Raw genomic sequence first — 115,343 nt, forward strand, 5'->3', positions numbered from 1 at the left:
CGAAGTCGAAAATACGATGTCGCCGCGGATGCCATGAATGACATAGTCGGTTGCCGGGTAAGACAGCATGAACAGGCACACCAACGACACGCCGAAGGTCGCATACATGATCCGCCGCGCGCCGTACTTGTCCGACAGCATCCCGCCATATGCGCGAAACAGGCTGGCCGAGAGCGAGAAGGTCGCCGCCAGCATCCCGGCCGTTTTAACGTCGACGCCATAGAGGCTGACCATGTATTGCGGCAGCCACAGCGCCAGCGCGACGAACGCGCCAAAGACAAAGAAGTAATAGAGCGAGAAACGCCAGACCTGCTCGCTCTTGAGCGGTTCGAGCTGCTCCTTCAGACTCCGCGCTTTGGTCCCATCCGCTTTGCGCGCGGCAAATTCCGGATCATCCTTGGCAAACAGGTAGAACAATACGGCGATAAGTGCGAGCGCACCTGCCCACACCTGGGCGACGCCTTGCCAGCCGATCGCGACCATGACCCACGGGGCCAGGAATTTGGTTACCGCCGCCCCCACATTGCCCATGCCGAAAAAGCCTAAAGCCGCACCCTGTCGCTCTTGCGGATAGAATTTTGAAACATAGGCAACGCCGACGGCAAAGCCGCCTCCGGCCAGGCCGAGGCCCAGCGCTGCAAGGAGCATGACGTAGTAATTCTCGGCGTAAGACAGCAAAAAGGTTGATGCGGCTGACGCCAGCATGGTGAGCGGGAACACGATCCTGCCGCCACGCTGGTCGGTCCAGATGCCCAGCATGAGCCGGGTCAGCGAACCGGTCAGGATCGGAGTGCCGACCAACAATCCAAATTGCGTATCATTAAGCCCCAACTCGGCTTTGATTTCGATCCCGACGATGGCGAAGATCGTCCAGACGGCGAAACAGATTGTAAACGCAAACGTACTCAAGCCGAGAGCTCGGTTCTGGTCGGCGGCGTTTAGCGCTTGCTGTTTTGGCATGCTCGGCTTCCTCATGGATCAGCGATCAGTGGTCTTTCGCTGAGCCAAGAAAACGGGATACTATTTGACCAAGATCAAAGAGCGCGTGGAAAGACCGCAAAACTCGCGGTCGCTTGCTATTTTCGGGAAGCGCGAGTTTTAGATATCAAGTCTTTGGTTGATGAATATCAATCGCTGGGCTAGCCAAAGCAGATCAAGTTGTAAGGGAAGCGAATTCGGGTGCGAATCGAAGAAAAGCCGGAAATCGCGCGACTTCCCCTGTTTCGCGACATGGATGATACCAGACGCGAGGACATCTTCTCCGGTTCATTCCTGCAGGTATTCCCTGCGCAGCTTACGCTTTTCGAAGCAGGCCAGCAGGTGGATTTTTTGCATGTGCTCGTCGATGGCTTGATCGAGCTCTATGTTCCCGGGACAGCGCGCGATACGACGATCCAGCTGATTGAGCCGGTGAAGAGCTTTATCCTCGCTGCAGCGGTCAACGATATGCCCTATCTGATGTCGGCGCGCACGCTTACGTCATCAAGAGTTCTGCTCGTTCCAGCTGCACGTATCCGCGGTGCGATCAAGGAAGATGCTGCCTTGATGCAGGCGACTATGACTGAGCTTGCGCTTGGGTACCGGGACATGGTCAGAGCGCTTGTCGATATGAAGATCAGACAATCTGCCGAGCGGCTGGGCAATTATCTGCTTGGATACAGTGCGAAGCACGGCGATGCGTGGCAATTCGAACTTAGTGGAGAAAAGCGGGTTCTGGCATCTCTGCTCGGTATGACACCGGAAAATCTGTCGCGCGCCTTCGGGACCTTGAAGCAGCACGGGGTAAACGTAGTCGGAGCAAGAGTGCGGATCGAGGACAGGGAAGCTCTGACTGCATTTGCCCGTCCCGATTCAGTACCCGCCGATCCAAATTGAGGAACCACCCGTGTGAGCTCGCCGCCGCAGACACGATTGTTCGTTACTCCAGAAGAAGAGAGGCGGATACGATCAGCTGTAAAAGGCGCGGATGTAGCTTTGCTGGGTCCCGGCTATCGTCTAGCCACTGCTCAAGACGCCGAAGGCCTGCTTGAGCTTCTCGCTGATCCTGAAGTGTCGTATCCGATCTACGATCTTCCGCGACCGTTGACGCATGAAAGCATTCGAAGTTGGGTTCTCGATGCACAGGCGAGACAGCGTCAGGGTGAAGCCGCCTTTGCGATTATGATCGATAGCACTGACGAGATCGTGAGCTACTCCTACTTCACGGTATGGCCGGAGCGCTCCTCAGCCGAAATCGCAGGTGCCTATCGCGGTGACGCGCAAAGCATGGGTGCCGGCAAGGCGGGCGCTGCGTGCAGCTTTGACTGGATGTTTGAGCACTTGGGAGTGCGACTCATCGGCGTCACAGCTGCGATAGATAATGTGCGCTCAGCAAAGGTGATCGAAGCTGCTGGATTCACGTTTTTCGGCGAGCGCGACAGTGTCCGGCCAGATGGTTCGACGCGCCAATCGCTCTACTGGGAGATGATGCGCAAGGATTGGCAAAAGCTAAAAGCACAAGGTCACTAGCAGCTTAGTCGCCAACGGCCTGACGATAGGTCGCCATATCAAAATAATCGCGCCAGACCGCGATTTTTTCATCCTTCATCTCAAAGACCCCGCAGCACGGCAAACTAACCGGCTTTCCATTCACGATCGTACGATCCAACCGCTCTACGAATACGGTGTTTCCAGAGGCAGCAATCGACAAAATGTCCCATTGTGTCCTGGACCAGCCGTGCAGGAATGCAGCGATAAATTGCCGCAACGCATGGTGGCCCTGAATGGGGTCTATCGGCATGTTGTGGTAAATGCCATCCTTGGCGAAATAGCCCACCAGTTCCTCGGGATCGTGCCGCGACCAGGCGGCTATGAACTCGCGCAAGGTAGCGATGTTGTCTTGCTCCTCCATTAAGTCGAATCCTCAATCAGCATCAAAAATTCATTTGCAAGGATAGCCACCCTTTGGTCGTATCGACCGCGAACTCATCCGCTTCGTAGTGCGCAAATTTCAGCAAGACCTTGAGGTTGGCCTGGATGGGATAATCGGCGAGCAGATTAATCTCCTGCCCATAGGACTGATCCGTCGATGTCGCATCAAAATCGTGGACGATACCGCGGAGCAGCAATCCGTTGAGCGGTGAGCCATCGCCAAAGCGGTAGCTGATGTCTCCATAAAGGTCGCGCAAGCCACCGGGCGGCGTCACAAGAAACTTGTCTGCCCAGCCGTTGAAGGCATGCAATGTTGCGAGCGGGGTTTGCAGGGCGAATGCACCATTACCCTCAAGTCGCTCGTAACCTGTCTTGATCGTGAAGCCTCCGAAGGAGATTCCCGGCTCAAGCAACAGATAGTCGAGTGAGAACTCAGCCGGATTCAGCCCTAAATCGCGCTGGTTTGCGTATTCGGCTGCGTAGAGGATCTTTGTCGATCCGCCAATGGGCTGCGCGCCAGAAAGCCGCACTCCAAGCGTCTGCGAACTGTTGGCTGGCGACACCGGAATGTCGAGGAAATAGCCATAGGCGGACACCGTGCCTACCGATGGTATCGCATAAGTCGCATGGACATTGTGGATGTCTGTATCGCGCCATATCCCTTGCGGCGAATCCGGCCCGAAGATGCGATTGACCCGCCAAGCATGGAAATAATCCACGGATGCGCCTTCCACCGGGTTCACCGTGACCTGCGCCAAGTCGAAAGTCTGATCGTTCTGGCGCCAGTCGACCGAACCAATCCAGCGCTGATTGTCGAGGTTGATTTTCTGGCGTCCGGCGAGCACTTCGACAGCAGGGTCCGGTCGCCAGCGAACAAATGCCCGGTTGAGCAAAAGGGTCGAGGGATCCGCAATAACCGGGAACTGTACTTGGCCGTTGACGGTATCGTTGAAATCTTGCGGTCCCAGACGAACCACTGCCTCTCCTTCGACGAGCGCGCTGAGGCCGTTCCACTCATCGGTTTCGACGCCGCCTCTTATCCTGAGCGTCGACGCGGTAGCATCTTCGGGCAGGTTTTCTTGGTCGACCACTTCCAGCCGGTAGCGCAGGTCCAAATACGGATCGAATGGCAGAGCATCACCGTCTTGCGCCAACACTGGCGTGGACATCGTGATCGCCAATGAGGTGGCACCGAGCGTGAGAAGAGTCTTGTTCATGGCCGCTCAGATAGAGGGCAGGCAGCCAAAGTATTTGATCCGTGTCAAAGTCGCGCGCATCCAATTCCACCAAAAGGGCGATATGATATTTGATGATTTCACTCTGGCCCGCGTGCTCCACATCGTATCCATTGTCGGCTGGATAGGAGGCGTCTGGTTCGTAACATTCGTCGTAATGCCTTCGATCGCGAGGACTGCTTCGCCGGCGGACAGGCTCCATGCCTTTCACCGGATCGAGCAGGGATTTTCTGTGCAAGCAAAGTTCTGGGTAATTCTTGCCGGAGCATCTGGTTTCTGGATGACCTGGCGCGCTGATATGTGGTCGCGATTTGCGGAAACGTCTTACTGGTGGATGCACGCCATGCTCGGACTCTGGCTCGTTTTCGCTGCTATGCTTTTCATCGCGGAACCGCTCGTACTCCACCGGCGCATGGCAGAATCGCCGTCACCGGAACGCGACTTCAACCTGATGGTATGGGTGCATCGCGTGCTTTCGGTCATCGCTCTCGTCACTGTGCTGGGTGCGATGGCGGGCGCGCACGGGCTTATGTAGGGGGCAAGCGCGAGATATGATGTCACCCTCGATCTTGCTGGCCGCACCGCACCGCCTTCCCTTCCTTGGCGGCGCGATCGGCATTGGCGGACTGGCTTCGTGGTGGCTGATCCAGGTGCTGGGGCTGTATGGGGACGGGCCACTGCCGCCCCAGACCGAGCTGCCCGCGTCCCTGCTTCATGGCCCCGCCATGATCTACCTCGGATTGGCACCGTTCATCTTCGGCTTCCTGCTCACGGTATTTCCGCGCTGGATGAGTCTGCCCGATCTCTCTGCCAAGCAGGTTGGTCCAGCCGCATGCGCACTGTTTGCCGGGGTCGTGACGGCCCAACTTGGGCTGTGGACCGGGTCAGACAGATTGGTTCTGACTGGCTTCGGGCTTGCGGGCGCCGGGTGGGCTTTGGCATCGATCATGCTGGCCATTGTCCTTTACCGCAACCGGGCGCAAAGCGGACCGCGCTGCACTCATGGCTGGTCGGCCATGGCGGGCATTCTTTTCGGGCTGGCCGGGATATTGTGCGCGGCTGCCTTCATTGCGCTGAGAGACCCGGCCTGGCTGCCCATTGCCAACCGCATCGGCATATCGGGCTTTCTGCTGCCGGTGTTCCTGACGGTTGCCCATAGAATGGTGCCGTTCTTCGCCGGGAATGTCGTGAAGGATTACGTTAGCTGGCGACCAGACTGGCTGCTCGCGCTGCTCTGGGCTTTGCTTCTTGCTCGCCTTGTGGGGGAAGTGCTGAACCTTGGGCACATGCAGACAGGCGCTAATGCCGGCTTGGCTGTTACCACCGCCGTGATGTGCTGGAGATGGTGGCCAAAAGCAAGCGCGCCTGGCTTGTTAAACGTCCTGATTTGGGGTTTCGCCTGGGCGCCGGCGGGCTTCGCTTTCGCTGCGGTTGACGCAGCATTTGGCTTGTTTGGGCGCGGGCCGGACCACGCGCTGATGATTGGTTTCTGCAGCAGCCTGTTGGTCGCGATGGTGACCCGCGTCACGCAAGGACATTCGGGTCGGCCGCTGGTCATGCCGATGGTATCATGGGTTGCCTTTTACGGCATACAGATCGCGGCCATCAGCCGGGCAGCGGCCGCTTTGCAGAGTGAAAGCGGCAGCTGGCTTATGCTTGGAGCTGCGGCATTTGCCGTCAGCCTATTGCCGTGGGTGATACGCAACGGCGCAATTTATCTGTCTCCCCGGATTGATGGCAAGCAAGGATAGCGACGACTTATGCCTTATGAGCCCGCACTCACCCCGGATCAAGCGCTTGACCTGCTAAAAGAGGGCAATCGACGTTTTCTGGAGGATACATCCTATGAACCTGCAATGGACCGAATGCGGCGTCTCGAGATTGCAGCCGCTCAGCGTCCTTTTGCTGCCTACTTGAGCTGCTCGGATTCGCGCGTCCCGCCAGAGCTGCTGTTCGAGCGGGGGCTGGGCGAACTCTTCATTATCCGCAATGCAGGCAATACGCTCTGCGCCACAGCCCTCGGTAGCCTGGAGTTCGCGGTGGCCCATCTTCAAGTTCCGCTGATCGTCGTGATGGGCCACGAGGCTTGCGGAGCGCTGAACGCCGCCGTCTCGCTTGCGCGCGGTCAGGCCAGTTTCTCCGGCAACATTGCAAAAGTGCTTCAGTCACTGCTGCCTGCCGTGCTCGAGACCGATCCCTGGGCCGACAACATCGTCGATTCCGCAGCGCTTTCAAATGTTCGCCGCGTGGTACACGAATTGCGCGAAGAAGCCTCTCCTGCCCTGCTCGAGCCCCAGCAGAGCGGGATGCTCAAAGTGGTGGGAGCATTCTATCATCTCGATAGCGGCAAGGTGGATTTCCTCGAGCCGGACAAGTGACGGTTCTTAGTCTTGGGGGAAAGCGAAGTATGTTTCCCGAAGGAGTATAACAGGTATGGCACCCGTCCGCCCGATCGAAACACTCGGCACACACGAGGTCACTAACCAGCCTCCCCCATTGAAGAATTTCAACCGGTTTCGATCGGATCGGGCGCTGCACGAAGCTGTCGTTATGGCCGGTGCTGGCCGTCATCTCGACAAGTTAGAGAGGTTTGGAGACCGCACAGGCTCGGCTGAAGTCATCGACTGGGGCATTGAAGCGAACCGATCACCGCCAGTGCTTGAGACCCATGACCGTTTCGGGCATCGCATCGACGAAGTGCGGTTTCATCCGGATTATCATCACCTGATGGCTCTTGGACTGGACGCAGGCGTGGCATCAGTCGCATGGGACGGGACCGAGGCTGGGCATACCCTCCATGCCACGCTGAGCTTTCTGTCGGGCCAGACAGATGCCGGGACAAGTTGCCCGATGACGATGACGTATGCGGCTGTTGCGGCGCTGAACCTCGATCCTGAAGTCGGGACGAATTGGGTGCCCAAGATTACAGCGTCGCGGTATGATCCCTCCAATCGTTCGGCGTCGAAGAAGACCGGTGTGACCGTCGGTATGGCGATGACCGAAAAGCAGGGCGGTTCTGATGTTCGGGCAAACACAACGAAAGCCGAGACTGCTGATGGCGCCTACCGGTTAACCGGGCACAAATGGTTCTGTTCAGCACCGATGTGCGATGCATTCCTGACGCTGGCCTACACCCCATCTGGCCTTACCTGCTTCCTCGTGCCCCGCTGGACGCCAGACGGCGAACGCAATGCTGGCTTCCAGATCATGCGGCTCAAGAACAAGCTTGGTGATCGTTCCAACGCGTCGTCGGAGGTCGAATATCGTGGTGCCTACGCTGAGCGTATCGGGGAAGAGGGCCGCGGCGTCTCTACTATCCTCCAAATGGTTCAGCACACCCGGCTTGACTGCATTGTTGGCTCTGCTGCTACAATGCGCGCGGCACTTGCCGAGGCGCTATGGCACACCCATCATCGCTCTGCCTTTCAGCGTATGCTCGCAGATCAGCCGGCGATGGCAGCGGTGCTGGCTGATCTGGCGGTTGAGAGCGAGGCGGCAACCGCGCTTGCTTTTCGACTGGCGGCTGCGTTCGACCAGAAGGAACCGCTCGCACGTCTGCTGACGCCAATCGCAAAATACTGGGTCTGCAAGCGCGCGCCGGGAATGGTTTACGAGGCGATGGAATGTCTGGGCGGCGGCGGTTACGTCGAGGACGGGCCGATGCCGCGCCTGTTCCGGCAATCGCCTTTGAACGCAATCTGGGAAGGCTCAGGCAATGTCATCGCGCTTGATGTCATGCGAGCGTTAGGCCGCGAGCCAGATGCGCTGGACGCCTTGCAGACGTTTCTCGCCAAAGCACGCGGAAGCTATGCAGCCTATGACAAATGGGCCGACACCCTCCGGTTCGATGATGCTAGCGAGCACCATGCGCGTAACACCGTCGAACGGCTGGCTCTAGCGGCCCAAGGCGCGGCTCTCATCAATGCGAATAGTCCGCTCGCCGAAGCGTTTTGCCGATTGCGTCTTGCCCGGCCATCTCTTGCCTATGGTGGATCGGACGCCGTGATCGACACGCGCGCAATCGTCGAGCGAGCGATGCCCATAGAGGGATGACGCCGGCAATCGCGGAAACCGCTACTCAAATGAGGCTGAACACCGTCATTCATTCTTCATCGCTGAGAGGTTGCGCATCGCCCGCGTGAATTTATGCAGAGACATGGATGTTCTACTGCGAGGCAACATCGCTTCGATCAGATAGAAGCTACTCTCATCGTCTACGGCCAGATCCAGCGCACGCTTCAGTTCAGCGCAGGTCTCTACCCTGATCCCGCGGCCGCCTAGCAACGGAGCGATGTCGGCAAAGTGCCAGTCATCCAGATCGTGATAAGTCTGATTGGGCTGAAACCCGCGGAGCATTTCCCAGCTCTGGTTGTTCAGGACGATGACGATTGGAGACCAGCCATATTTCTGGCAGTTTCCCAACTCCCAGCCAGTCATCTGAAATGCGCCATCACCGACGAGAACGATCGGGCGACGCCCGGTAACGGCATTGATCGCGAGGCCTGCCGGAACTCCCATTCCCATTGAGGCATAATAACCCGGCGCGACCAGCGCCGTGTCCGCAATCTCCAACCCGATGAACAGACTATCGCCAACATCGGCTGCGATCGGAGACGATCCTTTGCTATTAAAGAGATCATTGACGGCAATCGCGATATGCGATGGTTCCAAGGGCGTTTCGTCGTCGGGCAATCCGGTCGCGTAGACAGGTTCCGGTTGCGGCTCCGGAACGCCGATTGTCTCAGCAATCTCGAGCAGGGCATCAACCAGTGCCTCAAGAGAAACGTCCGGATAGAGGTGATGGCCGAGTACAACCGTACGATCCAGGGCACGGATAGAAGCTCGCATATCTATGGCACGACCGGAGACACCGAAATTGGTGTCGCATGTAATAACACCTAGCATCAGCAAGCAGTCTGCACCTTCAATTGCGCTCGCAATATTGGTGTCACCTGCGGATCCGAGATATGGTCCCAGCAATGGAAGTGTGAAGTCGGCAAACAGCCCGCGCCCCATGAAGCTGGTTGCGACTGGCACCCCCAGTTTTCGGCAAAGGCTCGCGATCTTGTCTTCGAGACCATATCGGCGCGCCTCGACGCCCACCAGAATTGCGGGCGACTTGGCCGAGCGCAGTCTGTCGAGGACTTCCTTGGCACAGGCACGCGCTGCATCGTGATTGGCAGCCGGCAACGCTATGGCCGGTGCTGACGCGCAAGGCTGATCGACCAGATCACGGGGGATCTCGATGTAGACAGGGCGTGAGAGGCTCAGCGCCGTATCGAGCACTCTGGCAATTTCGATTGGAGCGGTTTCGAGATCGTTCAAAATGCATTGCGCACAGGTCAGTTCGCGAAAGATCTCGAATTGCGAGCTCAACGTCTTCACCTGGTGGTGGAGACTGAGCCCGAGTTTGCCCTCGTCGGCGCCCGGTCCCCCCGATATGACCACCAGTGGAGACTTCTCCGCATAGGCCTGCGCCACGGCATTAACCATGTTAAGAGCGCCCGCGCCATAGGTCACCACCGCTACGCCCAGCGAACTACCAATCCGTCCGGCCGCATCTGCCGCATAGCCAACAGAGGGCTCATGGCTGAGCGTGTGCAAGGGAAGGATGCCGCTTTCGGCAATAGTGCGGAAAAATGGCAGGACGAAATCGCCGGGGAGCCCGAAGATGCGGTCTGCTCCGCGTTCTTTCATCGCGTTCAGAAGGACAGTTCCGAGCGTTTCTGACAATGAGATTTCCTTCCAAACGGCGTGCTCGGGAGAGCATCTCTGGCGCAGCTATGGTGGCCAACTGCCGGGCTCTCCTTGACCGAAATCAAAGGCAGGAGGTCATCGCCCTGAACTTCTCCCAAAAACCTTCTCGGTTTGACATTTATCAAATGAGACTCGGAATTTTGTGCTTAGGCATGCGTGCGCAACACAACATCTTGTGGTTTGGCGGCGCAATCCGCTGTCGCGCCACTGTCGGGAGGAAAAGCGATTATGACACTTGAACTGCAAGAGAAGAACTTCGGCGATGCAATTGCGGCTAATGATCAATTGGGTTTTGGCGACCCAATGCCAGGCCCAGTCTGGTCGGGGAGCAAGATCGATTGTTCGGATACTGTCGGCGAATATATCTCTGGTGCCGATTGGCGGATCAAGGCAAATGCCAATGTCGGTTACTCGCATGCCGGATTGATAAGCAATGTGGCAGGTAAGGTGATCGCCAATTACTGGCTCGACGAAATCTACGCCCCTGAAGAAGGTCTGGCCCATCGCCAGGGCGACATCCATATCCATGATCTCGACTGCCTGACCGGCTATTGCGCGGGCTGGTCCTTGCGCGCGCTCCTCAACGATGGGTTTAACGGGGTAGCTGGCCGCGTATCCTCACGCCCGCCGCGGCATTTCCGAGAAGCGCTGGGGCAGATGAGCAATTTCCTCGGCATCCTTCAATCCGAGTGGGCTGGTGCTCAGGCTTTTTCAAGCTTCGACACCTATCTTGCGCCCTACGTCTTCTATGACAATCTGAGCTTCGCCGAGGTCAAAAAGGCGATCCGGCAATTCGTCTACAATCTCAATGTACCGGCACGGTGGGGGCAGTCCCCCTTCACCAACATCACGCTCGATATCGTGGTGCCAGACGATTTGCGTGAGCTATATCCGACATATAGAGACGAGCATTTGTTCAAAGGGATCAAGAACGAAGAGCTGCTCGCGCAGGCACAAACGCGCGACATGGGGCTACGCAATCTGGAAGACATGTCCTTTGCTCATTTCGGACCGGAAATGGAGCTGATCAATCTCGCTTACTATGAGGTGATGACAGAAGGCGACGCCACGGGACAACCGTTCACCTTTCCGATCCCGACGGTAAACATCACCGAGGATTTCCAATGGGACAGCAAGGTTGCAACTGCGATCTTTGAAAATGCTGCCAAAGTTGGTTCTTCATATTTCCAGAATTTCATCGGGAGCCAATATCTGCGCGACCCCGACACGGGCGAACGACGCCCCAATCCCGAGGCGTATTCGCCCGGCGCTGTTCGCTCGATGTGCTGCCGCCTCCAGCTGGATCTGCGCGAATTGCTGAAACGCGGAAATGGTCTGTTTGGATCAGCCGAGATGACCGGTTCGCTGGGGGTTGTCACCATCAACATGGCGGCGCTCGGATACCGTTTCAGAGGAGACCTGCCCGGACTGATGGCGGAGCTCGACCGGCTGATGGATATCGCGCAGTCCACGCTGGAGAAAAAGCGCGCCTTCGTGCAACAGATGTATGATCGCGGGCTTTATCCATTCACGGCGCGCTATTTGCCATTCCTGCGGAACCATTTCTCGACCATCGGGGTCAACGGAATGAACGAAATGGTGCGCAACTTCACTGAGGACGCGTCTGACCTGACACAGCAGGGCGGTATCGATATGGCACTGGCGATCCTTGACCATATGCGCGAACGGCTGGTCGGCTTTCAGGAGCAAACCGGCAACCTCTACAATCTGGAAGCAACCCCGGCGGAAGGCACTACCTACCGGTTTGCCAAGGAAGATGCGAAACGGTTTCCCGACATTCTTCAGGCGGGCAGCGATGAAAACATCTACTACACGAATTCCTCGCAGATCCCCGTCGAACACACTGATGACCCGTTCGAGGCATTGGAACTGCAGAATGATTTGCAATGCAAATATACCGGCGGAACGGTGCTCCATCTCTATATGAACGAGAAGCTCTCGAGCGCGGACGCGGCCCGTAATTTCCTGAAAAAGGTACTGAGCAATTACCGTCTGCCCTATGTCACGCTCACGCCGGTATTTTCAGTCTGTGACACGCATGGCTATCTCGATGGCGAACAGCCTGAATGTCCCGAATGCGGAGAACGGACCAAAGTCTGGACCCGGGTGATGGGTTATTTCCGGCCCGTGGACAGCTTCAACAAGGGTAAGCAGGGTGAACACCGGCAGCGCCGCCACTTTACCGAAGATGCTGCCATGGTCGGCGATTTGTTCGCACCACAACGCTGAAATGGGAGCTGTTGCGCCAGTGGAGAGGAATGCGCGGCACGGGACGACCCGTGTCGCCACGCCCTTTTATGCCGTAACGCCTTTCACCATGCTCGATTTCCCAGATCGTATTGCCTGCATCCTGTGGATCGCAGGATGCAATATGCGCTGCGGATATTGCCACAATCCGCAAATCGTACTGGGCAGGGGAAGCATCGACGAAGACCGGGTGATCGAGTTTCTGACCCGCCGTAAGGGATTACTGGACGGTGTAGTGTTCTCCGGTGGTGAGGCAACAAGTTGGAAGCATCTTGCGCGCTTCGCCGCTCAGGTGAAATCGATGGGATTTGCGATCAAGCTCGACACTAACGGCCTTAGGCCGGACGTTGTTCAATGCCTGCTCGATGAACAATTGGTCGACCGTATCGCGCTCGATTACAAGGCGCCTCAGTCGCATTTTCACAAGGTCACCGGGGTAACAGCCTATTCGCGCTTCTCGGCGACGCTCGACCTGCTTTGCACGCAAGGGAAAATACTTTTTGACGTGCGGACCACGGTGCACACCGATCTGCTGGACGAGGAAGCCATCGTCGCGATGGCAAACGATCTTTTCCAGCGCGGATATCGCGGAGTCTATGCCATCCAGTCTGCGGTGATCGACCCTGATCGCCCCACTCTCGACGGCTTAGCCGCGCAGTCCCGCCCGCTTGATATGGAGCGGCTGCGTAATGGAAGTCCGCTGCAACTCGAGTTTCGCTAAAGTGTCCAAAGCTTGTGAATGCGGGCGTCGCCCGCGAAGATGAAGCGGCACGGGCTATTCGCTAGCGACCCAAGCGCAGCTTACTGCTGATTACGGACCGACGCAGGCGGGTCCGCTCTCGCGCCGGTTTCATCAGCATGCGCTGCACGGCCTTACGTGCTGGAAGCAACTGGGCCAAGCGCAGAGACACGCGGCGCGCAATGCGTGCCGGTGGCCGGTCGTCAGTATAGAGGCCTACGATGGAATTGGTGGCCAGGTAAATCGGGCGGCTTTCGCGCCGATGGCGTCGTTCGTAGCGAGCAAGCGCCGCTGGGTTCGCAGGATCTCCTCCGCGCTCCAGAATAGGCAGTATCTCCTCGGAGAGATGCCGCACGCTGGCGAGACCTAGGTTGAAGCCGTGCGCAGTCACCGGATGCATGCCGACCGCCGCGTCTCCGATAAGTGCAGCTCTGTGGGCGACAAACCGCTTAGAATAGGTGGTTGTCAGGGGATAAGAATGAAGCGGGCTTAGCGGTGTCATCGTCCCGAACCGGCCACGATAGCGCCGCTGAAGCTCTTGCCCTAGCGCTTCCGCTTTCAATTTCTGGAGTGTGGCGGCCTCGCTCTCCGGTAGGGTCAGTACAGCTGAAGCCACGCCATCCCCGAGAGGTAGGAGGGCCAGAGTCTGGCCGTGATCGAACCATTCAGTTGCGATATCGTCGTGCCAGCTGCCAATCTTGACGCGGCCCACCAACATGGCCTTGCCCAAACGGTTCATCTCCGCACCGATCCCGAGCTGGTCACGAACAAAGGAGAACCGGCTGTCTGCACCAATCAGAAGGGCTGCAGAGATATCTTTCCCATCAGACAAGGTAATTCTGACCGACCTTTTACCCACTTCAAGCGAAACAACCTTGGCCCCCGCCAACACTTCGACATTCTCGAGCACTTTTACGGCTTCATAGGCCGCCTTGCGGATCGTGCAGTTCGATACCATGCACCCTAGCTGGCCATCTATCTCGCCTGGTCCATAACGCAGCGCATAAGGCGATTTGCCATCGTATATCTGCGCTTCTCTCAACGTGAACACTTCTTTCGCATCAATCCTGTCCCAGACACCTAGCTGCTCAAGATCTGAGATCGATTGATGCGTCAGGGCAATCTCGCGCCCATCGAAGGACGGATCACTGAGCGCCGTGAGCTGCTGCGTATCGACGAGGATGATGCGCGCGCCAGACGAGGACAACGCGCGCGCCAAACTAAGGCCCGCAGGACCCGCACCGACAATAACGATCTGAGTATACAACGCATATCTCCTGAGAAGTTATTGTGCGGGTATCGCCAAAAGAAACGCGAGACATTGATTCATATCATATCGCAGTACGAATCGCCGAGACTATGACCTCTCACGCGGCTGCAATCCTTCCTCCATTGTGTGAAACCGATGCGAGCAAGGACACATGTCGACAAAGAACTAAACGAAACCGTTTCGTTTCAAGGACGAGAATATGTTTGAACAAGTCGGCCACGCAGCAGGACAGGCGGCCTCTTCTGCCGAAGCTATTGCGATTGAGACGCATGGCAGCCTTGCTGCCGAGGAGACGGATAACAAAGAGGTATGTTCCATCGATGAGGCTCATGAAACGGGTCTCGACAAGGCGAGCGCGGTCAGGCGGCGATGGCTCAAGCCCGCCCTCTGGGTCCTGCTTACTTTGGTGCTTGCCGTCGGCGGTCACGCTTTGTGGAAATACCAGATCGTCGGTCAGTACATGCAATCCACCAACGATGCCTTTGTTAGTGTGGAGGAGGTCCCGGTTGCCGCGAAGCTCGCCGGATATGTCGATACTCTTGCGGTCCATGACCATGCTGCGGTGCGCTCTGGCCAGACGCTGCTGCTTCTCGACACAACCGATTACACTAACCGGCTGGACCAAGCGAACGCCCAAATCGGATTGGCCCGTGCGAATGAAATCGCGACGCTTTCCGGTCTTGGTGAGGCTGAGGCCGCGATCCGGCAAGCGCAAGCGGCGGTGATGGGCGCGAGCGCCGAACTAGCCTATCTCGACGCTGAGCTCGCAAGGCTTAATCCGCTGGTCGCCGCAGGGGCGGAACCTCACAGCGCTTTGGATCAACTTGCCGCCAACCGCGCCAAAGCAGCGGCCGATCTGCGCGCCCGTCAGGCTGGAGTAGTCGCGGCACGCGAGCGCGTCGGATCGATCAGAGCGCAGGCGGGTGCCACACGCGCGCAAATGATGGCGGCGAATGTCCAGCGGATGGCAGCGCGCAACGATCTGGAAGCGACCGCCCTTACCGCCCCTCTTGGCGGGCGCGTTGGGAACCTTTCAGTGCGGCCCGGGCAATTTGTGCAGCCGGGCCAACGACTGATGAGCATCATCCCGGTCGGCGACTTGTTCGTCACCGCCAACTTCAAGGAGAACCAGATCGGGCTGATGCGTCCGGGTCAACCCGCCACGATCGAAGTGGACGCCCTGCCTGGGGTCCGCTTTGACGGCGTGGTTGAGAGCATCTCTCCAGGGACGGGCGCGACTTTCTCGCTGGTGCCGCCAGAGAACGCGACGGGCAATTTTACCAAGATTGTCCAGCGGGTTCCGGTGCGCATTCGCATCAAGGCGGGCCCTGAAGCGCGCAAGGTTCTGGTTGCAGGTCTCTCGCTCGAAGTATCTATCGATACCCGATCTGCGCGTGGCTCCATTGAGGCGATCCGCCGCGAACAGGATGCTCGCACATGAGCGGAGCGGCCTCATTACCGCTTAAGGCATTCCCGACTCGGCAGCAGCAACCGGTGGGCCGGGCCAATGCTAAGGCGTGGCTCGGTGTCGCTGCGGGCTCCATCGGGTCCTTGATGGCGACCCTCGACATCTCGATCGTCAACGCTTCTCTGCCAACGATCCAGGGGGAGATCGGTGCGTCCGCCAGTGAAGCCACTTGGGTCGCCACTGCTTATCTGGTCGCCGAGATCATCGTCATACCACTGACGGGATGGCTCGAACGTGTGTTTGGGCTGCGCCGTTTCTTGCTGGGTGCGGCAGTGTTGTTCACCGGCTTCTCGGTTCTTTGCGGTCTTGCCAGCGATCTGCCGACGATGATTGCCGGGCGAGTGGGCCAAGGCTTCACCGGCGGGGCAATGATCCCGACCGCCCTGACGATCATCGCAACACGCCTCCCACGTTCACAGCAGCCTGTGGGGACGGCAATCTTTGGCGCGACGATCATTCTCGGCCCAGTTATCGGCCCATTGGCGGGTGGCTGGCTGACCGAGAACTTCAGCTGGCACTACGCGTTCTTCATCAATGTCCCGGTCGGCGCACTGCTGTGCGCTCTGCTAATCCTCGGTCTCCCAAACGAGAAGATGAAACTAAACGAGCTTGCCTCAGCTGATTGGTTGGGCATCATCGGAATGTCTCTCGGGTTGGGCGGGCTGACGGTTGTGTTGGAGGATGGCCAGCGTGAAGGATGGTTCGATTCCACGCTGATCCTGCAACTGACCGCCGTGACCATCGTCGGCTTCGGGCTGCTGGCTATCGGTCAGGTCGCGGCCCGAAAACCGGTCATCAAACTGGCTCTGCTCAAGAAACGCGAGTTTGCAGCGGTCTTCGGATTGTCTCTGGTGACCGGCTCAGTGATTTACGGGACGAGCTACGTGATCCCACAATTCTTGGCAGCCATTGCCGGATACAACGCGCTTCAGGCGGGCCAGATCGTTTTTCTCGCAGGGGTGCCGGCGCTCATGATGATGCCGCTGATCCCGATGCTGATCCGGACGATCGACCTACGGCTCGCAGTTGCAGCCGGCTTCGGAGCAATGGCGCTGGGCTGCTATGTCGATACGACGCTGACCGCCCAGAGTGCAGGCGAAGCCTTCACCACGTCCCAATTGCTGCGCGGTTTCGGTCAAGTCATGGCACTCATGTTCCTCAATCAGGCGGCCATCAGCGCGGTCGGAATTGAAGAAGCAAGCGACGCCTCGGGTCTCTTCAATGTAGCGCGCAACCTGGGCGGGTCGATCGGCTTGGCGCTGCTGGCAACAGCGCAGGAAACCCGCTGGTCCTATCACCACGCGACCATCCACTCTGCAATTCCCGCCAATGATCCCAATGCGCAAAGCTGGCTGCAGTCGCTTGCGCAGCAATTGGGGGGTGGGCCCGAAGGTCTTGCCGCCGCTTATCGGATTATTGATGCCAGCATCAGCCTCGATGCCTTGGTCATGGCTTTCAACGACGAGTTCCTGCTGCTGACTGCGGGAACAGTGCTGGCCATTCCGCTTGTTTTCCTGCTCAAACCCCTGCCAAAAGGGCAGGTCAATATGGCAATCCACTGATGACCTATCGCCGGTTTTCTTCTGCCCTCTGGCACCTTCTTCCGGCTGCGGCAGTGATCTTGGCGCTGCCAGCATGCACCACCGTGGGCCCGGACTATCGCGGTCCGCCAATCGCCGCGCCGGTAGCCATGGAGCGTGGTCATTTCCTGCGCGAACCGGCCAGGGCGCAAGAAGGTGCGCCCGTAGCGGAGTGGTGGGTCAGTCTAGCTGATCCAGTGCTCACCCAACTTGTGCAGCATGGCCTTGAAGGATCGCCCAATCTTGCCATGGCACGGGCAAAAATCACACAGGCTCGCGCTGGCCTTTCGGCCAATCGGACGGCGGTCCTGCCTACCCTGCGCAGCTCTGCCTCGGCCCCATACGCCAATCTGCCAGCCGACATCATCGACACCAATCCCGGTACCGACCGGATCGATTTCCAGCGTTATTCCCAAGGCTTCGACGCAAGCTGGGAGATCGACTTGTTCGGCGGCACAAAACGCAAGGTTGAGGCTGCCTCCGCCCTTGCCGAGGCGGCTGAAGCGGAGCTAGGCGATGCGCAGGTCTCGCTCTCTGCCGAAATTGTCCGCCTCTATTGCCTCTACCGAGCGCAGCAAGCGCTGCTGAAGCTGCAACACGAGCAGGCTGCAATTGATGGTCAGTTGATCCAATTTGCGCAGATGCGCTACGATCAGGGTAGCGCACCGCGCCAGCCGGCCGAGCAAGCCCGCTTGCAGGCCGCGAGAACCAGTGGTGCCGTTGCAGCCACGCAAGCGCAAATTGTGCTACTGGCGGACCAGTTGGCAATGCTTACCGGGCAAGAGCCGGGCACATTGGACGCGGTACTGGCCTCCACAGGGGAAGTCCCTTTGCCCCCGGCAGCAATAGCGTTGGGCGATCCGGCCATGATGCTGCGACAGCGCCCTGATATCCGCGGTGCGGAACGAGCGCTGGCCGCAGCCAATGCTGACATCGGGGCGGCAATGGCGGAGCAATTCCCGAAAGTCAGTTTCTTCGGGCTATTGGGGCTAGGCGGCACAACCCCGGCAGACCTTCTGGCTCCGACCGACATCATTGGGCTGGCCCTTCCCAGAATCAGCTGGTCTGTTTTTGACGGTGGCCGCTCAGAGGCGCGGATCACGGCGAGCGAGGCCGCTTACACCGAACAAGTAGCCGCTTATCGTTCGGTCGTGCTTACCGCCTTGGCTGACGCGGAAGGGGCGCTCACCCGTTTCGGAGCGGCAAGAACGAAGCTGGGCGCAGCTGACCAAGCGGAAACGAGCGCTGACACCATTGTGGCTCTCCAGCGTATGCGGGCAGATGGCGGACGGCTTTCCGAAGAGAGTGTTCTTGTCGCTAGGCGGGAGGCGATCCAGTTCGCATCGGCGAGCGCGCAGGCCAGAGCGGAAGTGACCATCGAATTTGCGGCAGTGCACAAGGCGCTGGGCTTGGGTTGGACCGTGGAAACGGGCGAATGATGAATGCATCGCTCACAGCACACGTCCCGGCACGGCCTTGCCAGTTCCACGCACCCGGCTTGGGCGGATTTGAAAGGCATACAGTAGCACGATGACAAAACCCGACCGCATGAAGCAAAGCTCCAAAAACAGAAGACGGCATGCACACTCAACGTGCGCAACCAGTGCGCAGGCCGCTCCGACGAAGACCGGGCGCCCTTCAGCGGAGGAGTCTGAAGTCTTGTACGATCTCATCCTCGATGCGGGCTGGGACTTGCTACTCAGCAAAGGGTTCGAGAAGTTCTCTATTGACCGCCTTGCCAGATTTGCCCGGGTCGGCAAGCCGACCATTTATGCCCGCTTCGAGAACAAGGAAGACCTGCTTCGGAAAATCCTGGTAAAGCGAATAGAGTGGCAACAGGAATCGATATTCTCGTCCATCGACCCGTCTTCTCTCTCCGCAGCGATTCCTGTTTTGGCGGCAGAAGCAGTGTCCGTCTTCCAATCGGCGGAAGTCCGCCTGATTGATCGGCTGATCGACTGGATCGATTATGAGGCCGATAAGCAGAGTCATTCCCTTCGTGGCTGGACGGCCCAGACCACGATTTCGATCCTCGAGCAGCACATCATCGAGGCCAATGCCCTCGGAGAAACCCACATCCCCGATCCCAAGGCAACCGCGACGTTCCTGATAGAGGGGATAGCAGGTCATGCTCGGCTTTCGGATACACGTTTACCGCAGGCCCACTCGGCCCATCTCGCCTGGGCGCACGATTACTGGCAGCTTCTCCAGTCCTCGCCAGATAAAAAGGCAGCGAATTAAAGCCACCAAGGTGACGAAGAATAGGTGCGGCGCATTGGTAATGCCGTCGTCATTCACAACGTTTGGATTCGTAAACCAAGACCAGCGCTTTTTGACTGTCGGTCGTCAGATCATTTGACACAAATCGCAGTATGGATCACGGACTGTAGGGATCTTGTAGTCAAAAATCGGTCGCTCACACCGTAAGAATTGCTGTTCTTTGATCGGAGTGCGCGCCTATTACTCACGGGGTCAAACCTAGATTTTATCTGCACCAATATTGATCGTACAACGGAACAATAGTAGCATTCCAACGCGAGCCGCTTTCGATAAAGGGGATCGCCACAAAGGCCCAGCTATCGCGGTTTATCTCGCAATTTCGCACTTTGATTCTTGCGGGCATTAAATGACTTTGGCATGCGCCCTGGGTTCGGACCGCGCGATCCTAGGGCTCCTTGTGAAGCCTTTCGGACAGCCAACGTACGGTGGACTTTGAATGGCCCGGATTTCAAACATTCTCAGTGGCCAACTGCTGGAGAAAGCGAGACCGTGATCCGGTAATCTGCGCAAGATCGAATTGGTCGAGATGCGCCAGAAAAGCGTTCAGGGCGCCCGATAATGCGGGCTTGAGGCCGCAAGCGCCGTCAATAACACAGTCTTCCTTGCCGCCCATGCAGGCGACAAAGCCTGTCGTGTTCTCCAGCTTCCGCACCACGTCACCGACATTGATTTGCGAGGGAGGGCGAGCCAGGCGCAGTCCTCCTCCTCTGCCGCGCTGCGTCTCGACAAACCCGGCGGCAGCCAGATCCTGAGCGACCTTAGCCAGATGGTTGCGCGAGATGGCGTAGTGATCGGCAATCCAGTCAATCGACAAGACTTCATCCTTGGCCGCGAGAGCCATGAGCATTCGGAGCGCATAATCGGTTCGGAGGTTTAACTGCATAAAAAAGGTATATCAAATGTTGCTTTTAGCGCAAAGCCCATTTAATGAGTATATCAAATACCTCTTAACGAGTATCTGCAATGCACGCACCGATCGAAAAAACCCGCCAAGAAGTGCGCAATGCACGAGCCGAAAAGCGCGCTCATGCTGTGGCCTGCGGCGTCGATGAGCAATTCGTCTCGATCATGGTCGAGAGTTTTTATGCCAGCATCCGCAAGGATGATCTGCTCGCTTCGATCTTCGCACACCGTATCTCCGACTGGCCTGAACACCTGGAGCGAATGAAGACCTTCTGGCGCTCGATACTGTTTAACAGCGGTGAGTTTTCCGGAAACCCGATGGCCAAGCACATGGCCATTCCGGACCTCGAGGAACGGCACTTCGCGCGCTGGCTCGAGCTTTTCTATGCAACATTGCAGAGCCTTGAGGCGCAGCCGGATGGCACCGCGCTTGTCGCGCAGCGCGCCCGAGCCATCGCCGACAGCCTCTTCACCGGCATCTCTATTCGACGAGACGGTCTCGCCGGATCAAAAGCAGGAAGGAACCTCCCCCATGTTTGAACAGCAATCAATTGTCGCCGAACGCGAGACCGATGTCGAGGCAGAAGTCCATTCGCTGGAGAGTTTGCTACAGCCTTTGGCAACAGCGCCAGTGGCACCGAGCAATGCGGGTTTCCAGCTTCCGCGTAAACTTTGGATCGCAATGCTCGGATGCTATGCAACATTCTTTGCAGCAATTGCGTTGGCGACTGGCGGCAGCGGCGCAGCGCGTTTCGCCATCATCGTTTCGGTGCTTTATACAGCCATGTATTTTGGACTGGCGAGAATTGGTGCTTGTCAGGCTGGACCTGAAGGCCGGTCGCCGCTCGATGAGGGCAAGAAACTCAGCACCTGGACCGGCATGATGGACAAAAATGCCGTGTATTCTCAGGTCCTGATCGTCCCGGTCGCAGTCGCCCTGTTTGGCATCGCCATTCTTTTCATCACACTGGCAATCCCAGTATCTGGCTAATTATGGAAAAAACCCTTCCTTCCTGCGTTCAAAAATACGCTGAGTCGCCACTGTTCAACGAGCAGACAGTGCCTGCCAAACTGACATCAAATCACGATCTCAAGCCAGGAGTCTGGGGCAAGGTCTGCGTTGTGTCGGGCACGCTCAAATACAGTCTTCCTGCTAAGTCTAACGACCCACAGATTATCGAGGCAGGCGGCTACGCGATCATCGAGCCAGAGCAGGTGCACTTCGTAACACCGATTGGCGAGGTAGAGTTCAAGGTCGAATTTTATCGCTAATATAGTCGCTTGAATTGTAGGAGACCGACTAAGGAAAGTCGGCTTTGAACGGCAGCTAACGCAGATTGCCTGTCAAAGCCGGACAGCCGGAAAAGGCCCAAAGCAAGTCACGAGACCGATAGCCTGCGAATTTTTGCGGGCCTTTCTGCGGGCCTCGATACAAGACGCGACCTCTCGTTCGATTTCATTCCAAACATTTAGGTGGGCGTCGATGTAGCTTTTTCGGGCACCTAATTTGCTGTGTGGGGTGGCAAAGCTAAAACAGACTTCATTCTTTTCCTAGGCCTTCATCGAGCGCACTCGCCAATGCTAACATACGTGCGATGAGCTCTTGAACCCGCGGATGATCTGCAATTAGCCCAGTCGGAGACTCAAGAAGTAAGGAAGCCATCGATTCCGCATTCCACGATAATGGCTCAGCCCACTTCCACCACGGCCACCAACCACTTGAAGACCCGCCCTCTACGGCTTCAACCGAGCGATTGATGGTTTGCCGTGAAGCACAACTGTCCCCTTTATCGACTGATTTGTTGCTCGGATCAGGTGCTCGAACACCGAAATAGACATCAGCGAAATTTGTTCTGCCAGGGGAGATCGCAATGGAGCAATTGTCCGGCCATGCCGGACGTCGAAATCCCCACCAATTATCTTTGTCGCCGAGTGCTTCACTTAATCGACAGTCGTCATATTCTTCTTCGAGATCCTCGAACAGACCGCGAGCTTGATCCAAGATCCGTTCGGCGATCTCTTCAATCAGGATTTCATGCAATCTAGTTTGGGAAATCATCGTCATCGCTAGCGCACGTTTGGATTCAGTGTCCCGTTCATACTCTGCTTCGACCGCCTCAACGTAAGCTGAGTCTTCATCAGCCTTCATCGGCTCATCTCCAAATTCAAACGCCAAATAGGCGATCATTTCCGCGATATGGGTTTGCGTTCTTACGGCGCGAATTTGGTCCCTGCACTCCCTTAGAATTTTTGTCAGCGATGGCTCTTCATTTGAATGCAATCGAAGAACGCGGACGTCGTCTTGCGCAGTTTCAGGTTCTTTATTCGAAAGGAAAATCAGGGCGGGCGTGCGACCTCGGCACCATCCCTTTATTGCTGCCAGATAATCTGTGAGCTGATCAGGCTGCTGAGAGGCCCAAGGTTTGTTCTCTATCCCTACTATCATGCGAGGTGTTTCTATCACCAGATCGATCTGTCTCCCGGCTCTCGTAACCATTTCTCTTCGCACCGATATTGGTTCGATGATGCTCACACGAGGCAGACTAAGTGCGCCGAGTAGTGAATTCAGAAAAAGGATGTCCTGACCGTGCGTACCCTTGGGATCGAACAGATCGGCTATAATTCGACTAAGGCGTACTTCGTTGGGTTGGAAAAGGGAAAACGCGTTTAATCGGGGAGCACCAAATAGCTCAGAACCTGCCCGCTTGGCAGACAGCATTGGGTATTGATGACTTAATCTTTTCAGGACGGACCCCAAAGGGGGAACGGTAGCGGAATTCCTCATGCCCTATGGCTTAGACCATTGGCCAGATAATGGAATGATCTACCAATCAAGCACTGTGCGTGACTGCGTTGGCTCGCATCATGTCTTTTTGCTCAAACGGCATTCCACCCAAGTATCAACGTCATCCTCAGCCCAAGCAACTGCGTAGCTGCCAAGCTGCACCGGCTTCGGAAACTTCCCGTCGGCCATCCAGCGATAGATCGTCGAACGGCCTAGCCCGACCCGGTGCTGAACCTCCGGCAAGCGGATAAGCCGCGTGACCCGGCGAGGCGCGGTCACTCCTTTTTCGACCTTCTCACCCATGATGGCCTCCCTGGGTGTCCGCGAAGATATCACCGAGAAGTGCATCTTTGCGCTCAAGTTCATCGATGTGATCGGAAAGAAGGCGCGCGACACGGTGTGCGGTGCCCTTGGCCCAGCGTGGCTTCACATCGTGCACCTGGTTGCCGAGAACACGCTCGAGCGCGGAAGGCAGCTCACCAGTGAAGTCCTCAAAGAAAAGGGCGAGGTCGGATTGGAGCCAAGCTATCGCGTGATCGCCGCCGCTGACTAGGAACAGCAGCAAGTGAGCATGCGGTGCGACGCCGCTCGCAGCCAGAATCCGTAGGGCTTCGCCCATACTTGCCGAACGCTCGCCAAGAAGGACCCGCCGCAGGGCATCTTTATGGATTTGCGCATCGCGCGCGATTTCGCAGCGTGCGCGTCCGCTGGCTTCGACAGCGGCGAATAGCAGCCGGGCAAGATCGGCGCGAACCTGTTGTTCGGCAAAAAGCGCCATGTCAGTCATCGACGATTCCTTTCGCGTAGTGGTGATGACTCACCGGCTATCCCGAAAGGAAAGCTGTAGGAAAACAAAAAGAACAATTAGGGAACATAAAGGAAGGAGCGAATCGGCCTCCTTCGATGATTCGCGCCGATAGTGATCGCTTCGGCGCGTATTCCGGCAGGCTTGGCGCAGATCACGGCACAGTCGGCGCTACCAGGCAGTCCGTCTGCGCACACACCGGCCCAAAGCCTTCCCAATGTCGGTTTTTGCTTGGTTGATCGGACCGAAACGCATTTCCCGATTTCCTACAGCCCGGCACCGGGGAGAGGAAAGAACATACAGCGAACCCTTCGCTGGCTGATGTTCAATCTTTTCGGAGTTTCCACCCATGACCACCAAGACTGCTCTTCCGGCCCAGCGCCGCATCCCAAGCCGTATCCCGGGACGCGATTATATCCTTCCGACCTGCGTTGCGCTGGCCTGTGCCGGCGCCGCTTTTGCCGGCGCAGACACCACTTTCGATCCTGCTTTGAACCAATTCACCGACTTTCTCGAAGGCTCGGGCGGCAAGATCATCACCGTGCTCAGCCTCGCTGCTGGCCTGATCGGGCTTGCCTCGGGACGCTTTTCGCTCGGCCAGATCGCCGTGCCGGTGGGCGTTGGTATCGGCGTCGGCACCGGCGTGCCGATCGTCACTTCGGTCGTGACCGCGGTCATCTGACCCCGGACCCGGTCACAACAGGAGGGCGGCATCATGGCCGACAGGTACCTTGTTCCACGGCGGCTCGACGATCCGGAGCTTATCGGCTTCTGGACCATCGACGAGTTTGCAGGGATTCTCATTCCCTTCGCCTGGGGCATTCTGGCGCAGCACATTTTCATCGGTATCGGCCTGGCCGCCGGAACCTGGTTTGCCTTGCGGAAGGCAAAGGCTCGCGGTGCCGGTTCGGCACTAGTGCATGCTGCGTACTGGTACCTGCCCGGGAGCTTCCTGGGGCTGAAAGCCACGCCGCCCTCCCACTGCCGCCTGCTGGCGGGCTGAGGGAGGAGCAATCATGCAAGCAGAATTCGCACACGAGCAGGCGCAGGGTTTCCTGCGGCAGCGCAACCGCTTCGCCGTGCTGGCAGGCGTTCTGGGCCTGACCACGCTGGTCAGCTTCGGCGCTGCCGCGACCCGCGACGAAAAGGTCGTGCTGGTGCCGATCACTGCCGAGCGGATCACCGTCTCGAGCGGCGGGGTCGACGCGCCCTATCTCGAGCTTGTCACCCGCGACACGGCGCTGATGCTCCTTAACCGGGCACCCGAAAGCCTCGACTACTGGATGGCCAACATCCTGAAGCTTGCCGATCCCGCTTCGCACGGTGCGCTCAAAGCTGAGCTCGTGCAGATCATCGAAGAACAGCGCGGCTCGGATATCTCCCAGGCCTTCGTGATCGCTCAGATACACGTCGATCCCAAGGGCCTCACATCCACGGTCGAAGGCACACTCAAGACCTTCGTCGGCGCGCAAGTGATCGCGAGCCAGCGCCGCTCCTTCCGTTTCCGCTGGTCGCAGCGCGGTCTCAGCCTCGCGCTCGCCGGCTTCGAACAACTTCCCACTGACAAAGAGGAACCTGGCCAATGAGCCTTCTCCCATCTCACCTCGCTGCTGCGCTTGCCGGTACCGGCCTTGCCTGTTTCGCGGTTGGCGCCACACGACGCCCCGATCCCGGGCTCAAGCTTAGCGGTCTTGTGGTGCTTGCTTTCGCACTTGCGCCGGTTCCGGCGCATGCCGACCAGTTCGTCGAGGCGGCCGACAACGCAACGATCGACTGCGAGCTGGCCCGCGGTGAGCTCACGCGGATCGCGCTCATCGATGACGGCTTTGCCAATGTCTCGAAGATCGCAAGCGGTTTTCCCTACAACGACTTCCAGGTGACGCACGAGCCGGTGCGCGGAGACATCTATATCTCCGTGCCTCCGCAATTTGCCGCTGCCCGCGTCAACTTCTTCGCCACCAGTAAAGCGGGCTATGTCTACAAGTTCGCCTGCCGCCTCGGCGGTCAGGAGGCGGCCCAGCTCTTTATTACCAATCCCGCGCTTGCCAAAAGCGAGGCGGCAGATTGGGAGGCCGAAACCGGCCCCGAAGACGCCGCGATACGCCTGATCGAAGCGATGGCAAAAGATGCCGTCCTGCCCGGTTTCACCGCACGCGTCGAAATCTCCGCGCCGCGCCGCACTGGCGGGATCGAGGTTCAGCTCGTCGCCGAATACCAAGGCGACGAGCTCACCGGACAGCGCTTTCTCGTGCGCAACCTCGGCAAGGAACGCCTTGCTCTTGCTGATGAGCGCGAAGCGCCTGCAGGCGCACTCGCCTTTGCTTATGGCCGCGAGAGTCTCGCCCCAGGCGAAGCCACCAGCGCCTTCCTCGTCTTCGCGAAGGGAGGGCTCAAGTGATGGCAGACGCACCAGCCAAACCCGAAAGCCCCAAGGCAAAGCCTGTGCCAGGCTCGCCGCAAGCCCGCGAGAGCGGACGTCGCAATCTCAATTCGCAGATAGCGCAGCGCCAGAAACTGCTGCTCGCCGGGATCGGAGCCATCGCGCTTATCGGCGGCGGCATGTTCATCTTCAGCGATGACGGTGACGACGCTGGCGCAGATGCGAATGGCGCTACGACGATCGACACCGGCAGCCTCGTTAACCGCAACCTGTCACAGCGCGAGTTCGTGGCCAGCTACGGCAACCGGCTCGATGCGCAGGGCAAGGCGATCAAGGATCTGGAAGAAGCCCAGCTGCCGCGCGCGCAAGTCCAGGAGGAACTCGAAGCGCTGCGCAGCGAGAACGCGCAGATGCGCTCCGACGGCCAGGCCGCCATCGATGCGATCTCGGCCGAGAACGCAGCATTGCGCTCGCAGCTGAGCCAGGCGTCGCGACCCGCGCCAGAACCTTTACCCGTGCCGCCACAGCCGGCCTATGGACCCGGGGTCGGAGCCGGTGCGGCAGTGCAGTCGCCGCGGGCCGGGGCACCGGCACAAGCCGGCGAACTCAGCCTGATGAGTTTCACCGACAATGCAGGCAAGGACGCAAAGCCGAAAGGCACCGAAAGTGCGCCGGCCCTGCTGCTCGAAGCGAGCCGCGATTACCTGCCGCCCAACAGCTATGCACCTGCAACGGTCATCGTCGGGGTCGATGCATCGACCGGCGTTGCGAGCCAGAGCGATCCGCTTCCCGTGGTCCTCAGGATCACCGGCCCGGCCCGCTCGGTGATGCGCGGCAATAAGCTGCTCACCACCGACATTACCGGTTGCCTCGTCAACGGCGCCGCGCGCGGCGATCTCTCGGCCGAGAAGGTCTACGTCAAACTAGTGCGCATGACCTGCGCGCAGCCCGGCGGGCGCTTCGCGGTGAGCGAAGTCAAAGGGTTCATCTCCTTTGCCGGCAAGTCCGGAGTGCGCGGCCGCGTGGTCAGCCGCGAAGGCAGCCTTGTCAGCCAGGCGCTGCTGGCCGGGATCGTCGGCGGTTTCGGACGTGGGTTTTCCGCCAACGCCAACGGCATCTTCGCAGGACAAGTTGGCAGTGACGGACAGCGCGAAGCGCTCTCGCCGACCGACATTCTTGCTGGCGGGTTCGGCCAGGGCGCGGGCGACGCTGCTGATACGGTCAGCCGCTACCTCATTGAACGCGCAGAACAATATCAACCAGTCGTCGAGATGCCGACCGGCATCGAGGTCGAGATCGTCTTTCTCGACGGCGTCCATGTCAGGAGCTCTTCCCAATGAACTACCATGATTACCGGCCGGGCCTCAAGGCCCGCGCCGCCCACCTCGCCCTGGCCTGCTCAGGTGCCGCCGCCGTGCTTACCCTCGGGGTCTCGGCCGTCACGGCCATGCCGGCATCGGCTGCGGCGCTGGCGAGCGATGTTGCGCAGGCCCTGAAGCTGCGCCTGCCCAAAACGCCCATCGATGCAATCGACTGCGACAGGCTCGGACCATGGTGTGAAGTCGTCTCGAACGACACGCTCTTCTATATCGACGAGACCGCCCGCTACCTGTTCGTCGGCCGGCTCTATGACATGGAAGAGCGGCGCGACGTGACCGCTGCGCGGCTGCTCGAACTCAACCCCGACCTGCTTGCCGCCAGTGCGCCGCGGGCCGGAGGCGAAGCCCGGTCGGGCCGTGACGGGCCAACAAGAACGGCGGCCGCCCATGTCGATCTCTCGACGCTGCCCGCAGTTGGCGCGATCCATTGGGGCAACCCCAGGGGCGAAAAGCTCGTGGTCTTCTCGGACTTTCAATGCGGCTATTGCCAACGCCTCGCCGGCGAACTCGCCAAGGCCAAGGTCCATGTCGAAGAGCGACCGATTTCAATCTTCGGTGTAGCGAGCCGCAAGCTCTCCGAAGCCGTGATCTGCGCGAAGGATCCGGTAAAGGCTCTGCATGCGGCCTATGCCGAACAGGCTCCTGCGAGCGGCAAGAGCTGCAGTCAAGCCAAGGCGCTCGATGCCAACGAGGCCTTTGCCAAGGCCAACGGTTTCAACGGTACGCCGGTGATCGTGCGCGCCCGCGATGGAGCGGTGATCCATGGCTACCGCGATGCTGCAACAATCCGCCGCTTCGCGGCCGGAGCGAAGGGAAGCGGACAATGAGCCGGCTTTCGATCCCGCGGGCAGCCGCGCTGGCAGCGCCGCTGGTCCTCGCCAGCGCATGCACCAGCTTTGGAAGCAATGTGAGCGGCAGTTTTGCCTGCCGTGCGCCTGATGGAACCTGCGCGCCCACCTCGGCGATCGATGCCGGGGCGACCGGTATCGACCGGGCTGACGCCAAAGAAGCGTACCGCCCTGTGCCCAGAACTGGCGAAGCAGTGCGGCGTCTGCAGGTCGTCATCGCTGCGTACCGCGATGAAGCGGGCCGCGACCATGAAGCGCGGGTCGTGCACCTGACCCTGCCCGAAGCTGTCGGAGCGGGTTGGCGCGCACCGCAAGGGCGGCGGGACATTCTGCGCTCATTGGGCGCGACTATTGCATCAATGCGCGAGGCAAACCGCGCACCTCAAGACAAGCACAACGAAGAATTGCCGGAACAGCTGTTTATCCCCCTGCAGCCCGTTCCGGCGATGCCCGGCGCCAACGCGCCGGAACCCGGGGGACCTGGCTCGTTTTCCCCTCCCCGCGAGCCGGTCCCCCACCCTGACACAAATGAAGGAGAGAGCCAGTGACGCTATCCCTTGCTGCTGCGCGCGATGCGCTATCGCGCAAGCTTTTTTCCGACACATCGCGACCAGAAAGAGAGCGGGCGCATTTCGGGCTCGATATGCTTTCCGACTGGCTCCCTTACAGGGTCTATGACGAAGCTGCGAAGCTCTACCGCAACGCGCGCTCAAAAGGCTTTGTCCTCGAAGTCACTCCGCTGATCGGGGCCGACGAACAGACCGGTGAGATCCTCGGGCAGTTCTTCTCCGAAGGGCTGCCGCAGGGTGCCTGCCTCCAGGTTCTAAACTTCGCATCCCCGCGGATCGGTAATGTCGTATCTCCCTGGTTCGCCCCGCGCTACGAGCAGGGCGGGATCTACGAGGCCATCGCCAGGGCCCGCACCAACCGCCTCTATGATCTCGTCTGGAATTCGGGTTCGGCGCATGCTCCCTTCCATGCCCGCAATGTCCGGGTGATCGTCTCGCTCGGCGTGCCGGTGCCCGGCAGCGTGAGCGATGCCGAGCTTTCCGAATGCCGCGAAGGGCTGATGGGCATGCTCCATTCGCTCGGACTACAAGCACAGGAGCTGCGCCCGAACGGGTTGCTGGCGCTGATCGACGAACTGACCTCGCCCACCACGGCGCACGAGCCGGACACGCATAGCTGGAATCCGCACGATACGCTCGATACCCAAGCGATCCGGCGCGATGTCGAACTCGAAGTCGAAGATGATCGGATGATCCTCAGGACCGAGCGGTTCCGCGAGACCGGGCGCGATGCGCACGGCAATCCCGAAGTGGGCGAATGCTATCCCGACCATTTCGATGTGCGCCATTATGCCGTTCGCTCGACCCCCGAACGCTGGGCGCCCTGGGAATGCGCTCGGCTTATCGGCGACATGTTCGCCGATAAGCTTCGGTTCCCCTGTCCTACGGCAACGATGCTGTGCCTCGTCTATCCAGACCAGGAAGCCGCCTCGGCGCGGGCCGGGTTCAAGTTCATGCGAACAACCAGCCTCAGCCAGACCAAGAGCGCGAGCTTCCTGCCCAAACTTGCCGAACAGTCGGCCGAATGGCGCCATGTCCAGGCCGAGCTCCAGGCGGGCAAGAAGCTCGTCAAACTCTTCTACGGGCTCACCAGCATTTCGCCACTCGGTGATGGCGATGCGCATGAGCGCGTGATCAAGGCGATATACAAGGCAGCCGGATGGGACCTCTCCGATGAACGCTTCCTCCAGCTGCAAGGCCTCGTTGCTGCCTTTCCACTAAGCCTTGCGGACGGGCTTGACCACGACATGGCGCGCCTTAAGCGCCTCAAGACCATGCTCTCGACCACGGCGGCGCATATCGCGCCCATGCAAGGCGAGTATCTGGGTGGTGCCATCCCGCATTTGCTGCTCGTCGGCCGGCGCGGCCAGCCCTTCTGGTGGTCGCCCTTCGAGAACGATGCAGGCAACCACAATATCGCGATTTGTGGCAAGTCGGGTTCAGGCAAGTCCGTGCTCTTGCAGGAGCTTTGCGCGGCTTTGCGCGGAGCGGGCGCCAAGGTCGTCGTGATCGATGACGGGCGCAGTTTCGAGCATTCGGTCAAGCTCCAGGGCGGGCGCTTTGTTGAGTTCACGCTCGCCTCGGGTTTCTCGCTCAATCCGTTCTCGATGGTCGATGATGCGCGCGCGCACGAAGACGAGGATTACCGGCTCGACTGTTTCGCGATGATCAAGGCCATGGTCGGCCAGATGGCGCGGCCAAGCTCTGCGCCCAGTGATACCGAGCGCGGCCTGATCGATCAGGCCGTCACCGCAACTTGGGAGGCGCTCGGCAGCGGCGCCTCGGTCGATGATGTCGCGCGCGCGCTGCAAGGCTCGGAAAGCGAAGCGGGCCGCGATCTTGCCACCGCGATCGCGCCCTTCTGCCGCGGCGGCAGCTATGGCGGGTTCTTCTCCGGCAAGGCGAGCTTCGCGCTCGACGATGATTTCACCGTCTTCGAGATGAGCGATCTTGCAAGCCGCGAGGAACTCAGAAGCGTGGTTCTCTCGGCGATCATGTTCATGACGGGCCAGGCGATGACGCGCACATCGCGTGCTACGAAGAAGCTGCTGCTGATCGACGAGGCCTGGGCGATGCTCAAAGGCGGCTCGATGGGCGAGTTCGTTGAAAGCTATGCCCGGACCGCGCGCAAATATGGCGGCGCGCTCGCGACCGCGACCCAGTCCTTGAACGACTATTACAAGTCCGATGGCGCGCGCGCTGCGCTGGAGAACAGCGACTGGATGCTGGTGCTCCAGCAGAAGGCCGAGACGATTGCGGATTTCCGGGCGAACGCTCGGCTCGACATGGACGACCGCACCGAGACGCTGATCCGCTCATTGAAGCGTTCGGGCACCGAATACAGCGAGATCTTCATCAAGGGGCCCGAGACCGAGGCCGTCGGCCGGCTCGTGCTCGATCCCTTTTCCGCGACGATCTATTCTTCCGATCCCGACACCTATGCCGCGATCCAGGATTATGAGCGGCGCGGGCACTCTCTCTCCGATGCGATCCGCATGGTCGCAGGAGGTGGGCAATGATGGTCTCTCATCTGACCGACCGGGTCGAACCGCCAAATGCCAGAGCGCTCCTGCCCATCATGCAGGGGACATGCTTCGTTCTGATCGAAACGACGCGCTTTGCTGCAACGTCGCTTTGCATCGCGCTTGGTCTGCCGCTCGCTCTGTTCCTGTTTGTCGCGGGCTGGGACTTGCACACGCTTTTCGCGCAGCTGGGCAATCTCTCGGACCGTTACCTTGAAGCGGACGCCCTGCGCCGCAGCCTGTTCAGCTCGGACCTCCAGATTTGCTTCCTGATCACGGGCGGCGCGGTGACGCTGTTTCGCATGCCGCGCTTTCTGCAGCGGCTGATCGACGATCTCGAGATCAAATCCGAAAAGGAGCGGCGCCATGACTGATACGAGTCAATCGCCATCTTTCAAGCGCGCCCTGCTGGTGCGGATTGTAGCGGTGCTAGCGATCGCTGCAGCACTTCTTTGGGCAGCGTGGGTCAGCCGCGAGCTGAGCGAGCCGCGCCAGGAAATCGTCACCGTCCGGCTCGCCGAGACCATTGCCGCTTTCGTCGATGCCGAGGCGCGCGGGGCACAGGATCCCGAAGCGAGCCAGGCGCGCGTGCTCGCCTTCCTGAAAGCCTCCGAACGCGCGGTGACAGAGATGGGAACAAATGGCCGCGTGGTGCTGGTCGGTGAAGCGGTGCTCGCCGGCGGTGTTCCCGACGCAACCGATGAACTCCGCATGCGGATTGCCCGCCAGCTCGGACAAGGAGGCGAGCAATGACAAGCCTCTCCAAACGGATCGTCCAGACACTCAAACGTCCGCTCGTGCTGACCGCGCTGGTCCTGCTTCCCCTCGGATGGAGCGCTGTTGATGCTTTCAGCAAAGATCACGCCTTTCTGATCAATGCGAGCCCGAGTCTGCCCAACTGGGCCTTCTGGCTCGATAAGCATGCACCAATCGAGCGCGGCAGCCTGATCTTTTTTGCACCACCGCAAAGCGAGCTCGTCGAAGCGCACTTCGGAGAAGGCGCGCAGCTCTTCGGCAAGCGTGTGCTCGGAGTGCCTGGTGATGTCGTGAGCCACAAGGGCCAAGTAGTGTTCGTCAACGGCAAGCAAGTCGCCACCCGCCTCGAAGAGACCAGCCTCGGCATCGGGCTTCACAAAGGCCCTGAAGGTCCGATCCCCGAAGGCTGCTTCTACACCGGGACCAGCCATCCGCGCGGGCTCGACAGCCGCTACGCCGAGATCGGTTTTGTCTGCCGCGGCCAGATTCTCGGCAGCGGGAGGACAATCCTGTGAGAAAGCTTCTGGCCCCATCGATCCTGCTCGCGGTCCTGCTTTGCCCGTCTCAGGCTCTGGCCCGGGACTATGGCCAACGCGGGACAGTGTTTCCGGTGATCGAACGCGACCTGCTCGAACAGATCCATTCCCGCCTCACCCAGATGGAACAATCGGGAGAGACCGCGCGGCTCAACAACGAACTGAAGCGTCGCACAATTGCGCGAGTGAACCGGCCTGATCCCGTCGCCGGACTTGTCCGGGCCAGCGAAGCCCGACGCTGGAGTTTCGATCCAACGATCACGCTCGCTGCCGATATAACAGGTGCGAAGGGCGAGCTGATCCATGCCGCGGGAACAAAGGTCAATCCGCTGGACAGCGTGCAGCTGCGCAGCACCCTTCTGTTTCTCGACGGCGACGATCCCGACCAGCTTGCCTGGGCGCTGAAGCAGGATGCCAGTGCCAAGCTGATCCTCGTAAAAGGAGCCCCGCTCGAGCTGATGAAGGCCCGCCAGCGCCGCTTCTATTTCGACCAGGGCGGCAAGCTAACGGCCAAATTTGGCATTAAATCTGTGCCGGCGCGCGTGCGCCAGGACGGTCGGTTGCTCGAGATCAGCGAGATCGCGCTGCCACCCCGAGAGGCCCGGCCATGAGCAGTATCCGAGCCTTTCTCATCCTTGTCACAGCGTCATTGTCGCTCGCCTTTGCTTCGCCAGCTTCTGCCGATGCCGGGCCGGGCAAATGCACAGGCAGCTTCGTCAATCCGATCACCGACATCTGCTGGTCTTGCCTCTTCCCGATCTCGATTGGCGGGCTCGATATCTGGCCCAGCAATCGTCCCGATCCCGACAACCCCGACCTGCCCGTGTGCCTGTGCGGGCTTCGGCCCGGCATCGCGATGGGCTTCTGGGAACCTGTGCGGCTTGCCGATGTCAGCATGAAGCCGTGGTGTTTCGTGAATCTCGGCGGGATAAAGCTCGATCCCGGCTTCGATATCGGGTTTCGCTCGATCTCTGGTCCCTCGGCTGTGGGCGGCGCGAGCCAGTATTATTCGAGCTGGCACGTCCATTGGTACGCCTATCCGCTGATCTACTGGATGGAGATCGTCGCCGATTTCCTGTGCCTCGAGCCCGGTTCGATCGACATTCTCTATATCTCGGAGATCGATCCGCTGTGGCAGGACAGCGAGCTAACCGCGATCATCAACCCAGAGGCCGTGCTCTTCGCCAACCCGCTGGCGCTTGCCGCTTGCGCTGCGGATTGCGCCGCATCGACCGCCAACTTGCCGCTCGACGAGATGTTCTGGTGCGCGGGCTGCCAGGGATCGATGTACCCGATGAACGGCAATGTCTCGGCATCGATCGGGCATGTTCAGGCCTCGCGGCTCGTGCTCTCGCGCTTTGCTTACAAGCTCCACCGCGAACTCGTCTCGTGGGGAACGATGGGCTCCAAAGGCCTGTGCGGCAAATATCTGATGCCGGTGATGAGGAAGCAGCAATACCGCTTCCAGGCGACCAATCCCAATCCGGCGACAAGCGGACGCTACGCCTGCCCGCCAATCGGCACCTCCACCACCCTTCAGGAACCCGGACAGATGATCCCCGCCATCGGCGAAGACATGGGATACCTCGTCTGGCGCAAAAGGAATTGCTGCGCACTATGAACAAGCATCTCATCATTTTGCCCGTTGGCCTCACACTTTCGCTGGGCGGCCTAGCGCTCGCCCAGAGCGTTCCCGACGGCATCGACCTCGACACGATCCGCGAGCGCGCAGCGCAGCATACCGAAGAAGCGCAAGCGCTCGCCACCAATGTCCGCGAACGTGCCGAAGCCCTGACCAGGGATGCGCAGGCCGTACAAGTTCAGGCGCAGGCCAACCGCGCATCCTATGCCGACAGTACAGCTGTCACCGAGACGGACGCCGTCCTCGACCTGGACGCGATGATCGCAAATCAGGCCGCGGCCGAGAAAGCAGTGCTTGAAGGGACTCCGCGCTTCATTGCCTTTGCCAGCCTGTCAATGCCGCCGGCAGCGTTGAAGGCGCTTGTCCATGACATGACGCGGGCCGGCGGGGTCACCGTCCTGCGCGGCTTCCCGCAAGGAAACAGCGAAGCCTTCAAGAAGCGCTTGGCTGCGATCTGGAGCGATAGCAACGATGCCGGTTCGCTCGGCATCGATCCGAGACTGTTTCGGGCCTTTCAGATCAAAGCTGCGCCTAGCTTCGTCATGCTGAGCACCGATTTTGCGCCGTGCGATGGGTTCGACTGCACCAGCAACGTGCCGCCGCACGACCGCATCGCAGGCAATATCAGCGTTGGAGAGGTGCTTGAGACATTCGCCTCTGGCCGTGGGCCGGGCGCAGAGCTCGCCCGCCTTCATCAGAACCGCCTGGAAGGAGATCAGCGATGAGGCTCCGCGCATTCGCAACCGGAGCGGCATTGCTCGCCTGCCTGCTGGCCTTGCCTACAGCAGCACAACAGCAAGACGCGAGAGCCGATGGCAAGACCTTCGCAGAGAGCCTGCGCGGTGCTGCCCAGCAAGCCGCGCAGGGCCAGCCAGAAGCGGTCGACCTCCCCAATTACGACCGACAAGCGGTGCGAGACCTCGAACGGCTTGCCGACAATCCGGATCAGATCGAGGCCGCTTCCGGGTCCGCATCGCGCAACCATCAAGGCCATCGCCTGATGCGCGACAGCCTGGCCAATCGCGCCCGCTTTGAAAGCGACGACATTGAAGCGGTTATCGCCCGCAGTCTGGCAATCAATGAAGCTCCGCTCGATTATACCAGTGGTATGTCGATTTCGGGCAGCCAAGGCGAATGCGTGCCTCTGCCGCCTGGTTCCGGGTCAGCTGGCACTTACACCGCGACATGCAACACAGGCACAAGGATCGAGCAATCCCAGGGGCAATGCTCTGTACCGCTCGTCGCCAGCGTGACCCAGCGCCAGCAATGGCATTATTTCTGCAATGAGACCGGCTTTGCTGCGAACGTGCCGCTCTGCACCAGTTTTGATCAAGGACAGTGCCGGATCACAGGTTATCGACCGGGACCCTGCCTGCAATGGCGCGATGTCGGATATCGCCGCTTTTGCACCGAGCCCGGTGATCCGATCGCTGAAATTGCCTGTGATGCTCCAGACTCGCGCTACTCCCCCTATGCGATCACCACTCAAAACACGGTCGACACCGCTCGCGATGAAACCCAATGCCGTCCCTTTGCTGACGACGGCGATTGCACGCTCGAGGCCGAAATCTGCAGTGATGATAGCCCCCAAACCCGTATCATCGATGGGGTGGCGGTCACACAAAGTTGCTGGGAATGGGAACGCCAATACAGCTGCACATCGCGCGAAGCAGCAAGCGATTGCTCGGACATTGAGCAGCTGGGCACCTGCCGCTTTGTTCGCGAAGAATGCATCACCGACGAGACGCCATGTGAGACATGGGAGCGCGTCTACGAATGCCCGCTGCCAGAGACGGAGAACTCGCAGCAATTTGTTTGCGACGGCGATGTCTATTGCATCGACGGGTCGTGCGAGACGATCGAGCGCACCGCCAATGACGAATTCAAGGATGCGGTCACCGCTCTCCATGCAATGGACGAAGCGCGAGGGGCATTCGATCCGGACACGCTGACGCTGTTCCGCGGCACCCGAAACACCTGCTCGTCCAAGGTCTTTGGCGTTCTCAACTGTTGCAAGGGGAAAGGCTTTCCACTGATCCCCGGCATCAGCCTGCTGGTCGCGCTTGGCTGCGACCGCGAAGAAGTTTTGCTCCACGAACGCGATGCCCAAGGCCTGTGCGCCTATGTTGGGACCTATTGCTCGAAGAAATTCCTCGGCGTCTGCCTAACCAAGAGAAAGGCCTATTGCTGCTTTGAGAGCAAGCTATCGCGCATTCTCCAGGAACAAGGCCGCAAACAGCTCCCCAAGCCCTGGGACAAACCCAAGGAAGAGCAATGCGAGGGCTTCACCCTCGACGAGTTCGCGCAGCTTGATCTCAGCCAAATGGATTTCAGCGAAGTCTATGCGGAATTTACCGAGGCGGCGCGGCTTCCCGACGAGCTCGAGACCAGCGTCCTCATCCAACAAAAGATCGAAGACTATTACGCAAGGAGTGGCCAATGACGCGCCGCCAATTGATCGTCGCCCTGACCTTGTGGCTCGCCACTCTAACACCCGCCCCGGCAGCCGCGCAGCAAAGCCAGACGGCAGAGGCGGCCACGACAGCTGACAGCCTCTACTGCGAGCAGCGCCGGCTTGGTTACTGGTTCTATTGCGTCAAGTCGGTCCCGGCAGCCGAACCCGAAAAGGATCAGCCTGCGACAGAGGTTGCGGCTACGCAGCAGCTCGACGCGATCACCGAAGAATTGCGCGAGTTGAAAGCCCGCGCGATCCTTTATCCGACACCGGAGAACGTCACCGCCTACATCCGTTTTCAGCGGGCGCAACTCGACCGGGCTTCGCTGTTCTCCGATGTCTGGCAGCGCGCCATCTGGCAGGATCCCGAACTCGACTACACGCTTGAGCGCCCGGTCGGCGCGCTTGCCAAAAAGCAATGGCAGGATGCGCGCGCTGCCGACCGCGATGCGGTGATGGCGCGGCTCTCCGAGCGCTACGGCCTGTTCTATTTCTTTGCCCAGACCTGCGGGGCTTGCGAGGTCATGAGCCCAATCGTCAGATCGGTCGCGGATCGCTGGCGTATCACGGTGCGGGCGATCTCAACCGACGGCGGACCCTCGCGGCATTTCCCCGATTACAAGGTCGAAAGCGGCCAGCGTCCGCGCATGGGTCTCGAGCCCGGGATCACCCCAGCGCTGGTGCTGTGGGACAGCCTCGCCAAGCGCCCGATCCCAATCGGTTACGGCGTTCTCTCCGCCGACGAACTTCAGGACCGCATCTACCTCCTCACTGCCAAGGAAGCCGGACATGATTACTAGCATTCGCAACGCGGCGCTCACCCTAGCCGCAGCCAGCATGGCCGCATCACCGGTCGCCGCAAATGTAGGCGACAGCATGGACCGGTTCATGGACGATATGGGCGCGGCAGCGAACGTCACCGGTCCAACTGCCTTCGAAGGCCAGTCAGCAGGCTATTACAGCCTCGGCAATGTCTGGACGCGCTTTCCGCAAAAGACGACCAACATCGCCAATTTGCAACTCCCGAGAGCGCGGGCCGGCTGCGGCGGGATCGACATTTTCGCCGGGTCCTTTTCCTTCATCAATGCAAGCGAGATGGTCGCGCTCATGAAGGCGGTCGCGAACAACGCGGTCGGGTTCGCCTTCAGCCTGGCGATCGATACCGTCTGCCCCGAGTGCAACAAGATCATGCAGGAGTTCAGTCAGAAAGCGCAGCTGATGAACAATCTCTCGATCAACTCCTGCGAGATGGCGCAAGGGTTAGTCGGCGGCATCTGGCCCAAGGGCGATCTGGCCGACAAGGCGATCTGCGAGGCGATCGGAAATTCGGAAGGGATCTTCACCGATTACGCCGCAGCCAAGCATGGCTGCGGAACCCGCGGACAGCGCGCTTCGACCAATGAAAGCGCAGGCTCCGACTACACAGACGTCAATCCCGGCGTCGCGCGCAACTACACCTGGCACGTCCTCAAAAAGAGCGCCTTCTTTAACCCCGGCGGGACTTTCGACCGAGACCTCGCCGAATATGCGATGACGCTTATCGGCACGGTGATCTATGTTCCACCAAGCGATGACGAGGCGGGCAAGTTCGTGCCGTTCGCAGGCGATGCCTCATCAACTCTGGTAACTGCGCTACTTGACGGGACACAGGCTCAGTCAGTGCGGGTGTTCCGATGCGATGAGCCCGACCAGTGCCTCGATCCGACCTTCCAGCAGATGAGCCTGACGAGCGCGAAAGCTATCCGACCTCGTGTGGCGCGGCTGATTGGTAGCATGGTCGAGGCGATCCGCAGCGATACCGCGATTGGGAACGAAGAGAAGGAGCTACTGCAGGTAGCCTCGGTCCCGCTCTACAAGATCCTGACAGTTCAGGCCGCCTACGGACGCGGCATGCCCACTGATGATCGCGACACGCTTGCCGAGATAGCCAGCATCGATCTTCTCTATGCCATACTCGAAAGGATAACGGCCGAGGCTGGCCGGTCGATGGCAAGCTTCATCGCGGCCGATGAAGCCAAGCTCGCCATCTGGCGCGCTCAGGTCGCCGAAGTACGGTCCAGCCTCTCACAGCGACAGGCAACCGGCCAAGCGCGGGTCTCGGCCATCCTGCAGATCATCGAGAAGACGGCGATGATCGAGAACATGCTTGCAGCGTCGATGTCGCCGTCGATGGCCGCTGCCCTCGACTGGTCACGCGGGATGCAGTCCCGCTCGATCATTCCATAGGGAGAAGACGGAATGGTCGAGATCTTCACGATTGGCGGCGGCGAATACATCGTCAATGTCCTCAACGCTGTCGCCGCATGGACCGGCGCTGGCGGCTATAAGAGCCTGATCCAGGTCGCGCTCGTAATGGGCATGGCACTGGCCGTCATCGTGGTGGCGTTTAACCAGGATTGGCGCGCATGGCTCAATTGGTTCCTCGGCGCGACGTTGATCTATATGTGCCTGATGGTGCCGCGGATGGACGTGCAGGTGACCGACCGCGTCAATCCCAGCCTGGCACCGGCAACGGTCGCCAATGTCCCTCTCGGGCTCGCCCTGATGGCGAGTTTCACCAGTCAGGCGGGTGATTATCTGACCCGCTCGGCCGAGCTCGTCTTTGGCCTGCCCGACGACCTCAATTATTCGAAGAACGGCATGATCTACGGCGCGCGCCTCTTTGAGGCGACGAAATCGCTACGCATTGCCGATCCTGAGTTCGCCACCAACTTCGACGAACACGTCCAGCAATGCGTGTTCTATGACCTATTGCTCGGCCGCTACTCGATGAAGGAGCTTTCTGAGAGCGACGACATCTGGGCAAGCATTGCGCCGGGAAGTGCGGCACGAGCGCAGCAATTCCTCACCCGGCAAGCCGACGATAGCGTCACGGCTTCGATTATCACCTGCCGCGAAGCCTACACCGCGCTTTCCGGTCAATGGGCGAACATGATCGATGAGATGACGCTGGTGGCAGGACGCCAGCTCTATCCGCGCCAGAGCGAAGCGCTTGCCAAGGCCAAGCTGATGGCGGACCTGCCGGTCGCTTACCAATATCTCACCGGCATCTCTCGCAGCGCGAGCGACATCTTCCGCCAGGTCCTGACCATCAACGCCATGAACCAGGCAATGCACGGCTTTGCCGGATCGAGCGGGACGAGCAGTGTGGATGTGTTTGCGCAGACGCGGGCCGATATCCAGACAGAGCGCACCTATTCCTCGATTGCGCATAACGCCATGAAATGGGTGCCGATCCTTAATGTCGTGCTGACCGTGGTGTTCTACGCTCTGTTCCCGGTCCTCTTCCCACTTTTCCTGATGCCCAAGACAGGTCCGATTGCGCTCAGAGGCTACGTCACTGGTTTCTTCTATCTCGCCGCCTGGGGGCCGCTCTTCGTGATCCTGCACATGATCCTTATGTTCAAGGGTGCCGGCGATGTCGCTGCTGCCGGCGGCAGTTCAGGTCTCAGTCTTGCGACCTTTGCCGGAATGAGCGATGTCAACAGCGATATCGGCATTCTCGCTGGTTATCTTGTGGCCTCAATTCCGTTTCTCGCTGGTGGGGTGGCGCGCGGAGCGCTGGCGATCTCAGGGCAAGCGACGAGCTATCTGAACCCAAGCCAGAACGCAGCCGAAGAAGCTGCACGCGACGCCAGCACGGGCAATGTCTCTCTGGGCAACTCGAACATCGACAATTCAAACGTGTTCTCGCGGCAGTTCGCTCAAGGAAACCTCGCACCCAATATCGCCTATGGTGCGACGCAGACGCGCAGCATCAGCGACAACGGCACTCAGACGACCAGCTTTCCCGATGGCGAGTTCGCTGCAGTCCCGAATTCGAGTTACCCGTTCACCCCGACGCTTGGTCAGGAATTCTCAAGCAGGTTGTCGACCATGGCGAGCGAGAGCCGCAGCCAGAGCGAAACCTTCTCCAACCTCGCACAGCAATCGACAAGCTCGGCGGTCACTCGCTTTAGCGAGCTGCGCGATGCCTACACCCGGTCGCGGTCCAATGAGACGGTCAGCGGAACGTCAACCAATGACAGCATTGGCCGAACCTTCAGCGAGCTCGACAATGCGTCCAACACCCTGCAGCAGCAGTTCGGCCTGTCGCGCCGGGCATCGGATGACATCACGGTCTCCTGGTTCTTGAATGGTGACGGAGGCTTGGGAGTAAAAGGAGAACGTGGGTCTGTCGCTGGGAACTTGGGGCTCAAAGGCGGTCGCAATCAGAGCTGGACCGACAGCGATATCGGTATCGCCTCTGAAGATCGTTCGCGTATCGAAAGTGCGCTCAGCCAAATCTCCGATAGCCAGAACTGGTCAAGCTCGAGAGAAGGCTTCTTCCGTGAGACCAGTTCAAGCTCAGAAGCGCTTGTCTCGAGTAGCGCAGCCGGTGTCACAACTTCACTCACTGAAGCGCAGAGCTATACGCTTGAAGCGCGCCGCGCCGAAGAGATAGCCAATCGGCTCGAGAGCCAGGCCAGCTGGTATGAAAGTTCCAATGCAGCGGGAACTTTGAATCTGAGCCAGACCTACCGAGAATGGGGCATGGCGGAGATCGAAGCCAATCGCGATTATTACGGCCAGACGCGTTTTGATGACATCGATTTCCAGATGAGCGCGCAAGGACAGCAGCTGCAAGCGCGGTTTGTGGAAAGCTACGCTGACGGGCTCAATGATGAGATCGCGAGCGAACTTGTCTTGCCTGATGCAGCGCCAGTGACACGGCCCAATGTTGGAAGCGCAAGCAGTGTACGTGGCGAGGTTCAGCTTGGCGGCGTTCCAAGCTCGCTCGGAGATCCGTCAGATGGTAGAGATGAGATCGCGCGCGATGTCAGCCAGAGGCAGAGAGAGGGCTCTCGAAGTGTCGAGCAACGAAGAGGAAGGCTTGATCGGACTACACGGGATGCGCGAGGAGCTTCCGCCGAGGCAGCCGACGATGTGAAGGAATGGTAGGTCAGATCAATCCATCATAGATGATGACGAATATGACAAAGGCCGTGAACAGAACTCCAAAGAGAACCAGACCGGCCTTGCCCCAAGGATCAGCCCAAGTCTTCTTCCAGGTGTAAGATGTCAGTCGATCCTCAGCGATGGCGCGGTCGACCTCCCGGAAGCCCTCCCAGCCCTTATCCTCATGATTTTTCTCATCGGGCATATCCGTGCTCCATAATTCAGTCATAACGCATCGATATTGATGCATTATCTGCGTATCTCGCCATTACGCATCGATATTGACACATTATAGCTCGTCGTGTAAAGACGCAAAATCGCTACACAAAGATCCGTTCTTGAGGTAACGTCTCGATAATGACGCATTACAGCTCATCAGACTTGCGTCCACTCTCGGTGCTGTTGTCCGACTTAGGGCAGCAGCTCGAAGCCTATCGTATATCACGCAATCTCAAACAGGCCGAGCTTGCAGAGTTAGCAGGCATCTCGCGTTCGACTCTTTCCCGCTTGGAATCAGGCAATGGCGGGACAATCGATAGCCTTGCCAGGATCATGCGAGCGCTCGATGTCGAAGATCGCCTTCTGGATATCGTACCCGACGCTAAGCTGAGCCCGCTTGACCCGCTATCGGATACGGGCAGAGCCCGGCAGCGAGTGCGGAAACCCTCGGCAAACGAGCCAAGTGAAGACTGGAGTTGGGGTGACGAAGCCCCATGAGCCGCGCAGTCGTAAATCTCTGGGGCCGTCAGATCGGTGCAATTCTGTGGGATGAGGACCGCGATGTCGGGGTTTTCGAATACACTCCGGAGTTCACCCGCAGCGGTATTGAGGTGGCACCGCTGACAATGCCGCTGCGAAGCGGCGTGTATGACTTTCCTGCATTGAACTACGAGACATTCAAGGGACTGCCGGGAATGCTCGCTGACAGTCTACCCGATAAATTCGGCAACGCCCTCATCAACCGATGGCTCGCTGAACAGGGCCGAGCAACTGACAGCTTCGATCCGGTTGAACGGCTCTGCTACACCGGTCGCAGAGGCATGGGCGCGCTTGAGTTCGAGCCTTCGACAGGCGAGCGACGCGAACAAGGCGGCCCCGTTGACATTGCTCCGCTTGTCGATCTGGCCAACCGAGTGCTTGCCGCGAGAGAAGAGCTCTCTGGCGTCCTCAAAGGCGACGATGATCATCATGCTCTTCAGGAAATCCTGCGCGTCGGCACCTCCGCTGGTGGCGCGCGCGCCAAGGCCGTTCTTGCCTGGAACGAAGAGACGGGCGAATTCCACTCTGGCCAGCTGACGGCGGGTCCAGGCTATACGCAATGGCTGGTCAAATTCGATGGCGTGTCGGGCAATTCCGATAAGGAGCTCGCTGACCCAATGGGCTTCGGGCGACTTGAATATGCTTGCTATCTGCTAGCGAGAGAGGCCGGTATCAACATGGCTCGCTCCCGCCTGCACGAAGAAGGCGGGCGGGCACATTTCATGACCCAGCGCTTCGACCGTACGCCCGATGGCAAGAAGCTCCACATGCAGTCGCTTTGCGCGATGCGTCACTTCGATTTCAACCTCGCTCGAGCCTATAGCTACGAGCAGGCCATCGAGACCATCCGCATGCTCGGTCTCGGCCGCGATGCGATCAAGGAGCAGGTGCGACGAGCGTTCTTCAACATCTTGATCCGCAACCAAGACGACCACACCAAGAACATCGCGTTCCTCATGGATAGCTCTGGCCGCTGGAGCCTCTCGCCAGCATTCGATGTCGTGTACGCGTACAATCCGGATGGGGACTGGACCAACGAGCACCAGATGTCTCTGGCCGGCAAAACGGACGGTTTCGAGTTCGACGATCTTCTAGAATTCGGAAAATTTGCCGATCTCAAGACAGCCGAAATCAAATCCATTGCCTCAGACATTCGTTCAGCTCTCGCGAAGTGGAACGAGTTGACGCGAACTGCCGGTGTTCCCCCAAAAATGGCACTCAAGGCTCAGAACGGCTTCCGCGACATTCCTCTGAGGTGAGCTGATCCTGCCCAGAATGGTTTGCGCGCCTAAAGCAAAGCGGTTGAACCAAAGCGCTTTCCAAGGAAGGCCTGCACTTCGCTCATGGGCATTTCCGGTGAAGAATTGCCACTCCGAACGTACAGCTTTTCGGATTTTAATCCGTTCTTGTCTGCAACGCTGATGACCACCGCAGCATCGGCGGGCCTCACGTCGATCTGACAAATTTCGCTGCCCTCCACTTCAGGAAATGCGATCTTCAATTTCGAAGCGGTGAAATTTTGCCCGAATGCATCGGCAAAAAGGTTGCGCAGGTGAATTTCAAACCGGTCTTTGTCAGCATCGCCCAGCGACGCATAATCATTATCCAGACCGACTGCTTCACCGACATCAGAAACGCCTATGAGCAGAGTGCCGCCACCATAACTATTCGCAAATGCGGCAATAGTTTTGACAACGACCTGCTCGAGACCCTTGTTGACCTTGGCTTCCTTGATGTCCCAGCGCAAAGTTTGCTTGAACTCAAGCTCTTCGCTTTCGCCCTCGGCAATCATCTCTTCCAGCGTGATGGGTGCCTCCGCCTCTTTGGTTTCGGTGATCGAGCTCAAGAACCCATTCAACGCATTCGCCAGCATCGTTCGCCTAGCGTGGAGAAAGCCCTCGTAATTCTCAATTTTCCAGAGCTCTGGATCTGAAGGGATGCATTGCTTGGCTAGCGCATCCGGATTCATATCGTCGATTTCTGCAAGATAATCTTCAGCGTTCGTCGCGCTCTTCGCCCGGTTGGCGATCTGTGTGAGAATGGCGCGATTGGTGATCTCTTGCGCGAGGGAATACTTCAAACGGTTCTCTTTGCCGTATCCTGCATCGCGCAGCTTAGAGAACGGGAAAATGTGGTCGTTCTCGAGCTGATATTTCTTTCCCATCGGTTGAGCCAATTTGACGCCTGTCGTCAGACAAGTGGCGCCCTGGCTCTTGAAGTACCATCGCATCATCGGAAATAGGGGATGCGATATCGCGCGCCCCACGAACTCGTCGGCGACAATCTCAAGGGGACGTTCGTCCTTTATGACCTGCAGCAGTTCATCGAATGGTTGATCGGATTCCTCGATCACGCGGAGGTCTCGATCGAGCTTCTGGGGCAGCTGAGAGATGTAGCGATAGCGGATTTGGGAGTAGTAGAACCACTTGACCAGCTTCTTAATCTGCATCTCTGAGAGATGGCTATCCTGTTGATAGCAATAAGCTATAATCGGTATCAGTGCATACACCGAGTTGATTTCGTCCGTGTGATCGACGAATGCGTGGGACTGCATGATATTGGCAACGTAATCGAGGGTCTGCTCTTCGAGCTTCTTCCAAGCCGCCCGGATGGGCGCATCATTGGCCTGGTCATGCAGAAGGCGCATATTCGAACCGGAATGGTGCAAGCAGGCGAGCAGGGCGTAGACGACAAAATCGAGTTTGAAGACGTAACCCCTGCTTTCGAGTTCGGTCAATTTTGCCTTGAACGTATCACGCGCCTGAGGCCAATAACCTGAAATCTGGGCTAGAGCCAATTCGGCCTCGGTCAATGAGACGCCGCTCGCATTGACCTTATAGAAGATGTCGATCGCTTCGCGAATTGTCGCCTTCACCGGTATCGTTTGCTCGGGAAACTCCCGGTCGAGGATGTTCTCGATGGACTTGACGTTGTCGTCGATCAGATCGTCGCGTTCGCGAGTCACCTCTTCCCCCTTGTCCTCCAATGCGCGGACGACATCCTTAGCTCTGATTTTGCGCTGAAAGATATCGGTCAGATTCTGCCACCGCGGATCGTTCTCCATCTTGAGCTTCTTGTAGTACTCCAGTTCTCTAGTCTCGACATTCACATGAAGGCCGCGTGTGTCGTTGAGAATTTCCGGAGCAGTATAGTACGGCGGCAAACCACCGCGAATGAGCATGTATAAGGTTGTCAGCCGTTGTTGCCCGTCGAGTAGAATCCTTACAGCACCCTGCTTCTCATCGTATTTGTGAGGCCCTTTCAATTCGGGAGGGTTGTTGGTCTCCCAGGTCAGCATCGTCCCCGTTGGATACTCCTTGATAAGGGAGTCCACCAACTGCTTCGCATCGTCGCGCTTCCAAACGTACTCGCGTTGGAAGGCCGGCACAAAGAGCTGCTTCTCGTCGATTTTGTCTAGGGCCTGAGAAATCTTCATCTAGTGTTCCTAAATTCCTAACGAACTGTATTGCTTATCAGGCTCAAGCTGCCTGACCATCCGGACGTTTTATTCAGAGCATTGTGTGCAGTTCACGCGCCATCGAGCTCTCCAAGGTCGATGTCTTTTCCTGCTTTGATTAGATCGTAGATAAGGTTCGTAAGGATGCCGAGGCCTTGCTTGTCTTCTTTGAGTAGATGTGTCGCCAGAGCACTGTTTGATTTCATCGCACGCACCACCGCGCCTTGAACTGCCCCGGGAAGGCTTCCCTTCAGGGCCTGCTCCTTTGAGTTCTCTTCGACCTGAGCCCTCACGGTAGTGTTCTCGCGGGTAATCGAAACGATCTGGTTTACGAAACTCGCTTGATCCTTGATTGGGGCTGCTTCACCAAAGATCCCGTTCAATCGTTCGATAAGCTCCTGCAGGTAGACAGGAAGCTTTCCTGGCGCGTTCGAACCGCCGGCTCCCGTGGGCTTCAGATTCGGATCGGGCTCATCTCCGTTGTTGCCTTGATCATCGTTCTTTTTGATGTCGTATCCCGTCAAGGAAATACCCATGAGGTCTACATGCTCGGGCGGAACACCGTTGAGGCGGTTGGCCAGAAGTTTCGTGAAAGCGGCAAAATTCTCCAAACTGGGGTCCCCGAGGTCCAGCAGCTGAGCAATGTACGTGTATGTTCTTGAAAACCTTGCCAGTCCCGATTTGAACTCGAGCATGCGGCCGATGTTCTCTTCTACCTGCAACCTCTCATGCTCGGCCTTTTTCGCACTGCCTTCATCGCCTGCCTCGGTTGCTTTTAGGAATTCAGTTTCACAACGAAGAGCTTCCTCGCGCAGGGTTTTAAGGCGGGCATTGAAGAGGTCTGTTGGCCTTTGGGTCGCCGCGAACATCGCCTTGTGGTGGTCTTCCTTCGCCGTGTCGAAAGTCTTGGCGGTTTCGAACCGCGCCACTTTGAAAGCCTCGATGTCTTCGTCCGAGTAGATACCCTGCTGATCGAGGGTGTCCTTAATGTCGTAGACAACGTTCGGGTCCTGAACCTCGGTGATTTGTGCGCCGGAGTCATACTTCTTGAAGGCCGCGCGGATCGTCTCCGGGTCGTTGACAAAATCTACGACGAAAGTCTCTTCCTTGCCTGGAAAGGTGCGATTGAGGCGCGACAGCGTTTGAACGATCTCGACTTCGTTCGCGATCTTCTTGTCGACATACATGGCGACAAGCTTCGGCTGATCGAAACCCGTCTGAAATTTGTTGGCCACCAACATGACCCTGAATTCTGGACGATCAAATGCAATCCTGAGGTCTTTGACCTCAACGCCGGAGTTCATGCTGCTTTCAGTAAATTCAGCATCGTCATCACAAACGAAGAGATCGCCTGAAATCTGCGCGTCGTCAGAATGCATCACATCGGTGCCACTGAGCTTTCCCGAGAATGCGACCAGCGCGCGAACGCCTTTGTATTGAGGGTTCGCGATGACAAAAGCATCGAAGGCCTTCTTGTAGCGAACTGCCGCTGCGCGCGAGCTCGTTACCACCATTGCCTTCGCCTTTCCATCAAGGAGAGACGACACATTGTACCGGAAGTGCTCCATGATGAACTGCACCTTCTGAGTGACGTTCGTAGGGTGCAGGCTCATCCATTTGGCCAATGCGCGTTTGGCTGCTTTGCCGTCTACGCGCTTCTTGTCCTCCAGCTCCTTTCCTAAGTTGAACGCAGTCTTGTACGACACATAGCCTCGGAGCACGTCGAGGATGAAGCCCTCGTCGATGGCCTGGCGCATCTCGTATTTGTGGAACGCGCGCGGCAGATTATCCGGGCCTGCCGGACGGGACGGGTCCTGTGGCCGTCCGAACAACATCAAGGTCGAGTGTTTCGGCGTCGCAGTGAACGCGAAGTGAGACAGGTTCTTAGGCCGGGAGCGGCTTTTCTGGATCTCGGTCAAAAGCTCTTCGACCGTCATGTTCGCGGTGTCGTTCGCCGACGAAAGCGCGAGGGTCGCCTGCAGCTTTGAAGCCGTGCTCCCGGTCTGCGATGTATGCGCCTCATCGATGATCACGGCAAAGCTTCGGTCTTTCAATGAGGTTTCCGTCAGGATCGCTTCCATTGCATGCGGGAACGTCTGAAGCGTCACCACGATGATCGGAACGCCCTTAAGCATCGCTTCCGTGAGCTGAGCCGTTTTCGTCTTGGAGCTTGTCTCGCGGTCAATTGCAGCGATCATGCCCTTGCGGTGGTCGATCTGCTGGACGGCGTCTTGTAGCTGGCCATCCAGCACAGTCCGGTCTGTCACGATGATCACCGTGTCAAAGACTGCTTTGCCGTCGTTATGGCGCAGTTTGGTTAAGTCGTGGGCAGTCCAGGCAATCGTCGATGTCTTGCCCGATCCCGCACTATGCTCGCAGAGGTAAGCATGCCCAGGGCCTTTCTCCTTGGCGTCTGCAATCATCTTGTTGACCGCGTCGTGCTGGTGGAAACGCGGAAAGATCAGTGTCTCCTTGACGGACCAATTGCCCTTCAGGTCCACCACATCCTTCTTCTCGACATAGACGAAACTATGGAAGATCCGGAGGAAAGCATCTGGCTGGCAAATCTCTTCCCAGAAATAGGCGACAGGGTATTCGCCGTCCTCTCTAGGCGGATTGCCACCTTTGCCGTCATGGCCACGATTGAAGGGCAGAAAGTAGGTGTTCTCTCCTGCCAATTTCGTCGACATCCAGATTTCGCTGTCGGACATCGCGAAGTGCACGATTGCACCGCGTTTGAAAGTCAGCAGCGGGTGCTTGCGCCCAGTGGCTGGGTCTTCGGGCAGGCGGTCGCGCTTGTATTGTTCGCGCGCGCTTTCGGCGGATTGGGTGAAATCAGTTTTGAGTTCGACGGTCGCAACGGGCAGCCCGTTGATGAATAGCCCTAGATCGATCGCAAGCTCGCGACCGGGATGGTACTTCAGCTGCGGCACCACACGCAGTCGGTTGGCGGCATAGCGTTCGAGGATTGTCTCGTTGCGCTGGTCCTCGGGTGCGGCCTCGGACATTTCGATTTGTCCGCAGCCTGCGATGGAAAAGCCTCGGCGCAAAACCTGGATAGTGCCGTGCTTCTCTAGGGCTCCGTCGAGACGTGAGAGCAAGGTTTCGCGGGCGCGGTCACCGTTCAAGGCAACGAGTTTGTCCCATTTCGGGCCTTGGGTTTGTTTGATCCAGGCCTCCAGATCCTCGGTGTAGACGGCAGTGTCCTGGTCAAAGCCTTTTGTGTCGCCGAGCAGCCAGCCCTGTTCCGTCAGCTTTTTGACAATGTAGGCCTCAAGGTGTTTTTCGTGGTGCAGATCGCTCATGCTGCGGCCCTCACATCAATCTTGCCGGTCACCGCCGCCGTGATGAGCGCCGCGCGTTTCTCTTTCAAAAGCGCGATGGAGCGCTCGGTTTTTTCAATCAAATCTCGAATTCGATCCAATTCGCGGTCAATCCGGTTCGCAATAGCTTCTTGTTCATCCATAGGTGGCAGAAAGACCGGCAACTCCAAAAATTTCTCTGGTTCCAGACGCCATTGATCGGTCCGAATACCGTTGGAAATCAAGCGATAAACCCACGGCATCGGCTTCGCGCGAAGGTAATGGTGCATATATCGTGGGTTGTGCTCGCCAATAGGCTTCATCACCAGATAGTCAGGAGAGGTGATGCCCAAGAAGGGAGAAATCCCCATTGAGCCCTGCCATGCCTTCATCTTGTTGATCGCTAGGTCGTTTGGTTCGACCAGCTGATATTTGGACAGGTCCTCTGGCGTCTTGTTGATGTTGTCGCTCCGCGAAGCTTTCTCGATGACGCCAAACTCACGATAGACTGACAGAACGGTCAGGTCGTCAAACCCTTGGCGTTTGACCTGTTTGAAATGGTTTTTCATGCGCGCACGTTGCCAATGGGCAGGCACGACGCCCCGCCATTCGACGCCGCTGTCCTTCGTAGGTGCAGTGGCATCGATACCCCGCCGCACGAAGTGTGCGATCATGGATTTTTCTTTGTCATTCAGCAGCGCGATGAAGCGCGTCTTCTTCTCAATCAACCCATCAATCTGCCCGGTCTCGCTCCTGAGCATCTCGACAATTTGGCGACGTTCTCCGAACGGAGGAAGCAAGACAACAATGCTCTTGATCGTATCTTGATCTAGACCGAAGCGAGTGACACCCGGAGTATCGACATAGAGCTGAGCTTTATTGATCTGCGACATGATCGAGTACTGCAAGTATGCGGCGGTGATCGGGTCAGATGCTCGGATCACTGACAAATGGTAGCCGCATACCACGCCCGGCATGTCTTCCATCACAAGTGAGGGGACGCCTATGTCGGCAGGATCTTCTGAGTCCTTGGTAATGATGACATCGCCTTCACGAAGCTGGAATTTCTTGATTTCTTCTGGTGTTGCCGTGGCTTCCATAAACTCGAGCTCAGGCTCGATGCGCTCATTGTAATAGACATCCGTATAATTGCAGAGCCGGACAGGGACCTGACCCTCGTATGACTTCTTGTCGACGTTGCTGTTTGAAACATTCGCCACAAAGCGTAGCCGCGTTTCGGTCCAGTTCTTTGGAATGGCATCAAGCCACAAATGCGAAGCCGGTTTGGTTTGTCTCGACGTCTTCATTCCGTCACCTCAGCCAAGACTTCAGCAATCGAGGCCTCGATGGCCTTCAGCTCCGCATCGATCTCGTCCAGATCGCGCGGCGGCACGTATTCATAGAAATAGCGGTTGAAGTTGATCTCATAGCCGACGATCCCGATGTACCCATCGGTCTCATCCACGTAGGTCTCGTCGATATAGGCGTCATGGGCATGGGGCGTTACCTCGGTTGCGAGGTAGTTATAGATATCGGTGCCCATGGGCACGTTTTCATAATCCGTCAGATCATCGTCGGGGATCAGGTTGCCCTTCTTGTCCTTCACCGGGTCCAGATCTTCATCCCGCACGCCAAAGGCCTTTTGAAAAGCTTTGATCAGCCCCGCATCGGCTTTGCCGAGGCTCGCGTCCTTCTTCGCCGCCGCCTTGGCAAAGCTGTCGATCCAGTGCCAGTCATGATCGGTGCCTGCATGCTTCGCCAACACCTCTTGCCAGCCTTGCTGCTGGTCATCGGTGCGCTTTTCCCAAGCCTTGTGTTCGGCCAGCGTTTCAAACCCGGCGTCTGACACAACGATCTTGTGGCGCAGTGGACGCAGCACCTTGATGCGGCGATAGCCGAATTCCTGCGCGTCGAGGATGAGGCTTTTCTTGGTGGGTTCGAAATCGGCATAGAGCTGAACGATATCGCGGATTTGATCTTCACCGATCTTGCGCCGCTTGTTGCCCTCGCTTTTGCGGAGCGGCTCAAACATCTCGGTCGCATCGATTAGCTGAACCTTGCCACGCCGGGCTTCCGGCTTGCGGTTCGACAAAACCCAGATGTAGGTGCCGATCCCTGTACGGAAGAAGATCTCGGTCGGCAGGGCTATGATGGCTTCAACTACGTCTTGCTCAAGCAGATGCCGGCGGATTTCGGATTCACCCTGGCCGGCATTGCCGTTGAAAAGCGGGGAGCCAGACAGCACGATCGCCGCGCGCCCGCCACCTTTTTCCGGATCTTCAAGCTTGCTGAGAAGGTGTAAGAGGAACAGCATCGAGCCGTCGCTGACGCGCGGCAGTTTGGGGCCGAAGCGCCCCTCGAATTTTTGGTCTCGGTGTTCGCGTACTACTTCGGCCTGGTCCAACTCCCACTTTTTGCCGAACGGCGGGTTTGAAACGCAGTAGTGGAATTTGTCGTGGCGGAATTTGTCGGCTGAGAGAGTACTACCAAGCTTGATGTTCTGGGACAGGTCGCGGCCGGGGTCGGACTTGAGCGTCTTCAGAAGCATACTCGCAAGACAGACAGCGTGAGTTTCTGATTCCAATTCCTGGCCGTAAGGCACAAGGGTCGGGGCGGTGCCATAACGATCCTGCAGTGACTGAACGTGCTCCATCCCGTCCGAGATGAAGCCGCCTGTGCCGATCGTGGGGTCATAGAGGGTCCGAATGATGCCAGGGTTGTCGATGAACATCTGGTCATCAGGTTCGAGCAACAGCTCTATGCCCAGATGGACCACATCACGAGGCGTCATAAAATCCTCGGCTGCTTCGTTAACCTCCGCCCCGAACCGGCGGATCAGGTGTTCATAGACGTTGGACATGGTCCGCTCTGGAACGGCGTCGGGATGCAGATCGATGGCAGCGAAGTTCTGGCAGATTTTGTAAAGAACGCCCTTCTTGTCCATCTGGCTGATTGTGTTGATGAAATCGAACTGCTCGAAGATGATACGCGCATTGCCAGAGAACTTTGCGATATAGTCTTCAAGGTTCTGACGTGTTCGGCCAGAGCCCAGCGATACCAGACTGTAGCTGGAAGTGTTGTAGAACGGATAACCGGTTGCCTGACGAAGAATGACATCGACATCGAGCCCGTTTTCGACGGCCATTTTGTGCATCTTGGCGGTCTCTTCTCGAGTGGGCTCAAGAACACACTCCAGACGACGTAGAAGCGTGAAAGGCAAAATGATTTTGCCGAAATCGACATGTTTGAAATTGCCCCAAAGATCATCCGCATTTTTCCAAATGAAATCGGCGAGAGATGTGTGAGTGTTGTTGGCCTTAGCGGTTGTAGTCGTCTTGGTATTCAATGCTTGGGTTTCTTTCCGATTGAGCGTCAAACGTAGATGCTCGAGGAGTGACTGAAGTTCTTTAGCCGGGTTTTGCCTGCTTCTGCACGGCCAAACAATCTGGTCTGCTCCGCTTCTTCAAGGACGGCGTTGTGCCTAATCCAATCGATCGGGCGGACTGCTCGAAGCTTCATCGTCGAGAGATTTGAGAAAAGATCGACGCTCAATTCGCGTCTCTCTTCACGGCAAAGTAGCTCTCTCCCACGCCAGAAACAGCAGCCCTTGAGCGCAAAAGCTCACTCGCCTGTGCAGCGGGTGCCGAACGAAAGTCATGGCGCGGCGGGCTGCCGGCTATGCGCCAATATCCAAACCCTTGGTCGAGCAGCACGAGGACCTTTTGACAATCGGCGTATTCAAGCTCGAGCTTGCGGCCATGGTCAGAATTTTCCGTGACTTGAAGATCGACATCGAGACCAAGCTTTTCGCCCAATAGCTCGGCGACCTCCGCCCGGTCGTCTTCATATTCCCAGTCATGGAATATCCGGTGGGGTGACCGATCATTCCTCAGTCGCTGGACCAGGATATCGACTTCAACCGGGCTACTGGCTCTAAGGTCAGCGGCCAGAGCTTCGCAGGTGCGCAGGAAGAGGAGCATGGGTAGAGGCGCATTGAGATACCGGTCGGTGTAGGTGATCCGCACAAGACTGCCGGGCTTCCAAACTCCAGCCGCTTCCATTTGCTGCTTCAGTTTCGAGCCAAAGCGTTTGCCAAACTGGCCAACTTGGCATTGCCCAAAACCTTGCATCAGCTCGACCTGGTCTCCAGCCGCAATTTGTCGTTCCAAGTCTTCAGGGTTGACCGGCTTGTAGGCGGTGGGGCCGCTGAGAGTGCCGGCAACGACAGCATGCGTCTCACCCAGGCCCCATCGCTCTCCCGGCTGCGCCGCGTTCGCATCGCGTGAGAAGAACCCTGTGGTACGATCAGGCGAGATCAATTCAGCCAAGCGTTTGCTCTCGGAGGGCGCTTCTTCTCCTTTACCCAAGGCCAGAGAGAATTCGAACCGCACCGAGGCATCGCGCAAGAAGCGCCGTTCGACCTCTTCGAACTTATCAAAGGAACTTGGATCAAGCACGAGCGTCACCGGAACGCCGCGCGCTGAGGCGGCAGAAAAGAAGGTGCGCATCTTGGTCGAAGTCAGCTCTGCCAGATCGAACACGGTGGGCAACAGGACCGAAATGCTGTCTCCGTTTCGCGCTCTCAAAAGGAGTGTGTTTGCCGCGTCATTGATTGCCCTGGCGTCGGGGAACGCACGATCTTCCTGCGGCAGTTCAGCATTCGTCTCAAGAAACGCCTGGACCGCGATGAGAGCAGACCGCCGGTCGAGGCGTCCCTGCTGCTTGTAGAGATCGGCAGCCAGGACGCAGGCCGAACACCCCATCTCGCATTCCTTGGGACAATCGAGAACACGGGCCGCCCGTTCGAAGACATGATAGATGTCATCGAGAAGTCTCGGAGCGTATCCGGCACCTCCAGATGCCTCATCGAAGATATAGACCGATGGCACTCTGCGACCGAGCTTGCCGTCTCGAGCTGCCACGGAAATTCCAAGCTCGCGCGGCTCGATTCCAAGCCAGCGCGCAAGACTCTCGCGCAAGGCTGCGCCAAGCGCCCAGGCCGCGCCGTCACTTTCCAGCCCAGGCAATTGCAGCTCAACCACATCGGTGAGAACTTCATGGCCCAGCGCGAGAGCGCTCGTGATCGCAAAACCTTCGTCATTGCCCGGACAGCGGTCTACCGCCTTTCGGTTCCTGGGCGTGAGTGGCCGATGATCTTTGAGAGCGTCTGTCCCGGCATCCCCAGCGCGCCCGCATTCCAGGCAAATCTCGTAACCCTGGTCGTTGGGTCCACGCGAATGATGGTAGATGTAGCCTTCATGCGAAGCACGGATCCGGCCGGTTTCGGGCTGCAGCATGGGTTGCCACAGGGCATCACCGACACTGACCTTCGGTGACTTGGGTTCGATGTAGACAGCCTGATCGGTGTCGGCATGCGGCTGTGCGTTCCAGTCGACACGGAACCCGGCCGGTTCAAGAAACTGCTCAATGGTAATGCTTCGTTCGCCGCAATGGGCACACTGGTCTGGCATCTGATGATCGCTGCCCGCCCCACCACAATGGTCGCACCACCAGGCCCAACGAAGGTTCTGCGGCTCACGCTGGCCACTGTCGATCGGGCTAAGCCAGTTGAGGGTGACCCCGTCCGATTTCCAAACCAGCCCGTCAACGACGACCTCTGCCCCCGGCGCATACTCCCGAATGGCGATATCGGCGTTGCGCGTCGGGCATTCATAGCGCCGATCACGCGCACCTTCCTCTTCCGAACGATTGCGCTCCTGCGCCTTCTGCGTCTCGGCACACAGGGTATCAAACGGGACAACTGATGTCGGAAAACCGCTTCCAGGGATAAGCGAGCGATTGGCGAGCTCCTTCAAGAGGAACTCCTTGCACAAGCGCCGTGCCTGAAACTCGATCGCCTTCTTTGCCGGTCCTTCGAGCGCGTCCGAGTCTTCCTTTAGGCGCTGCCATGTACGACGGAAATTCACAGCTTCCCGCCCAAACATCTCCGCCGTATGCCCCCGGACTTCGGTGTCGTATTCGAGACCAGTTCCTCTGAGGAGCCGCAGCAGACCTTCCTCGGTAGCGGATGCCGTCGATGGTCGATCGAGCCATTCGCAAAAGGCGTCCACGGGAGCGAGACCTTCGAACGGACGAAGGTCAGCGCGACAGCCGAAGAAATCCCCGGTCTTGGTCCGGGCAAACTCCCCCTCAACCTCGCGAAACCATTGAGCGAGAAGATAGGCGTTCGCGTGACGTTGCGCGATCCGATCTGAATCAAGCGATACGCGTGGCGATGCGAGTTTGCGGCGCAAATAGCCCGCTGGATCGGCAAACGTCTCAAGATCTAGAGGCGTGTTGCGGGCAATTGTAAGACTTGTCGAAAAGCCCTGTCCGCGGCGGCCCGCCCGACCGGCCCGCTGATTGTAGTTGGCGATCGAGGGTGGAACATTGGTCATCAGCACGGCTTCGATCGAGCCGATGTCGACACCCATTTCCATGGTGGTCGAGCAGGCGAGCAGGTTGATATCGCCTTCCTTGAACTGCTCCTCGAACTCCCGCAGCCGGTGCGGGGGCTGCTGGGCACTGTGCTCCTCGGCTCGAAGGTAGGGCGTGGCGAACGCGGCCTGATCGTGCCAGTTCATCCAGATGCCACGCTCGCGAAGCGCCGCGACTTCTTCATTGGTCTTGAGCCAGGCTGCGATTTCCTTTTGGCCATCCACCGCCAAAGGCCTTGTCCTTGGTAGACGCGGGAATTCAACTTCACTCGCCGGCTTGTTAGCGAACATCTTGCCTGCACTCACCGCGTTGGGTGACCTACCAAAGACCAGGCGAGGCAGGACACGCCGGGTCAAGGGGCATTGCCAAGCTTTGCCCACCGCTTCGACCTGAGCGGATTTCTCCAATCGCAGGCTGAATGTCCCGCCAACACCCGACAGAAGGGGAGCGAGCTGATTCCAGGCGGCATGCATGACCTGATTGATTTCATGGCGATCGCGCTGAGACGTAAGGTCAAGGTTCAGGGCTGACGCCAAGAGAAGAATGGAGTCGGGCTGACGTCCTTTGGTATTGACCAAAGGCCAGGAGACATCACGCTTGGCGCCAGGGGGCTGGTTGGGCCCGATCACATTGCGAGGCCGCGCGCGCCCAGGCATCCAGCGCGCATCACCATCGTCCACTTCAAGGGCAAACTGGCCGCGAAGATAGTCGACCATGTAGTAGAGGAAGCCGCGCCAATCTTCGATCGAATAGCCCTTCTGGCCAACAAGCTCGGGTAGCTTATCCGGACCAATCCGCTCGATATCCGGGAAACGGAGCCGGGCCAGACCAAGCGTCTCCATCGCATTGGCATTGCGCGGACGGCGGGCGAGTTCGCGCAAGAGCATGAAGCGTGCCAGCGCTTCCCGGTTATCGTGAAAACGTTCGCTGCGATCGAGGTCCCAGACCTTGGCCATCATGCCAATCGCCGGCTCAGAAGCGAGCCCGGATACGAGCTCCTTCCAGGATATTCCGGTTGCCGCGCCGCCCGCGAGCTCCGCGTCTATCTTGGCGATATCATCCTTGAACGCAGGCATGTCTGCCGCAAGGTTCGCTAGAGCAGCCTTCTTTTTGAGCAGCTCTTCCCTGCGCTCATCGGTCAGGTCGCTACCCTGGGCAGCCTTCTGAACGGCATGATAGATGAAGCCGCGAACGAAGCCACGCTCACCGTTGGTTTCAATATTGGCAGCGAAGCGAGCCGTTCCCTGCCTGCTGTCCGAAAAGCTGATCAGCTGACGGCCATCGAACGGCAGGGCGTGCTCCGCCTGATGTGGCGACACACCCTCAAGGAGGATCGGTGCCGCATTCTGGGTGAGGAACGGTGTGCCAAAGCGAAAAGGAAAGACCGCCGGTCGCCCGCGCCGCTTGTTTCCGAGACAGGCCGGACAACGTCCCTCATCGAGCTGGGTCAGATGAAAATGCCCCGCCTCGCCGGTGAACTCGCCGCTGGATACATCGAAAGCGGTCGCGGTCGCTTCTGATTTCGGGTTGATGGCAATCAGCCGCGGATGGCCGATCCCTTCGTGCTCATCTTCGTCGTCGTCATCATCATGATCGCGGTCACGATAGCTATCTTCGCGAAACTCATCTGCATCATGATCACTGCGGCGCGGTACGATCCTGTCGCCCATGTCGTCGGCCGGGAGGAAGGGCTCGCCACAGTCGAGGCAGTTCTGAATTTCGAACACCATCGACTGGCAGTGCGGACATTGATCCCGATGGTCGAAAAGCACGGCGCCAAATGGCCAATCCTTGGGTCGCATCTCGCCCGGGCAATCGGAATTGATGCAGGTCCAGAGCCCGGCAATTGCCCGCGTGAAGCTGTGCGCTCGCATCGGCAGGACGGGCTTCGCTTCGCTTGCATTATGAGCCGACAGATCGAGCAAAATCCTTTCCGCCTCCGGCGAGAGGGCTTTGAGCGAAGCCAGGGTCTGGGGCTCGCCTTCCAGTCTCTCGGCAACCGACGATGCTGCCGGATCATCTGACGCTGTCAGGACTTTCGAGAGATCCACAGGCTGAGGCTTTCCCACAACGACATGCGCCCGCTCAAGCGGAACGCCGGCAATGTCGGCAAGGAATCTCTGGAGGTCTTCGCGAGCCTTCTGGTCGTCAGCAGAGCCGATGGTGGCCGACGTCGCAACGAAGCGGACCTGATCAGGCGTCACGTCGAATGCATTCATCACCCGGCGTAGCAAGAGCGAGAGCTCAGCCGCTGCCGAGCCGATGTAACTGTGCGCCTCGTCGATGACGATCCAGCGCAGCTTGCCTTGAGACTTCTCGAGGATTTGGCGATCATCACGACGGATCGTCATGTATTCGAGCATCGTCTGATTGGTAACAAGGATCGGCGGAGGGTTGGCGCGTAGAGTTTCGCGGTAGAGGACCTGGTGCGGGATCTCGTGTTCGGCCTTATCGCGATTGGACTTTCGCGCCGTTCCCATCAAGCCGTTGTAGAGGGCAAACCGAACATCGCCACGAAGCGGCTTGGTCCAGGCTGTAAGACGCTTCTCCTGGCTCGCGATAAGAGCGTTCAGAGGGTAGAGCATCAGCGCCCGAACGCCTGTCAGAGGACCTTGCTCTGCGGACTCCCGGACCAAATCATCGAGCATCGGGACCAGGAAGCATTCGGTCTTGCCCGACCCTGTACCGCTCGAAACCAGAACCGATTGCGGCTCTTGCGTGCTCAGCAGTTCCCACGTCGCCAGCTGGTGCGCGTAGGCGGGGTAATCGAAGCGTAGATCAGTATCCGACGTTTGAGTGATCGCGTCGATTGTGCGCTGGTGCAGCAGGGATTGAAGTTGGTCGGGACTTTTTTCTGACGATACATAGCCGGGAGCAGCCTGAAAAAGCTGTTCGGAAAGGAGGCTGCCTTTTGCTGGGTCCGTGCCGGCAAGGGTGCTCCGGAGAAACGCGTTGAGCCCTTCGTGCCGGATGCCCGCGCGCGAGACGACCGCTTCGGCGAGGCCGGTCCTCAGCCGTTGGTGCACCTCCATCGGCGACAATCGGGATGTAGGGAGGGGATCACTGGCGGCCATTCTTGAGCTCCGAAAGGGCGTAGCCAAAGGCTTTGGCAAAGTAGTCGGGGTGGCGTCGTTCGACGTCTTTGACGGTGAGGACCTGCTCCTTCTCGAGAGAAGCACGTCCGGTAGCGGAAAGAGCAGCGGCGAAAGGAGCATCGAAGACCCGCATCAGCGCTTCGACGAAATTCTCTCTTGGCAGTAGCTCGCTGAAAGCAGGCCGAAAAGGGTTGAAGCCGCCGGCATCCATATTGATGCCCTCGCTTGTATGGCTCGTGAAGTGGTTGCGCAGCTCTTCCCAGCTCAACGGCGAGAAGTCCCGGCAAATGAGGGGCGCAAGCTGCGGCGCACGCGCCGCGATTTCGTTCTGACGTTCCGTGATGTTTGCCAACGCCCACTGAGGGTCATCGAGCCGGCTGACCAGATAATTGCCTTGAGCCTGAAAGGCAGCGTCCCAGGCCTTGATTGGCAAAAGAGACCAGCTTGAGCATAGCCCATCAAACAGCTCGAGGATCGTCGAGAGGTGTTGCTCCTCGCAGCGATAAAGAAGGAGCGGCGCAAGCGGACCGGCAATCTCAAACTTGCTGAAGATTTCGAAGGTCTGCGGAGGCAAGCCATTCAGCGACAGTGCCAGGTCCATGACAGCACGAATAGTCTGGGTCGCTTCGGGAGCCATCGGCTCAGCCGCAAGTTCCTCCGCCAGCCGCACCAAGTCCACGTAGGCTTGCTCATAAGGTTGCGCCATTGCCCGGCCGAGCCTGTGTTGCGGAACGTCTTGAAGCGGATCGCCGTCGATAAACTTTGGCCGCGTGAGGACGCGAGCGCCTTCCCGCAGATAGACGAGCCATGGACCGCGCAATCGTGGCAGTTGAATCAATTGCCCGCCGAGGCCGCCAAGCAATCCGTCAAACGGACCAAAATCCACCTCTTTCTCGGGAGCTCCAAGAAAGCGGCCGCCAACGCGGACATCCTCTCCGACAATCGCCGTCTTCGGACGCAGCCCTCCCGAAGGCTCCCACTCCAGAACATTGCCGAACTCGGTCACATACCAGTGGTCGTTGCTGCCGTTGTGAAAATCGAGCCTGACCTGCGCATCAATACCGAGCGGGCGCATCAAGGCGGCAATATCATTGCGCAGAGCCGAAAGGCCCATCTCGCCGTCCACTTTCCAGCTGGCTTCGAGCGATGCACCGTTGTGATGGGCGACCTCGCCCATGAGGACAGCATTCGCCGGTGCCCGCGCGACAGTATCGCGTAGGTCGGCCAGGCCAAGCACGGCATCACGCTTAAGGAGTTCGCCATCCCAGGTGGTCAGCCACTCTTTCGATCTCAACGGCACATTGAGGTCGAAAGTGGAGCCGTGTTCGGGGGTTAGGCGCAAGCCGAGCAGCGCGCGACGGGGCGGATCGATCCGCACCCGCCAGCGGTAGTCAGCATGTGGCATTTCATCGGTAAGGACTGCCTCTCCGGTCCAACCCTCCAATATGATTTCCGCATTGGCAGCATTTGTCCGCTGGCTCAGGGCAAATTCAGCCGGCAAAACCAGTGCACTCGTCCGGTCACGAACATGTTTGGTCGCTCCATCGAGCCAGGCGAACTCACAGAGTCCAGGGCCTGCATTGGCGAGATCTTCGCGCCAAGTGTTCTCGCCTGCAAATCGCCAGGCAACCTCGCCGCGCGCTGCAGTGCGCCGGGAAACCCCATCTTCGACTTCTGCATGCAATGGATGTTTGAACAAGCGTTCGTCGCCGGGTGCCTGCACGCCGTACACCTCTTGGGCCACTATTTTCAGTCGGTACCTACGGTCCGCACTTTGCCCGGTCCGCACCAGAAATGCGTCGCCGTTGGGCTTCTCGGCAATGATCTGGCCAGCGCAGCGATAGAGCGAACGACCAGGTGCAAAGGCGAAGTCCTCGGTTTCGATCTCGGTATTGCTATCCTTGCCGCGTAGCACCCACTCCTGCGGCACATCGATGAAAACCGGTTCAGCGCGATATGCCCCCGAACCCTGACCGATAAGGGAGAACGTGCCTTGCTCCGTGTCTCCGGTTCGCCGATCGAATAACCGCAGTCCATCCCCGACAGCTTTGCCGCCCGGAAGGACAAAGCTTTGTGTGAGCCTGTCTCCGCGCGCATGGAATTCGGCGGTGACAGGGAGATCCAACGGAAAATCGATCGCAGCTTCGCTGCGCATAGCGCGCGCGATCCAGCTATTGCCCGACTCAAACTCCAGGTAAGCCAGCCGACTGGAGATACGGTCCGCCAAGGCATCCGAAGGCTGAAGAAAAACGCGCACATAATCACCGGCAGACAGCACACGATCCTTGTCGTCCCAGCGACCTTCGAGATGGAAATCCAGACTTTCGCGCCATTCACCGTCCTGAGAACGCATCAATCGTCCCACCCGGATGCTTCCTGTTCCAGTCAGCTTTCTGGCTTCAAGGAGCGTATCGATGAGGCCCGCAGCAGCCCCGTCGAGCGTCATCGGCAGTTCATCGCGCCAGTCTTCATAAGCGTGGTCCAGCCGGGCCGAATAAGGGCGACCATCAGTTGGCTCTTCCTTGTCGATGAATGCACGAAGCTCGACGATCTTGAGGGCAAGTTCCCCGCAAATTGCGTGCATTTCCGGGCTGCGCCAAATTGAGGGGAGCAAATATTCGTTGCGTTCGCAGATCAAGACAGCGGTGTTGATGTCCTGAACGTCTGCCCCGAGCAGCTCACCGATTGCCCGCTCCAGGAAGCGACGCGGCCAGCTCGCACCGCCTGCGATTGCCGCCGCAGGAAATCCTCCATGCCGCGCGAGATTGGAGAGACGCTGGTTTCCGTGTGCGGTGATAAGTGGTTCAACGCCCCAGGCATCGAAACCGCGATCGGCAAGTTCCCGCCATTGCGACTGTGAGAGTTGGAGCCCCAGCACCGCTTCAATATCGGCCCAACGCTGCATGCCGCCCTGGTAAGAGCGCCGAAACCAGTCTGCCGCCCACATGACGAAAGCTGGAGCTAGTGGCGGTCGCAGTAAATCCGATGCGAGATTGGCAGAAAGCTTCGCTTCGATCCGCTGGAAAACTCCCGGTGCGAGCTTGTAGCGGTAAAGCGGCAGGCCACTCGGGCGCGGTAAACCAAGATCCCCGCAGATCTTGCCCAAAGGATGCGGTCCGCTATCTGCTGCTCTCGCCAGTTGGATCGCGCGGATCATCAAAATGCGCGAGCCGCCGCTAGCGTGAATGTCATCGGCAATCTTGCGCAGCGCAGCCGGGTCGTTTTGCGCCGCATCGATTTCAGATTTGAAATCGCGTCCTTCCATCCCCGAACTCACCCCCGGCACCTTTCAAAATCACGGATGCCAGACAACACCCTCACTTACCTCAACATCTCTGAACATTACTTCATAATCAATGATGAAGGGCAGGTTTTTCAGTGCATTGCCCGAGAGTTCGGAATCGATCCCTCGTAAAAAGCATTCACGACGCAAGACCAACGCGCGTTCATGACACCGTCGATACCCCGTCCAAGATCCCAGATGACCGTATCGCCATTATCCAGTTTAGCCCTCACGAAACGATCGTGAAGGTCGCCGCCCGAGCGCCGTGACTTCTGTGCGAGGTGGAGGGGGACGGAGGCCAGCATACGGTTCCACCGATCTTCAAGATCCTGGCGCTGGTCACGCGTGCTTTCAGGGTCACGAGTCTGCACGGAATCGGCGTCGAATGTCACAATTTGCACGGCGGCGATTTCCGAAGCTAGCTGTTCAAAGCGACCGATGAAATTGATGAGGCGCCCGCGAGCCTGCTCGTCAGCGCAACAATAGGGGTCCTGGATTTCAAGCCGCTCAATTCGAGCGTCGCGCGCATACTGCTCGAAAATCGTCCAGTCGCGTTGTCCATATTGTTCGAACACGACCCGTTGAACGAAGGGAACGCGCGCTTCGGCCGCCTCGACGGGAGTACGCACGGAGAGAATGGGCCGCCCATTATTGCGTTCGGACCTGCTCGATGCTGCCTCGTCAGGGTCAGAGCGAGACGGCGAGTGCGCCGTTTCTTCTAATCCTGGTTCTGCCGCGTGCTCCGCCGCCGGATCAGGGTTTGCGGAACTCCCTGTGTTGTCGCTCGCGGGTCCGCGGGAACGAGCACTCTCCTCGTCTCCCGCCGGTTCTTCGATCTCCGGCTGTGCGACTGGCGGGGCAGGCGGTTCTGCTTGTCTAATACCGGCGCTGTTATCGGTGTCCTGAATATCCTTGGCCACCTGCCCTGCGGCGGCATGCGCACTACTTCGGTCGCGGTCCTCTACCGGGCGCCCGTCGAGCACATCGGATAGCAGGTCTTCTACATCGCGATCGCTCTCCGGCGGCATGAGCAAGCCCCGACTCAGCGAGCGCTTGCGCTCCATGAGGGCGTCGAGACGCTGGTCGAAACTTGAAGGTCCGATCGCTTCGTCCGGGTGGATAGCCATCGGGATGTGAATGGTCACCGGCCTGGTCTGACCAATGCGGTAGGCGCGGTCCGTCGCCTGATCTTCCACAGCCGGATTCCACCAGCGGGACAAATGGATCACATTGTTTGCAGCGGTGATCGTGAGTCCCACGCCGCCAGCCTTGGGAGAGAGGATGAGAACGTCGAACGCGGCCGGCGAACTCTGAAAGGCAGTCACCATCTCCTGGCGCTTATGGCCCGCCACCTTCCCGCTGATGCACATCGGGCGACGCTCGAGCGAGAAGCGCTCCTGAATTGCCATCGCGAGGAAGGTCTGCATCTCGAGATCTTCGCAGAATAGCAGAGCCTTTTCGCCGCGCTGCCTGACCTCCTCGAGAATTTCGAAGGTCTTCTTCAGCCGTGCAGATTGCCCGATATACTCGTCGATGTTCGAGATTCCGCGCGGCGGTGACGGGTGGAGCGATGTACCGCGCAGCATATGCAGCACTTTGAGCATCGCACCCTGTTCGCCGCTTTCCCGTAGCGCTCGCGCTCTGGCCAGCACGAGGTCGTAGGCCTGTGCTTGTGCGCTCGGCATCTCGACCGGATATTTGCGGGCCTTCTTCTCCGGCAGCCCGGTCAGGATTTCATCCTTCATCCGACGCAGCATGAAAGGCGGAAGTTCCTTGTCCCGCTCGATCAGACGGTTCTGGAGATCGCCAAGGCGCTCGAGATCGTTTGCAGGAAAACTGTTCTCAAATTCCCGGCTCGAGCCAAGGAAACCGGGATAGACCGTATCGGCAATCGACCACAGGTCTTGCAACCGGTTCTCAACTGGTGTGCCCGTCATAGCGATCTGGATTGTGCCGTTCAGCGCCTTTGCGGCGCGCGTCATCTGGCTGGCAGGATTCTTCAGCTTCTGGATTTCATCGTAGACGATTGCAGCGAACGGAATGCGCGCGAAGCTCATGTGATAATCGCGCATTGTTTCATAGGTCGTCAGAACAATTCCGGCGTCATTCCATTCGGACACGTCGAGACGCGAAGTTCCCCCGCGAATGTCGCTCCCAGCCTCGAGACGGAAATTGCCCAGGTTGGCGCCGAACGCCTCGACAACAGGCCCCATGAGCTCTGCCTCGATGTGCTGCGAGAGCTCGGCTTGCCAATTCCGCAGAAGACCTGTGGGCGCGACAATCAAGACGGGCTTCGGGTGAGGCGTTTTGCTGCGCAGCCACAGCAGGAACATGAGCGCCTGGAAGGTCTTTCCGAGCCCCATATCGTCGGCGAGCAAGACGCCCGGCATGCGGCGCTCCCAGGCCTCGGCAAACCATGCGAACGCCTGCACCTGGTGAGGTTTGGGTTGCGACCTCAGTCCCTTGGGGAGCTCGGGAACAGCGAAATCCTGCACTTCGGCGTCGGGACGAGGGAGCCGCGCATAGTCCAGCTGCTCAAAATTCTCTCCGACCTGAAGGAAGAAGATATCGATACTTTCGCGTTCGGTTCTGTCCGAGGCGCGACCCTCGACCTCATCAGCGATCTCACGTTCAAGGTCTGCAATTGCTCGCGCGGCCTGCAAGGTTGCAGGCGTCGCAGGGATGCTTTCGTCGCGCCAAGCGATCGTCTCCTTGCCTGCGTCAATCGCTGTCTCGACTTCGCTTGCGATCGTTTGAGCTTCACCTGGAGCCAACTCGACATGACGCGCATCGGGCGGATCCCCGATCCGCAATCCAAACCCTTCGGGCAGCCAGCTGTTCGGCTTGGGTTTGATCCAGGGTAAGACGGGCTTTTGCCAGACCTCGATCCCGCTGACCCGCTCGGAAAATTGTTGTGTCTCGATGAAGAGGCGATCAGCTGCCTCGTCATCGCCTCCTGCATCCAGCTTGAGCTCTTCACGCAGGATACGTTGCGGCGAACGCAGAAATTCGCGCTTCTCCTGGGAGGTGCCCACCTGCTTTGCGCGCACTATGTCGAGGGCTTTGCCCAGCATCGGGTCGAGAAAAAGGAGCGTCCCGTCTGAGAGGAGATAGCTTCGTCGCCCGCCGTCCTGGCCGCGGAACCTGCGCTGAAAATGCTGATTGTCCTGCGCGGTAAGCAGCGACGCTTCTTCCTCGTCGACCAGGTCACCCTCAGCGCTTTCGCTTACGTTTCTCGAGAAGAGGACGGGGTCGAAGTCGAAACGTCCGTGGTCGGTCTTTGCGTTGAGTGAAAAATTGGCGGCATAAGCAATCCGCACACGCTCAAGAAAGCCATCCGCCTCAATCCCGTTGCCGATGTCGTCTCCGAGCGTCGAGCGAAGCTCGGCGAAAGCAGCGCGGCGCTGATCGGGATCATCAGCCGCATTGACTGCAAGTGCGGCCTGGAAGGCCGAATAGATCGGCTCGGGAATTCGTCCGACACGCCCACCCTCTCGCAGACGCGCACCAGCGATGTCGGCTCGAACTGGCAGACCTCCTCGGCGCACCCATTTCGTATCGACTTTGATTGTTCCTTCAGCGAGTGAACCTCCCGAGTTGAGCTGAAGCGTCATCGACGTGGCCGGAGGAAGACCGAGGGCGAAGGCATCGGCCTCATCGAGCCGTGCAACGATCTGCGGTGGAAGGACTATGCCCTCCGCCTCTTCGCTGATCTGGCCATCATCATCGAGAGCTCGAGCCAGCGCCAGAGCCGCTTGGCCACCTTCGGGCGCGACTCTCGGCCAATCCGAGACCGGCACGATTTCGCTTGATGCTCGCCGAAAAAGCCCGCCTGGCTGCTCGCGGAGGAGCGCAATCGTCTCACCGCCGTCCTCGTTCTGTGTGGCAATGAACTTGGTCGTTACCATCGATCATTCCAGTTGCGGCCCCGGCCTCTCCCGAAACGGGGATGCGCGATTGATGTCCGGCGATGGATGATACCGGCGAACTTGCCCTCCCACCCAGGGCTCGCAGGGACATGGGACTCATACTCGAAATCCGACCGTCCGCTGGTGGTCCGCAGCTTCCCGCCGTCGTAGACCTTTGCGTAGAGTTTCGGTGCTGCTGGATCGGTGTCACTCCAGAAGCGGCAGGATCCGTTATCGCTCCATTCCGATATGCGCAGATCGCCTATCTGCATGATGATGGATGAAGATTGGGAGGGACCTCCTTGAATTTGACCGTATTCCGGTCGTTCGCCACTTTGTCGGATAAGAGAATCGATTTGATATTTCGCGCGTGATCCCAACGCAGGCCATGCGTCGGTGACCAATCCTTCATCGAGGTATGCAATCCAAAACGCTTCACGTTGCTTCCACTGATCAGGCCGATCCGTGGTCTTCGCAATGGCGCGGAAGAACTCGCGCATGGCGACTTCGGTAAGCCAGCGCTTGAACACCTGGGTGACCTCGCGCGCACGCTCTTCGCCGATCGACTCGGAGAGCGATCGCACGATCCGGTCCCATCGGGTACGCTGGAGACGCGGATCACCCACCTGATCGAGCAGAAATTCGGAAATCGCCTTTCGATGCTCGGGTTCCGGTTTCGTGCTCACCCAGGGCTCGAGCAGAGCGCGGACAACCAGTTCCAACTGCCCCGCCTGCGTTTCTGTATCGAACATTCGTAGAATACTGCGCTGCGGGCCGACTGCTTCGGCAGGTTGAAGCTCTGAGGTTGCTTTGCAGGTCTCGGCGAAGGTTGCCTGACCAAACCCGCTCGCCGCAAGATTCGCACCAAGGCCTGTCTCGCGCATCAGCAAGGACATGCCATCCGCATCGCGCGCAACAAAATCGCGTGCGACTTTCTCTGGTCCCATCTGTGGGTCGAACAGATCCCACCGTGCTCCGCGCTCGCGCCACGCCCAGTCATGGCGAACGGCAGCGCGGGATGCAGCTTCGGCCAGCATCGGCATGATTGAGCGGCCTGTCGGGAAATAGGCAAGGTAGCCATCGATCACGGCCTGGTCAGAACTGCGCCGCTGATCGACGTCGGCCCGTTCGAGCGCCGCCACGCCCAGCTCATCGAATTCCGGGTCGCACCATGCGCCGCGCAAGACCCGGTTGAGCTGAAACCGCGGTAACCTGTTTGCGCCCGTATCGACCGCACCTCGGAGGAATGGCTTGAGTTCAACGACGGGCTCTGCTTCGCCGACACATGCATCGAGCTTTGCCAATTGCCGCTGCAATTCAGGCTGTGTCGTCGGAGGTTTCGCCAGTCCAGCGGATGCCAGGGCCTCCATTTTTGCGATCGCGGATCGAAGCGAACTCATTACTCCTGCCTCAAAATGTCGCGGTCGAGGCCAGCGCTTGGCGTCGTCATGAGGAAACGCAAGTCGATCCGACGATTCAGCTTCTTGGCTTCTTCGGTGTCTCCGCGATCGACGGGACGATCAGGGCCGTAACCACTCAGACTGAGGATCGGCGCCGAGCCCTCCTCTCCTTCCGGTCTATTGAGGAATCCCTGCAGTGCGGGCTGATTACGCTGGAGCATGGTGAAAGTTGTTTCTGCCCGACGGACAGAAAGTCCATAGTTGTTCATGCCGCCCGACATGACGTCTGAATCCGTGTGCCCCTCAACAAAAACAGCGTCGATCAAATGCGGTGAGCGCTCCCCTTCGCAAAGATCAGAAGCAGTATAGCAAGGCAGGACTTCAACCATTGCGTTGGCAACTTTGCTGATCGCTCCCTGGCCTCTCTCAGTCAGTTCCCATTGGCCTTTGTCAAACAGGACATCGTCTGGAAGTCTCAGAACTCCCGTTTTGGTGTCGATTTCCACTTGGAGCCCTCGGTCTTTCAAGGACTGCTGCAGATCGTTGAGGATTTCAGCGCGGGTCCTGTTTGCTCCTGTCAGCTCCTCGGTTTTGGTCTGCAGATTGAGGGCAAAGTAGGCTAACAGGATGATGAAAATGAGAAGCAGGCCGACCATCATGTCAGTCATGGACATGAAATAGCTTTCGCCTTCCTCAGGCGGCTTCCGGCGAACCACGCCTTCCATTATTCAGCGACTTCCCTGTTCTGGTTAGCAAGGATGCCGGCAAGTTCTTCGACCGTATCCCGCAAGGTCGTGAGAGGTTCGAGCGCGCCGGCGAGCTGCGCCACACCATCGCCAAGAGCCTGGTCGATCTGGCCGACCCGTTCGTTGAGGTTTGACGCATGGTTGCCGGCAGCATCCGAAATCTTGTCGAGCGCATCTCCAAGAGCGCGGTCTACCTCTTCGAATCGAGCCCGATACTCCGACCATGCGGAGGAGGCTGCACTCGCTGTCTCGTTGAGCGCGGCCGCAAGCTGGCGCATTTCGTCACGAGCGCTTTCGGATGACTGCGCATTTCGGGAAACGATGGTTTCGACCGATTTGACTGCTTCGGCGATTGAGACTGCCGACTGTCGGACAGGCGCGGTTGCCGCCTCGACGTCGTTGGCAACCGTTCCGAACGCCGTCGCCAGATCTCTCGAGCGAGCAGCGACTTGCTCGATCGCTCGCGCGTGATCTCCGATAGCGCTCTGTGCAGTCGAGAGACGGTCTGCAGAAGTGGAAATGGCATCGCCCGCGTCTTTCATGCTGCCTACCAACGGGCCGCCGGTCTGGTTGAACCGTTCGACAAACTCCGAAAAGGACTTTTCCATTGCCTCCTGACCTATCCGGGCCGCGTCATTCGCCGCCCGTGCTGAGGCTTCGCCCATCTGGCTGGCCGCCGAGGCGAGGCCGGATTTCATGTCGTCGAGCGTGTTTCCGAGATTGCTCAGCAACTCGTCCATCCGCTGTCTGGCAAGCTCGCTTGCCTGCTCGTTTTCTTCGCGCATGCGGTCCGCTACGACGCTAAAATTGCGGTTGAGCTCGCCAAAGGCCGACCGCATCTCTTCCGACGCCTGGCCAAAGCGCCTGACAGCCTCTTCGATCTGGCGATCAGCTTCGCCTGTCTGTTTCTCGATACGTTCGGACATCGTGGCCATCGAGACGGTCATTGCGCCAATGGCATCTGCGAGGCCTGCCATCTCGGCACCGGCACTTGAAGCGATCGCGTCGCGGACGGCTTCACCCCCGCCACCGCTGATCTTGTCGATGCCCTGCTGGATTGACCCGAGGTGCGTGATCATGGGCGCCATCTGCTTTTCCAAAGCTCCGTCCAAGGCAGCAGCAAGCTGTTCGGAAAAGGTGCGGAGTGCCGGTGTTTGCTCTTTCAGCTGCGCCAGCTGCTCGCTCGCGATCCGTTGCGGCGGTAGGTAGGCCATTCCGTGCTCGAGCTTGTCGCACAACATGGACAGCCCATCATTGATGCGTTTGCCGAAGCGGTAGTCATAGGATCGAAGGACGATAGAAGCCACGATACCGCCTACCGAGGCCCAGAACTTCGCCCCCGCTACCTTCATGAGATCATTGAGGCGTTCCTGCATCGCATCGACACCGCCGCTGAAGTCCAGCGTCGAGAGGGCTGCGATGATCCCGAGGAAAGTGATCAACAGACCGATGGCGATGAAGATATTCGCAAACCAGTTCAGCCCGCGGTGACGGTCACCAAGATTGACGAAGAAGTGTTCGGGACGAGCGGAATTCTGAAGGACTTCAGCTGACGGATCGACGATCGTCTCGCGATATTCTTCCCACGTCCGGCGTAAAGGCAGCACTTCGGGATCGTCCGCCTCCATCATCTGCGCGTCAATGTCATTAAAGCGACGAGAGAACTCGAGGCGCGCCTGATCGACATCAGCGGTATTTCCGCCGGTCACCTCATCAAGCAACCGAACCCGCGCCTCGATCGCCTCAGCCAGCGGTGAGTGATATCGGCGCCGGTATCTGTATGAGATCGCGAATGCTGTACCAACCAGTACGATTGCGAGAAACGCCGCCATGGCATCGCCTATGAGAGGGATGTCCGTGAAGAAGTAGATCAGCCCCCGACCAAGCCATTCCGTAATTTCCACGCAAATTCCCCTAAGTCCCGAATGGTACAGGGTTCCTGCGCTCCGATCCTGAAGCAAGCATGGCGTGCGGACGGTAGATGGAATGCAGAACCCTGTTCGGCCTCGACGATAACGGTTCCACCAAACATCGCCAAGACAAGTTCCTGCAATTCGAAGAGAAAATTGCCTGGATTATGGCGTTATTCTTGAAGAGACTGTCTCTGCAGGTAATTCTCCACCTTCTCTACAGTCCTTCTGCGAGGCCTGCGGCCAGCTCTTAGATCAAGAACGAACCGAGGGTCGCCCACCGCACGCCGACCGAACCGCGTCGCCGACATGTGCGATTCCTTGAGATGACGCTCTATCCTATCCAACAACTTCATGGGCTTTCTCGACTCACTCAACACTTGTGTTCTTGGTTTGTTCTTAGTAGGAAGGTTGCATCGAGTCTAGGAGATTTCCTTCACTCCTCAGGCCGTAAGAAGGGATTAGACGATGGAACATGTCAGAGAGGAGCTTGACCGGCTGATCCAGCAGCGACGGCTCGGCTATTCGGCTATTTCGCGGTTGATCGGACGCAATTCGTCCTACATCCAGCAATTCATTAAGCGCGGCTCACCGCGCAAACTCGATGACGATGACAGACGCGTCCTCGCGAGCTTCTTTGGTGTTGACGAACAAGTCCTTGGTGGCCCGCCCGCACCGATACGCGACGGGCTGATCGAGATCCCGGTGCTCAGCGTCGATGCGTCGGCAGGCTTTGGAGCGATTGCCGAAAGCGAGACTGCCCATACCCGTTTCGGGTTCGATGAGCGCTGGCTCGCCGCTCTGACGCGGGCAAAGAGCGCCAGCCTCTCGATCATCCATGTTTTGGGCGACTCCATGGAGCCGACACTTAATGATGGCGACGAAGTGCTGGTCGATGCATCGGACGAGGGCTCCCGGCTGCGTGATGGTATTTATGTTCTGCGCGCCGATGACGCTTTGGTGGTCAAACGCGTGACGCTCAAGCCGGGTGGACGCAAGATTACTATCAGCAGCGACAACGCGGCCTATCCAAGCTGGGACGATGTCGACCGGGCCGAGATTCAGGTGGTTGGCCGGGTGATCTGGTTTGGTCGGGCGGTCTAACCCTCGAACATTCAGAAACCAGCAAAACGCGCGCGATGCTTTGCAACAAAATCAGGGCGAGGATGATCTCTTGGGTCGGCTGGCAGTCTGATCTGCTGGCCTGACGGGGGAAACAGCGTCAGCAATTCGGATGGCACCTTGTTGTGCGAGACGAGCAGGCACAAATTGTCGTCGAAGCTGATAAGGTGACGATCAAACAGCCAATGCGCTGTTGCCGAGAGCGCCACACCATTGGGCACAATGTCAGGGCCGCCATCAGCGACGGACCAGATGTGAGCCGCCTGCGCTTCGGCTTTCCCGCCACCGTTGACGATCCGCAAACCCGTGACGGCACAGGTGCTGTCGTAGGCGTCGAGAACATGGTTGCGGAAAGCGGCCGATCGGATCTTCTTGTTCACAAGGATCTGTTCGATCCGGCGCTCGCCAAATTCCTCGGCCAGCAGTCCCGCAGTTGCATCATCAATGTACCGCTCGTCGAGCTCAAGCCTGATCCGGTTGTCCGGATCCAGCGTCTCACGCAAACCCTTGTTGACGATGGCAACAAAATCGTCGCTATCGAGCGTGCGCACCGATTTGCCCCGCAGCGTCCTTCCGGCATCACCCGGACGGGCCATCTCGCGCAAGAAGCGCTCGGCAAAACGTCCGTCCGTGTCGCGATAGGCAACCGCATGATCGAACGGCAGATAATCTCTGACGCGCGCATAATAGTGGGTTGGATCAGCCTCATCGGGATCGATCCGCTCAACAAAGGCTGTCGCAATATAGGCCATGCGGCCACCGGAAACGCGGGTCTCACGGTAGAGTATCCAATCGTTCTCGAGCTGCTTTGCTTCGGACAGATATTGCGAGGGGAAATGATACCGCTCGGTGATGAGGTCGTCGTAGCTCGAATTGCCGCTGATTTCGAACACGCCCTTCACTGACGACACTCCGCATTTCCCATTTGAATGCATCGTGCCTGGTAAGACCAAGTCCGTCCAGGCCATCAAACATCAAATCCCTATTTCAAATGGCTTTACTCGCTCTTTTGTCAGTTCCGGCGGCTCCTTCACAGGCGCAGCGCTTTCATTGGCCTTACCTTGAGCAATACCTTTTTCGGCTGCTGACTTGAGACGCTGTGTCACTTCGAGTGCCGAGCTCTTCTCGCCGCTGTTTGCTTTGATTGCGCGGCCCAGTTTCTCTGCGCTGTCGGCAACAAGCGTGAGACCATCGCGCAACCTGGTCACCGTGACGAGGAAGGTTTGCCGGTTAGCAAGATTGCGCTCGCGGCTGTCCATCACCGCTATGCCGCGATCCGAGGTCAGCCCCTGCGCCATATGTGCGTTTAAGGCATAAGCCAGATCAAGCCGATTGAGCATCGGATCGCCGCGCGACAAGCGAAGCTCCTTGCCCGCTGACGTTTCGACTGTAACACCCTTGGTATCCACCGCGACAATCCTCGCTTGATCGGCATTGAACAGTGCGCGCTTGTGATCGTTGTCGGTCCAACGGATCTTGTCGCCTTCAAAGAGCCTGAGCGACTTGCGCTCGAAAAGCGAAAAACGGTCTTCGCTCCCACCTGGTCTGAGGCGCGAGGGGCTGAAAGTGTGCTTTCGGCCCTTCCTGTCTTCGAGCATGACGCGCTTTCGGGCGTGGTCGATGGATTGCACGGTGTAGTCGCCCTTCGACAGCTTCTGGGAACTGTCGCGCGAGCGGACATTCAGGACCATGCCGGCGCGGTAAGTGCCGGGATACCGAAGCTCCTCCCGTGTCGCGTTTACCCGGGAGTGAACAGTCAGTCGTGCGGCACGCGGTCCAAGCTCGCCATTGGCTTTGAGCCCCTGCTGCACGGCATCGTTGACGGCTGAGCGCAGGGCGCGACCGGAAGCATAAATCGAAGTCCTCGCACGCTCAGTTGGACTAAGCGAAAGCCAACGCTCGGCGGCTACGATCGCGCTGTCTCCCTTCGCTTCGATGGTCGTTGGCGCAAGCGCTTTCAGCGCATCGTCAATCCGACCTTCCTGCGCAGCGGCCTGAGCGCGCCGGAGCACCGGGTCACGTCCGCGCAGATTGACCTCCATATTGGCGCGCTCGATCCCGGCCTGCTGGACGAGGTCGAAGGGTTTGCCGGCATCAACCGCCCCCAGCTGCTTGCGATCCCCAACAAGTACCAGTCGCTGAACCTCAGCAAGGTTGGCGAGACGAACCAACTTGGCCTTGTCCTCGTTCGAGACCATCGAGGCTTCGTCGAGCACAATCACATGGTCGCCGAGCGCGCTCTTCGCTTCCTTCAGCAAAGCGGCATTGCCCGGCTCACCGAGCAAGCGACCCCATTGCGACAGGAAGCGGGCAATGGTCATCGAATCAATGCCGGTGTCGCGTTCGAGCATCTGGACGAGTGTGTTCTGCACGGCGAGACCCATCACTTGCTTGCCTTCCTCGCGCACAAGCTGGGCGACCGGTTTCATCACGCTGCTCTTCCCGGCTCCGGCAACACCCTGGATTGCGACGATCCGGTCGCGCGATGAAAGGACCAGGCTGGCCGCCTCTTCCTGGCCGGGATTGAGCGTGATGCCGTGATTGATCGCGGATACCGCCTGAACGCGTGCAGCAGCGTCTTTGCGTTCAAGGACTGGCGCTACGGCGCTGCGCCCCTCATCAATACCTGCAAGGATCACGCCTTCGAGCTGCAAGGCATCTTTGCTCGCAAGCCAGCCGGATTGCGTCCCTTTGCCGCGTATGAGCGCGCCCTCCCGGACCAACGCATTCACCTGTCTTTCGACACGGTCCACTGTCGTTGGCAGCCCGAAGTCCAGTGCTGCTTTGAGCAAGCCTTCGCGGGGAAAAGCGGCCTCGCGCTGCGAGAGGTGGCGCACCGCGGAAGCGACAGCCTGCGCAGCGGCGATGGAAGGCGCGTCTTTCTTAAGTACATGGGCGGAGATCAGCGGGTCTGCGGGATCGCCTTTGATCCGCTGGGCAAACTCTCGCAGCTTTTTGAGCCCGCGCTGGAGCAAGGTTTCCTCTTTCGACCTGATAACATTCTGCATGTCGGCCCGTGTCACTGACCCTTCAATCAGGCTGGCGAGATCAAGACCGGCCTCCTCCGCTCGTTGCCTCCATGACGCGAGCAGACCGTCGCGATCGCGAACGGGCTCCTTGCCCTTGCGGGTTTCGAGCGTTGCAACAATGCCCGCTTCGAGCCCGCTTCCGCGCCTCGCTGCGAGAACTTCCTCACGTCGCGAAGAGAACGCCATGACTTGCGCGCGTGTGATCCCGGCGGCTTCAAAATTGCCGTGCTTGCCGACCGGGCCTACTTCGTAACCCATCTTCTCGACTGACATGCGAAAGCGGGCCATGGTCATCGAATTGAGCAGCGTGTTGAAAGACCAGAGCTTGTCATTGCGCAGCGCCCGCCACTTGCCGTCGGGGCCTTGAGTGACATTGGCTACAACCGCGTGAAAATGCAGGTTGGGCTCTTGGTTGCGATTGCTATCGTGCTGGAAGAGACCAATGGTGAGGTTATCGGTCGCGACTTTCCCGTAACCCTCCTTGCTGCCCATCCGGGTCTGCGCCGCATTGACCTCGGCCCAGCGCAATGTTTCGACCACGGCTTTGCGATAGGCTTCGATTATCCGCTTGTCCCCGCCGACAAGCGCAAGGAGCGACCAGCTTTTGGGGAGCGAGAATGTGAGGTCGGTTCCAGGCCGATGGGACTGGCCAGCGTTACCAACCTGGATACCTCCGGGCAGTTCTCCGCGCAGCAAGGCGTCGAAATGCTCAGCGCTGACCCTGCCCTGAAGACCAAGTCGCTCTGCGCCCTTACCGGTCCAGATTCCCGAGCGATCCCCATCAGCGCCGGTGTAGTAATTGTCGGCGGCAAAGTACGCCGCTGCGGCCGAAGGGGAGCGCACATTGGCAACGGAAAGCATCGTCTCTGATCCTCGTCACGGCTCCCCTCCAGACCGAAAAATCCCTTCCCTTGTTCACGTCACATATCGGGCTCAAACTCTCCCAAATCCTTCGCAGGCGGATCGCTTACAGCGCCTTCTCGCAGATCCTTTTCGGCTGGTCTGAGTGGCTGGCGCTCACCCTCGCGTGATGGTCTCTGAGTAGGAGAAAGAGGTCTGTCGGAGGTTTTGGCGTTGGCGGACCCGGTCTCAGCCGGGTCCTTTTCGCCAGCCTCGACCAAAGAACTATCGCCCGTTTGCACGGCAGATGGTGGCAGCGTCGCAGACGCGTCAACGACTGCATTACCGCCGGCTCGGGACCTGGTCGCACCTTCCTGACGCCATGCCTCCAACTGCTCGCGGGAATCCGCTTGCTGATGATCTCGCGCCTCATCAAGGGGACTATCACGTCCTGCCAGATTGAGTTTGAGCTGCTTTGGATCGACAGGCTTTACAGCACCGTCATCATTGGACGCAGGATGCTCACCGTCCGTTTTATGCCTGGTCTTTCGCTTCTTCGCCGAAGTGCTGCCCGAACCCTTTGTGCTCTTCGAGGACGGTTTCTCGCGAGGAATGAAACCTTCGGCAATACGCTCGCGCGAACGGGGTATCAGCGAAACCGGGGCGGCAGGGAAACCGTCAGGAAACTTGATGTAAGCTGATAGCCTTGGAAGGTTCATGAACTGGTCGGGGAGGAGCAAAGGCTCCACCTGCCGCCTTGGTGTCAGGCTCACTGCGTCGCGGGCATTGTTATACCCGTAGCTGAAACCTTCCTCCATATCGCGCACCTGCCGATGGCCGATGAAATCAGAGCACCATGTTGCTGTCTCGCGGTCAGCTGTTGCCAGGATCAGTTTGGTCCGCGCAAGCGACGAGAGTGTCATGGCCATGTTCTCGCCGTAGACTTCCTTGAGCTTGGCAAAGGCATGGACGCCGGTGACGATCACACCACCGAAATTGCGCGCGGTCTGCAGGCCCTTTTCGAGGGCAGGGAGACGATGGAGAGCTCCGAGCTCGTCGATCAGGAACCACATCCTGAGGTCCTGCGTGCGCTCGAGCGTCATTAGCGTGTTCATCGCCGTATCGAGCCATAGAGTGAGCAATTGCGAGGAGATGCTCATGTCGACATAACGCGCTGAAAGGAACAGGATCGAACCCGGTTCGCAGTCTCCTTTAACCCAGTCGCGGACCGAGAAGCGGGGGCCATCCGAGGGCAAGAGCTTCAACACCTTGGCGTTTGCGTTGAATACCGCTCGAATCGATTCAGCCATGCGGGCAGCCTCCGGAGCGGTGAGCGGATCAGCCATTGTCCCGCGCATCAGCTTGTGCACCTCGGACAGATCTGCGGTCATCAATTTCTGTGCCAGGGCCTCGTTGGTCACCGTTCCCTTGCGAGAGAGGTGGAGGCACATTTCGACAAACAGCATGCGAGCCGCAAGCACCCAGAACTGTTCCGATCCGCCACCATCATGGGGCACCAGCGCCTCGGCTGCGGCATGGAATTCTGCTTCGCTCGAGCAATCATTAAAGACGCTCCACACCGGACAACGCGCATCGATCGGGTTTAGAATAATGTCGCGGGCAGGATCGTAATAGGCTTCGATAAAGGCGCCGGTGAGATCGAAAATCACCGCGCGTTGACCGCGCTCACGAGCCTCGGTCACGAGCTGTGTAAGCGCGACGGTCTTACCGGTCCCGGTTGTTCCAATCAGCATGGTGTGGCTTTGCTCAAGCCGCCATGGCCAGCTAACTCCGGCGAGGTGGGCGGGCGTGTAATGCCCGGCTTCCGCCAGCGCAGAAGAGCTTGCGAGCCGCCATTTCCAACCGAACTTCCGGCTCAGCTCCTCAGCGCGACACTTGCCGTTATAGCGCCCGATTTCGTCCTCGAGTTCATCGAGCGAAACCAGCATGGCTCCGCGCTCATGCTTACGCTCTTTCGACCTCCCTCCGAAGCGCTCGGCGAACCACCAGAAGAACACGAAAGCCGGACCAAGAAAGACAGCCGACGTGAGCAAACCCTGCTTTGCTGCCGTTCGGAATGCGTCCATCGCGTCGCGCATGGGAGGGAACTCGCGGACCACCGCGAAAGGGAGGCCAACCTTGTCTCCATCGGCCAGCGTGAGGTTGACCAGCTTTGCCGGATCGAACTCCATGAAGGCATAGAGGCTGGCATAGAAATGCATCCAGACCAGGTAAAACTGGTGATCGGTCAGGCTCGTTCGCACCTCCCAGTAACAGGTGCCTAGAACCACAAGCGTCGTGAGGATCACAGGGCCTTTGAGGCCGGCTGCAAACATGAAAGCGAAGTGTCCCAGCAACTGGCTTCCGCGGGTGAAGTTGAGGAGGTTATGCTTCATGGGATTGGCCTCCCATGTTGGTGCCTAGTGGAAGGCCTAGCCGCTCGAGACGGCGGCGATAAGCCTCGTGCGTCCGGTCCCGCAATGTAACATCCGGATGGCCAGCCAGCAGCGCATCAAGCGCGACCGAAATGAAGATGTTCTGCCGCGCCGGATCGAGACCAGCGGGCCTGTCTTTTGTCTCGTTATCGAGATGCCAGGCTGCAACAATGAGGTCACGAATGAAGACGCTGACGCTTTCGCCCTGGTCCGCAGCAGACTGGCGAACCCAGTTGCTCACGGGAAGCGATACAAATGTCTGGAGCCGATCTTGTCGGGTCATGAAACAGGTTCCTTGTCGGGCCGACGGAACCTGGCTCACCTTGCGGAAGGTGACAAAAAGAATAAATCGTGAACAACTCGCAGTCAATCGAAAGTTTATCACATGATTACAATGTACTAAGACGCAGTGAGTTGTGCACGGATCAGTGCAAACCCGCTCTACTCGCAGACGAGTTGATTCCGCCCAAAACGCGATTTCGCAATAAAATCAGAATGATAATCCCCGAATTCGCGGGGTACGGTGTGCTCCCTTGTTCCCATATGCGCGCTGGTTATCCAAACGATCTGAGGTTTTGACCAAGGGTGTCTTTTCCTGTCCCTGAGGATGGAGCGCGAGCAACGGTTGCCGGCAGGTCATCAAGAGCAAATGAGAAGCTCTTGGGTGACCCCAAACAGAAAGCTGCACCTGCGAAAGAGGCAGCGGCCAAGGGCGCGTGGGAAGCAAGGCAGGCGGGGCATGTCGCGTGCCTGGCTTCCCGCCGCCCGACCCGTTGCCGGTTCGCAAGTGCATGCAGGGCCCAGATACCTAGAAAGCCGCACCCTCAGGAGCGCATCGCATGATGCGCGGGACAGAGTGCGTCCATAGCCCTGCTCCTTTTTCGGGCGTCGCTGCTAAGCACGCGGCGCCCGTCAGCGAGGGATAATGTCTGCCAGCGCTCCGTTGTTTCCCACACCAGTGAACATGAAAAAAGGGCAGGAACCGATACCGGTTCCCGCCCTGCCTTTGGCGTCAGAATTCGTCGAGCATGCCACCGTGGACCGTGTGGACCACCCGCGCTGCAAGATGTGCTGGCAAGATGTTGTAGTCACCCTCGTCGAGGGCAAAGTACCCGAGTTCGTCATCCTCGATAACGTGCTGATCGAAGAAGCTGTGCAGCGCTCTCTTCTCGGCTGTTTCCAGAGCCTCGAAATAGCTCCGTGACGGAAGGGCGCAATGCATTGAATAAGCCATGATAATCCTCCTGATTTCTGTCGTGAGACGACAGGAGGTGCGCGCGATGGTCTTGTGCATCCCGGGTCAGGGATCGCCCGCACGGGCGACCGCGATAGCGGCGGTGGGGGTAACGATTTTGTTTGCTGCCGGATGCAATCCGGTGGCGGGCAAAATGGTGGGGCCCCGCCGTCCTTGAGGCGGGAGGCGCAAGGCCATCATGCTGGGAGAACCGTGAGCCAGGACCCACCACCTCCGCCCCAATATCAAACGCCTGCTGGGTGCGAATTGCCTTTCCTACACCCCAATGACGCGGGCATGGAACTGGCCGGGGAGCAGATCCGAGGGGGACAAAAGGACAGTTAACATGCCCCGAAACAGAAGCGCGATTGCAGCCCTGCAAAAGCTCGAAGCGGACCGCGAGGCGCTTGACGTCAAACAGCGAGAACTTGAAGTGCAAGCGGCCAGAGAACTTGGCCAAATCATCCTGGGAAGCGGCCTCGAAAGCTTCTCGAAGAAGGGCCTGAGGAAGGTTGCCGAAGAGCTCGGAAAACTCGGCGAGGACGCCGCGATCGATAAACTGACTGGGCGCGGTTCAACCCGTGCTTCGAATGCAGCGCCGGGAACCCAGTAACCAGAGAAGAAGAGGCCCTGCCGCAAGCGGCAGAGCCTCTTTGTAAGGGGCACGATCGGGACCGATGTCAGTCGATCTCGGGAGCGTCGGTGTTGTCGTTGTCGTCGCTCGACCCGTTGCCGCGTGAGAGAAAATCGACCTTGTCGGCGAGGATCTCGGTGCCGTAGCGGGTGACCCCGTCCTTGTCCTCCCACTGGGTGTAGTGGATGCGGCCCTGGACGCTGACCAGCTGGCCCTTGGTGCAGTACTGCCCGACGGTCTTGGCGAGGCCGTTGAAGCAGGTCACCCGGTGGAACTCGCTTTCCTTGGCAGTGTAGCCGTTCTCGTCTTTGTAGGTCTTGCCATCCTTGTCGCGTGCGGGGCGATCGGTGACGACGGTGATCCCGGTGACATTGGTGCCGCCCTTCGTCTCGCGGGATTCCGGATCGCGGGCGATGCGGCCGGTGAGGATTGCGATATTGGTCATGGTTGTATTCCTTCAGTTCCTCAAACCGGAGACCATCTCCGGCTTGCGAACATCCAGAAGAAGCAGGGCATGGGAGGGCTGCACCGCAGGAGCAAGGCTCCAAGGGAAACCTGTTCATGACGGGTGGTGCGGGCAGGCAGCGCAGCTGCCAACACGGCCGTCAAAGGAACGGGTTGCGGCTCCTCAGCTGACCTGATTCAGGACTGTTCGCGAAGAAAGCCGGATGGGTATCGGGTGTGGGTCTGAAGGCTCGCGTGTCCCCAATGCAATCAGCTTACCCATCGTCTTCCGATGCTGCTAAGAGATCCATGAAGTTGCGGGCTGCTTCCCGGTCTTCCTCGTTCTTGAACGCCACATCAAGATCGGGGGCGGATCCGAACATGTGGAGGAATGACCACAGCGCAAAGCGCTTGCCCCGGTCCTCCTCAAGGCCGAGATCGACCCGGCAGTGCTCAATGCCGGCTGCAAAGGTGTCGGGAGAAACCCCGGAGAGGTCGGTGGTGGCAAAGTAGCGCTGTAGCAGATCGTCAAGTTGCATGACCGGTCCATAGTCGGGTCGGCGCCGAATGCACATCCAGGCAACTCAGATGCAGATGATGAAGGGCCCCTCAGGACCCGGGAGAGGTACCCAACGGGCCGCGACGATCGACCACGGTGATCCGACGTTTCTTGGCATCGATCACCAGCCTTTCAGTCACGCCATTGCCCGGAAAGGCGACGACATAACGAGGATTGAGGGAAAGCATCTGCTCGTTGCGCTTGAAGCCGGCACGAGCACCAAGCCGACGATCGAGCGAATAGGTAAGCTGCTGCACTTCGCAGCGTTCAGCCCAGCTCGCGGCCAGGCGATCAGCACCCTTGCCGTCGCCACCATGAACCAAGAAGAGATCGGGAACCACATCACGAACCTTGTCGAGCGTCGCCCAAATATTGGCGGCATAACGCTTCGCATCCTCGGCGCTCTCGAAGCTTTTGCGACCACCGGCAAAGACTACCGGAGTGCCCTCTGGGATCAGGGCATGACGCCGGTTCTCCGCGCGTGCGCGAAGGAAATCGCGAGCATCGATCACGGCCGATGTGAGGTTTCGCGAATGGCTCGCGCGCGAGCCGGAAACGGGCTTCCACGAGGAACCGGTCTCGTCGCGATAGAGTGCTGCGGCAGCCTCGCGCATCTGCTCGAAGGCCAGCATGCTGGCTTCGGCAGCCTGCGCGCGCTCGACCTGCTCTTCCAGATTGCTCGAATGCACTTCGGAGCCATCGGCTGATGCTAGAAGGACCCTGATCTCGTCGCTGGCCCGATCAAGCTGTGCGGATTTCCGGCTGGCCGCACGGTGGAAGAGATTGACCATGCCCCAGGCAATATCCTCGGCATCAGCTTCCAGGGCCGTGTCGGAAAACATCGCGAAGAGGTCGGACCATACGGCGCAAAGCGTCTGGTCGATCGCATCCTCGCAGGGAAAGTCGGTCTCGTTGAACGGGGCTGGCCTGATGTTGAGGCCTGAAAGGTCGAGGCCGCTCAATTGGGCGATGAAGCTGTCGTACATGGGGTGTCTCCTGATCGCGGGGACAAGGAGAGGAGGCACCATTGCCTCGGCCCTGTCCGCCGGAGCCCGATCAGGGCCGGGAAAAGGGGCTAGACGCACCGCGCAGCGGGAAACCTGCGGCCCTAGGCTGGCGCGGGTAACACGGGCCGACGGGCCGCAGGTTGCGGGTCGCCCCGACCGGCCCAAGGGCCTCTGCCAGCGGTCAGGGATCAGGCAGGATCACGACTCGGTGTCACGGGTGGATCGGGAGCGCTCGAAGATCGCTTCGCCATTTGAGAACCGACCGACCATGCGCAGCTCACCGAACAACTCGATAAACCTATCCGACACCTGGCCAAGCCAGTGCCGTGCCCTCGCCGTTCGAGGGTTGTAGAAATCGGCCTCCCAGTACCGGGCATCGTCGCGTTCGGCGAGCCAGATCGCGGCAAGGCCGCAATAGGTCGATATGCCGCAATCGGCGAAGGCGTTGCGCAGGAGGATACGATCTTCGCGGTCGCGCCATCCGTCGAAGCGCTCGAAAGAGGGAAAGGCGGCTTTCGCGGTATCGATGATCTCGTCGACGAGGCACTCGTAGGCCCAGTCGATATCTTCGTCTTCGCCTTCATCAAGCAGGCGAAAGGTCACCACAGAGCCTGTCGGATAGCTGACGGAACGTCCCATCTCACAAATCCTCAGGCTGCATCGGCAAGATCGATGTCGGTCTCGCCTTCGCTAGATTGTTGGCCACCCAGTTCGAGCAACAGGCTTGCCGCTTCCTCGGCCTTTGCTGCAGCCGTCAGGATCGCGCGCTCGTCTGATTTTAGGATCTTGAGCCAGGACGCGATGTAGCTGGCGTGATGGTCGAGGTGGGTGACTGGAAGGCCCAGCTCGGCCCCGAGAATGGCCGAGGACAGTTCGGCGATCAGTTCTTCGGCAGCATAGGCCTCGCTGCCAAACCGGTTCTTGAGATCGCGATCGAGGCGCGAGGAATGCCCCGTCCAGTGCGAAAGCTCGTGTGCAAGCGTCGCGTAATAGTGGTCGTAGGCTTCGAAGAGTTCGGCTGGCGGCATGGTGACCCGGTCGCGCAACGGCTCATAGTATGCCTGCGCGCCATGGTGGCGCAGGTCAGCGCCGACATGAGCAAAGAAGGTATCAAGGCGATCTTCTCGTCCATCGGGCTCCAGCGCGGTAACCAGTGGCTCCGGATGGTAGAAGTCGGGAAGGCCGTCGCACTGGTCGGCATTGAACACGGCATAGGCCTTGAGCACGCGCCGGTTCTCGGTGTCGGCCTCGCCTTCGGCGTTCTCGACCTCCTTGGTGTAGCTCTTGTAGAAGATTGCGATGGTCGACTTTTCGCCCTTGCGGACCTGTCCGCCGAGCGCCTGACACTGGCGGTATGTCATCCAGTACGGCGATGCATAGCCACAGCTATCGGCCACCATCCACAACCAGAAGGTGTTCATGCCGCGATAGGGCGTTCCGCAGGAACGCAACGGACGTGAAACCGGCACACCGCGCCACGGCTTGACCCAAGGTTTTGTGCCTTGCTCGAGTTTTTCGATGATAGCAGCGGTGATGCGCTGCGCTGGCGAAGTCGAAGCAGTGCCACGGGACTTGGTCATGGGAGTTCTCCTGATGACCGGGACGGACATGTCCCGGCTCAGGAAGGGCAAAGCTGCCTCCTCTCTCCTTCAATGATGACAGTTATGCGATCCAGACCCAGACATTTGCCAGGAAAACCTGTGACCCCGAAAGCAGACAGCAAGTTCAGATTATGGGACCAATAGAAGTGAACTTGAACGCTCTTGTACTTCCCTCATAAGTAGAGGATGCGAATTGAGCGAACTGGTCCTGTCGAACCATTGTCACCACGGATCGAGAAGTTCATTATCGAGCGCCTTGCTGGTGTGCCACTTGACGATATTCAAGGCTCAGAAGAGCGGAAAGCAGACTACGTTTGTCTCCGGGGGCTTTTAGCAATTGAGATCAAATCATTAGAAGATGATGGGAGTGAGCGGATCGATAATCTTCTTGAGGAGCTAAGGTCCAAGCCCGATTGGCCGATATTCTTGGGGTCGGCTCCAATGCAATCATTCATCGACAATACGCATGATCCAGAAACAGTTGGCCAACAAGTCATGGAGCGTGTGGGAAGAGGTATCTTAAACCCTCTCAAAAAAGCCAATCGACAACTGAAGGCGCATGCAAAAGCATTCCCGCGCAAAAGCCAAGTTCGAGTTTTGATCTTGGTCAACGAAGACCATGAGATATACGATCCGGAAACTGTCGCTTACGTTCTTTGGCATGCAGTGCGCAGCAAGCGTGGGGGCAAACCGAGCTTCTCAGGCGTGGACGGAGTCATCTATTTCACTGAGCGCCATGCGACGGTGATAGAGGACAAAGTGACATTCCCCATCACGCTAGTTGAAGGTCCATCGGTTTATACAGACCAATGGAAGTCTGATGTTCTGTCGATCATTCAGCATCGTTGGGGCCTGTGGAGTTCCGGTCACTATTTCGAAGCTGGTGATCATCCGCCGGACTATACTACGATCGATCACATCCCGGAATCTGCACCGCGCCACGAGCGTTGGCGTACTGAGTACAAGCGAAACCCTTATCTCGCTGAACTGAGCAAAGCTGACCTACGAGATCGTTTCGACGAGGTGACTTTGGTAACGTCGCTGATGTTTTTGAAGAACACTCCGCTTGAGCTTTCGCAGGATGAAAAGACTTTGTGGATCAGGCGTTTCGGTGACCTAACAGAGGAAATGGGGAGGCAGGCCATTCCAATCACAGACTTCGACTATGACCCGCAACGGGCTTACGCGGCTGCAAACCGGCTTGGACTTCCTTCTGGTGTTGTGGAGTTCATTGAAGGCTTGCGCGCATCATGATCCACTAACCCAAGACGCGGCTAAGAACCAGACATTCAGCTATCGCCCCAAAATTTGACTTGAAAAAGGCGGCCCGTCCCGATTGGGACGGACCGCCCGCCGAGTGACCTGGACCTGTCAGGAGGGGTCAGGCAGCCTGCTCGGCAATTTCGTCAGTCGCGGCATCGCTGACCGGCTCGCCACCTTCAACGGCAACGGGTGCGAACTGCTCGGCACCGGCGAAACGCATGATCGGCGGAACCCAAGCCTGCGCCCGTTCCTTGACCTCGGGCTCGCCAATGAAGTTGCCCGAGAAGATGCGTTCGGCAGCGCTCGCAAGCTCAGCCTTCTTCGATGCGGCATAGCGACTGACCAGTTCCGGACCACCAGCGGCATCGAGTGCCTCGAGCGTGCGGGCCTTGGGCACGCGGTCGAAGTAGTTGGCCGCCGTGGGACGCCACCAATGAGCGGTCTCGATTTCGAGCAATGAGCCTAGCGCCTCGTGCAAAGGCACCGAGCGCTCGCCTTCACAGGCCAGGCTGGCGACAAGTGTGCGCGAGACGACATGGCCAAGCCATGCCGAGCGCGCCTCGTCTGAGAGTGCCCGGAACTTGGCAAACCGCTCGACATCGCTCTCGCCAGCACGCCAGCTTTCATCGAGCGCCCCCGCGAACTCGGCCAGTGCAGCGCTTGCCGGTGCATCCTTGGCTTCGAAGCCGGTAACCGGTCCAGACGCCACCGATCCGACAAGAGTCGACGCTTTCCTGGCGCGCCAGTCATGGCCATCGGCATCGGCGAGCGTGAAGACCATGAAGTCGAGCGCCAGTTCCGGGTCGCTGGCGAGATGGATTGCCAGGATGTCGCGGCGCTGCATGGCCAGTTCGTCGAGCAGGCGCTGGGACAGCGAGCTCCCCTTGGGCTTCGCCGTTCCACTCTCCTCGACTGCTTCGACGACACCTTCCTCAGCGATGACTTCGGTCTCGGTAAAGAACTGCGGGACCAATGTCGGTTCACCATTGCGCGAGAGGACGAGGAAGGCGCCAGCTTCGCCTCTCAGCTCGTCGGCTAGAACCGGCGGCCGGTCATTGAGCGCGCGCATGGCGCGGTCGATCACCACGAGTTCCTGTTCGGCCTTGGCGACTTCGTCCTCGTCGCTGTCTTCGTCTTCGAGCACGGCGGCGACGCGGTCGTAGTCGGCCTCGAGCTCGCCAAGTTCCTTTGCTTCCTGTTCGGTCATAGGCGCAGGCTCGCATGGCAGACGGCCGAGACCTTCGACGAGGTCATGGCTGACGTAGTTGCCAAGCGTCGGGCGCACCCAGGCAAGGCCATATTCGAGCACGGCCTTTTCTGCGGCTTCTTCCATGGCCTTGTGCGCCAGGTCTTCGAGCAGGGCGATATCGATCCAGCTCTCGCTGGCATCGTCGTCGAACAGTTCGCGCTCGATCCGGCCGCCTGCCGCCAGATAGGCATCGCGTCCGACGAGAACCGCTCGCGGATCGGAGCCACGAACAGTTGCATCGAGCACCATACGGCGAATCGTATCAGGCGTGATCTGGTACCAGGCGTCCTGCAGCTCGGCATAGACATGCGCCTGGCGCTCCACGTCGGAAATCGCGCCATAGGCCTTGGCCATGTCGAGCGTGATCGTGCCCTCGGCGAGTGCTTCGAAGACGCAGGGTGCGAGACTTGCCAAACGCAGGCGCCCTTCGACGAACCGGACGGTGAGGCCGAAGCGGCGCGCCACGTCTTCCGTGGTAGCCCCTGCCTCGATGATGGAGGCGAAGGCCTGTGCCTCGTCGGCCGGGTTCATTGCGAGACGCTGGAAGTTCTCGGCAAGGCTGGCTTCTCGCACTTCGCTTTCGTCGCCTTCGATGACGAGGCAGGTGACCTCATGGCTTTCGGGTAAAGTGCCCTCTTCGGCCAGCGCCTGCAGCGCGGCGAGACGGCGACCTCCGGCCTCGACCTCGAACTTGCCGCGCTTTCCTTTGCGCACGACGAGATTCTGCAGCAGTCCGCGCGCAGCGATGTCTGCCCGTAGCTGGAGGTCGGCCAGCACGTCGCTAGACTTGCGAACGTTTCGCGGGCTCGGGACGAGCTTCTTCAAGGGAATTGACTGGATCATGGGTGTTCTCCTGATGGAATGAAGGCGCAGGTGAGGATCACGAGGCCCACAAGCCCAAAGGGCTCCCTCCACTCTCATTCTGAGTTGGGGTCGGCCCGAGCGATCAGGCGGCAAGCGTGGGAAGAACGGACGAGGCTGCGGAGACTGGCACGAACAGCCGCGTGCGGTAACGGATGATCTCGGTGAAGCAGCCCTTGCCCTTGTACCAGTCGAGGCGATCCGGCGAGAAACCGGTCAGTTCAAGGCGCTGCTCGCCGCCGACCAGTGATCGCTTGACGGTCAAGGCATCGTGGCTTGCGAGGCCCAGCGGCTTGCCGCTGGCGATGACGAGCTCGCCGATCTGCTCAGCCGATGGTCCGGCAACTCCGGAAAGGCCAAAGGTCTCGGCGATTGCGGCGAGATCGACATCGAGCACTTCGCGGCCGATGATCGACTGGCCGTCCTCGGCAACGAGCCGGGTGACGCGGACATGATCGCCGGGCAGGCGCTTCCAGACCGGGAGCAGCAATCCGGTGGCAAGATGGACGCGCTCGGTCACCGGTGACTTGGCCGCTTCCTCTTCCTCGGCACGCCAGGCCGTCGTGAATGCGGTAACGCCAATTTCTTCCCAATGGCTTTCAGCGAGTGCCTCAAGCGTCCAGTTTGCAGACTTGAGCGGGCGCAGCAGGCGCCGGCGTTCTATCACGGCCCCGTCGTCGGCGATCAGACGCCGAGCTGGAACCGACAGTGCGACCTTGCCCGAGCGCGCATTGCGCATCGGGATCGCGTGCGTGCTTCCAATCTCGTGCATCCGCACCAGGCGCTGCAATCGCAGAGGTCGAAGGTGCCTCGTCACTTCGAGCGAGACGAGGCGGGTTTCGGCTCCGGTGACAGGGTCGGTGCGTAGGAGTTCATCGGCAAGGACCGTGAAGCGATCGACCCTCACGGTTTCCAGTCCCTGGTCGAGCGTCCCGGCTTCACACGCGGCTTCGATCCGCGCTTCGACAAGGCCGAGATATTCCTCAAATATGGCGTTCTGGAGCGCGATCGGCAACGCAAGAATGCGGTTCAGCCAGCGCTGGATGGTGGGGAGATTGTCGGTCAGCCCCCCATCGGGGTTTTCAAGCCGGAGGCCGGTGCGCTCGACGAAGTTGCCGAAGCTCGTGGCTTCGAGCTTGCCGTCATAGAGCAGCTGGAACCATCGGCTGAGCGCGTCGCGCGCATAGTCGCTTTCGAGATTGTCTGCCGGGTCGAACAGGTTCTGTCCGCCGGTCTGGCGCTGGCCGCGCGTAAGCGCGCCCAATGCGTCGAGCCTTCGCGCAATGGTCGATATAAACCGGCGCTCGCCCTTCACGTCGGTGGTTACCGGCCGAAATAGCGGTGCCGAGGCCTGGTTGGTGCGGTTGGTACGACCGAGACCCTGGATCGCGTTGTCGGCGCGCCAGCCCGGCTCGAGCAGGAAATGGACCCGGCGTTGCTGGTTCCGACAGCCGAGGTCGGCATGGTAGGAACGCCCTGTCCCGCCCGCATCCGAGAAGACCAGGATGCGCTTGGTCCCTTCCATGAAGCTTTGCGCTTCGGCGACATTAGCGCTTGGGCTGCGCCGTTCGAGGCGCTGCTGACCATCGCGGCCAAGGACCAGCCTGCGGGTCCGACCCGTGACCTCGGACACGGCCTCGGTCCCGAAGTGCTCGATGATCGCGTCGAGTGCAGTGGCGATGGGCGGCAGCGCGCAGAGCTGCTCGATCAGCGCATCGCGCGCGGCAATGGCGCGCGGGCAGAAAACGGGATTGCCCTCCTCGTCGCTCATCGCCTCGGAACGAAGATTGCCGTCCTCGTCGGCGAAGACCTGCATCAGGCGTACCGGGAAGCTCTTCGTAAGGTAGTCGATGACGTATTCACGCGGGGACAGATCGATATCGAGCGCTTCGCGTTCTTCGTCAGAGAGGTCGGCAAGGCGCCGGTCGAGCATGGCCTCGGCAGTCGAGACCAGCTGAACGACAACCGAGTGCTCCTCGACAAGCGCTGCTTCCATCGCGGGGATCAGGCTCGGCAGTTTCATCGAAAGCAGGAGCTGGGCAAAGAAGCGTTGCTTGGTGCCTTCGAAGATCGAGTGCGCTGCCGCCTTGGCGTTGCGATTGAGCGTATCGCCGCTGTCCTCGTCGACCACGCGGGTTGCTTCGAGAGCAGCTTCGAGGTTGCGGTGAATGATCGCCCAGGCATCGGCATAGGCATCGTAGATCCGTACCTGTGCTTCGGTCAGGCTATGTTCCAGGATGTCGTACTCGACCCCGGCGAAGGACAGCGCACGGGCAAGGTAGAGTCCCTGAGCCTTTAGGTCGCGGGCGACAAGCTCCATCGCCGCGACGCCGCCGGCGCGGATCTCGGTCATAAAAGCCTCGTGGGTCGGAAAGGCGGTCTCGGGTCCCCACAGGCCAAGCCGTGAGGTGTAACCGAGGTTGGCGATATCCGAAGCGCCAGTGGCAGACGCGTAGAGCACGCGGGCGCGCGGGAGATGGTTTTGCAGCCTGAGGCCCGCCATCCCCTGTTCAGAGCCCTTGACCTTGCCGCGGGTTGATGAGCCCCCAAGCGCATTGGCCATGGCGTGGGCTTCGTCGCAGGCGATCACGCCATCGTAATCCTCACCCGCCCAGGCAAGGATCTGGTTGAGCCGCGTATCCTCGGCGCGTCCCGAGCGCAGAGTCGGATAGGTTACGAAGAGAATGCCTTCGGACATCGCTACGGGCTGGTCGAGTTTCCAGCGCGAGAGCGGCTGGAGATCGAGCGGCAGACCGCCGAGTGCTTCCCAGTCCCGGCGTGCATCTTCGAGCAGCGCCTCATTCTTGGTGATCCAGATATGGCGACGCTCGCCGGCGAGCCAGCGATCCATGATAACCGCTGCGATCTGCCGTCCCTTGCCCGCTCCGGTCCCGTCGCCGAGGAAGAAGCCTTGGCGGTAGGCGTTGCCGTCGTTGGCAAGCTCAAGCGAGGTGCCTTCCTGGCTGACCTTGAATTGACCCGGGAGGTCGCGTGCGAATGCCTGGGCAGAGTAGACCAATGTCTCGCATTGTGCTTCGGACAAGAGGCCATTGGCCTGCCAATTTGCGGGGAGACCCAGGCTAACGTTCGGTTGCGGAGCCGCAACCGACCCCATGGCGACCGATTCCACGAGTGGGGTGGGATGAACCGGCGCGCCTTCGAAAGCGATGCGGCTGGGCCGATAAGGGAGATAGATGCCTGTCTGTTCCGGCACCGGCGCGGGTTCGGCGAGGACCGAATAGGCAAGGTCGATCGCATTCGCTGTGGCTGTTGATGTCGCTGCGAAAGGCGCCAACGGCCGGACCGGCGTGCGTTGGGTCGAAGTCTTGCCAACGAGGCGCACTGGCTTTCCGACTGGCAGGCGATGGAGGCTGACGGAGATTCGCGCTCGTGGCGGTAGCTCAGTGACAAGTTCGTGGAGCGAGATGAGGTCGGCAGTATCTCCGGTGATCACAGGCGAGGACGCAGTCGGCGTCTTGTCGAACACAACCAGGCGAACGGCAATTCCCGTGCCTGTCCGGCGAAACATCTGCTTTAGGCGAACATCGAGGAGCAGCGATGCTTCGTCCTGTTCCTTGGCGAAGGTGGAGGCGTCGAAGCCTTCGGGCATGATTGCGACAATCCTCGCTCCAGCAGCAGCGGCCCGGATCGCGCTGCGCAGGTGGCGCTGCGCCGTCTCGCCGTCCTTGCCGCGTTCCTGGCTGCGGGCGAATGGTGGGTTCATCAGCATGACCGACGGAACAGGACTGCGGAGCAGGTCGGCAATCAGTTCCCCGTCATGCGCAGTGATCGTGGCTGCGGGGAAGATGTGGCCGAGGGCGTCTCGTCTTGCCGGATCGATCTCGTTGAGGACCAATGAGGCCTTCCGGATGCTGCCCCATAGGGCAAGCGCACCATTGCCGGCGGATGGTTCGAGGAGTGTGTCTTGCGCGCAGACAGCTGCGGCCTTTGCCATTAGCCAAGTCAGCATTGGCGGGGTCGAGAACTGCTGGAGCTCGACCTGCGCCTCGCTGCGTACATGCCTGGGCGGCAAGGCTGCTTCGAGCCAGTCGAACCGCGCGTCGGCTTCGTGCACGCTTGTTGCCAGATCGATGCATGAGGACTCCCGAAGCCAGAGCAGTGCGCCGATCTCGACCGCGTTGTTGTAGTCATTGATGGTCCAGGCGCTTCCCCAGTCCAGGGCGCCGGTCTTGTCGGCGAACAGCCCGGAAATGTCGGCGCGGGCAAGATGACGTCCCGAAGCGAGAAGCTCGGCAATCTTGGTGCCGATAGCGAAGGCGAGAGACTTCGACGGCATCTGCTCGCCGGCGGGAAACAGGTCTGATTGAAACATGGCAATTCGTCCTCCTGATGAAGGCATCGGGACACGCCTTCTGCCGGATCAGGAATTCGAGAAGCCCTCTCTCCTCTATGTCGCCGCCTTGCGGCGCAGCCATGTCGTGAGTTCGTCGTTCCAGTCGGTGTCGCGTGAGGATGGTTTGCGAACGTGGATCGTCCGCCCTTCGCAGGCATAAGCGGTCAGGCCACGCGACGCGGCCAGCTCGCCGCCAGCATCGTGATCGACGAAGAGATGAAGCTCGGTCACGCTCTCGGGCACACTGACGAGGCCGAAGCGCTCATTCCCGAGGGTCGCCCAGACGGGGACACCGGTGAGAGCATAAGCCGACATCGCGCTCTCGATGCCCTCGGCAAGGCCGAGCTTGCCAGAGGCCGGAGCGAAGAGGCGTACAGCAGCTTCACCGAGTGCTCCGAGCGCGCGCTTTGGCTTGTCGAAGGTGGCCTTGGTTGCAGCCTCGGTGGACAAAAATGTGCGGTGGATCGCGATCGGCCCCTCGTCGAGGCTGACCGCCGCAATCATAGCCGGCAAGAAGCGGGTGCGTCCTTTCGGACCAAGCGGCGTTCGCGGATGAAAGCGGAGCGCCGGAGATGCGGCGAGGATGCCGCGGTTCTCAAGGTAGGCCTTCGCCGGACTGCCACCCAATGGTTGCGCTTCGCACCAAATCCTCAACGCTGCTGCCGAGGGTTTGCATACCCTTGTTGGCTCTAGCTGATCCTCGGCCGAAGAACCCGAGAAAAATCTGGCCACCTCGAAACCTTCGCGGGCCAGAGCGGAAAGCACGCTCTGCTGATCGCAGCCCGCAAAACAATGGAAGAGGATAGCCTTCCGGCCGAGCGTCACGCCAAGCGAAGGTGTGCGGTCTTCGTGTGCGGGGCAGCAAGCCATCCCTTTTGTTCCTGACCATTTGCCACCCCGGGATTCGCAAATGCGGCGAGCAGTTTCGGCAAGGGACGGGTTGGGAAGAGTGTTGGCAGACAGGGACATGCGAGCTCCTCAGCTTGCGAAGTGGCCCCCTCGACAGGCTTCCTCTCCTCTCCCGAAGGCCAGCAAATACCGCTTTCCTACAGGTGTGGGTTCTTTTTATGTTCTTTTTCGATTCGAAGCAATGGAGCAAAGAACGAGATGACCGCCCCCAATCGTTTTGTGAGAACAACTATCGCCTTTGCGGGCTTGATCGTGGCGTCCTTTCAACCTGTCAGTGCCCAGGAGTTCGCCCTCTTCGAACACGCGATCCACCAACCGGAAATCGAGAGCCAGGCTGAGACCGTCAGGCAGTACTTTCCGGCGGTGCATACCCGAAAAAAGACGAGTATCTCCTACAGGGAAGGACTTTATATGGGAGCTATCGCCAAAGCTGAGCGCCGGTATGGCCTTCCACCAAACTTGCTTCGCGCGCTGATCTGGGCCGAGTCCCGCTTCAATCCCATGGCGGTAAGTCCGGCCGGCGCCGCCGGACTTGCCCAACTGATGCCAGCCACTGCGCGCGAACTGGGAGTTAAGAATAGGCATGACCCTATCGCCTCCATCGACGGCGGCGCGCGCTACCTGCGCGATATGTTGAAACGCTTCGAAGCGGTCCATCTCGCATTGGCCGCCTATAATGCTGGTCCTGGTGCGGTTTCCCGCGCCCGCGGCATCCCAAGAAATGGTGAGACACCGCAATACGTCCGGACGGTGCTATCCAGATGGTCTGCAATCGGGTCATACCATTGATGAAATCGTATGATTTCTGACTATTATCTGCTGGTGCATACCGTAATGAAATCGGACTACGCCAATGCGTGATGAAACGAGAAAGCCGCTCGACTTTCACAAAGCGCTGAAGGCAAAGAAGCGCAGGAATCTGGGTAAGGAGATCATGTTGGGCTTAGGGGCATTCTCGATAGTGTTTGCGGCCGGGATGCTCGCGCTCAACTGGCCGGCAGGAGACGCGAGACCCGCAAGCGTTGGACAGCAGCCCCAAGGCCTGTTCCAACAAGCGAGCTCTCCGCAGTTTGCTATCTGTGGCAGGGTCAGAAGGACATGTGTCGTCGATGGGGATACCTTCTGGCTCGATGGAACCAAGATCCGTATCGCCGATATCGACACTCCAGAAATCGGCCAGCCTCGGTGTGACTACGAGTACGAGCTCGGAATGCGGGCGACACGCCGATTGGTCGACTTGCTTAATGCCGGGCCGTTTGAGCTTCGCACCATCGGAAATCGGGATGAGGACCAGTACGGTCGCAAATTGCGTGTCGTGACGCGAAATGGCCGGTCACTAGGCGATCAACTGGTCAGCGAAGGGTTGGCCAGGACGTGGACCGGAAGACGTGAGCCATGGTGCTGAACCGCGATCAGGAACGGTGGGCTGCCGCATTATGGGTAGAAAAGAATCATGGCGAAGCTGGGCCTGCCTACATCGCAAAGCAAGTGGAACGGCTGACCTTTGAGGGCGATGAAGCAGGTGTAGAAACCTGGAAGGCGATCGGCGACCGCTTCGATCAGCTTATGCGCAAAAGTACCGCGAACTGAGGTTCCATAGCGGTGCGGCGGTGGCTTCGAAATCTGGGTCTCAGGATTGAGTTCGCCGTCCTCGCTTCAGTGTCTTTGCTGGGGCTGCTATTGAGCCTCCGTTCTTGTTTTGGCTGACTAGAAGAGGCTCTCTCATCTCAGCCCCGGGCAAACTTGGCCTTTGTGATCTTTCCTCCTGAACGAAGTTCATCAAGGTAATCGCTCCACCATTGCGCCATGCGTACCCGCTCATCCCAGTGCTTGCCGCGGTGATAGATGCCGCGCACAGCATTGCTGTCGCCGTGGGCCAATGCGCGCTCGATGGCATCCGGGTTCCACAATCCTGACTCGTTCAGGAACGTCGAGGCCGTCGCCCGCAAACCGTGAGCGGTGACTTCATCCTTGGAATACCCCATGCGACGAAAAGCGGCATTGAGTGTGTTCTCGCTCATAGGACGCTTTGAACTGCGAGCCGAAGGGAACACGTATCCTTCATAGCCGAGCAATTCGGCAAGGTCAGTGAGGTAGCCAACTACCTGCCTTGAGAGTGGCACCGCATGCGCACGGCGTGCCTTCATTTTTCCAGCAGGGATCTTCCAGACGCCATCGACGAGGTCGATCTCGCGCCACTCGGCATGCCTGAGCTCGCCAGGTCGCACAAATACATGTGGTGCGATCTGCAACGCGAACTTGGTCACCATGTAGCCGGTGTAATCATCGATTGCCCGAAGCAGGCCGCCCAGCTCCTTGGGCTCCAGGATGGCAGCATAGTGAGTGGCTTTCGGCGTTATGAGTGCGCCTTTCAGCATGCTGGTTGGATCGGATTTGCAGCGAGTTGTCGCAACACCATATCGAAATACCCGACCCGCAAACGACCGGCACTTCTTGGCAGTCTCGTGCTTACCAGTGGCTTCAAGCCGCTTGAGAGGAGCCAGCACTTCAAACGGCTCGATCTCATGGATAGGCCGGTTTCCGATGGCCGGTGCGAGCTGATCGAGAAAATAGTTGGCTTTGATGATCGTGCCTTCAGCGCGGCCATTCTGCACCATCATCTGTTCGATATATTCGCGAGCAACTGCCTCGAATGTCTGAGCGGAGAGAAACTCCTCGCGGATCCTCCGCTTGCGCTTCTCGAAAGCCGGGTCGCCCCCTGAAGCGACAGCCTGGCGCGCCTCGAAGGTCACGTCTCGCGCCTCCTTCAGGCTGACTTCGGGATAGCTGCCGATCGCAAGCTTCTTCTCAACTTTGCCGAGCCGGTATCGGAAACGCCACAGCTTACTGCCTGCCGGCGTTACTTCGATGTAAAGGCCTCGCTGGTCAGCGACCTTGTAAGGCTTGTCTTTCGTCTTGAGGGCGCGGAGCCGTGTTTCGGTCAGAGGCATTTGCGGGCCTTTTCCCAATGTGGTTTTCGCAAAGGCCCGCAAAAGGCCCGCAAAAATGTCTGGAACCCCCGAGAACAAACAGGACGATCCGGAACTACCGAAGGGCGGAATCCCTAGGGTTTCTGCGGGTTTTATAGATTATCTGGGAGAACAAGAGAAGAACAAATGGTGCCCAGAAGAGGACTCGAACCTCCACACCCTTGCGAGTACATGCACCTGAAGCATGCGCGTCTACCAATTTCGCCATCTGGGCACATCGGCAAGCGTGGACGTGCCATCGCTTGCGGTAGGAGCGGGCCGATAGCGGGGCGGTGGTGGCTCTGTCAACGGAATTGCGCCTTGGCGCTGCGCAATTTCTGCGGCTGCACCGAAGCAGTTGCAGCGCAACGCGCATTGGGGCATGGCGATCGCGATTTCCAACCTCGCTTCGAAATAGGCCCCAACCATGGCAAAGACCGACATCATTGAAGGCAAATTGGTAGTGATGACAGGAGGCAGCGGCTTTCTGGGATCGCGTATTGCGCAGGCATTGCTCGAACGCGGCGCGCGGCTGCGGATTGCCAGCCGCAACCCGGAGCGGGCCTTTACTTTGAAACCCCTGGCCGATCTGGGCCAATTGCAATTCGCGCGCTGCGATATCCGCAATGAGCGGGATGTTGCGGCTGTGATGCAGGGCGCCGATCTCGTGATCAATCTTGTCGGCGGGTTCAAAGGCGATCTGGTTGAGCTGATCGGCGAAGGCGCGGGCAATGTGGCGCGGGCGGCCAAAGATGCGGGCGCTGCGGCGATGGTGCATATCAGCGCGATTGGCGCAGATGCAGAATCGGACGCAGAGTATGCGCGGGCAAAGGCGCTATCGGAAAATGAAGTGCTGGCCGCATTCCCCAAGGCCAGCATCATTCGTCCTTCGATGCTGTTTGGCGATGATGACCAGTTCATCAACATGCTCGCCGGCTTGATCTCTACCTTCCCCGCCCTGCCCGTTTTCGCGCCGCAATCGCCGCTGCAGATGCTGTGGGTCGATGATGCAGCAGATGCGGTGATTGCTGCGCTGGCAAACCCTGCAAAACATGGCGGCAAGATCTTTGAAATTGGCGGGCCGGAAGCGATCACCATGCTCGATTTGCATCGACGCATCGCCAAAGCGCAGGGCCGCGATCCTTTGCTGATCGAAACTCCCGACTTTGCCTCTGCGATTTTCGCCGCATTGCCGCTGACGCCGATGGGCCGAGACCAGTGGATCCTGCTCAAAGCGGGCAATGTTCCATCGGGCGACTATCCGGGCCTCAAACAGCTTGGCATCGAGCCCAAACCGCTGGGCCTGTTTCTCGACCGGTGGATGGTCCAATACCGCAAATATGGCCGCTTCAACAGCGAAGCGAAAACGTCACACTAAAACTACGCAGGCTTAGACCGGTTCGACCGTCACCATCGCGCCTTTGGCGTCAACAATCCGCACGCGCTCACCAACCTTTGCATCGGGACCATGCGCGATCCATTCGCTGTCGCCCACGGTTACGCGGCCTTCGCCATCCTTGATCGCCTGCGCGACTTTGACCGTTTGCCCGATCATCTGGATGCCGCGATGGTTGAGCGTAGGATTCTCGCTTTCAATCGGCCGGTCGCGCAGGAAACGCTTGGCCGAAAATGCGATGATCAGCGACAGGAAGAAGAAGTTGAGCACTTGCACTGCCGTGCCCAGATCGAGAACCGCGGTGAGCGCGCCGGTGATCAGCGCGGCCAGCGCGAGCCAGATCAGATAGATGCCCGGCAAGACCAGCTCCAGCGCGGCCAGCGCTATCCCGATGGCCAGCCAGGCCCACGCCGCATCGAGTCCCTGGAACCATTCCATCAGCTGCTGCTCCGCGGGGTGGAACGCGGAACGCTCGACCGTGCAGCTTTGCCGCTCGCCGGCGGTGGCGCGCTGCCGGGATGGTCACCGGTGACCGCATCTTTGACCAATTCGCCGATCCCGCCGAGCGAGCCGATCAGCTGCGTTGCTTCTACGGGGAACAGGATTGTCTTGGCGTTGGGGCTGGTCGCGAATTTGCCCACTGCTTTGGTATATTCCTGCGCCACGAAGTAATTGATCGCCGCATTACCGCTTTCGGCAATCGCGTCGGAAACCATCTGTGTCGCTTTGGCTTCGGCTTCGGCGAGACGTTCGCGTGCTTCTGCGTCGCGGAATGCAGCCTCTTTCTTACCTTCCGCCGTCAGGATGGCGCTTTGTTTGTCACCTTCTGCACGCAGAATGTTGGATGCGCGATCGCCTTCGGCCTCGAGGATTTCTGCACGCTTGAGACGTTCGGCCTTCATCTGCCGCGCCATTGCTTCGGAAATATCGATTGGCGGGCGGATATCCTTGATCTCCACGCGGGTGATTTTGACACCCCAAGGCGAAGTCGCATGATCGACCACGCTCAGCAGGCGGGCGTTGATCTCGTCGCGTTTGGACAATGTTTCATCCAAATCCATCGAGCCCATCACCGTCCTGAGGTTGGTTGTGGTCAGCGCCATGATCGCGCCATAGAGATTGGAAACCTCGTAAGCCGCTTTGTCCGCCTCAAGCACCTGGAAGAACACCACCGCATCGACGCCGACCATGGCGTTATCCTTGGTGATGATTTCCTGGCCGGGAATGTCGAGCACCTGCTCCATCACGTTAATCTTGTGACCGATCCGGTCGATGAAGGGGATCAGGATGTGCAGCCCCGGCTCGGCCGCTTTGGTAAACTTACCCAGCCGTTCGATCGTATAGACATAGCCCTGCTTGACCACGCGCACGGTGGAAAACAGCACCGCAACAATCAGCACAACCAGCAATAAGAGTAAGATGGACTCGATCATGTGACATTCCCCTGTATTGGCTCTTGGCAGGCAGAGTAGCGGTTAGGTAGTGCGGTGGGAAGAGGGGGAAGGTGCTCTTGTTTGGGGGGCCTCAGACGCCGGGCGCGACGCGTCCGCGTCGCTTGGCTACGCCTAACGGCGGCGCGCGGTCGCGCTTGCGGTCCGTCCGTTGGCAGACCGGACCATTCCAAGCCATCAGTATTGCACCGGTTCTTGGTCGCGGTAGCCATAGGGCCAAGCGGCCCGCCCGCAGCGAAGCGACCGATAGGGAGCGGGAGCGAGGAAAGCCAAGTGAGCGGACGCGAACGCCGGCTCTTGAGGCCAAACAAGGGACTCCGGCGACTGAGGGACTCAACAAGCAACCCGTTACACCAAACCGCCATTTTAATAGTGTGACCTTTCGCGCCCCCGCTCCTCCTCTTCGATCCGCGCGCAGGTGCGGTCCAGCTGCGCGAGATGCTGCAAAAGCGCTGAATTATCCGGTTTTTTGGTGACAGTGCGAAAGGTGCCGCTGCGCATGACTGGCTTTACCTTGCCCGACAAAGCATGCTCCCACAGCAGCCCGGGTGTGACTTTCCGTGCGGCGCGCACAACCGCCGTCATATCGCTGGCAAAGCGCCGCCCCATGACAATATCCCACGCCGCCGCAAACCCCTCCGCCCCCGGCTTGCGGCGCAGGCGATAGGCACTCTCGCGCGAGCGCCCCACCAAACGCGCGGCCTTCGCAACCGAACGCGTCTCGGCGAGATATCCGATAAATTCGGCCTGCTTGATGGGTGCCCAACCGTCCTTGCGATCACGCAAAGGGACCGGATGGAATGCGGGTGGTCGTGCGGGGCGGCGGTGTGGTTGGAGGTGGTCTGCCATTGAGCAGGTTAAGGCAGATTTTGGTGGTGTAGGAAAGCGTTGGCACAGAGACCAGAGTTGAAGCCAACCTTTCAACTTGGTGCTTGAGGACGTCGGCCTTGCGGTGATCCGGCTCAGCCAGCCCTCAGAGATTGAACTTCACGACCTACGTCTGCCAAAAAATTTGTTCACTTTTAGTGACATTGTGTTGACATGTAGCCTGACCTTCACTATTTTGTTTATTGGTTGGCACTCATGGTGAGTGGCGAGAAGAAGGTCTTTACAGATTGGAGGAGATTTAACGTCTCACCCGTGAAAGCAGTAGTGCTTTTAACCTTTGACCGGCTCAAGGTCATCGCGACTACAGCGAAGACGAGAAGCGCGGCGAGCCAGGACCACAACAAAGACTTTTGTGGTCCTGTGTATGCGAGTGAAATTACCGGCATCCGTTTCCTTTCGAAAGGAAAGACACGCTTTTGGCAATTCCGCCAACTGCGTCTTTTGAAAGGAATTTTCGATGAAACATTCGAATCTAAATACCAACCTGCCGGAGCGGCGTCCGAAGAAGCATCCACCTCCAGAGAAGAAACCCAAGTGGTCAAAATTTCTGGGAGCGGTGTTTCGGGGCATCCTTATATGGATGCCGCGGCTGTGGAAGGTTCTAGATATCCTCTTGGGCTCTAGTTTCAGACCACCTCTGTAGGGCGCCGTTCTCAATTACACCGGAGAAAGTTATGTTTGGACAGGCACTAAGACTGCTTCGGCGCCATCAAGGATTAAACCAGTCTGCTTTGGCAACGAAGCTGGGTGTATCTCGCTCCTACGTGTCAGAATTGGAAGGCGGAAACCGTACACCCTCTCTGGATTTGCTAAGCAGGTACGCTAATGCGTTCGACGTACCAGTCAGCTCGCTGGTATTTTTCGCCGAAGCGCTAGACGATAGAAGAAACGTCTCCGGTCACCTTGACCGAGCAAAAGGCGTTATAGCTAAAAAGATCATAGCGCTCCTCATGCTGCTCGATGTTGACGGAGAAGAGGAGCTAGAAGGTGAGCAAAACTAAGAAACCCTGGCGACGAAAAGCCAAGAAATTCTATCCTCTCGAAGCCAGTCCATTCTACAAACTCCAAAGTAAGAAAAGGCTTGCCTCCCTTCTCTTTACTTCTCTGACCGCGCTGAGAGGGATGGCCGACAAATCCGTGCCGCATTACGAGTATTGGGAAGAGCAAAAAGCAGATGGCTCAATGCGTCCCCTCTGCCGTCCGCACGAAGGCTTAGACAAAACGCAGAGCCGAATTGCTTACTTGCTCGCATGTGTTCAAACACCTGACTATGTTCATGCACCGGTGCCTGCCAAGACCTATGTCACGAATGCGGCCTCCCACCAAGGAGCTCGAGCGTTCTCCCTATTGGATATCGAGAGCTTCTATCCTTCTTGTAAAGAAGAGAAAGTGCTCGCGTTCTTCAGGCACAGAATGAAATGCTCTATTGACGTTTCCACCTTGCTAGCGCGGCTTTGCTGCGACAATGGCTCTCTTCCACAAGGATCGTCCTCCAGTCCAATTCTATCCTATTGGGCTTACGCGGAGATGTGGGACGCCATCTATACGATTACATCAAACGCCGGTAACAATTTCACGCTTTACCTCGATGATTTAACAATCTCCGGAGATAGGGTCCTAGGCAATACGTTATGGCGAATAAGGCAACAGATTCACAAGCACGGGTTGCAGATCAAAGAATCGAAAAGCCGTCGGATCATCGATAAGCCTGCGGACGTCACTGGCGTCATAGTGACCAATCAAGGCCTGCGTTTACCAAACCGCCAACACCAAAAGCTTGCTCACGCAAAATCGGATTTCTCTAAACCGGGCGGTAACCGAAAGCGGAAGGGGAACGTACTGCGCGGCAGAAATGCTCAGGCAGTTCAGATATTGAACCACAACTCTTGAGCTAGACCGAAATGCTGAGCGCGAAATCCATGCTTCGTTACCCTAGATTCCCGCTTTCGCGGGAATGACGAAGGGGGTGGTTAAAGCCCCCAAAACAACACCAGCATCCGCTCCCACGCCCGATCTGCCTCGGCTTTGTCATAAACCGGCGAGTCTATCGTGCACCAGCCATGCGCGGCGGGGTAGACTTCGATTTCTGCCGGGCGGCCTGAGGCATCGGATGCTTTGCGCAGTTCCACCTTGTCGTCGGGGCTGCGTTCGTCATCATTTTCGGCGACAGCGAACAGGTAGCTCGCCTGCGTTTTCTGCATCAGCTTGTGCGGGCTGTCCTCGTCTTCGCGCACCAAACCGCCTCCGTGGAAGCTGGCGGCGGCTTTGACGCGGTCTGGAACAGCCGCGGTCGAATAGACGGTGAACGGGCCCCCCATGCAGTAACCGTTGCTGCCGATCCCGCGCGATGTATCGACCACTTCCTGCGCATCGAGAAACGCCACCGCGGCCTTCGCATCGCGCATCACCGCGCGCGAGCCCAATTGATCGATCATCGGGCGCAGTTTTGCGCGGCCTTCATCGGTGCGCCATTCCATGAAACTGCCGAGCACGGGCGCTTTGGCGCTGCGGTAATATTGGTTCATCGCGAGCACGGCATAACCCGCCTCTGCCAGCCGGGTGGCCATGATTTCATAGGCTTCGCGCAGCCCGGCAATATCGGGCCACAGGATCACACCGGGATGCTTGCCCGATGCCGGATGGACGAAAAACGCGTCAACCGTGCCATCTTCGGCCGAGAATTCGACCATCTTGCCCACGGTTGTTCCCTCTGGCGGGGCGGCGAGACTGCCATCGGTGGGCGCGCAGGCAGCAACCGCAGCGACCCCGCCCAACGCCCCTGCCCGCGCGGCAAATTCGCGGCGGCTTAGCTGCATCCGCTTTAGCGCGGCCTCTTCTTGTTCCAGAGTGAAATCATCGCACATGCATCGTCTCCTTTGTGCATATCATGCGGCGCGGCGGCGGTTTGTGCAAGGGAATGGACTCGCGCGCAAAGTTGCGGCAACACAGTTTCAAACAGCGACCGAAAAGCGTTCGGCGCAGACAATCCTTGGGAGAGGGCATTGATGAACAAACTCATATTTGCAGCGGCGGCGACTTTGGCATTGTCCGCTTGTGGCCAGTCAGCCGATGACATGAGCGAAACCGGCATCAGCGCCGAACGCCTGCTGGCGGCGCAGTCCGACGATGCAAACTGGATCACCTATGGCCGCAATTATGAGGAGCAACGCTATAGCCCCCTTGATCAGGTCAACGCCGAAACGGTCGGCGATCTGGGGCTGACATGGTTTGCCGATATGGACACCGCGCGCGGGCAGGAAGCGACCCCGCTGGTGATGGATGGCAAGCTCTATGTCACCACTGCGTGGAGCAAGGTGAAGGCATACAACGCAGCGACGGGCGAACTGCTGTGGGAATATGACCCCGAAGTTCCCGGCGAAACCGGCGTGAAGGCATGCTGCGATGTGGTCAATCGCGGGGTTGCGGCATGGGGCGATCATCTGTTCCTGGGCACGCTGGACGGGCGGCTGGTGAAGCTGGACCGCGAGACGGGCGCCGTCGAGTGGGAGAAAGTCACCGTCGATCAGGAGAAAAGCTACACCATCACCGGCGCGCCGCGCATTGTTGATGGCAAGGTCTTTATCGGCAGCGGCGGCGCGGAATTCGGCGTGCGCGGCAATTTCGCGGCCTTCGATGCGGGCAGCGGCGAAGAGCTGTGGCGCTTCTACACCGTGCCTGCGGGTGACGAGGATGAAAATTCTGCCGAATATCTGCAAGCAGCAGCGAAGACATGGTCCGGCGGTGTGCTGGGCAGCGAAAGCGGCATTGGCGGCGGCGGCACCGTGTGGGACGCAATGGCCTATGATGCCGGGCTCGACATGCTCTATATCGGTGTCGGCAATGGCAGCCCGTGGAACCGCGCCTATCGCAGCCCGGGCGAAGATGGCACCGGCGAAGGTGACAATCTCTACCTCTCCAGCATTATCGCGGTGAAGCCGGAAACGGGCGAATATGTCTGGCATTACCAGACGACCCCGGGCGAAACATGGGATTTCACCGCGACGCAGCACATCATGCTGGCCGATCTGGAAATCGACGGGGCGCAGCGCAAAGTGCTGATGCAGGCGCCGAAGAACGGATTCTTCTATGTGCTCGACCGCGAAACGGGCGAGTTCATCAGCGGCGATGCCTATGTTCCGGTCAATTGGGCGACCGGCATTGACGAGAATGGCCGCCCGATCGAAAATCCCGAAACGCGGATCGACGTGACCGGCAAACCCGCAATTGTCGCGCCCGGCGCGCTGGGCGGTCATAACTGGCATCCTATGGCGTTCCACCCTGGCGAAGGGCTGGTCTATATCCCTGCATTCGAAGCGGCGATGGCCTATGCCCCCGAAGAGAACTGGAAGCCCGATCCCAAGCGCGGCTTTAACGTTGGCTTTGATCTGGCGGCGGGCGACCTTCCCCCGGACGAGGGTATGCGCCGCGAAATCGCCGGAACTCTGAAAGGCACATTGATCGCATGGGATCCGGTGGCCAAGAAACCGCGCTGGACGGTCGAACATCCCGGCCCGTGGAATGGCGGCTTGCTCGCGACCGGTGGTAATCTGGTTTTCCAGGGAACTGCGGGCAGCGAATTCAACGCCTATAACGCGGCAACGGGCGACAAGCTGTGGAGCTTCGCTGCACAGACCGGCGTGGTTGCCCCCCCGATCACTTATACAGTCGATGGGGAACAGTATGTCGCGGTGCTGGCCGGTTGGGGCGGCGCCTATGCGATTACCGTCGATGGTGATCTGCTCAAACGCAAAGCGCCCGTTCGCAATGTCAGCCGCTTGCTGGTGTTCAAACTGGGCGGCAAAGCGCAGCTGCCGGCAGCGGCCGAGATGGTGCAAACTCCGCTCGATCCGCCACCCAGCCGCGCATCGGCGGATGTTATTGCCGCAGGCGGGAAAAGCTATGCCCGCTATTGCGCGGTGTGCCACGCACCGGGTGCGGTCGGCTCCACCGTTCTGCCCGATCTTCGCCGCAGCGGGGCATTAGTCAATGCGGCAGCCTGGCAGAGCATCGTCCATGACGGCGCGCTGGAAGATAACGGCATGGCGAGCTTTTCAGAATCGCTTTCCAAGGAACAGATCGACGCGATCCGCGAATGGGTGATCTTCCGCGCCAATCAGGACAAGGCGCTGGAAGGCGAACGGTAAGGTTGCCCGCACTCCTATGGATGCGGTCCGGCTGACGCTTCACAACGGTCCGCTGTCTTTTAGCGCAACCGCTATGGGCAGCGGGCCAACCGTGCTGTGCCTTCACGGCTTTCCCGACAATGCCACATCGTTCCGCCAGCAATTGCCGTTTCTGGCAGAGAACGGATATCGCGCGGTCGCGGTAACATTGCGCGGTTATGAGCCCGGCTCGATCCCCGCTGACGGCGATTATTCGATGCAGGAGCTGGTGTCCGATGTTGTCGCCTGGGTCGAGGAATTGGGCGGTGATCCTGTTCATATTGTCGGCCATGATTGGGGCGCGGCCATCGCCTATTCCGCCGCCGCCTTTGCGCCCGACAAATTCCGCAGCGCCGCGGCAATGGCGGTTCCGCATCCCACGCGCTTTGGCGTGGAGGCGCGCCGCTATCCAAAGCAAGCGATGCTGTCATGGTATATGCTGTTTTTCCAGCTGCGCGGCCTGTCCGAACGTATAGTCCGCGCGCGCGATTTCGCTTTCATCAAATGGTTATGGCGCAAATGGAGCCCCGGCTGGACACCATCGCATGCGGAAATGGGCAGCGTCATCGCAACGCTGCGCCAACCCGGTGTGCTTGAGGCGTCGCTCGGCTATTACCGCGCTGCACTGGGCGGCAAGAAACCGCCTGCTTCCGGAGCCGCGCAGCAGCATTTCAAACTGCATGTTCCGATCTTGGCGATGACCGGCGCGCGAGACGGCTGCGTCGACACCGCAATTTTCGAGAAGCTGCTTCATGACGAAGATCACTGCGCCGGTCTCCGCTTCGAACGCGTCCAGGGCGCCGGACATTTTCTTCATCAGGAGAAACCAGATGCATGCAATGCGATCCTGCTCGATTGGTTAAAGGGCAATAGCTGACGGCAAAATACCCCTGACGACGGCAACCGACACGTGATAGGTTGCGAGCAAAGACTAATGCGATTCGCCGCGAGGCGGATTCTTCATGAAAATACGGAGAGACTTCTATGAGCAAGAATTATCAAAATCTGATCGACGGCGAACTCGTCAGCACTGATGCGACGATGGAAGTTCTCAACCCCGCAAACGAGGAAGTGATCGGCCTGGTCCCCTCTTGCGGCAAGGAAGAACTGGACCGCGCGGTTGCGGCAGCGCGCAAAGCCTTCAAGTCATGGTCCAAGACCTCGATCGAGGAACGCCGCGCGGTAATTCAGGCCATGTCCGGTGCGATCAAGGAAAACGCCGACGAACTGTTCCGCCTGCTGACCAGCGAACAAGGCAAGCCGCACGAACAAGCCAAGGGCGAAATTTTCGGCGCGGCCGGAATGATGGCGGCGCAATCGACGCTGACGCTCGAAGACGAAATCAATGAAGATAGCGACCAGCGCCTCAGCCGCACCCGCCGCGTGCCGGTGGGCGTGGTCGGCGGCATTGTGCCGTGGAATTTCCCCGTGATGATGGCGATGCAGAAAATCGCGCCCGCTCTGCTGAGCGGCTGCACAATCGTGCTCAAGCCTTCGCCTTTTACGCCGCTGGCGACTTTGCGCGTGGCCGAATTGGTGAAAGACATCGTACCTGCAGGCGTGGTCAATATCATCACCGGCGAAGACTCGCTCGGCCCGTTGATCACCGGCCACGAAGATATCGACAAAATCACCTTCACCGGCTCCACCGCGACCGGCAAGAAAATCATGGAAGGCGCATCAAAGGATCTCAAGCGGATCACGCTCGAACTGGGCGGCAATGACGCCTCGATCGTACTGCCCGATGCCGATGTAGAAAAAGTCGCCGAACAATTGTTCTGGTCCAGCTTCTCCAATGCGGGGCAGATCTGCGTCGCGGCCAAGCGCATCTATATCCACGAAGACATTTATGACGATCTTTCCGCCGCCATCGCCAAAGTCGCCGAAGGCGTGACCGTGGGCGACGGATCGCAGCAAGGCACCGGCGTCGGCCCGATCCAGAACAAGAAGCAGTTCGACCGCGTGTGCGAACTGATCCAGGATGCCAAGGACAATGGCTACAAATTCCTGACAGGCGGCGATGTCGATCCTTCGGGCACGGGCTATTACGTGCCGATCACCATCATGGACAATCCGCCCGAAGACGCGCGGATCGTGGCAGAGGAACAATTCGGTCCGGTCATGCCGCTGATGAAATTCAGCACTGAAGAAGAAGTGATCGCGCGCGCAAACAATTCCGAATACGGGCTTGCAGGCGCGGTCTGGACCAAAGACACCGACAAAGGCGTGGCGATTGCCGAACAGCTTGAAACCGGCACCGTGTGGATCAACGAATTCCTCCACCTGAGCCCCTTCGCCCCGTTTGGCGGCCACAAGCAATCAGGCTTCGGCGCCGAATATGGCAAGGAAGGCCTGCTCGAATTCACCTATCCGCAAGTGATCACGGTGAAGAAAGACGCGCTGGTTTAATGTCCGCAGGCGCTGGCGACCCTGACGATATTCGGGGTTGGCAGCGCCTTTCGGGCTCCATCACGACATCGGGCAAACTTGATCCCGGCGATCCCGCCCGCCTGGCAAAGCTGGGCGTGCATCACGTCATCAATCTCGCGCTGGATGATCATGAAGAGGCCTTGGCAGGCGAAGCGGAACTGCTCGCCGCGATTGGCATCCGCTACACCCATATCCCGATACCGTTCGATGCCCCCTCGGCAGAACATTACGCGCGGTTTCGCGAGGCAATGGCTGCGTCCACCGGCCCGGTTCACGTCCATTGCATCATGAATTACCGCGTCTCGGCGCTTTTCTACCTGCTCCACCGCGAGGGAGGAATGGAAGAAAGCGAAGCGCGGGCAATTATGGCGCAGCAATGGGACCCGCTGGGCTCAGATCATCCCGCAGCAAAACCATGGGCGAAATTACTCACCGCTCAGTGATAGACCGGTACCACCAATCTGCTTAGCAATTGCCGCTCTTGCGCCCATCGCGGTGTCAGCGCGAAACTGCCGAGGACCGCAGCGCGGACAAAGCGGTTCGGCATATGCGCCGCCTGGCCCATCAAGGCCGATTCCCGGACATAGCTACGCACCCGTTTGAGGCGCTGATGTTCCAGCGCCGGAAGGATTTGTTCCGGTGGCAAGCGCTGTGCCAGCACAGCAAGCGCCCAAGCATCCTCGATGCTCTGGCACGCGCCCTGACCTTGGTTCGGCTGCATCGGATGCGCCGCATCCCCAATGCAGATGATGCGGCCATTGCCCAGGACCTTGGGTGGCGGTTTGGCGTGGATCGCGACAGGTATACATTCCTGTGCGGCGGCCAAGGTGCTCGCGACGGGATCGGGCCACTGTGCTGCGCATTCTGTGATTTTCGGCAAAGTCATTTCCGCAACATCGGCTGCTCTTCCGGCGCTTCGCATATAGAACCAGTACCGCATGCCCTGCCCTGCATCGAAAACGCCAAAGCGGTCATCGTCGCCCCAAAATTCCCGCGCAAAACCGGACGGCAAAGGTTGCTGCGGCGTGTTGCAGAGACCCAACGCACCGACATAGCCAGCAAATTGCGGTTCGATGCCTGACAGAACTTTGCCGATCCGCGAATGAATTCCATCGGCTGCAATCAGGATATCGGCCGAAGCGATCGTTCCGTCTTCCAGTTCAACCGCGGCTTTGCCATCGTGGAGGTTTGCATCGGCAACTGCCGCATCGAGCCTGACATTCTCGGGTCCAAGGTGATCGAGCAGAATTTGCTGCAACAGGGCCCGCGTCGGTAGAAAAGAGTCGCTTGTCGATACATCCATGGGACCCATCAGCATCCGGCCATCTTTACGGCCTAGGGATACTTTCCTGATTTGCGCTGCTCGTGCGCGCACGGCATCGCCGCATCCCAGCCCGTCGAGCCCCGCCATCGCATTGCCCCAGATCGACAGGGCCGCGCCCATTGGCACAATCGCGGGTGCCCGCTCATAAACTGTCACAGCAAAGCCGGCCTTACGCATTGCAATTCCGGCCGCTAGGCCCGCAATTCCTCCGCCGATGATGGCACATGTGCGCGGCATGGCTTTATCCCTTCGACAACGCGTCAAATCGGGTTAGCGCGAATTCTTTCGATTTGCTGCTGCAAAGCGCGCAGTGGTTGTTGCGCTCTGTCGAACAAGCCTGCTTACATCCGCATCCGCGCGCTTTGGCCGTCATCGACCTTGATTACAGCGCCGGTCACGCATTCGCTGGCCGGGCTGCACAGGTAAAGCAGCGTGGAATCGAGCTGCGCTGCCACGGGGACGCGTTTGCGCGCGACCCATTCGCGGGGATCGCCGATCCGTTCGAACATGCCGTCGGTCATCTCGCTGACGAACATACCCGGTGCAATCGCGTTGACGTTGATATTGGCGAAGGCCCATTCGGTGCTGAGCGTTTCGGTCATGCGCGCAACCGCGGTCTTGGTCACCGCGTAGAGCGCCGCCCCGCCGCCATCATAGCGGAAATGCGCGGTCGAGCTGATATTGACGATATTGCCCGGCTTCTTCGCCGCAATCAGCCGCCGCGCAACATCGGTCGCAAGCAGCCATGGCGCGCGCAGATTCACGCCCAGCACGTGATCGACCAGATCGACCGACATCTTGTGCGCACGCTGCGCATCGGGAACGCCGGCATTGTTGACCAGAATATCGACCGTGCCGAATGCCGCCTCTGCCGCATCGACCGCTGCCGACAAGGCATCCGCGTCGCGCGCGTCCATCGCCACCGGCAGCGCTTTGCCACCGACAGAGGTAATCTCTTGCGCCAACGCTTCGAGCCGGTCCATCCGTCGCGCGCATAAGGCAACCGCCGCGCCTTGGTTTGCGAGCACCCGGGCGAAACGCTCACCCAAACCGGAAGACGCGCCGGTAACCAACGCAACGCGCCCGGTCAGATCGTGGTTTGTATTGGGAATCGGGAATTCAGCCATGCTCTTCTCTCCAAAAACTGCAAACTGTCTTGCACCCGATTGCGCCTTGTTCAGCCATCAAAGAAATTGAGTTCCAGCAGCACATTGTTCGGGTCGGCAGTAAATATCTGTTTGATGCCGGATGCCGAGTGATCGCTCACCCGGTAATCCGCGCCGCGCGCGTCCAGCCGTTCGCGCATCGCATCGAACCCCTTGCACCGGAAAGCAACGTGATGGATTGCCCCGGTTGGCGCACCAACTTCTACATCGCGGTCATAACGGCGCGCGAAATCTTCCGAATTGAGATGCAGGATGGCATTTCCGGCGCTGTCATACATCCACCGCACCTGATCTGGGCGCATATGCGCAGGCCCGTCGCGTTCTTCCAGATCAAGTAGCGCAGCGTAGAAACGCGCTGTCGCTTGCAGATCGGCGGCGATGATATTCACATGGTCCAGCTTTTCGACAATCATGATTACCCCCTGAATACCACGGTGCGTTGACCGTTCAGCAAAACGCGTTCTTCCAGATGGAGCCGCACGGCTTCTGCCAAAACGCGGCTTTCGATATCGCGGCCCTTGCGGACCAGATCGTCGGGGCTGTCGGCATGTGTGATCGCTTCGACATCCTGATGGATGATCGGCCCTTCATCGAGATCGGTCGTGACATAATGCGCCGTCGCGCCGATCATCTTCACCCCGCGCGCATGCGCCTGGTGATAGGGTTTGGCGCCTTTGAAGCCCGGAAGGAAGCTGTGGTGGATGTTTATGCACCGCCCCGCGAAATGCGCCGCCTGCTCGTCCGATAATATCTGCATATAGCGCGCCAGAATGACCAGTTCGGCGTCAACTTCTTCGGCAATGGCGCGGACCTGTGCCTCTTGTTCGGGCTTGGTTTCTTTGGTGATCGGCAAGTGATGGAACGGCAGGTCCGACAGGTCGATATGGGTGATCGCCTCTGCCGGATGGTTTGAAACAATCGCGACCGGTTCCATCGGCAATTCGCCGATCCGCCAGCGATAGAGCAGGCTCGCCAGACAATGATCGAATTTGCTGACCATCAGCAGCACGCGGCGCGGACGATCGCGGCTGACTATTTTCCAATCCATATCCTGCCGCGCGGCGAAGAGGCCAAACCCTTCGCGCAATTTGTCTGAAGAAGCCCCCGCCGGATCAAACGCGACGCGCATGAAAAACGCATTGCTTGCCCGATCGTTGAATTGCTGCGCCTCCAGCACATTGCAGCCTTGTTCAAACAGAAAACCCGTGACGTTGGCAGTGATCCCGGGCTTGTCCGGGCAGGACAAAGTGAGGATGAGCGGGTCAATCATATTCAAACCGTGTACCATTACGTTTGCAATACGCTATCCACCAGTCATTCTCTTGTTCCGAGTATCCAAGCAACCGACCCTCTTCACGCTCATGGGCCTCCGTCCAGCGCTCAGCTATTGATTTCAGCTGCATCATTGCATCTATCCGCCATTCCTCGCCAGGAAGCACGAATAGCACATGATGCCATCGGCGGACGTCTACACCCTGTGATTCATCGGTCACGTGGTGGTCGCTTCTAACGATCTTGCCATTGCTCACATCTCGGGCAAACCATTGAAAGTATCTTTGCACAACCGGCGGGAAATGTCCGTCAGCATCCACGAAGTAAGCCAGTGGCTTCTTCCCCAACCGCATCAAGCCCAGCTCGCGGTTAGTATGGATGAGGTAGGGCGGCGTGCCGTGCACCCTTACCGCCGTCCCAATGCCTCTTCGCTTTGCGTCATCAGCTTCTGGATGATGTCGGCAACGGACTCTTCGGCCTTGAGCATCCCGACCGATTGGCCCGCCATTATCGAACCGTTCTCGACATCGCCATCGATCACCGCGCGGCGCAATGCACCGGCCCAGAAATGTTCGATTTGCAATTGCGCCTCGCCCATCTCGATTTCGCCTGCATCGAGCAGCTTGGCGACTTCGATCTGTTTTGCGGTAAATTCTTCGGTGCCCTTGTTCTTGAGCGCGCGCACCGGAATCACCGGCAGGCGCGGATCGACCTGCACGCTGGTAATGGCATCGCGGGCATTGGCGCGGAAGAACGCCTTCTTGAAATTCTCATGCGCAATGCTTTCTGCGGCGCAGGCAAAACGCGTGCCCAGCTGCACCCCGACCGCGCCCATTTCCAGATAACCGGCAATCGCCTGACCGCGCCCGATCCCGCCTGCGACGAAGACCAGATGGTCCTCCGCCAGTTCGGGAAGGAATTCCTGTGCCAGAACCGAAGTCGAAACCGGGCCGATATGGCCGCCCGCTTCCATCCCTTCGATCACCAGCGCATCGCCGCCGCTGCGCAGCAGCTTTTTCGCCAGTGCCAAAGTCGGCGCGAAAACGATCACTTTGGCGCCGAACGCCTTGATCGCTTCGACGCTGCCCTTGGGAGGGATGCCGCCCGCCAGAACCACGTGGCCCACACCATGTTTCGCGCAGACATCGATCAGGTCGAACAATTGCGGATGCATGGTGATCAGGTTTACGCCGAACGGTTTATCGGTCATCGCTTTGGTCGCGGCGATCTCTGCGTCAAGCAAGTCGGGCGTCATTGCGCCGCAAGCGATCACACCAAAGCCGCCGGCATTGGAAATTGCCGAGACCAGATTGCGTTCGCTGACCCAGCTCATCGCGCCGCACAGGATCGCATATTCGCTGCCAAGAAATTCGGTTCCGCGCTGCATCAGCGCGCTTGTTTTCGGAAAATTGCTCATACCGTCGCGCTTAGAAGGCAGCGCGCAACGCGGCAAGAGGCATAGCTATGCCGGGCCGGAACCAACCGCCCTGCCGCCCATTGGACAAGTATAACAAGCAGCTTGCCTGACCGCCGGCTATTAATCGGTTTTGTCGATAAGGGTGACAGGAGTTAATTGCTTCCCTCGATTGATCCGGAGGCGTAGTCAGGCATCATAGAATCACCAAAACGAGAGGAATTTTTCCATGGACATGAAAACTGGCGAACTTAGCGGCGGCTGCCCCTTTAGCGGCGCAGACAGCGTGCGCAGCCTGCACGGCCGTACCAACAGAGACTGGTGGCCCGATGCGCTGCAGCTCGATATTCTCGGCCAAGGCGGCAAGTCGCCCGATCCATTGGGCGACGATTTCAACTATGCCGAAGCTTTCAACGCGCTCGACTATGATGCGCTGAAAGCCGATCTGACTGCGCTGATGACCGACAGCCAGCCTTGGTGGCCGGCCGATTATGGTCATTACGGCCCGTTCTTCATTCGCATGGCATGGCACGCAGCCGGCACATACCGAACCGGTGACGGGCGCGGCGGGTCGAGCAGCGGCCAGCAACGCTTTGCGCCGCTCAACAGCTGGCCGGATAACGGCAATCTCGACAAGGCGCGCCGCCTGCTGTGGCCCGTCAAACAGAAATACGGGAAGAATATCAGCTGGGCTGACCTGTTCATCCTTGCCGGCAATGTCGCGATCGAAAGCATGGGCGGCCCCGTCTTCGGCTTCGGCGGCGGACGTGCCGACGTCTATGAACCCGAAACTGTCTATTGGGGAACCGAAGACAAATGGGTCGATGAAGGTGTTGCAACGCGCATCATCCCTGACGAAGGCAAAGCGCTCGATAATCCGCTCGCAGCCATCCAGATGGGCCTGATTTACGTCAATCCGGAAGGTCCCGGCGGTGATCCGCACGACGCCGAAGGCATGGCGCGTGACATGCGCGAAACATTCAGCCGGATGGCAATGAATGACGAGGAAACCGTTGCTCTGACAGCCGGTGGCCACGCATTCGGTAAAGCGCATGGTGCGAAACCATCCGATACATTCGGCGGTTCGCCCGAATCCGAAGCGCTTGCTTTGCAGGGCTTCGGCTGGCTCAACGACAAGGACGAAATCGGCCGCGGTAACATCACCACCTCGGGCATCGAAGGCGCTTGGACCAACACCCCGACACAGTGGACCGGCGACTATTTCCGCCTGTTGCTCGATTATGATTACGAGCTGGTGCAAAGCCCCGCGGGCGCCAACCAATGGCAGCCTATCGACCAGAAGGAAGAGGACATGGCGCCCGACGCCCGTGACCCTTCGAAGAAGGTTCCGACCATGATGACCACCGCCGATATGGCGCTGAAGCGCGATCCGGAATATCGCAAGATTTCCGAACGCTTCCGCAATGACCAGGCGGCATTGGATGACGCCTTTGCCCGTGCATGGTTCAAACTGTGCCACCGCGATATGGGCCCCAAAGCCCGCTATCAGGGGCCGGAAGTTCCAAGCGAAGATCTGATCTGGCAGGATCCCGTTCCGGAAGGTTCGACACCTGCCAACGGTGCGGTCGCGGATTTCAAATCGGCAATCCTCGAAAGCGGTCTGTCGGTGAGCGAACTGGTCAAAGCTGCATGGGCTTCTGCCGGTACATACCGCAATTCGGACCATCGTGGCGGCTCGAATGGCGCGCGCGTCCGTCTCGCTCCGCAGAAGGACTGGGCCGCAAACGATCCCGAAGAACTGTCCAAAGTTCTGGGCAAGATCGACGAATTGCGCGGCGATATTTCGATGGCCGACGCGATCGTATTTGCCGGTGCGGCAGCGGTCGAGAAGGCAGCGAGCGATGCAGGCTTCAATGTCAGCGTACCGGTAACCGGCGGCCGCGGCGACGCGAGCGACGAGCAAACCGATGCTGAAAGCTTCGAACCGCTGGAACCGTTTGCCGATGGTTTCCGCAACTATCTGCGGACCAAGGCAACGGTAAAGACCGAAGAAATGCTGGTCGACAGAGCGCATTTGCTGGGTCTTTCGACACCGGAAATGACCGCATTGGTCGGCGGCATGCGCGCATTGGGCGCGGTTTCCGGCAACACCGGCCACGGCGTCTTCACCGACCGTCCCGGCCAGCTGACCAACGACTTCTTCGTCAACCTGCTCGATATGGCGAACGAATGGAAACCGGTCGATGGCAGCCAGGATGAAGAATTTGTCGGCAGCGACCGTGCAAGCGGCGAAGAGAAATGGCGCGCAACCCGCGTTGACCTCGTCTTCGGTTCAAACTCGCAGCTTCGCGCTGTGGCTGAAGTCTTCGCCGAGAATGGCAACGAGCAGAAGTTCGTCGACACATTCGTTTCGGCCTGGACCAAGGTGATGGAAGCAGGCCGCTTCTAAACCCGACACCCTCTCCCCCCGAGGGTCGCAAGAACCCCTCCGTCGTTTCGGCTTCGGAGGGGTTTTTCTTTGCCTATCGCACGCGCTCGGGAACGGCGCTCTGACTGAAAGAAGAACGCCCTTCGATCTGGAATCGTCAAGCCTGGAACCAGCCGGCCTCTTTCAATCCGGGCGCGGCGCCGCGCGAAACGGGGGCTTCCAACCCGCCATCCAGTTGCAAACGGATGTTGCGGCCTTCGCGCCGCGAGCCCTGTACGGCGCTTCGCGCGACCCACCAGCTGCGATGCACCTGCGCGCCTTCCAGCCCTTCCAGTTCCGCCACCGCATCGCGCATTCTCAACAGGATCAGGTCAGACCCCAGATCGGTATGCGCGCGGACATAATGGTCTTCCATTTCCAGCGCGATCAGATTGGTGCCCAAGGCCGGCGACAAACGTTCAAGAAAGCGGTTGGCTTCCGGCCCGCGCGCGGCATCGTCACCCGCTACTGCGCCCTGCCCGGCCACCCCTGTCCCGCCATCGGTTTCATGCACCCGGTTTTCCAGCATGTAGAACAAGGCTGTCACGCCGCCGCCGATCACCAGCACGTAGAGATAAGTGATCACCGCGGCTTGCAGCGAGGGGAATATTGCTCCGCCAGGCAAACGGCCGATAGCGATGACCGCGACAGTCATCGGAATGGTCGCAAGCAGCACCGCTGCGGTCCATAGGCCGGGCCGCGGCAAATCGAGCGCTCCGCCAAGCCGGTCAACGAAATGGCTCATCGGGCTGTAAATCGCATAGCCGAGATAGGAAAAGCCCAGCCATGCGACCAGCCGGTAGGCTAGAGGCTGTTCGAAACTTCCGAACGGACCGATCAAAGCCAGCACCACGCCGATCACTGTCATGATCGACAGATCGACGATCAACTTGCGCGCCAGTTTGTCGCGTGGGGGCTTGTCCGTTTCGCTCATCTGCGCGCGAAACTAACGCCCATTCGCGCTTCGTAAAGTGGCAATCCCCCTGAAATCCGCCGCTTTCACGAAGCCGATGGTCCGTTGGCGCAGATGCGATTGCGGGTGAACGGGCATGCGGCATGATCGCCAGCAAGACACGATTACAGGAGAACACCGTGCACGCAGCAATCACCCCCGGCCTCAGCCCCAAGGGCGGTTTCGATCTTGGCCCGCTGAACCGCGCGATCATTGGCGCAGCATCGGTCGCAATGTCGGCCATTTGTCTTTTTGCCCTGACCCGCGGCATCATGGGCGCTGCGCCAGACCACTATGGCTGGCGTAACTGGTCGGTAATGATCCATGTCGCAACGGTCATTCCGGCAGTGCCGCTGGGCGGCTATTTGCTGCTGACCCGCAAGGGCACCAAATTGCACAAGATGCTGGGCAAGGTCTGGCTTGGCCTGATGGTGGTCACGGCCATTGCGATTGTCTTTATCCGCGGCGGCACCGACTTTTCGTGGATCCACATCTTTGTCCCGATGACGCTGCTGGGTTCCTACAAGGCAATCTCTACCGCCCGCGCGCGCGACATTCAGGCGCATAAGAAACACATTGTCGGAATGTATATGGGCGCGCTGATGATCCCCGGCATTTTCTCGTTCA

The 115,343-nt window shown here is 59.0% G+C and carries 96 protein-coding genes and 1 tRNA gene (2 of these 97 cut by a window edge); 51 read left to right on the forward strand and 46 right to left on the reverse strand.

Features of this window, described 5'->3' with window-relative positions; translation table 11 throughout:
• A protein-coding gene (locus GRI41_RS09290; RefSeq protein ID WP_160604756.1) for a nitrate/nitrite transporter crosses the window boundary here: on the reverse strand, positions 1–960 show its 5' end (the start). The gene continues 1,788 nt to the left of window position 1, outside the view; 960 of the gene's 2,748 nt are visible here — the first part of the coding sequence; it begins with the start codon at positions 958–960; the stop codon falls past the left edge of the window.
• Positions 961–1,179: 219 nt separating this feature from the next.
• On the opposite strand from GRI41_RS09290, the gene GRI41_RS09295 reads away from it, so the two are divergent.
• Both GRI41_RS09295 and GRI41_RS09300 read left to right on the forward strand, forming a co-directional pair.
• Complete coding sequence (locus GRI41_RS09295; protein ID WP_034960252.1) at positions 1,180–1,875, forward strand: helix-turn-helix domain-containing protein; 696 nt, start codon at positions 1,180–1,182, stop codon at positions 1,873–1,875.
• Positions 1,876–1,887: 12 nt separating this feature from the next.
• Positions 1,888–2,508: a GNAT family N-acetyltransferase gene (locus GRI41_RS09300; RefSeq protein ID WP_160604757.1), complete on the forward strand. Its 621-nt coding sequence runs from the start codon at positions 1,888–1,890 to the stop codon at positions 2,506–2,508.
• Positions 2,509–2,512: 4 nt separating this feature from the next.
• On the opposite strand, the gene GRI41_RS09305 is transcribed toward GRI41_RS09300, so the two are convergent.
• Both GRI41_RS09305 and GRI41_RS09310 read right to left on the reverse strand, forming a co-directional pair.
• A complete protein-coding gene (locus GRI41_RS09305; protein ID WP_160604758.1) occupies positions 2,513–2,890 on the reverse strand; it encodes a limonene-1,2-epoxide hydrolase family protein in 378 nt (125 codons plus the stop codon).
• Between the two features lie 22 nt (positions 2,891–2,912).
• On the reverse strand, positions 2,913–4,079 hold the full coding sequence (locus GRI41_RS09310) for an alginate export family protein (RefSeq protein ID WP_160604759.1): 1,167 nt from the start codon (positions 4,077–4,079) through the stop codon (positions 2,913–2,915).
• Here GRI41_RS09310 and GRI41_RS09315 point away from each other — a divergent pair.
• Genes GRI41_RS09315 through GRI41_RS09330 form a run of 4 tightly spaced genes read left to right on the forward strand, consistent with a single transcriptional unit; the run spans position 4,072 to position 8,198 of the window.
• On the forward strand, positions 4,072–4,680 hold the full coding sequence (locus GRI41_RS09315; RefSeq protein ID WP_407985550.1) for a hypothetical protein: 609 nt from the start codon (positions 4,072–4,074) through the stop codon (positions 4,678–4,680). The two genes, GRI41_RS09310 and GRI41_RS09315, sit on opposite strands and share 8 nt — an antisense overlap.
• Before the next feature lie 34 nt (positions 4,681–4,714).
• The gene (locus tag GRI41_RS09320) at positions 4,715–5,896 is read left to right on the forward strand and encodes an NnrS family protein (protein ID WP_160604760.1); all 1,182 of its coding nucleotides are present in this window, start codon (positions 4,715–4,717) and stop codon (positions 5,894–5,896) included.
• A 9-nt stretch (positions 5,897–5,905) separates the two neighbouring features.
• Positions 5,906–6,523 (forward strand): carbonic anhydrase, encoded by a 618-nt coding sequence (locus GRI41_RS09325; protein ID WP_160604761.1) that lies wholly within the window; start codon positions 5,906–5,908, stop codon positions 6,521–6,523.
• Between the two features lie 55 nt (positions 6,524–6,578).
• Positions 6,579–8,198, forward strand: coding sequence for an acyl-CoA dehydrogenase family protein (locus GRI41_RS09330; protein ID WP_160604762.1), 1,620 nt, complete (start codon positions 6,579–6,581; stop codon positions 8,196–8,198).
• Between the two features lie 45 nt (positions 8,199–8,243).
• Here GRI41_RS09330 and ipdC read toward each other — a convergent pair whose 3' ends face one another.
• Positions 8,244–9,878 carry an indolepyruvate/phenylpyruvate decarboxylase gene (gene ipdC / locus GRI41_RS09335; RefSeq protein ID WP_202388783.1) on the reverse strand — a complete coding sequence of 545 codons (1,635 nt, stop codon included), beginning with the start codon at positions 9,876–9,878 and terminating at the stop codon, positions 8,244–8,246.
• 327 nt (positions 9,879–10,205) lie between these two features.
• On the opposite strand from ipdC, the gene GRI41_RS09340 reads away from it, so the two are divergent.
• Together GRI41_RS09340 and GRI41_RS09345 are read left to right on the forward strand one after the other, a co-directional pair.
• Positions 10,206–12,152 (forward strand): ribonucleoside triphosphate reductase, encoded by a 1,947-nt coding sequence (locus GRI41_RS09340; protein WP_081853371.1) that lies wholly within the window; start codon positions 10,206–10,208, stop codon positions 12,150–12,152.
• Positions 12,153–12,171: 19 nt separating this feature from the next.
• Positions 12,172–12,891, forward strand: coding sequence for an anaerobic ribonucleoside-triphosphate reductase activating protein (locus tag GRI41_RS09345; RefSeq protein WP_202388784.1), 720 nt, complete (start codon positions 12,172–12,174; stop codon positions 12,889–12,891).
• A gap of 61 nt (positions 12,892–12,952) precedes the next feature.
• Here the strand turns inward: GRI41_RS09345 and ubiM are convergent, their stop codons facing one another.
• Positions 12,953–14,176, reverse strand: a complete 1,224-nt coding sequence (ubiM, locus tag GRI41_RS09350) for a 5-demethoxyubiquinol-8 5-hydroxylase UbiM (protein ID WP_160604764.1) — start codon at positions 14,174–14,176, stop codon at positions 12,953–12,955.
• 202 nt (positions 14,177–14,378) lie between these two features.
• On the opposite strand from ubiM, the gene GRI41_RS09355 reads away from it, so the two are divergent.
• The 4 genes from GRI41_RS09355 to GRI41_RS09370 all read left to right on the forward strand — a co-directional run bounded on the left by GRI41_RS09355 (position 14,379) and on the right by GRI41_RS09370 (position 19,468).
• On the forward strand, positions 14,379–15,620 hold the full coding sequence (locus GRI41_RS09355) for an HlyD family secretion protein (protein ID WP_160604765.1): 1,242 nt from the start codon (positions 14,379–14,381) through the stop codon (positions 15,618–15,620).
• Positions 15,617–17,209: a DHA2 family efflux MFS transporter permease subunit gene (locus tag GRI41_RS09360; RefSeq protein ID WP_160604766.1), complete on the forward strand. Its 1,593-nt coding sequence runs from the start codon at positions 15,617–15,619 to the stop codon at positions 17,207–17,209. The genes GRI41_RS09355 and GRI41_RS09360 overlap by 4 nt, the downstream gene beginning before the upstream one ends.
• 53 nt (positions 17,210–17,262) lie before the next feature.
• Positions 17,263–18,666 (forward strand): efflux transporter outer membrane subunit, encoded by a 1,404-nt coding sequence (locus GRI41_RS09365; protein WP_328600564.1) that lies wholly within the window; start codon positions 17,263–17,265, stop codon positions 18,664–18,666.
• 220 nt (positions 18,667–18,886) lie between these two features.
• Positions 18,887–19,468, forward strand: a complete 582-nt coding sequence (locus tag GRI41_RS09370; RefSeq protein ID WP_160604768.1) for a TetR/AcrR family transcriptional regulator — start codon at positions 18,887–18,889, stop codon at positions 19,466–19,468.
• Between the two features lie 487 nt (positions 19,469–19,955).
• On the opposite strand, the gene GRI41_RS09375 is transcribed toward GRI41_RS09370, so the two are convergent.
• Complete coding sequence (locus GRI41_RS09375) at positions 19,956–20,390, reverse strand: RrF2 family transcriptional regulator (RefSeq protein WP_160604769.1); 435 nt, start codon at positions 20,388–20,390, stop codon at positions 19,956–19,958.
• 80 nt (positions 20,391–20,470) lie between these two features.
• Here GRI41_RS09375 and GRI41_RS09380 point away from each other — a divergent pair, with 80 nt between their 5' ends.
• The 3 genes from GRI41_RS09380 to GRI41_RS09390 are packed head-to-tail and all read left to right on the forward strand — an operon-like array spanning position 20,471 to position 21,682.
• Positions 20,471–20,950: a group III truncated hemoglobin gene (locus tag GRI41_RS09380; protein WP_051699173.1), complete on the forward strand. Its 480-nt coding sequence runs from the start codon at positions 20,471–20,473 to the stop codon at positions 20,948–20,950.
• Complete coding sequence (locus GRI41_RS09385; RefSeq protein ID WP_034960268.1) at positions 20,943–21,401, forward strand: hypothetical protein; 459 nt, start codon at positions 20,943–20,945, stop codon at positions 21,399–21,401. Before GRI41_RS09380 ends, GRI41_RS09385 begins: the two co-directional genes overlap by 8 nt.
• A gap of 2 nt (positions 21,402–21,403) precedes the next feature.
• Entirely contained in the window at positions 21,404–21,682 is a 279-nt protein-coding gene (locus GRI41_RS09390) for a DUF1971 domain-containing protein (RefSeq protein WP_034960269.1), read from the forward strand.
• A gap of 268 nt (positions 21,683–21,950) precedes the next feature.
• Here GRI41_RS09390 and GRI41_RS09395 read toward each other — a convergent pair whose 3' ends face one another.
• From GRI41_RS09395 to GRI41_RS09405, 3 genes are all read right to left on the reverse strand, one after another.
• Complete coding sequence (locus tag GRI41_RS09395) at positions 21,951–23,129, reverse strand: PDDEXK-like family protein (RefSeq protein ID WP_160604770.1); 1,179 nt, start codon at positions 23,127–23,129, stop codon at positions 21,951–21,953.
• Between the two features lie 144 nt (positions 23,130–23,273).
• Positions 23,274–23,498 (reverse strand): helix-turn-helix transcriptional regulator, encoded by a 225-nt coding sequence (locus GRI41_RS09400; protein WP_160604771.1) that lies wholly within the window; start codon positions 23,496–23,498, stop codon positions 23,274–23,276.
• A complete protein-coding gene (locus GRI41_RS09405) occupies positions 23,491–23,982 on the reverse strand; it encodes a hypothetical protein (protein WP_160604772.1) in 492 nt (163 codons plus the stop codon). Before GRI41_RS09405 ends, GRI41_RS09400 begins: the two co-directional genes overlap by 8 nt.
• A 367-nt stretch (positions 23,983–24,349) precedes the next feature.
• On the opposite strand from GRI41_RS09405, the gene GRI41_RS09410 reads away from it, so the two are divergent.
• From GRI41_RS09410 to GRI41_RS09495, 18 genes are read left to right on the forward strand one after another with little or no spacing between them, the layout of a single operon-like run.
• On the forward strand, positions 24,350–24,682 hold the full coding sequence (locus tag GRI41_RS09410) for a hypothetical protein (RefSeq protein WP_160604773.1): 333 nt from the start codon (positions 24,350–24,352) through the stop codon (positions 24,680–24,682).
• 33 nt (positions 24,683–24,715) lie between these two features.
• Positions 24,716–25,003: a type IV conjugative transfer system protein TraL gene (gene traL, locus GRI41_RS09415; RefSeq protein ID WP_034960277.1), complete on the forward strand. Its 288-nt coding sequence runs from the start codon at positions 24,716–24,718 to the stop codon at positions 25,001–25,003.
• Between the two features lie 13 nt (positions 25,004–25,016).
• Complete coding sequence (locus GRI41_RS09420) at positions 25,017–25,586, forward strand: type IV conjugative transfer system protein TraE (RefSeq protein WP_160604774.1); 570 nt, start codon at positions 25,017–25,019, stop codon at positions 25,584–25,586.
• Positions 25,583–26,398, forward strand: coding sequence for a type-F conjugative transfer system secretin TraK (locus tag GRI41_RS09425; protein ID WP_160604775.1), 816 nt, complete (start codon positions 25,583–25,585; stop codon positions 26,396–26,398). Before GRI41_RS09420 ends, GRI41_RS09425 begins: the two co-directional genes overlap by 4 nt.
• A complete protein-coding gene (locus GRI41_RS09430; RefSeq protein ID WP_160604776.1) occupies positions 26,398–27,720 on the forward strand; it encodes a TrbI/VirB10 family protein in 1,323 nt (440 codons plus the stop codon). The genes GRI41_RS09425 and GRI41_RS09430 overlap by 1 nt, the downstream gene beginning before the upstream one ends.
• Positions 27,717–28,586: a DsbC family protein gene (locus tag GRI41_RS09435; RefSeq protein ID WP_160604777.1), complete on the forward strand. Its 870-nt coding sequence runs from the start codon at positions 27,717–27,719 to the stop codon at positions 28,584–28,586. Before GRI41_RS09430 ends, GRI41_RS09435 begins: the two co-directional genes overlap by 4 nt.
• On the forward strand, positions 28,583–29,155 hold the full coding sequence (locus GRI41_RS09440; protein WP_160604778.1) for a hypothetical protein: 573 nt from the start codon (positions 28,583–28,585) through the stop codon (positions 29,153–29,155). The genes GRI41_RS09435 and GRI41_RS09440 overlap by 4 nt, the downstream gene beginning before the upstream one ends.
• Positions 29,152–31,695, forward strand: coding sequence for a type IV secretion system protein TraC (gene traC, locus GRI41_RS09445; protein ID WP_160604779.1), 2,544 nt, complete (start codon positions 29,152–29,154; stop codon positions 31,693–31,695). The genes GRI41_RS09440 and traC overlap by 4 nt, the downstream gene beginning before the upstream one ends.
• Positions 31,692–32,072, forward strand: coding sequence for a hypothetical protein (locus GRI41_RS09450; RefSeq protein WP_160604780.1), 381 nt, complete (start codon positions 31,692–31,694; stop codon positions 32,070–32,072). The genes traC and GRI41_RS09450 overlap by 4 nt, the downstream gene beginning before the upstream one ends.
• Positions 32,065–32,451, forward strand: a complete 387-nt coding sequence (locus GRI41_RS09455; RefSeq protein WP_202388785.1) for a TrbI F-type domain-containing protein — start codon at positions 32,065–32,067, stop codon at positions 32,449–32,451. Before GRI41_RS09450 ends, GRI41_RS09455 begins: the two co-directional genes overlap by 8 nt.
• Positions 32,448–32,969, forward strand: coding sequence for a S26 family signal peptidase (locus GRI41_RS09460; RefSeq protein ID WP_160604781.1), 522 nt, complete (start codon positions 32,448–32,450; stop codon positions 32,967–32,969). Before GRI41_RS09455 ends, GRI41_RS09460 begins: the two co-directional genes overlap by 4 nt.
• Positions 32,966–33,601, forward strand: coding sequence for a type-F conjugative transfer system protein TraW (gene traW / locus GRI41_RS09465; protein WP_407985552.1), 636 nt, complete (start codon positions 32,966–32,968; stop codon positions 33,599–33,601). The genes GRI41_RS09460 and traW overlap by 4 nt, the downstream gene beginning before the upstream one ends.
• Positions 33,598–34,611, forward strand: a complete 1,014-nt coding sequence (gene traU / locus GRI41_RS09470) for a conjugal transfer pilus assembly protein TraU (protein WP_160604782.1) — start codon at positions 33,598–33,600, stop codon at positions 34,609–34,611. Before traW ends, traU begins: the two co-directional genes overlap by 4 nt.
• A complete protein-coding gene (gene trbC, locus GRI41_RS09475) occupies positions 34,608–35,357 on the forward strand; it encodes a type-F conjugative transfer system pilin assembly protein TrbC (protein WP_160604783.1) in 750 nt (249 codons plus the stop codon). Before traU ends, trbC begins: the two co-directional genes overlap by 4 nt.
• Positions 35,354–37,075 carry a conjugal transfer protein TraN gene (locus GRI41_RS09480; protein ID WP_160604784.1) on the forward strand — a complete coding sequence of 574 codons (1,722 nt, stop codon included), beginning with the start codon at positions 35,354–35,356 and terminating at the stop codon, positions 37,073–37,075. The genes trbC and GRI41_RS09480 overlap by 4 nt, the downstream gene beginning before the upstream one ends.
• Positions 37,072–37,887 (forward strand): conjugal transfer protein TraF, encoded by an 816-nt coding sequence (locus GRI41_RS09485; protein WP_160604785.1) that lies wholly within the window; start codon positions 37,072–37,074, stop codon positions 37,885–37,887. Before GRI41_RS09480 ends, GRI41_RS09485 begins: the two co-directional genes overlap by 4 nt.
• The gene (locus GRI41_RS09490) at positions 37,877–39,313 is read left to right on the forward strand and encodes a conjugal transfer protein TraH (RefSeq protein ID WP_160604786.1); all 1,437 of its coding nucleotides are present in this window, start codon (positions 37,877–37,879) and stop codon (positions 39,311–39,313) included. The genes GRI41_RS09485 and GRI41_RS09490 overlap by 11 nt, the downstream gene beginning before the upstream one ends.
• Positions 39,314–39,325: 12 nt before the next feature.
• Positions 39,326–42,028 carry a conjugal transfer protein TraG N-terminal domain-containing protein gene (locus GRI41_RS09495; protein ID WP_160604787.1) on the forward strand — a complete coding sequence of 901 codons (2,703 nt, stop codon included), beginning with the start codon at positions 39,326–39,328 and terminating at the stop codon, positions 42,026–42,028.
• Position 42,029: 1 nt separating this feature from the next.
• Here GRI41_RS09495 and GRI41_RS09500 read toward each other — a convergent pair whose 3' ends face one another.
• Complete coding sequence (locus tag GRI41_RS09500; RefSeq protein WP_160604788.1) at positions 42,030–42,230, reverse strand: hypothetical protein; 201 nt, start codon at positions 42,228–42,230, stop codon at positions 42,030–42,032.
• A gap of 152 nt (positions 42,231–42,382) precedes the next feature.
• Here GRI41_RS09500 and GRI41_RS09505 point away from each other — a divergent pair, with 152 nt between their 5' ends.
• Entirely contained in the window at positions 42,383–42,742 is a 360-nt protein-coding gene (locus tag GRI41_RS09505) for a helix-turn-helix domain-containing protein (protein ID WP_160604789.1), read from the forward strand.
• A complete protein-coding gene (locus tag GRI41_RS09510) occupies positions 42,739–44,043 on the forward strand; it encodes a type II toxin-antitoxin system HipA family toxin (protein WP_160604790.1) in 1,305 nt (434 codons plus the stop codon). Before GRI41_RS09505 ends, GRI41_RS09510 begins: the two co-directional genes overlap by 4 nt.
• A 29-nt stretch (positions 44,044–44,072) precedes the next feature.
• On the opposite strand, the gene GRI41_RS09515 is transcribed toward GRI41_RS09510, so the two are convergent.
• The 10 genes from GRI41_RS09515 to zorA form a co-directional block, all read right to left on the reverse strand.
• Positions 44,073–46,220: a GmrSD restriction endonuclease domain-containing protein gene (locus GRI41_RS09515; protein WP_160604791.1), complete on the reverse strand. Its 2,148-nt coding sequence runs from the start codon at positions 46,218–46,220 to the stop codon at positions 44,073–44,075.
• Positions 46,221–46,312: 92 nt separating this feature from the next.
• Entirely contained in the window at positions 46,313–49,546 is a 3,234-nt protein-coding gene (locus GRI41_RS09520) for a type I restriction endonuclease subunit R (RefSeq protein ID WP_160604792.1), read from the reverse strand.
• Entirely contained in the window at positions 49,543–50,850 is a 1,308-nt protein-coding gene (locus tag GRI41_RS09525; protein ID WP_160604793.1) for a restriction endonuclease subunit S, read from the reverse strand. Before GRI41_RS09525 ends, GRI41_RS09520 begins: the two co-directional genes overlap by 4 nt.
• Positions 50,847–52,889, reverse strand: a complete 2,043-nt coding sequence (locus GRI41_RS09530; protein ID WP_160604794.1) for a type I restriction-modification system subunit M — start codon at positions 52,887–52,889, stop codon at positions 50,847–50,849. Before GRI41_RS09530 ends, GRI41_RS09525 begins: the two co-directional genes overlap by 4 nt.
• 202 nt (positions 52,890–53,091) lie before the next feature.
• Positions 53,092–59,055, reverse strand: a complete 5,964-nt coding sequence (locus GRI41_RS09535) for a DEAD/DEAH box helicase (RefSeq protein WP_160604795.1) — start codon at positions 59,053–59,055, stop codon at positions 53,092–53,094.
• Positions 59,042–62,233, reverse strand: coding sequence for an STY4851/ECs_5259 family protein (locus tag GRI41_RS09540; protein WP_235901248.1), 3,192 nt, complete (start codon positions 62,231–62,233; stop codon positions 59,042–59,044). The genes GRI41_RS09535 and GRI41_RS09540 overlap by 14 nt, the downstream gene beginning before the upstream one ends.
• 218 nt (positions 62,234–62,451) lie before the next feature.
• A complete protein-coding gene (locus tag GRI41_RS09545) occupies positions 62,452–66,267 on the reverse strand; it encodes a DEAD/DEAH box helicase (protein WP_160604796.1) in 3,816 nt (1,271 codons plus the stop codon).
• On the reverse strand, positions 66,261–67,667 hold the full coding sequence (locus tag GRI41_RS09550; protein WP_202388786.1) for an EH signature domain-containing protein: 1,407 nt from the start codon (positions 67,665–67,667) through the stop codon (positions 66,261–66,263). The genes GRI41_RS09545 and GRI41_RS09550 overlap by 7 nt, the downstream gene beginning before the upstream one ends.
• Positions 67,667–68,392, reverse strand: a complete 726-nt coding sequence (locus tag GRI41_RS09555) for an OmpA/MotB family protein (RefSeq protein WP_160604797.1) — start codon at positions 68,390–68,392, stop codon at positions 67,667–67,669. The genes GRI41_RS09550 and GRI41_RS09555 overlap by 1 nt, the downstream gene beginning before the upstream one ends.
• Entirely contained in the window at positions 68,392–70,245 is a 1,854-nt protein-coding gene (gene zorA / locus GRI41_RS09560) for an anti-phage ZorAB system protein ZorA (RefSeq protein WP_235901187.1), read from the reverse strand. Before zorA ends, GRI41_RS09555 begins: the two co-directional genes overlap by 1 nt.
• Before the next feature lie 546 nt (positions 70,246–70,791).
• On the opposite strand from zorA, the gene GRI41_RS09565 reads away from it, so the two are divergent.
• Entirely contained in the window at positions 70,792–71,427 is a 636-nt protein-coding gene (locus GRI41_RS09565; protein ID WP_160604799.1) for a S24 family peptidase, read from the forward strand.
• A gap of 11 nt (positions 71,428–71,438) precedes the next feature.
• Here GRI41_RS09565 and GRI41_RS14310 read toward each other — a convergent pair whose 3' ends face one another.
• The 5 genes from GRI41_RS14310 to GRI41_RS09590 all read right to left on the reverse strand — a co-directional run bounded on the left by GRI41_RS14310 (position 71,439) and on the right by GRI41_RS09590 (position 78,983).
• Complete coding sequence (locus GRI41_RS14310) at positions 71,439–72,356, reverse strand: HNH endonuclease (protein WP_328600545.1); 918 nt, start codon at positions 72,354–72,356, stop codon at positions 71,439–71,441.
• Positions 72,357–72,419: 63 nt separating this feature from the next.
• Complete coding sequence (gene mobF, locus GRI41_RS09575; RefSeq protein ID WP_160604800.1) at positions 72,420–75,335, reverse strand: MobF family relaxase; 2,916 nt, start codon at positions 75,333–75,335, stop codon at positions 72,420–72,422.
• Between the two features lie 59 nt (positions 75,336–75,394).
• Complete coding sequence (locus GRI41_RS09580; RefSeq protein ID WP_160604801.1) at positions 75,395–77,710, reverse strand: type IV secretion system DNA-binding domain-containing protein; 2,316 nt, start codon at positions 77,708–77,710, stop codon at positions 75,395–75,397.
• The gene (locus GRI41_RS09585; RefSeq protein WP_160604802.1) at positions 77,700–78,032 is read right to left on the reverse strand and encodes a hypothetical protein; all 333 of its coding nucleotides are present in this window, start codon (positions 78,030–78,032) and stop codon (positions 77,700–77,702) included. The genes GRI41_RS09580 and GRI41_RS09585 overlap by 11 nt, the downstream gene beginning before the upstream one ends.
• Before the next feature lie 729 nt (positions 78,033–78,761).
• Complete coding sequence (locus GRI41_RS09590; protein ID WP_050599527.1) at positions 78,762–78,983, reverse strand: hypothetical protein; 222 nt, start codon at positions 78,981–78,983, stop codon at positions 78,762–78,764.
• A 346-nt stretch (positions 78,984–79,329) separates the two neighbouring features.
• Between GRI41_RS09590 and GRI41_RS09595 the strand changes: the two genes are divergently transcribed.
• A complete protein-coding gene (locus GRI41_RS09595; protein WP_160604803.1) occupies positions 79,330–79,596 on the forward strand; it encodes a DUF6437 family protein in 267 nt (88 codons plus the stop codon).
• A 67-nt stretch (positions 79,597–79,663) separates the two neighbouring features.
• Here GRI41_RS09595 and GRI41_RS09600 read toward each other — a convergent pair whose 3' ends face one another.
• The 5 genes from GRI41_RS09600 to GRI41_RS09620 all read right to left on the reverse strand — a co-directional run bounded on the left by GRI41_RS09600 (position 79,664) and on the right by GRI41_RS09620 (position 83,207).
• Complete coding sequence (locus GRI41_RS09600) at positions 79,664–80,062, reverse strand: single-stranded DNA-binding protein (protein ID WP_160604804.1); 399 nt, start codon at positions 80,060–80,062, stop codon at positions 79,664–79,666.
• Between the two features lie 274 nt (positions 80,063–80,336).
• The gene (locus GRI41_RS09605) at positions 80,337–80,600 is read right to left on the reverse strand and encodes a hypothetical protein (protein ID WP_160604805.1); all 264 of its coding nucleotides are present in this window, start codon (positions 80,598–80,600) and stop codon (positions 80,337–80,339) included.
• A 70-nt stretch (positions 80,601–80,670) separates the two neighbouring features.
• Positions 80,671–81,606 carry a DUF2493 domain-containing protein gene (locus tag GRI41_RS09610; RefSeq protein WP_160604806.1) on the reverse strand — a complete coding sequence of 312 codons (936 nt, stop codon included), beginning with the start codon at positions 81,604–81,606 and terminating at the stop codon, positions 80,671–80,673.
• Between the two features lie 219 nt (positions 81,607–81,825).
• Positions 81,826–82,266, reverse strand: a complete 441-nt coding sequence (locus GRI41_RS09615; protein ID WP_160604807.1) for a hypothetical protein — start codon at positions 82,264–82,266, stop codon at positions 81,826–81,828.
• Between the two features lie 11 nt (positions 82,267–82,277).
• The gene (locus tag GRI41_RS09620) at positions 82,278–83,207 is read right to left on the reverse strand and encodes an ArdC family protein (protein WP_160604808.1); all 930 of its coding nucleotides are present in this window, start codon (positions 83,205–83,207) and stop codon (positions 82,278–82,280) included.
• A gap of 240 nt (positions 83,208–83,447) precedes the next feature.
• On the opposite strand from GRI41_RS09620, the gene GRI41_RS09625 reads away from it, so the two are divergent.
• Entirely contained in the window at positions 83,448–84,482 is a 1,035-nt protein-coding gene (locus GRI41_RS09625; protein ID WP_160604809.1) for a hypothetical protein, read from the forward strand.
• 127 nt (positions 84,483–84,609) lie between these two features.
• Here GRI41_RS09625 and GRI41_RS09630 read toward each other — a convergent pair whose 3' ends face one another.
• From GRI41_RS09630 to GRI41_RS09640, 3 genes are all read right to left on the reverse strand, one after another.
• Positions 84,610–86,583: a ParB/RepB/Spo0J family partition protein gene (locus tag GRI41_RS09630; RefSeq protein ID WP_160604810.1), complete on the reverse strand. Its 1,974-nt coding sequence runs from the start codon at positions 86,581–86,583 to the stop codon at positions 84,610–84,612.
• Positions 86,584–86,686: 103 nt separating this feature from the next.
• Positions 86,687–90,934, reverse strand: a complete 4,248-nt coding sequence (locus tag GRI41_RS09635; RefSeq protein ID WP_160604811.1) for a strawberry notch family protein — start codon at positions 90,932–90,934, stop codon at positions 86,687–86,689.
• Positions 90,935–91,009: 75 nt separating this feature from the next.
• The gene (locus GRI41_RS09640) at positions 91,010–91,924 is read right to left on the reverse strand and encodes a DUF7146 domain-containing protein (protein ID WP_160604812.1); all 915 of its coding nucleotides are present in this window, start codon (positions 91,922–91,924) and stop codon (positions 91,010–91,012) included.
• 138 nt (positions 91,925–92,062) lie between these two features.
• On the opposite strand from GRI41_RS09640, the gene GRI41_RS09645 reads away from it, so the two are divergent.
• The 3 genes from GRI41_RS09645 (at position 92,063) to GRI41_RS09655 (ending at position 93,454) form a co-directional block, all read left to right on the forward strand.
• Positions 92,063–92,653: a lytic transglycosylase domain-containing protein gene (locus GRI41_RS09645; RefSeq protein ID WP_160604813.1), complete on the forward strand. Its 591-nt coding sequence runs from the start codon at positions 92,063–92,065 to the stop codon at positions 92,651–92,653.
• A gap of 64 nt (positions 92,654–92,717) precedes the next feature.
• A complete protein-coding gene (locus GRI41_RS09650) occupies positions 92,718–93,269 on the forward strand; it encodes a thermonuclease family protein (RefSeq protein ID WP_235901188.1) in 552 nt (183 codons plus the stop codon).
• The gene (locus GRI41_RS09655) at positions 93,260–93,454 is read left to right on the forward strand and encodes a DUF6961 family protein (protein ID WP_160604814.1); all 195 of its coding nucleotides are present in this window, start codon (positions 93,260–93,262) and stop codon (positions 93,452–93,454) included. The genes GRI41_RS09650 and GRI41_RS09655 overlap by 10 nt, the downstream gene beginning before the upstream one ends.
• 137 nt (positions 93,455–93,591) lie before the next feature.
• On the opposite strand, the gene GRI41_RS09660 is transcribed toward GRI41_RS09655, so the two are convergent.
• Entirely contained in the window at positions 93,592–94,815 is a 1,224-nt protein-coding gene (locus tag GRI41_RS09660; protein ID WP_160604815.1) for a tyrosine-type recombinase/integrase, read from the reverse strand.
• Positions 94,816–94,981: 166 nt separating this feature from the next.
• Positions 94,982–95,068 (reverse strand) — tRNA-Leu (locus GRI41_RS09665).
• Between the two features lie 192 nt (positions 95,069–95,260).
• On the opposite strand from GRI41_RS09665, the gene GRI41_RS09670 reads away from it, so the two are divergent.
• Positions 95,261–96,211, forward strand: coding sequence for an SDR family NAD(P)-dependent oxidoreductase (locus tag GRI41_RS09670; protein ID WP_160604816.1), 951 nt, complete (start codon positions 95,261–95,263; stop codon positions 96,209–96,211).
• A 12-nt stretch (positions 96,212–96,223) separates the two neighbouring features.
• Here GRI41_RS09670 and GRI41_RS09675 read toward each other — a convergent pair whose 3' ends face one another.
• The 3 genes from GRI41_RS09675 to GRI41_RS09685 form a co-directional block, all read right to left on the reverse strand.
• Complete coding sequence (locus GRI41_RS09675; protein WP_160604817.1) at positions 96,224–96,667, reverse strand: NfeD family protein; 444 nt, start codon at positions 96,665–96,667, stop codon at positions 96,224–96,226.
• Positions 96,667–97,662 (reverse strand): SPFH domain-containing protein, encoded by a 996-nt coding sequence (locus tag GRI41_RS09680; RefSeq protein ID WP_160604818.1) that lies wholly within the window; start codon positions 97,660–97,662, stop codon positions 96,667–96,669. The genes GRI41_RS09675 and GRI41_RS09680 overlap by 1 nt, the downstream gene beginning before the upstream one ends.
• A gap of 384 nt (positions 97,663–98,046) precedes the next feature.
• Positions 98,047–98,529 carry a helix-turn-helix domain-containing protein gene (locus GRI41_RS09685; protein ID WP_160604819.1) on the reverse strand — a complete coding sequence of 161 codons (483 nt, stop codon included), beginning with the start codon at positions 98,527–98,529 and terminating at the stop codon, positions 98,047–98,049.
• Between the two features lie 291 nt (positions 98,530–98,820).
• On the opposite strand from GRI41_RS09685, the gene GRI41_RS09690 reads away from it, so the two are divergent.
• From GRI41_RS09690 to GRI41_RS09700, 3 genes are read left to right on the forward strand one after another with little or no spacing between them, the layout of a single operon-like run.
• A complete protein-coding gene (locus GRI41_RS09690) occupies positions 98,821–99,192 on the forward strand; it encodes a hypothetical protein (protein WP_160604820.1) in 372 nt (123 codons plus the stop codon).
• A gap of 50 nt (positions 99,193–99,242) precedes the next feature.
• Positions 99,243–99,569 (forward strand): helix-turn-helix domain-containing protein, encoded by a 327-nt coding sequence (locus tag GRI41_RS14515; protein WP_160604821.1) that lies wholly within the window; start codon positions 99,243–99,245, stop codon positions 99,567–99,569.
• Positions 99,556–100,458 (forward strand): reverse transcriptase family protein, encoded by a 903-nt coding sequence (locus GRI41_RS09700; protein ID WP_160604822.1) that lies wholly within the window; start codon positions 99,556–99,558, stop codon positions 100,456–100,458. Before GRI41_RS14515 ends, GRI41_RS09700 begins: the two co-directional genes overlap by 14 nt.
• Positions 100,459–100,538: 80 nt before the next feature.
• Here GRI41_RS09700 and GRI41_RS09705 read toward each other — a convergent pair whose 3' ends face one another.
• The gene (locus GRI41_RS09705; protein ID WP_160604823.1) at positions 100,539–101,432 is read right to left on the reverse strand and encodes a dienelactone hydrolase family protein; all 894 of its coding nucleotides are present in this window, start codon (positions 101,430–101,432) and stop codon (positions 100,539–100,541) included.
• 141 nt (positions 101,433–101,573) lie between these two features.
• Between GRI41_RS09705 and GRI41_RS09710 the strand changes: the two genes are divergently transcribed.
• The 4 genes from GRI41_RS09710 to GRI41_RS09725 all read left to right on the forward strand — a co-directional run bounded on the left by GRI41_RS09710 (position 101,574) and on the right by GRI41_RS09725 (position 106,603).
• Complete coding sequence (locus tag GRI41_RS09710; protein WP_407985554.1) at positions 101,574–103,712, forward strand: PQQ-dependent dehydrogenase, methanol/ethanol family; 2,139 nt, start codon at positions 101,574–101,576, stop codon at positions 103,710–103,712.
• A gap of 16 nt (positions 103,713–103,728) precedes the next feature.
• The gene (locus GRI41_RS09715; protein WP_160604824.1) at positions 103,729–104,607 is read left to right on the forward strand and encodes an alpha/beta fold hydrolase; all 879 of its coding nucleotides are present in this window, start codon (positions 103,729–103,731) and stop codon (positions 104,605–104,607) included.
• A gap of 107 nt (positions 104,608–104,714) precedes the next feature.
• Positions 104,715–106,139: an aldehyde dehydrogenase family protein gene (locus GRI41_RS09720; RefSeq protein ID WP_160604825.1), complete on the forward strand. Its 1,425-nt coding sequence runs from the start codon at positions 104,715–104,717 to the stop codon at positions 106,137–106,139.
• Entirely contained in the window at positions 106,139–106,603 is a 465-nt protein-coding gene (locus tag GRI41_RS09725; protein WP_160604826.1) for a protein tyrosine phosphatase family protein, read from the forward strand. The genes GRI41_RS09720 and GRI41_RS09725 overlap by 1 nt, the downstream gene beginning before the upstream one ends.
• Here GRI41_RS09725 and GRI41_RS09730 read toward each other — a convergent pair.
• The 6 genes from GRI41_RS09730 to GRI41_RS09755 all read right to left on the reverse strand — a co-directional run bounded on the left by GRI41_RS09730 (position 106,597) and on the right by GRI41_RS09755 (position 111,339).
• Entirely contained in the window at positions 106,597–107,721 is a 1,125-nt protein-coding gene (locus GRI41_RS09730; protein WP_160604827.1) for an FAD-dependent monooxygenase, read from the reverse strand. The genes GRI41_RS09725 and GRI41_RS09730 overlap by 7 nt on opposite strands.
• 104 nt (positions 107,722–107,825) lie before the next feature.
• Entirely contained in the window at positions 107,826–108,611 is a 786-nt protein-coding gene (locus GRI41_RS09735) for an SDR family NAD(P)-dependent oxidoreductase (RefSeq protein WP_160604828.1), read from the reverse strand.
• 50 nt (positions 108,612–108,661) lie between these two features.
• Positions 108,662–109,063 (reverse strand): VOC family protein, encoded by a 402-nt coding sequence (locus tag GRI41_RS09740; RefSeq protein WP_160604829.1) that lies wholly within the window; start codon positions 109,061–109,063, stop codon positions 108,662–108,664.
• A gap of 2 nt (positions 109,064–109,065) precedes the next feature.
• Positions 109,066–109,920 carry a formyltetrahydrofolate deformylase gene (gene purU, locus GRI41_RS09745; RefSeq protein ID WP_160604830.1) on the reverse strand — a complete coding sequence of 285 codons (855 nt, stop codon included), beginning with the start codon at positions 109,918–109,920 and terminating at the stop codon, positions 109,066–109,068.
• Positions 109,913–110,242 (reverse strand): hypothetical protein, encoded by a 330-nt coding sequence (locus GRI41_RS09750; protein ID WP_160604831.1) that lies wholly within the window; start codon positions 110,240–110,242, stop codon positions 109,913–109,915. Before GRI41_RS09750 ends, purU begins: the two co-directional genes overlap by 8 nt.
• An 86-nt stretch (positions 110,243–110,328) precedes the next feature.
• Positions 110,329–111,339 (reverse strand): NAD(P)H-dependent flavin oxidoreductase, encoded by a 1,011-nt coding sequence (locus GRI41_RS09755; RefSeq protein ID WP_160604832.1) that lies wholly within the window; start codon positions 111,337–111,339, stop codon positions 110,329–110,331.
• 226 nt (positions 111,340–111,565) lie between these two features.
• Between GRI41_RS09755 and katG the strand changes: the two genes are divergently transcribed.
• Positions 111,566–113,746 (forward strand): catalase/peroxidase HPI, encoded by a 2,181-nt coding sequence (katG, locus tag GRI41_RS09760; protein ID WP_160604833.1) that lies wholly within the window; start codon positions 111,566–111,568, stop codon positions 113,744–113,746.
• A gap of 136 nt (positions 113,747–113,882) precedes the next feature.
• Here katG and GRI41_RS09765 read toward each other — a convergent pair whose 3' ends face one another.
• Positions 113,883–114,698, reverse strand: a complete 816-nt coding sequence (locus GRI41_RS09765) for a LytTR family DNA-binding domain-containing protein (RefSeq protein WP_160604834.1) — start codon at positions 114,696–114,698, stop codon at positions 113,883–113,885.
• A gap of 122 nt (positions 114,699–114,820) precedes the next feature.
• On the opposite strand from GRI41_RS09765, the gene GRI41_RS09770 reads away from it, so the two are divergent.
• Positions 114,821–115,343 carry the 5' portion of a DUF2306 domain-containing protein gene (locus tag GRI41_RS09770; protein ID WP_160604835.1) on the forward strand. 38 nt of this gene lie beyond the right edge of the window, so 523 of the gene's 561 nt are visible here — the first part of the coding sequence; it begins with the start codon at positions 114,821–114,823; its stop codon lies off the right edge, out of view.

This window comes from Pontixanthobacter aquaemixtae (assembly GCF_009827395.1).
Lineage (GTDB): Bacteria > Pseudomonadota > Alphaproteobacteria > Sphingomonadales > Sphingomonadaceae > Pontixanthobacter > Pontixanthobacter aquaemixtae.

What these genes read in the sequence shown, in the direction of transcription:
- GRI41_RS09725 (WP_160604826.1), top strand. Translation starts at nt 106,139, where the DNA reads ATGTCCGCAGGCGCTGGCGACCCTGACGATATTCGGGGTTGGCAGCGC.
- GRI41_RS09540 (WP_235901248.1), bottom strand. Translation starts at nt 62,233, where the DNA reads ATGATCCGCGCGATCCAACTGGCGAGAGCAGCAGATAGCGGACCGCAT.
- GRI41_RS09515 (WP_160604791.1), bottom strand. Translation starts at nt 46,220, where the DNA reads ATGAAGATTTCTCAGGCCCTAGACAAAATCGACGAGAAGCAGCTCTTT.
- katG (WP_160604833.1), top strand. Translation starts at nt 111,566, where the DNA reads ATGGACATGAAAACTGGCGAACTTAGCGGCGGCTGCCCCTTTAGCGGC.
- GRI41_RS09525 (WP_160604793.1), bottom strand. Translation starts at nt 50,850, where the DNA reads ATGAAGACGTCGAGACAAACCAAACCGGCTTCGCATTTGTGGCTTGAT.
- GRI41_RS09585 (WP_160604802.1), bottom strand. Translation starts at nt 78,032, where the DNA reads ATGACCCGACAAGATCGGCTCCAGACATTTGTATCGCTTCCCGTGAGC.
- GRI41_RS09600 (WP_160604804.1), bottom strand. Translation starts at nt 80,062, where the DNA reads ATGACCAATATCGCAATCCTCACCGGCCGCATCGCCCGCGATCCGGAA.
- GRI41_RS09485 (WP_160604785.1), top strand. Translation starts at nt 37,072, where the DNA reads ATGACGCGCCGCCAATTGATCGTCGCCCTGACCTTGTGGCTCGCCACT.
- GRI41_RS09435 (WP_160604777.1), top strand. Translation starts at nt 27,717, where the DNA reads ATGAACTACCATGATTACCGGCCGGGCCTCAAGGCCCGCGCCGCCCAC.
- GRI41_RS09705 (WP_160604823.1), bottom strand. Translation starts at nt 101,432, where the DNA reads ATGTGCGATGATTTCACTCTGGAACAAGAAGAGGCCGCGCTAAAGCGG.
- GRI41_RS09590 (WP_050599527.1), bottom strand. Translation starts at nt 78,983, where the DNA reads ATGGCTTATTCAATGCATTGCGCCCTTCCGTCACGGAGCTATTTCGAG.
- GRI41_RS09480 (WP_160604784.1), top strand. Translation starts at nt 35,354, where the DNA reads ATGAGGCTCCGCGCATTCGCAACCGGAGCGGCATTGCTCGCCTGCCTG.
- GRI41_RS09720 (WP_160604825.1), top strand. Translation starts at nt 104,715, where the DNA reads ATGAGCAAGAATTATCAAAATCTGATCGACGGCGAACTCGTCAGCACT.
- GRI41_RS09675 (WP_160604817.1), bottom strand. Translation starts at nt 96,667, where the DNA reads ATGGAATGGTTCCAGGGACTCGATGCGGCGTGGGCCTGGCTGGCCATC.
- GRI41_RS09715 (WP_160604824.1), top strand. Translation starts at nt 103,729, where the DNA reads ATGGATGCGGTCCGGCTGACGCTTCACAACGGTCCGCTGTCTTTTAGC.
- GRI41_RS09680 (WP_160604818.1), bottom strand. Translation starts at nt 97,662, where the DNA reads ATGATCGAGTCCATCTTACTCTTATTGCTGGTTGTGCTGATTGTTGCG.
- GRI41_RS09505 (WP_160604789.1), top strand. Translation starts at nt 42,383, where the DNA reads ATGACGCATTACAGCTCATCAGACTTGCGTCCACTCTCGGTGCTGTTG.
- GRI41_RS09305 (WP_160604758.1), bottom strand. Translation starts at nt 2,890, where the DNA reads ATGGAGGAGCAAGACAACATCGCTACCTTGCGCGAGTTCATAGCCGCC.
- GRI41_RS09535 (WP_160604795.1), bottom strand. Translation starts at nt 59,055, where the DNA reads ATGGCCGCCAGTGATCCCCTCCCTACATCCCGATTGTCGCCGATGGAG.
- GRI41_RS09645 (WP_160604813.1), top strand. Translation starts at nt 92,063, where the DNA reads ATGACCGCCCCCAATCGTTTTGTGAGAACAACTATCGCCTTTGCGGGC.
- mobF (WP_160604800.1), bottom strand. Translation starts at nt 75,335, where the DNA reads ATGCTTTCCGTTGCCAATGTGCGCTCCCCTTCGGCCGCAGCGGCGTAC.
- traU (WP_160604782.1), top strand. Translation starts at nt 33,598, where the DNA reads ATGAGCAGTATCCGAGCCTTTCTCATCCTTGTCACAGCGTCATTGTCG.
- GRI41_RS09310 (WP_160604759.1), bottom strand. Translation starts at nt 4,079, where the DNA reads ATGTCCACGCCAGTGTTGGCGCAAGACGGTGATGCTCTGCCATTCGAT.
- GRI41_RS09630 (WP_160604810.1), bottom strand. Translation starts at nt 86,583, where the DNA reads ATGATCCAGTCAATTCCCTTGAAGAAGCTCGTCCCGAGCCCGCGAAAC.
- GRI41_RS09360 (WP_160604766.1), top strand. Translation starts at nt 15,617, where the DNA reads ATGAGCGGAGCGGCCTCATTACCGCTTAAGGCATTCCCGACTCGGCAG.
- GRI41_RS09420 (WP_160604774.1), top strand. Translation starts at nt 25,017, where the DNA reads ATGCAAGCAGAATTCGCACACGAGCAGGCGCAGGGTTTCCTGCGGCAG.
- GRI41_RS09660 (WP_160604815.1), bottom strand. Translation starts at nt 94,815, where the DNA reads ATGCCTCTGACCGAAACACGGCTCCGCGCCCTCAAGACGAAAGACAAG.
- GRI41_RS09425 (WP_160604775.1), top strand. Translation starts at nt 25,583, where the DNA reads ATGAGCCTTCTCCCATCTCACCTCGCTGCTGCGCTTGCCGGTACCGGC.
- GRI41_RS09490 (WP_160604786.1), top strand. Translation starts at nt 37,877, where the DNA reads ATGATTACTAGCATTCGCAACGCGGCGCTCACCCTAGCCGCAGCCAGC.
- GRI41_RS09455 (WP_202388785.1), top strand. Translation starts at nt 32,065, where the DNA reads ATGACTGATACGAGTCAATCGCCATCTTTCAAGCGCGCCCTGCTGGTG.
- GRI41_RS09520 (WP_160604792.1), bottom strand. Translation starts at nt 49,546, where the DNA reads ATGAGCGATCTGCACCACGAAAAACACCTTGAGGCCTACATTGTCAAA.
- GRI41_RS09710 (WP_407985554.1), top strand. Translation starts at nt 101,574, where the DNA reads ATGAACAAACTCATATTTGCAGCGGCGGCGACTTTGGCATTGTCCGCT.
- GRI41_RS09440 (WP_160604778.1), top strand. Translation starts at nt 28,583, where the DNA reads ATGAGCCGGCTTTCGATCCCGCGGGCAGCCGCGCTGGCAGCGCCGCTG.
- GRI41_RS09450 (WP_160604780.1), top strand. Translation starts at nt 31,692, where the DNA reads ATGATGGTCTCTCATCTGACCGACCGGGTCGAACCGCCAAATGCCAGA.
- GRI41_RS09765 (WP_160604834.1), bottom strand. Translation starts at nt 114,698, where the DNA reads ATGAGCGAAACGGACAAGCCCCCACGCGACAAACTGGCGCGCAAGTTG.
- GRI41_RS09410 (WP_160604773.1), top strand. Translation starts at nt 24,350, where the DNA reads ATGACCACCAAGACTGCTCTTCCGGCCCAGCGCCGCATCCCAAGCCGT.
- GRI41_RS09755 (WP_160604832.1), bottom strand. Translation starts at nt 111,339, where the DNA reads ATGAGCAATTTTCCGAAAACAAGCGCGCTGATGCAGCGCGGAACCGAA.
- GRI41_RS09375 (WP_160604769.1), bottom strand. Translation starts at nt 20,390, where the DNA reads ATGCAGTTAAACCTCCGAACCGATTATGCGCTCCGAATGCTCATGGCT.
- GRI41_RS09620 (WP_160604808.1), bottom strand. Translation starts at nt 83,207, where the DNA reads ATGACCAAGTCCCGTGGCACTGCTTCGACTTCGCCAGCGCAGCGCATC.
- GRI41_RS09740 (WP_160604829.1), bottom strand. Translation starts at nt 109,063, where the DNA reads ATGATTGTCGAAAAGCTGGACCATGTGAATATCATCGCCGCCGATCTG.
- GRI41_RS09730 (WP_160604827.1), bottom strand. Translation starts at nt 107,721, where the DNA reads ATGCCGCGCACATGTGCCATCATCGGCGGAGGAATTGCGGGCCTAGCG.
- GRI41_RS09495 (WP_160604787.1), top strand. Translation starts at nt 39,326, where the DNA reads ATGGTCGAGATCTTCACGATTGGCGGCGGCGAATACATCGTCAATGTC.
- GRI41_RS09550 (WP_202388786.1), bottom strand. Translation starts at nt 67,667, where the DNA reads ATGAGTTCGCTTCGATCCGCGATCGCAAAAATGGAGGCCCTGGCATCC.
- GRI41_RS09565 (WP_160604799.1), top strand. Translation starts at nt 70,792, where the DNA reads ATGGAACATGTCAGAGAGGAGCTTGACCGGCTGATCCAGCAGCGACGG.
- GRI41_RS09385 (WP_034960268.1), top strand. Translation starts at nt 20,943, where the DNA reads ATGTTTGAACAGCAATCAATTGTCGCCGAACGCGAGACCGATGTCGAG.
- GRI41_RS09500 (WP_160604788.1), bottom strand. Translation starts at nt 42,230, where the DNA reads ATGCCCGATGAGAAAAATCATGAGGATAAGGGCTGGGAGGGCTTCCGG.
- GRI41_RS09380 (WP_051699173.1), top strand. Translation starts at nt 20,471, where the DNA reads ATGCACGCACCGATCGAAAAAACCCGCCAAGAAGTGCGCAATGCACGA.
- GRI41_RS09405 (WP_160604772.1), bottom strand. Translation starts at nt 23,982, where the DNA reads ATGACTGACATGGCGCTTTTTGCCGAACAACAGGTTCGCGCCGATCTT.
- GRI41_RS09655 (WP_160604814.1), top strand. Translation starts at nt 93,260, where the DNA reads ATGGTGCTGAACCGCGATCAGGAACGGTGGGCTGCCGCATTATGGGTA.
- GRI41_RS09545 (WP_160604796.1), bottom strand. Translation starts at nt 66,267, where the DNA reads ATGGTAACGACCAAGTTCATTGCCACACAGAACGAGGACGGCGGTGAG.
- trbC (WP_160604783.1), top strand. Translation starts at nt 34,608, where the DNA reads ATGAACAAGCATCTCATCATTTTGCCCGTTGGCCTCACACTTTCGCTG.
- GRI41_RS09670 (WP_160604816.1), top strand. Translation starts at nt 95,261, where the DNA reads ATGGCAAAGACCGACATCATTGAAGGCAAATTGGTAGTGATGACAGGA.
- GRI41_RS09340 (WP_081853371.1), top strand. Translation starts at nt 10,206, where the DNA reads ATGCCAGGCCCAGTCTGGTCGGGGAGCAAGATCGATTGTTCGGATACT.
- GRI41_RS09650 (WP_235901188.1), top strand. Translation starts at nt 92,718, where the DNA reads ATGCGTGATGAAACGAGAAAGCCGCTCGACTTTCACAAAGCGCTGAAG.
- GRI41_RS09430 (WP_160604776.1), top strand. Translation starts at nt 26,398, where the DNA reads ATGGCAGACGCACCAGCCAAACCCGAAAGCCCCAAGGCAAAGCCTGTG.
- purU (WP_160604830.1), bottom strand. Translation starts at nt 109,920, where the DNA reads ATGATTGACCCGCTCATCCTCACTTTGTCCTGCCCGGACAAGCCCGGG.
- GRI41_RS09605 (WP_160604805.1), bottom strand. Translation starts at nt 80,600, where the DNA reads ATGCAACTTGACGATCTGCTACAGCGCTACTTTGCCACCACCGACCTC.
- GRI41_RS09460 (WP_160604781.1), top strand. Translation starts at nt 32,448, where the DNA reads ATGACAAGCCTCTCCAAACGGATCGTCCAGACACTCAAACGTCCGCTC.
- GRI41_RS14515 (WP_160604821.1), top strand. Translation starts at nt 99,243, where the DNA reads ATGTTTGGACAGGCACTAAGACTGCTTCGGCGCCATCAAGGATTAAAC.
- GRI41_RS09330 (WP_160604762.1), top strand. Translation starts at nt 6,579, where the DNA reads ATGGCACCCGTCCGCCCGATCGAAACACTCGGCACACACGAGGTCACT.
- GRI41_RS09390 (WP_034960269.1), top strand. Translation starts at nt 21,404, where the DNA reads ATGGAAAAAACCCTTCCTTCCTGCGTTCAAAAATACGCTGAGTCGCCA.
- GRI41_RS09325 (WP_160604761.1), top strand. Translation starts at nt 5,906, where the DNA reads ATGCCTTATGAGCCCGCACTCACCCCGGATCAAGCGCTTGACCTGCTA.
- GRI41_RS09395 (WP_160604770.1), bottom strand. Translation starts at nt 23,129, where the DNA reads ATGCTGTCTGCCAAGCGGGCAGGTTCTGAGCTATTTGGTGCTCCCCGA.
- GRI41_RS09610 (WP_160604806.1), bottom strand. Translation starts at nt 81,606, where the DNA reads ATGTACGACAGCTTCATCGCCCAATTGAGCGGCCTCGACCTTTCAGGC.
- GRI41_RS09685 (WP_160604819.1), bottom strand. Translation starts at nt 98,529, where the DNA reads ATGGCAGACCACCTCCAACCACACCGCCGCCCCGCACGACCACCCGCA.
- GRI41_RS09595 (WP_160604803.1), top strand. Translation starts at nt 79,330, where the DNA reads ATGCCCCGAAACAGAAGCGCGATTGCAGCCCTGCAAAAGCTCGAAGCG.
- GRI41_RS09400 (WP_160604771.1), bottom strand. Translation starts at nt 23,498, where the DNA reads ATGGGTGAGAAGGTCGAAAAAGGAGTGACCGCGCCTCGCCGGGTCACG.
- GRI41_RS09355 (WP_160604765.1), top strand. Translation starts at nt 14,379, where the DNA reads ATGTTTGAACAAGTCGGCCACGCAGCAGGACAGGCGGCCTCTTCTGCC.
- GRI41_RS09635 (WP_160604811.1), bottom strand. Translation starts at nt 90,934, where the DNA reads ATGTTTCAATCAGACCTGTTTCCCGCCGGCGAGCAGATGCCGTCGAAG.
- traL (WP_034960277.1), top strand. Translation starts at nt 24,716, where the DNA reads ATGGCCGACAGGTACCTTGTTCCACGGCGGCTCGACGATCCGGAGCTT.
- GRI41_RS09555 (WP_160604797.1), bottom strand. Translation starts at nt 68,392, where the DNA reads ATGGAAGGCGTGGTTCGCCGGAAGCCGCCTGAGGAAGGCGAAAGCTAT.
- GRI41_RS09615 (WP_160604807.1), bottom strand. Translation starts at nt 82,266, where the DNA reads ATGGGACGTTCCGTCAGCTATCCGACAGGCTCTGTGGTGACCTTTCGC.
- zorA (WP_235901187.1), bottom strand. Translation starts at nt 70,245, where the DNA reads ATGGCGGCGTTTCTCGCAATCGTACTGGTTGGTACAGCATTCGCGATC.
- GRI41_RS09580 (WP_160604801.1), bottom strand. Translation starts at nt 77,710, where the DNA reads ATGAAGCATAACCTCCTCAACTTCACCCGCGGAAGCCAGTTGCTGGGA.
- GRI41_RS09735 (WP_160604828.1), bottom strand. Translation starts at nt 108,611, where the DNA reads ATGGCTGAATTCCCGATTCCCAATACAAACCACGATCTGACCGGGCGC.
- GRI41_RS09510 (WP_160604790.1), top strand. Translation starts at nt 42,739, where the DNA reads ATGAGCCGCGCAGTCGTAAATCTCTGGGGCCGTCAGATCGGTGCAATT.
- GRI41_RS09640 (WP_160604812.1), bottom strand. Translation starts at nt 91,924, where the DNA reads ATGTCCCTGTCTGCCAACACTCTTCCCAACCCGTCCCTTGCCGAAACT.